Origin of the sequence: Duganella sp. sic0402 (assembly GCF_019219065.1) — a bacterium.
GTDB lineage: Bacteria > Pseudomonadota > Gammaproteobacteria > Burkholderiales > Burkholderiaceae_D > Rugamonas.
Genome location: NZ_JAHUWK010000012.1, coordinates 1 through 115,343, shown reverse-complemented (window position 1 = coordinate 115,343; position 115,343 = coordinate 1). Strand labels below are relative to the sequence as shown.

Annotated in this window: 95 protein-coding genes and 3 pseudogenes (1 of these 98 running past the window's edge); 34 read left to right on the top strand and 64 right to left on the bottom strand. The window is 61.1% G+C overall.

Annotated features, from left to right (window positions below):
* The 8 genes from KW842_RS23470 to KW842_RS23435 all read right to left on the bottom strand — a co-directional run.
* Positions 1–361, bottom strand: partial view of an ABC transporter ATP-binding protein gene (locus KW842_RS23470; protein ID WP_218306547.1) — the beginning only. Its footprint begins 446 nt before the window's first position; 361 of the gene's 807 nt are visible here — the first part of the coding sequence; its start codon is at positions 359–361; its stop codon lies off the left edge, out of view.
* A gap of 12 nt (positions 362–373) precedes the next feature.
* Positions 374–1,285: a nitrate ABC transporter permease gene (gene ntrB / locus KW842_RS23465; protein WP_218306546.1), complete on the bottom strand. Its 912-nt coding sequence runs from the start codon at positions 1,283–1,285 to the stop codon at positions 374–376.
* Between the two features lie 15 nt (positions 1,286–1,300).
* On the bottom strand, positions 1,301–2,473 hold the full coding sequence (locus KW842_RS23460; RefSeq protein ID WP_218306545.1) for a CmpA/NrtA family ABC transporter substrate-binding protein: 1,173 nt from the start codon (positions 2,471–2,473) through the stop codon (positions 1,301–1,303).
* Positions 2,474–2,819: 346 nt separating this feature from the next.
* A complete protein-coding gene (locus tag KW842_RS23455) occupies positions 2,820–3,437 on the bottom strand; it encodes an ANTAR domain-containing response regulator (protein ID WP_218306605.1) in 618 nt (205 codons plus the stop codon).
* A gap of 69 nt (positions 3,438–3,506) precedes the next feature.
* On the bottom strand, positions 3,507–4,379 hold the full coding sequence (locus KW842_RS23450) for an ABC transporter permease (RefSeq protein ID WP_218306544.1): 873 nt from the start codon (positions 4,377–4,379) through the stop codon (positions 3,507–3,509).
* Positions 4,376–5,245, bottom strand: a complete 870-nt coding sequence (locus KW842_RS23445) for an ABC transporter ATP-binding protein (RefSeq protein ID WP_218306543.1) — start codon at positions 5,243–5,245, stop codon at positions 4,376–4,378. Before KW842_RS23445 ends, KW842_RS23450 begins: the two co-directional genes overlap by 4 nt.
* Complete coding sequence (locus KW842_RS23440; protein WP_218306542.1) at positions 5,242–6,237, bottom strand: ABC transporter substrate-binding protein; 996 nt, start codon at positions 6,235–6,237, stop codon at positions 5,242–5,244. The genes KW842_RS23445 and KW842_RS23440 overlap by 4 nt, the downstream gene beginning before the upstream one ends.
* A 15-nt stretch (positions 6,238–6,252) precedes the next feature.
* The gene (locus tag KW842_RS23435; protein ID WP_218306541.1) at positions 6,253–7,122 is read right to left on the bottom strand and encodes a TauD/TfdA family dioxygenase; all 870 of its coding nucleotides are present in this window, start codon (positions 7,120–7,122) and stop codon (positions 6,253–6,255) included.
* A 120-nt stretch (positions 7,123–7,242) separates the two neighbouring features.
* On the opposite strand from KW842_RS23435, the gene KW842_RS23430 reads away from it, so the two are divergent.
* Positions 7,243–8,100, top strand: a complete 858-nt coding sequence (locus KW842_RS23430; protein ID WP_218306540.1) for an oxygenase MpaB family protein — start codon at positions 7,243–7,245, stop codon at positions 8,098–8,100.
* 6 nt (positions 8,101–8,106) lie between these two features.
* Here KW842_RS23430 and can read toward each other — a convergent pair whose 3' ends face one another.
* The 8 genes from can to KW842_RS23390 all read right to left on the bottom strand — a co-directional run bounded on the left by can (position 8,107) and on the right by KW842_RS23390 (position 17,848).
* Positions 8,107–8,778, bottom strand: coding sequence for a carbonate dehydratase (gene can, locus KW842_RS23425; RefSeq protein ID WP_218306539.1), 672 nt, complete (start codon positions 8,776–8,778; stop codon positions 8,107–8,109).
* 93 nt (positions 8,779–8,871) lie between these two features.
* Positions 8,872–9,993, bottom strand: coding sequence for a molecular chaperone DnaJ (gene dnaJ, locus KW842_RS23420; RefSeq protein WP_218306538.1), 1,122 nt, complete (start codon positions 9,991–9,993; stop codon positions 8,872–8,874).
* A 107-nt stretch (positions 9,994–10,100) separates the two neighbouring features.
* On the bottom strand, positions 10,101–12,041 hold the full coding sequence (gene dnaK / locus KW842_RS23415) for a molecular chaperone DnaK (RefSeq protein ID WP_218306537.1): 1,941 nt from the start codon (positions 12,039–12,041) through the stop codon (positions 10,101–10,103).
* A 78-nt stretch (positions 12,042–12,119) separates the two neighbouring features.
* Positions 12,120–12,671 (bottom strand): nucleotide exchange factor GrpE, encoded by a 552-nt coding sequence (gene grpE, locus KW842_RS23410; RefSeq protein ID WP_218306536.1) that lies wholly within the window; start codon positions 12,669–12,671, stop codon positions 12,120–12,122.
* Positions 12,672–12,883: 212 nt separating this feature from the next.
* On the bottom strand, positions 12,884–13,993 hold the full coding sequence (gene hemH, locus KW842_RS23405; protein WP_218306535.1) for a ferrochelatase: 1,110 nt from the start codon (positions 13,991–13,993) through the stop codon (positions 12,884–12,886).
* Positions 13,994–14,111: 118 nt separating this feature from the next.
* On the bottom strand, positions 14,112–15,764 hold the full coding sequence (gene recN, locus KW842_RS23400; protein WP_218306534.1) for a DNA repair protein RecN: 1,653 nt from the start codon (positions 15,762–15,764) through the stop codon (positions 14,112–14,114).
* 17 nt (positions 15,765–15,781) lie between these two features.
* Positions 15,782–16,690: an NAD kinase gene (locus KW842_RS23395; protein ID WP_218306533.1), complete on the bottom strand. Its 909-nt coding sequence runs from the start codon at positions 16,688–16,690 to the stop codon at positions 15,782–15,784.
* Positions 16,691–16,813: 123 nt separating this feature from the next.
* Positions 16,814–17,848 carry a DUF3667 domain-containing protein gene (locus tag KW842_RS23390; protein WP_218306532.1) on the bottom strand — a complete coding sequence of 345 codons (1,035 nt, stop codon included), beginning with the start codon at positions 17,846–17,848 and terminating at the stop codon, positions 16,814–16,816.
* Between the two features lie 130 nt (positions 17,849–17,978).
* On the opposite strand from KW842_RS23390, the gene KW842_RS23385 reads away from it, so the two are divergent.
* The 3 genes from KW842_RS23385 to gloA are packed head-to-tail and all read left to right on the top strand — an operon-like array spanning position 17,979 to position 20,053.
* Positions 17,979–18,218 carry a hypothetical protein gene (locus KW842_RS23385; protein ID WP_218306531.1) on the top strand — a complete coding sequence of 80 codons (240 nt, stop codon included), beginning with the start codon at positions 17,979–17,981 and terminating at the stop codon, positions 18,216–18,218.
* A 29-nt stretch (positions 18,219–18,247) separates the two neighbouring features.
* The gene (locus tag KW842_RS23380) at positions 18,248–19,606 is read left to right on the top strand and encodes a sorbosone dehydrogenase family protein (RefSeq protein ID WP_218306530.1); all 1,359 of its coding nucleotides are present in this window, start codon (positions 18,248–18,250) and stop codon (positions 19,604–19,606) included.
* Between the two features lie 39 nt (positions 19,607–19,645).
* A complete protein-coding gene (gloA, locus tag KW842_RS23375; RefSeq protein ID WP_218306529.1) occupies positions 19,646–20,053 on the top strand; it encodes a lactoylglutathione lyase in 408 nt (135 codons plus the stop codon).
* 88 nt (positions 20,054–20,141) lie between these two features.
* On the opposite strand, the gene KW842_RS23370 is transcribed toward gloA, so the two are convergent.
* The 6 genes from KW842_RS23370 to KW842_RS23345 form a co-directional block, all read right to left on the bottom strand.
* Positions 20,142–21,092 (bottom strand): hypothetical protein, encoded by a 951-nt coding sequence (locus KW842_RS23370; RefSeq protein WP_218306528.1) that lies wholly within the window; start codon positions 21,090–21,092, stop codon positions 20,142–20,144.
* A gap of 72 nt (positions 21,093–21,164) precedes the next feature.
* The gene (locus KW842_RS23365) at positions 21,165–21,899 is read right to left on the bottom strand and encodes an SDR family oxidoreductase (protein WP_218306527.1); all 735 of its coding nucleotides are present in this window, start codon (positions 21,897–21,899) and stop codon (positions 21,165–21,167) included.
* Between the two features lie 141 nt (positions 21,900–22,040).
* Positions 22,041–23,363, bottom strand: a complete 1,323-nt coding sequence (locus KW842_RS23360; protein ID WP_218306526.1) for a TolC family outer membrane protein — start codon at positions 23,361–23,363, stop codon at positions 22,041–22,043.
* An 82-nt stretch (positions 23,364–23,445) separates the two neighbouring features.
* Complete coding sequence (locus KW842_RS23355) at positions 23,446–23,769, bottom strand: rhodanese-like domain-containing protein (RefSeq protein ID WP_218306525.1); 324 nt, start codon at positions 23,767–23,769, stop codon at positions 23,446–23,448.
* Between the two features lie 11 nt (positions 23,770–23,780).
* Positions 23,781–24,434 carry a protein-L-isoaspartate O-methyltransferase gene (locus tag KW842_RS23350; protein ID WP_218306524.1) on the bottom strand — a complete coding sequence of 218 codons (654 nt, stop codon included), beginning with the start codon at positions 24,432–24,434 and terminating at the stop codon, positions 23,781–23,783.
* Between the two features lie 160 nt (positions 24,435–24,594).
* Positions 24,595–25,239, bottom strand: coding sequence for a TetR/AcrR family transcriptional regulator (locus KW842_RS23345; RefSeq protein WP_218306523.1), 645 nt, complete (start codon positions 25,237–25,239; stop codon positions 24,595–24,597).
* Positions 25,240–25,547: 308 nt separating this feature from the next.
* On the opposite strand from KW842_RS23345, the gene KW842_RS27910 reads away from it, so the two are divergent.
* Together KW842_RS27910 and KW842_RS23335 are read left to right on the top strand one after the other, a co-directional pair.
* The gene (locus KW842_RS27910) at positions 25,548–25,658 is read left to right on the top strand and encodes a helix-turn-helix transcriptional regulator (RefSeq protein ID WP_218306522.1); all 111 of its coding nucleotides are present in this window, start codon (positions 25,548–25,550) and stop codon (positions 25,656–25,658) included.
* A 99-nt stretch (positions 25,659–25,757) separates the two neighbouring features.
* Positions 25,758–26,084: pseudogene (locus tag KW842_RS23335) on the top strand (helix-turn-helix domain-containing protein); the annotation flags it as partial.
* A gap of 24 nt (positions 26,085–26,108) precedes the next feature.
* Here KW842_RS23335 and KW842_RS23330 read toward each other — a convergent pair.
* From KW842_RS23330 to KW842_RS23310, 5 genes and pseudogenes are all read right to left on the bottom strand, one after another.
* Positions 26,109–27,404 (bottom strand): hypothetical protein, encoded by a 1,296-nt coding sequence (locus KW842_RS23330; RefSeq protein ID WP_218306614.1) that lies wholly within the window; start codon positions 27,402–27,404, stop codon positions 26,109–26,111.
* A 64-nt stretch (positions 27,405–27,468) separates the two neighbouring features.
* Positions 27,469–27,747: pseudogene (locus tag KW842_RS23325) on the bottom strand (integrase core domain-containing protein); the annotation flags it as partial.
* Positions 27,748–27,758: 11 nt separating this feature from the next.
* Positions 27,759–28,877: a lactonase family protein gene (locus tag KW842_RS23320; protein ID WP_218306521.1), complete on the bottom strand. Its 1,119-nt coding sequence runs from the start codon at positions 28,875–28,877 to the stop codon at positions 27,759–27,761.
* Complete coding sequence (locus KW842_RS23315) at positions 28,877–30,082, bottom strand: MFS transporter (protein WP_218306520.1); 1,206 nt, start codon at positions 30,080–30,082, stop codon at positions 28,877–28,879. Before KW842_RS23315 ends, KW842_RS23320 begins: the two co-directional genes overlap by 1 nt.
* On the bottom strand, positions 30,079–31,749 hold the full coding sequence (locus KW842_RS23310) for a methyl-accepting chemotaxis protein (RefSeq protein WP_373925225.1): 1,671 nt from the start codon (positions 31,747–31,749) through the stop codon (positions 30,079–30,081). Before KW842_RS23310 ends, KW842_RS23315 begins: the two co-directional genes overlap by 4 nt.
* A 91-nt stretch (positions 31,750–31,840) precedes the next feature.
* On the opposite strand from KW842_RS23310, the gene KW842_RS23305 reads away from it, so the two are divergent.
* Positions 31,841–33,718: a hypothetical protein gene (locus KW842_RS23305; protein WP_218306519.1), complete on the top strand. Its 1,878-nt coding sequence runs from the start codon at positions 31,841–31,843 to the stop codon at positions 33,716–33,718.
* Here KW842_RS23305 and KW842_RS23300 read toward each other — a convergent pair.
* From KW842_RS23300 to KW842_RS23240, 13 genes are read right to left on the bottom strand one after another with little or no spacing between them, the layout of a single operon-like run.
* Positions 33,715–34,602, bottom strand: a complete 888-nt coding sequence (locus KW842_RS23300) for a helix-turn-helix domain-containing protein (RefSeq protein WP_229223863.1) — start codon at positions 34,600–34,602, stop codon at positions 33,715–33,717. The genes KW842_RS23305 and KW842_RS23300 overlap by 4 nt on opposite strands.
* 28 nt (positions 34,603–34,630) lie before the next feature.
* Positions 34,631–37,039 carry an RND family transporter gene (locus KW842_RS23295; protein WP_218306517.1) on the bottom strand — a complete coding sequence of 803 codons (2,409 nt, stop codon included), beginning with the start codon at positions 37,037–37,039 and terminating at the stop codon, positions 34,631–34,633.
* Positions 37,036–38,211, bottom strand: a complete 1,176-nt coding sequence (locus KW842_RS23290; RefSeq protein WP_218306516.1) for a photosystem II stability/assembly factor-like protein — start codon at positions 38,209–38,211, stop codon at positions 37,036–37,038. Before KW842_RS23290 ends, KW842_RS23295 begins: the two co-directional genes overlap by 4 nt.
* A gap of 1 nt (position 38,212) precedes the next feature.
* Positions 38,213–39,553 (bottom strand): DUF1329 domain-containing protein, encoded by a 1,341-nt coding sequence (locus KW842_RS23285; RefSeq protein WP_218306515.1) that lies wholly within the window; start codon positions 39,551–39,553, stop codon positions 38,213–38,215.
* Between the two features lie 18 nt (positions 39,554–39,571).
* A complete protein-coding gene (locus KW842_RS23280; protein WP_218306514.1) occupies positions 39,572–41,137 on the bottom strand; it encodes a DUF1302 domain-containing protein in 1,566 nt (521 codons plus the stop codon).
* A 39-nt stretch (positions 41,138–41,176) separates the two neighbouring features.
* Positions 41,177–42,055, bottom strand: a complete 879-nt coding sequence (locus KW842_RS23275) for a phosphate ABC transporter substrate-binding protein (protein ID WP_218306513.1) — start codon at positions 42,053–42,055, stop codon at positions 41,177–41,179.
* Between the two features lie 13 nt (positions 42,056–42,068).
* On the bottom strand, positions 42,069–43,616 hold the full coding sequence (locus tag KW842_RS23270; RefSeq protein WP_218306512.1) for an acetolactate synthase large subunit: 1,548 nt from the start codon (positions 43,614–43,616) through the stop codon (positions 42,069–42,071).
* 1 nt (position 43,617) lies between these two features.
* The gene (locus KW842_RS23265) at positions 43,618–44,475 is read right to left on the bottom strand and encodes an HpcH/HpaI aldolase/citrate lyase family protein (protein ID WP_218306511.1); all 858 of its coding nucleotides are present in this window, start codon (positions 44,473–44,475) and stop codon (positions 43,618–43,620) included.
* A gap of 22 nt (positions 44,476–44,497) precedes the next feature.
* A complete protein-coding gene (locus KW842_RS23260) occupies positions 44,498–45,484 on the bottom strand; it encodes a protocatechuate 3,4-dioxygenase (protein ID WP_218306510.1) in 987 nt (328 codons plus the stop codon).
* A gap of 33 nt (positions 45,485–45,517) precedes the next feature.
* A complete protein-coding gene (locus KW842_RS23255) occupies positions 45,518–46,807 on the bottom strand; it encodes an MFS transporter (protein WP_218306509.1) in 1,290 nt (429 codons plus the stop codon).
* 14 nt (positions 46,808–46,821) lie between these two features.
* Positions 46,822–47,670, bottom strand: coding sequence for an amidohydrolase (locus KW842_RS23250; protein ID WP_218306508.1), 849 nt, complete (start codon positions 47,668–47,670; stop codon positions 46,822–46,824).
* A 1-nt stretch (position 47,671) separates the two neighbouring features.
* A complete protein-coding gene (locus tag KW842_RS23245) occupies positions 47,672–48,697 on the bottom strand; it encodes an amidohydrolase family protein (protein ID WP_218306507.1) in 1,026 nt (341 codons plus the stop codon).
* Between the two features lie 13 nt (positions 48,698–48,710).
* The gene (locus tag KW842_RS23240) at positions 48,711–49,682 is read right to left on the bottom strand and encodes an ABC transporter substrate-binding protein (protein WP_373925224.1); all 972 of its coding nucleotides are present in this window, start codon (positions 49,680–49,682) and stop codon (positions 48,711–48,713) included.
* A gap of 145 nt (positions 49,683–49,827) precedes the next feature.
* On the opposite strand from KW842_RS23240, the gene KW842_RS23235 reads away from it, so the two are divergent.
* The gene (locus KW842_RS23235; protein ID WP_218306505.1) at positions 49,828–50,751 is read left to right on the top strand and encodes a helix-turn-helix domain-containing protein; all 924 of its coding nucleotides are present in this window, start codon (positions 49,828–49,830) and stop codon (positions 50,749–50,751) included.
* Between the two features lie 104 nt (positions 50,752–50,855).
* A complete protein-coding gene (locus tag KW842_RS23230; protein ID WP_218306504.1) occupies positions 50,856–53,645 on the top strand; it encodes a TonB-dependent receptor domain-containing protein in 2,790 nt (929 codons plus the stop codon).
* A gap of 110 nt (positions 53,646–53,755) precedes the next feature.
* Here KW842_RS23230 and KW842_RS23225 read toward each other — a convergent pair whose 3' ends face one another.
* Positions 53,756–55,816: a TonB-dependent receptor gene (locus KW842_RS23225; protein WP_218306503.1), complete on the bottom strand. Its 2,061-nt coding sequence runs from the start codon at positions 55,814–55,816 to the stop codon at positions 53,756–53,758.
* 378 nt (positions 55,817–56,194) lie between these two features.
* On the opposite strand from KW842_RS23225, the gene KW842_RS23220 reads away from it, so the two are divergent.
* Positions 56,195–57,940 (top strand): tannase/feruloyl esterase family alpha/beta hydrolase, encoded by a 1,746-nt coding sequence (locus KW842_RS23220; protein WP_218306502.1) that lies wholly within the window; start codon positions 56,195–56,197, stop codon positions 57,938–57,940.
* A gap of 53 nt (positions 57,941–57,993) precedes the next feature.
* Here KW842_RS23220 and KW842_RS23215 read toward each other — a convergent pair whose 3' ends face one another.
* The 4 genes from KW842_RS23215 to KW842_RS23200 form a co-directional block, all read right to left on the bottom strand.
* Entirely contained in the window at positions 57,994–59,082 is a 1,089-nt protein-coding gene (locus KW842_RS23215; protein ID WP_218306501.1) for a porin, read from the bottom strand.
* Between the two features lie 84 nt (positions 59,083–59,166).
* Positions 59,167–60,465 (bottom strand): gallate dioxygenase, encoded by a 1,299-nt coding sequence (locus KW842_RS23210; RefSeq protein ID WP_218306500.1) that lies wholly within the window; start codon positions 60,463–60,465, stop codon positions 59,167–59,169.
* A gap of 33 nt (positions 60,466–60,498) precedes the next feature.
* Positions 60,499–61,833 (bottom strand): aromatic acid/H+ symport family MFS transporter, encoded by a 1,335-nt coding sequence (locus tag KW842_RS23205; protein WP_218306499.1) that lies wholly within the window; start codon positions 61,831–61,833, stop codon positions 60,499–60,501.
* A 161-nt stretch (positions 61,834–61,994) separates the two neighbouring features.
* A complete protein-coding gene (locus tag KW842_RS23200; protein ID WP_218306498.1) occupies positions 61,995–63,203 on the bottom strand; it encodes a LysR family transcriptional regulator in 1,209 nt (402 codons plus the stop codon).
* A 127-nt stretch (positions 63,204–63,330) separates the two neighbouring features.
* Between KW842_RS23200 and KW842_RS23195 the strand changes: the two genes are divergently transcribed.
* The 4 genes from KW842_RS23195 to KW842_RS23180 all read left to right on the top strand — a co-directional run bounded on the left by KW842_RS23195 (position 63,331) and on the right by KW842_RS23180 (position 66,687).
* Positions 63,331–64,437 carry a 4-oxalomesaconate tautomerase gene (locus tag KW842_RS23195; RefSeq protein ID WP_218306497.1) on the top strand — a complete coding sequence of 369 codons (1,107 nt, stop codon included), beginning with the start codon at positions 63,331–63,333 and terminating at the stop codon, positions 64,435–64,437.
* A gap of 24 nt (positions 64,438–64,461) precedes the next feature.
* A complete protein-coding gene (locus tag KW842_RS23190; protein WP_218306603.1) occupies positions 64,462–65,487 on the top strand; it encodes an amidohydrolase family protein in 1,026 nt (341 codons plus the stop codon).
* 11 nt (positions 65,488–65,498) lie between these two features.
* Complete coding sequence (ligK, locus tag KW842_RS23185; RefSeq protein ID WP_304515481.1) at positions 65,499–66,182, top strand: 4-carboxy-4-hydroxy-2-oxoadipate aldolase/oxaloacetate decarboxylase; 684 nt, start codon at positions 65,499–65,501, stop codon at positions 66,180–66,182.
* A gap of 61 nt (positions 66,183–66,243) precedes the next feature.
* Entirely contained in the window at positions 66,244–66,687 is a 444-nt protein-coding gene (locus tag KW842_RS23180; protein WP_218306495.1) for a cache domain-containing protein, read from the top strand.
* A 57-nt stretch (positions 66,688–66,744) separates the two neighbouring features.
* On the opposite strand, the gene KW842_RS23175 is transcribed toward KW842_RS23180, so the two are convergent.
* The 5 genes from KW842_RS23175 to KW842_RS23155 all read right to left on the bottom strand — a co-directional run bounded on the left by KW842_RS23175 (position 66,745) and on the right by KW842_RS23155 (position 72,335).
* Positions 66,745–68,433 (bottom strand): subtype B tannase, encoded by a 1,689-nt coding sequence (locus tag KW842_RS23175; RefSeq protein WP_218306494.1) that lies wholly within the window; start codon positions 68,431–68,433, stop codon positions 66,745–66,747.
* 592 nt (positions 68,434–69,025) lie between these two features.
* The gene (locus KW842_RS23170) at positions 69,026–69,631 is read right to left on the bottom strand and encodes an isochorismatase family protein (RefSeq protein ID WP_218306493.1); all 606 of its coding nucleotides are present in this window, start codon (positions 69,629–69,631) and stop codon (positions 69,026–69,028) included.
* Between the two features lie 32 nt (positions 69,632–69,663).
* Positions 69,664–70,491 (bottom strand): pirin family protein, encoded by an 828-nt coding sequence (locus tag KW842_RS23165; RefSeq protein WP_218306492.1) that lies wholly within the window; start codon positions 70,489–70,491, stop codon positions 69,664–69,666.
* A 31-nt stretch (positions 70,492–70,522) separates the two neighbouring features.
* Positions 70,523–71,581, bottom strand: a complete 1,059-nt coding sequence (locus KW842_RS23160; protein WP_218306491.1) for an alkene reductase — start codon at positions 71,579–71,581, stop codon at positions 70,523–70,525.
* Between the two features lie 22 nt (positions 71,582–71,603).
* A complete protein-coding gene (locus KW842_RS23155; protein WP_218306490.1) occupies positions 71,604–72,335 on the bottom strand; it encodes an SDR family NAD(P)-dependent oxidoreductase in 732 nt (243 codons plus the stop codon).
* A 126-nt stretch (positions 72,336–72,461) separates the two neighbouring features.
* Between KW842_RS23155 and KW842_RS23150 the strand changes: the two genes are divergently transcribed.
* On the top strand, positions 72,462–73,334 hold the full coding sequence (locus KW842_RS23150; RefSeq protein WP_218306489.1) for a LysR family transcriptional regulator: 873 nt from the start codon (positions 72,462–72,464) through the stop codon (positions 73,332–73,334).
* Between the two features lie 116 nt (positions 73,335–73,450).
* Complete coding sequence (locus tag KW842_RS23145; RefSeq protein ID WP_218306488.1) at positions 73,451–73,921, top strand: SRPBCC family protein; 471 nt, start codon at positions 73,451–73,453, stop codon at positions 73,919–73,921.
* Between the two features lie 68 nt (positions 73,922–73,989).
* Here KW842_RS23145 and KW842_RS23140 read toward each other — a convergent pair.
* Positions 73,990–74,331, bottom strand: a pseudogene (locus KW842_RS23140) (helix-turn-helix domain-containing protein); the annotation flags it as partial.
* Positions 74,332–75,520: 1,189 nt separating this feature from the next.
* Between KW842_RS23140 and KW842_RS23135 the strand changes: the two are divergent.
* The 6 genes from KW842_RS23135 (at position 75,521) to KW842_RS23110 (ending at position 85,586) form a co-directional block, all read left to right on the top strand.
* Positions 75,521–78,511, top strand: a complete 2,991-nt coding sequence (locus KW842_RS23135; RefSeq protein WP_218306487.1) for a sensor histidine kinase — start codon at positions 75,521–75,523, stop codon at positions 78,509–78,511.
* A gap of 80 nt (positions 78,512–78,591) precedes the next feature.
* On the top strand, positions 78,592–81,558 hold the full coding sequence (locus KW842_RS23130; protein ID WP_218306486.1) for a sensor histidine kinase: 2,967 nt from the start codon (positions 78,592–78,594) through the stop codon (positions 81,556–81,558).
* Between the two features lie 47 nt (positions 81,559–81,605).
* Complete coding sequence (locus KW842_RS23125; protein WP_218306485.1) at positions 81,606–82,241, top strand: response regulator transcription factor; 636 nt, start codon at positions 81,606–81,608, stop codon at positions 82,239–82,241.
* Positions 82,242–82,401: 160 nt separating this feature from the next.
* Positions 82,402–83,289: a LysR substrate-binding domain-containing protein gene (locus KW842_RS23120; RefSeq protein ID WP_307729867.1), complete on the top strand. Its 888-nt coding sequence runs from the start codon at positions 82,402–82,404 to the stop codon at positions 83,287–83,289.
* Between the two features lie 102 nt (positions 83,290–83,391).
* Positions 83,392–84,618 (top strand): hypothetical protein, encoded by a 1,227-nt coding sequence (locus tag KW842_RS23115; protein WP_218306483.1) that lies wholly within the window; start codon positions 83,392–83,394, stop codon positions 84,616–84,618.
* A 74-nt stretch (positions 84,619–84,692) separates the two neighbouring features.
* Positions 84,693–85,586, top strand: a complete 894-nt coding sequence (locus KW842_RS23110; RefSeq protein WP_218306482.1) for a LysR family transcriptional regulator — start codon at positions 84,693–84,695, stop codon at positions 85,584–85,586.
* 2 nt (positions 85,587–85,588) lie between these two features.
* Here the strand turns inward: KW842_RS23110 and KW842_RS27790 are convergent, their stop codons facing one another.
* The 3 genes from KW842_RS27790 to KW842_RS23100 all read right to left on the bottom strand — a co-directional run bounded on the left by KW842_RS27790 (position 85,589) and on the right by KW842_RS23100 (position 87,728).
* Positions 85,589–85,972 carry a hypothetical protein gene (locus tag KW842_RS27790; RefSeq protein WP_307729866.1) on the bottom strand — a complete coding sequence of 128 codons (384 nt, stop codon included), beginning with the start codon at positions 85,970–85,972 and terminating at the stop codon, positions 85,589–85,591.
* Positions 85,918–86,580 (bottom strand): MFS transporter, encoded by a 663-nt coding sequence (locus KW842_RS27785; RefSeq protein ID WP_373925223.1) that lies wholly within the window; start codon positions 86,578–86,580, stop codon positions 85,918–85,920. Before KW842_RS27785 ends, KW842_RS27790 begins: the two co-directional genes overlap by 55 nt.
* Positions 86,581–86,678: 98 nt before the next feature.
* Positions 86,679–87,728 (bottom strand): NAD(P)-dependent alcohol dehydrogenase, encoded by a 1,050-nt coding sequence (locus tag KW842_RS23100; protein ID WP_218306481.1) that lies wholly within the window; start codon positions 87,726–87,728, stop codon positions 86,679–86,681.
* A 145-nt stretch (positions 87,729–87,873) separates the two neighbouring features.
* On the opposite strand from KW842_RS23100, the gene KW842_RS23095 reads away from it, so the two are divergent.
* The 3 genes from KW842_RS23095 to KW842_RS23085 all read left to right on the top strand — a co-directional run bounded on the left by KW842_RS23095 (position 87,874) and on the right by KW842_RS23085 (position 92,545).
* A complete protein-coding gene (locus tag KW842_RS23095; protein WP_218306480.1) occupies positions 87,874–88,266 on the top strand; it encodes a DUF2946 domain-containing protein in 393 nt (130 codons plus the stop codon).
* Positions 88,267–88,359: 93 nt separating this feature from the next.
* Positions 88,360–90,444 carry a TonB-dependent receptor gene (locus KW842_RS23090; protein ID WP_218306479.1) on the top strand — a complete coding sequence of 695 codons (2,085 nt, stop codon included), beginning with the start codon at positions 88,360–88,362 and terminating at the stop codon, positions 90,442–90,444.
* Positions 90,445–90,559: 115 nt separating this feature from the next.
* Positions 90,560–92,545, top strand: a complete 1,986-nt coding sequence (locus KW842_RS23085) for a glycoside hydrolase family 97 protein (protein ID WP_218306478.1) — start codon at positions 90,560–90,562, stop codon at positions 92,543–92,545.
* A gap of 27 nt (positions 92,546–92,572) precedes the next feature.
* Here KW842_RS23085 and KW842_RS23080 read toward each other — a convergent pair whose 3' ends face one another.
* From KW842_RS23080 to KW842_RS23060, 5 genes are all read right to left on the bottom strand, one after another.
* The gene (locus KW842_RS23080) at positions 92,573–93,370 is read right to left on the bottom strand and encodes a DUF2145 domain-containing protein (protein ID WP_218306477.1); all 798 of its coding nucleotides are present in this window, start codon (positions 93,368–93,370) and stop codon (positions 92,573–92,575) included.
* Positions 93,367–93,840, bottom strand: coding sequence for a hypothetical protein (locus KW842_RS23075; RefSeq protein WP_218306476.1), 474 nt, complete (start codon positions 93,838–93,840; stop codon positions 93,367–93,369). The genes KW842_RS23080 and KW842_RS23075 overlap by 4 nt, the downstream gene beginning before the upstream one ends.
* Positions 93,841–93,879: 39 nt before the next feature.
* Complete coding sequence (locus KW842_RS23070) at positions 93,880–95,466, bottom strand: ABC-F family ATP-binding cassette domain-containing protein (RefSeq protein ID WP_218306475.1); 1,587 nt, start codon at positions 95,464–95,466, stop codon at positions 93,880–93,882.
* Between the two features lie 121 nt (positions 95,467–95,587).
* Positions 95,588–96,394 carry a 2,5-didehydrogluconate reductase DkgB gene (gene dkgB / locus KW842_RS23065; RefSeq protein ID WP_218306602.1) on the bottom strand — a complete coding sequence of 269 codons (807 nt, stop codon included), beginning with the start codon at positions 96,392–96,394 and terminating at the stop codon, positions 95,588–95,590.
* Positions 96,395–96,563: 169 nt separating this feature from the next.
* Complete coding sequence (locus tag KW842_RS23060; RefSeq protein ID WP_218306474.1) at positions 96,564–97,580, bottom strand: aldo/keto reductase; 1,017 nt, start codon at positions 97,578–97,580, stop codon at positions 96,564–96,566.
* Between the two features lie 106 nt (positions 97,581–97,686).
* Between KW842_RS23060 and KW842_RS23055 the strand changes: the two genes are divergently transcribed.
* Genes KW842_RS23055 through KW842_RS23040 form a run of 4 tightly spaced genes read left to right on the top strand, consistent with a single transcriptional unit; the run spans position 97,687 to position 100,692 of the window.
* Entirely contained in the window at positions 97,687–98,595 is a 909-nt protein-coding gene (locus KW842_RS23055) for a LysR substrate-binding domain-containing protein (RefSeq protein ID WP_218306473.1), read from the top strand.
* A 37-nt stretch (positions 98,596–98,632) separates the two neighbouring features.
* Positions 98,633–99,637 carry a M14 family zinc carboxypeptidase gene (locus KW842_RS23050; protein ID WP_218306472.1) on the top strand — a complete coding sequence of 335 codons (1,005 nt, stop codon included), beginning with the start codon at positions 98,633–98,635 and terminating at the stop codon, positions 99,635–99,637.
* Positions 99,634–100,398: an alpha/beta fold hydrolase gene (locus KW842_RS23045; protein WP_218306471.1), complete on the top strand. Its 765-nt coding sequence runs from the start codon at positions 99,634–99,636 to the stop codon at positions 100,396–100,398. Before KW842_RS23050 ends, KW842_RS23045 begins: the two co-directional genes overlap by 4 nt.
* Before the next feature lie 12 nt (positions 100,399–100,410).
* The gene (locus KW842_RS23040; protein WP_218306470.1) at positions 100,411–100,692 is read left to right on the top strand and encodes a YkgJ family cysteine cluster protein; all 282 of its coding nucleotides are present in this window, start codon (positions 100,411–100,413) and stop codon (positions 100,690–100,692) included.
* A gap of 4 nt (positions 100,693–100,696) precedes the next feature.
* Here the strand turns inward: KW842_RS23040 and KW842_RS23035 are convergent, their stop codons facing one another.
* Positions 100,697–101,227: a GNAT family N-acetyltransferase gene (locus KW842_RS23035; protein WP_218306469.1), complete on the bottom strand. Its 531-nt coding sequence runs from the start codon at positions 101,225–101,227 to the stop codon at positions 100,697–100,699.
* A 307-nt stretch (positions 101,228–101,534) separates the two neighbouring features.
* Between KW842_RS23035 and KW842_RS23030 the strand changes: the two genes are divergently transcribed.
* Together KW842_RS23030 and KW842_RS23025 are read left to right on the top strand one after the other, a co-directional pair.
* Positions 101,535–102,425: a LysR substrate-binding domain-containing protein gene (locus tag KW842_RS23030; protein ID WP_218306468.1), complete on the top strand. Its 891-nt coding sequence runs from the start codon at positions 101,535–101,537 to the stop codon at positions 102,423–102,425.
* Between the two features lie 5 nt (positions 102,426–102,430).
* Positions 102,431–103,135 carry an ABC transporter substrate-binding protein gene (locus KW842_RS23025; RefSeq protein ID WP_218306467.1) on the top strand — a complete coding sequence of 235 codons (705 nt, stop codon included), beginning with the start codon at positions 102,431–102,433 and terminating at the stop codon, positions 103,133–103,135.
* Between the two features lies 1 nt (position 103,136).
* On the opposite strand, the gene KW842_RS23020 is transcribed toward KW842_RS23025, so the two are convergent.
* From KW842_RS23020 to KW842_RS23005, 4 genes are read right to left on the bottom strand one after another with little or no spacing between them, the layout of a single operon-like run.
* The gene (locus KW842_RS23020) at positions 103,137–105,353 is read right to left on the bottom strand and encodes a glycoside hydrolase family 3 N-terminal domain-containing protein (RefSeq protein ID WP_218306466.1); all 2,217 of its coding nucleotides are present in this window, start codon (positions 105,351–105,353) and stop codon (positions 103,137–103,139) included.
* Positions 105,350–107,260, bottom strand: a complete 1,911-nt coding sequence (locus KW842_RS23015) for a glycoside hydrolase family 2 protein (protein ID WP_218306465.1) — start codon at positions 107,258–107,260, stop codon at positions 105,350–105,352. The genes KW842_RS23020 and KW842_RS23015 overlap by 4 nt, the downstream gene beginning before the upstream one ends.
* Positions 107,261–107,283: 23 nt before the next feature.
* Complete coding sequence (locus KW842_RS23010) at positions 107,284–107,664, bottom strand: 5-carboxymethyl-2-hydroxymuconate Delta-isomerase (RefSeq protein WP_218306464.1); 381 nt, start codon at positions 107,662–107,664, stop codon at positions 107,284–107,286.
* Positions 107,665–107,673: 9 nt separating this feature from the next.
* On the bottom strand, positions 107,674–109,545 hold the full coding sequence (locus KW842_RS23005; RefSeq protein ID WP_218306463.1) for a hypothetical protein: 1,872 nt from the start codon (positions 109,543–109,545) through the stop codon (positions 107,674–107,676).
* A gap of 147 nt (positions 109,546–109,692) precedes the next feature.
* Here KW842_RS23005 and KW842_RS23000 point away from each other — a divergent pair, with 147 nt between their 5' ends.
* The 3 genes from KW842_RS23000 to KW842_RS22990 all read left to right on the top strand — a co-directional run bounded on the left by KW842_RS23000 (position 109,693) and on the right by KW842_RS22990 (position 115,213).
* Entirely contained in the window at positions 109,693–110,514 is an 822-nt protein-coding gene (locus KW842_RS23000; protein WP_218306462.1) for an NAD(P)-dependent oxidoreductase, read from the top strand.
* Positions 110,515–110,540: 26 nt separating this feature from the next.
* Positions 110,541–112,730 (top strand): glycoside hydrolase family 88 protein, encoded by a 2,190-nt coding sequence (locus KW842_RS22995; RefSeq protein WP_218306461.1) that lies wholly within the window; start codon positions 110,541–110,543, stop codon positions 112,728–112,730.
* Between the two features lie 95 nt (positions 112,731–112,825).
* Positions 112,826–115,213 carry a TonB-dependent receptor gene (locus KW842_RS22990; RefSeq protein WP_218306460.1) on the top strand — a complete coding sequence of 796 codons (2,388 nt, stop codon included), beginning with the start codon at positions 112,826–112,828 and terminating at the stop codon, positions 115,211–115,213.
* Positions 115,214–115,343: the final 130 nt, after the last annotated feature.

Below are 115,343 nucleotides of genomic sequence, written 5' to 3'. Positions count from 1 at the left end.
TGCGCTCACGCAGCTGATGCCTGGATTCGCTCTTGCCAAACACCCGCTCCACGCCGAGATAGATATTCTCGTAGCAAGTCAGCCATGGCAGCAGCGAGTGATTCTGGAACACCACCGAACGTTCCGGCGACGGACCGGCGATTTCGCGGTTGGCGCACAGCAGCACGCCATCGCTTGGTTTCAGCAGGCCCGCGATCAGATTGAGCAAGGTCGATTTGCCGCAGCCCGAGTGGCCGATCAGCGTGATGAATTCGCCCTTGCGTACAGTCAGGTCAATCTCGCGCAGCGCGTGGAAAACGCCCTTCTTGGTGTGGAACACCATCTCCACGCCTTCGATATCGATGAATTTGGATTCGTCCATGATTGCCGCTCCTTAGTTCGATACTTGTTCGTAGGTGAATGCGCGCGCCAATGCCATCAGCGCCTGCTCCAGCAGCAAACCAACCAGGCCTATCGAAACGATGGCGATGATGATGTGCGGGACATTCAGGTTGTTCCACTCGTCCCACAGCCAGAAGCCGATGCCCACGCCGCCAGTCAGCATTTCTGCCGCGACGATCACCAGCCACGCGGTGCCGATCGACAGGCGTACGCCGGTCAGGACGTAAGGCAGCGCCGATGGCAACAGGATCTTGGTCAGCACCTTCCATTCGGAGAGGTTCAGCACGCGCGCCACGTTCATATAATCTTGCGGCACGCGCTGCACGCCCACGGCGGTGTTGATGATCATCGGCCAGATCGAGCAGATGAAGATCGACCAGATCGCAGCCGGATTCGCGGACTGGAATACCAGCAGGCCAATCGGCAGCCAGGCCAGCGGCGACACCGGTTTCAGCAGACTGATGATCGGCCCGAACATGGCGCCGATGAACTGCACGCGGCCAATCATGAAACCGAGCGGGATACCCACCAGCGCCGCCAGGCCGAAGCCGATGCCCACGCGCTGCAAGGATGCCAGCAGATTCCAGCCTATGCCCTGGTCGTTCGGGCTGTTGCGATAGAACGGGTCGGAAAACATCTTGATGGCCTCTGCCAGCGTGGCGGCCGGCGTCGGGAAGCTCGCATTGTTCACAGTGATCAGCTGCCAGACGGCGACCAGCAAGGCCGCGCCCACCAGCGGCGCGATGATTTTCAGCGCGGTGGCGGAAGCCTGCTGGCGCACCCGCGCCGTGGTGTTGGCGGCCAGCGGACGGCGTGGGCGGCGGACCGGCGCGGAAGACGCCGCACTTTCGGTCACGGCAGCTGCCGCCGGTTCAGCACTATCAGGTTGAAGCATGGCGTTCATGGCTAACTCCTGTCATCAGGCTTTGATCTTGAACGAGGCGGCGAACGCTTTCGGGTTCTTGCCGTCCCACACGGAACCATCCATCAGTTTCGACGTACGCAGAGGACTCTTCGGCACCGGCGTTTTGGTCATCGTGGCCGCATCCTTGTACAAATCGATCTGGTTGACCGAGGTCGCCACCGCCAGATAGTCAGGATCGTCCTTCAGCAGGCCCCAGCGGCGGTGCTGGGTCATGAACCACATGCCGTCCGACAGGTACGGGAAGTTGACCGCACCGTCGTTGTAGAACTTCATGTGGTTGGCGTCGTCCCAGGTCTTGCCCAGGCCATTCTGGTAGCGGCCCATGATGCGCTGATCGATCGCATCCTTGCTGGTGTTGACGTAGGATTTATCGGCGATGACCTCGGCCATCTTGTTCTTGTTGGCCAGTGACGAGTCGATCCATTTGCCCGCGTCCAGGATCGCCGCCATCATCGCGCGGCAGGTGTTCGGATACTTCCTGGCGAATTCCAGCGTGGAGCCCAGTACCTTCTCCGGATGGTCTTTCCAGATGTCTTGCGTAGTGGTGGCAGTGATGCCGACGCCGTCCATGATGGCGCGGTGGCCCCACGGCTCACCCACGCAGAAGCCATCCATATTCCCGACCCGCATATTCGCCACCATCTGCGGCGGCGGCACGGTGATCACCTTGGCATCCTTCATCGGATTGATGCCATTGGCGGCCAGCCAGTAGTACAGCCACATGGCGTGGGTGCCGGTCGGGAAGGTCTGTGCGAAAGTGTATTCGCGTTTGTCGCTCTGCATCAGCTTCGCCAGCGATGCGCCATCGACCGCGCCCTTGTCGGCGATTTTCTTCGACAGCGTGATCGCCTGGCCGTTGTTGTTCAGGCTCATCAGCACCGCCATGTCTTTCTTCTGGCCGCCGATGCCCATCTGCACACCGTACAGCAGGCCATACAGCACATGGGCCGCATCCAGATCGCCATTGGCCAGCTTGTCGCGCACGCCGGCCCACGAGGCCTCTTTGCTCAGCACGAATTTGACGCCGTATTTCTTGTCGAAGCCCAGCACCGAGGCCATGACCACAGAGGCGCAGTCAGTCAGCGGGATAAAGCCGATCTTGATTTCTTCCTTTTCCGGCTTGTCCGAACCCGCTGCCCACACACCACCTGTTGCCAAACCCAACATGCTTCCTCCCGCTACCAGACCTGCACCATGAATAATTTTTCTGCGTGTGACATCCACTTCGTTCCCTGCTTGTTCTTCGTGTTTCATGGTTATCCCTTCTGGTAGTCGTCAATAACTATGGGCCAAAAAAAACGCCTACCTCACGAATGAATTCATGATCGGTAGACGTCATTGTCTGGTGGGCCTTACCGCCGTTGGCAAGGCGCATCCGCGCATCATTGCGCTTGCCTGTAGCTATGCAATGTCCGTGCCAGACTGTTTACAGAGGGAAAGCGCAGCGTGGTGCACAAAAAAAATGCACCGCAATTGCGCGGTGCATCATTTTGGGTGGCGTTGCAGCCCGTTTTTAGCCCAGCAGGTCTTCCACGTCGAGGATGCGCTGGGCGACTTCGGAGAGTTTCAGGTTTTTGCTCATGGCCATGGAGCGCAGTTTTTGATACGCCTGCTCTTCGGTAAAGCGCTGGCGCTCCATCAGCAAGCCCTTGGCCTTTTCGATGACCTTGCGCTCGGCCAGCTTGCTCTTGGTGTCGGACAGCTCATCCAGCAGCTTTTGCTCGCGCTTGAACTGCGCCAGCGCCACTTGCAGCACCGGCTTGATGCGCTCGCCCTGCAAACCGGCCACCACATAGGCCGACACGCCGGCTTCGACCGCCGCTTCCATGCTCTCGGTGTCCTGGTCTTCGGTGAACATGACAATCGGGCGGCGCTCGTCGCGGGTGGCGATCACCACATGCTCCAGCACATCGCGCGCGTCCGATTCGGCATCGACAATAATCATGTCCGGCTGCAGCTGGGCTATCCGTTCCGGCAAATACATATCCGGCGGCAGCGAGGCGATGATGTCATATCCCGCCTCCAGCAAGCCGATGCGCAGCACCCGCGCACGCTCGGCCTGCGCATGCAGCGCTTCGTCGTCTTCGTCATGGATGACGGTGTTGACGACGACGATACGCAAATTGGGCATGGCCGGCTTGGTTTTGGTGTGCATGCGCAGATTCTAAGTCAGAACCGACAGGTTCTGCCAGCCCCGCGTCTAGCGTTGCATGCCCCAGCGTCGCACAGTCAACGTTTCCAGTGGACGGAATACGACGTTTTCCACCAGCAAGCCGATGAGGATGACGGCGGCCAGGCCGGCGAATACCTTGTCGGTATATAGCTCATTGCGGTTCTGGAAGATGTACCAGCCCAGGCCGCCCTGCCCTGCCGTGGTGCCGAACACCAGTTCAGCGGCAATCAGCGTGCGCCAGGCAAAGGCCCAGCCAATCTTCAGGCCGGACAGGATGGACGGCAGCGCGGCCGGCACGAGAATGTGCAGGACCAAGCGTAGTCCATTCAGACCGTAGTTGCGGCCAGCCATGCGCAGCGTTTCGGGCACGGACTGGAAGCCGGCGTAGGCGCCCAGCGCGAGCGGCCACAGCACGGCGTGCACGATGACGAACAGCAGGCTGCCTCGGCCGAGTCCGAACCACAGCAGCGCCAGCGGCAGCAGGGCAATCGCGGGTAGCGGGTTGAACATCGCGGTCAGCGTTTCCAGCAGGTCGCGGCCGATGCGGGTGGAGGCGGCCAGCGCGGTCAATGCGAAGGCGGCGATGATGCCTAGCGTGTAGCCTTGCAGCAGGACGGTCAGTGAGACGCGCATGCGGTCGAGCAGTTCGCCAGTGACGATACCGTCAACAAAGGCTTGCGCGGTTTGCAGGAAGGTCGGCAGCAGCAGGTCGTTGGCTTGATAGCGGGCGATGGCTTCCCAGGCGATGGCCAGCAGGAGCAGGAGCAGCGACTTGCGTAGCCAGGATTGCTGCCAGGCGCGGCGGGCCAGCGGCGGCAGCGGATCGGCAGCGCGCAAGGTTGGCGGCGCGACCGTATATTCGCGCTCCTGCCGGATCGGCGGATCAAGGACCAGACTCATACCCCGTCATTCCGGCGCAAGCCGGAACCCATGGAACGCTGGCCGGCATGCGTAGCATGGGAGACCGCTTGTGCGGGTGCGACGGCGGCGGCAGCGCCAAACAGCAGCCCATGTATGCGCTGCGTAGCAGCCTGAAACTCCGCGCTTCCCGCACTGGCCAAATCAAACTGATGACTATTCAATTCTGCCCGTACCTGCCCCGGATGCGGCGACAACAACAGTATGCGATTCCCCACCACCAGCGCCTCCTCAATCGAATGCGTCACAAACAACAAGGTAAAACGCAACTCCTCCCACAAGCGCCCCAACTCCTCCTGCATCTTGCGCCGCGTCAGCGCATCCAGCGCCGCAAACGGCTCATCCATCAACAAAATCTCCGGCTGCATCGCCAGCGCGCGCGCAATAGCCACGCGCTGCTTCATGCCGCCGGACAGTGTATGCGGATGCGCGTTTTCAAAGCCAGCCAGTCCCACCTTGGCAATCCAGTGCAGCGCCCGCTCCTCCGCCTGATGGCGGCTGACGCGCTTGGCCATCAGCAGCGGGAACATGACGTTCTCCTTGACCGTCTTCCACGGCGGCAGCTGATCAAACTCCTGAAACACCACAATGCGGTCCGGCCCCGGTCCTTGCACCGGCGCGCCGTTCACCGCGATACTGCCTGCCGCCGGCGTCAGAAACCCCGCCGCAGCCTTCAGCAACGACGACTTGCCGCAGCCCGAAGGCCCCAGCAGCACAAAGCGGTCGCCGCGATATACATCAAAGCTGACATCATGCGTGGCGCGCGTGCCGCCATACTCCAGGCTCACGCCCTCGGCACGCAGCAGCGGCTGGATGCCGCCAGTGGGACTGATGCTCTGCAAACTCATGATCCCTGCTCGATCACTGGATCTTCAAAGAAGTAATCGCGCCAGCTGGCCGGCTGCTTCTTGATCGCGCCAACGCGGTACAGGAACTGCGCCAGGCCATAGGTATTCTGCGGCGCCACGCTGAAATTCACCTGCGGATTCTTGATGATTTTCAGCAGCAGCTCGCGGTCCACCTTGGCCTTGCTGACGCGCAGATAGGTATCGGCCGCGCCTTCCGGATTCTTTGCAATGTACTGCGCCGCTTCCGCCAGCGCGGCGGTAAAGGCACGATAGGTCTTCGGATTCTCGTTGCGGAACTTCTCGGTCGCATACAGCACGGTGGCCGAACTTGGGCCGCCCAGTACATCGTAGGAATTCAGGATGATGCGCGCTTTCGGATTACCGGCCAGCTCCTGCTCCTGGAAGGGCGGATTGCCGAAGTGGCCGTTGATCTCCGTGCCGCCGGCGATGATGGCCGCCGCCGCATCCGGATGCGGCAAGGTCTGCGTGAATTTATCCAGCCGCGCGTACTCCTTGTCGCCCCACTGCTTGGCCGCCGCATATTGCAGGATGCGCGACTGCACCGACACCGTTACCGCAGGCAGCGCAATCCTGTCCTTCTCGCTCAGGTCCGCGATCGACTTCACTTTCGGATTGGTGCTCACCAGGTAGTAGGGGAAGCTGCCCAGCGAGGCCACGCCTTTCACATTCTGCTTGCCATTGGTACGGTCCCAGATGGTCAGCAGCGGGCCAACGCCAGCACCGGCAATATCGATGGCGCCCGACAGCAGCGCATCGTTGACCGCCGAGCCGCCGGACAGCTGCAAGCGCTCGACCGTGATATCGACACCGAGCTTCTTGCCCTGCTTTTCAATCAGTTGCTGATCCTGCGCGACATTCAGCAGCAGGTACACCACGCCGAACTGCTCGGCGATGCGGAGGCGGCCCTCGGCCTGCGCCGGTGCGGCAAAGGCCAAACTCATGGCGAGAACGGCGGCGGTCAGTCTGAACATGGTTATCCTCGTAAGTTAGAAAGGCACATCGCCTTCGATGGTAGTGCGATACAGCTTGCGGCGCAGATGCGCCGGCGTACCCGCCGCCAGATGCATCAGCGAACGGTTATCCCAGAACACCAGGTCATGCGGCGCCCACTGGTGGCGGTACACATGCTCCGGCTTGACGCTGTGCGCAAACAGCTCATTCAGCAGCGCGCGGCTTTCGTCTTCGGGCAGGCCAACGATACGGGTAGTGAAATGCTCGCTGACGAACAGCGCCTTGCGGCCGGTTTCCGGATGCGTACGCACCACCGGATGCTGCACCGGCTTGACCTCGTCGATCTGCGCCTGCGTCAGCGCCGGGCGGAACGGACTGCGGCGGCGCAGCTCATCGTATTGCGCCAGATAGCTATGCTCGGCGCGCGCGCCCTGCACGGCGTTGCGCAAGGCGGCGGGCAGCGTATCGTAGGCCAGGTGCATATTGGCGAACAGCGTATCGCCGCCTTCGGACGGCAGCTCCTGCGCGTGCAGCATCGAACCGAGGCTGGGCGTCTCTTTGTAGGAAAGGTCGGAATGCCAGAAGTGACCGGCATCGCCAAGTCCGACCGGCTGGCCGTCCTCGATGATGTTGGAGATGATCAGCACTTCCGGATGGGAAGGCAGCTGGAAATTGCGCAGCACATGAATTTGCAGCGGGCCGAAACGGCGGCTGAAATCCACCTGCTGCTGCGGCGTGATACGCTGGTTGCGGAACACCAGCAGATGGTGATCCAGGTGCGCCTTGTGCAGGCGTTGAAAGTCGCGCTGCGGCAGCGGGCGATCCAGGTCCAGGCCCAGAATCTCGGCGCCGAGCGGCGCATCAAACAACGCAAGCTGAAAAGTCTCCTGCAAAACAGCAGCCATCGCACATACCCCGACAATAATGTGCGATACAGTCTATGCCGCCATCCTTATTTAGAAAACGAAGCTTATCCGATATCGTTATTACCTAGCGTCATTACCTGCGCGCCTGAGGAGCTGCCGATGCTGAGTGCCATCCAAGACTTGATGAAGCCGCCCGCCGGCATGGCCTTCGACTTCAGCCAGCCAGCGGGCGAGCCCGCCCTGTCGCCTGCGGATGGGGTCTCGTGGAGGATCTTCGCGAATCCGATTGCCTTGTTCGTCGGCGGCGTCACAGCGGTGCTGCTGGAACTGGCCGAGCCGTCGGTGCGCACCGGCGTATGGGACCACAGCAGCTTCCAGCGCGATCCGCAGACGCGGCTCAAGCGCACCGGCTTTGCCGCCATGATGACGGTCTACGGCCCGCGCTCGGCGGCCGAGAAGCTGATCGGCCACGTGGTGCGCATGCACGGCCATGTGCAGGGCGAGACGCCGGACGGCACGGCCTACCACGCCAACGATCCGCGCCTGCTGGACTGGGTGCACGCCACCGCCGCCTTCGGCTTTACCGAGGCGTATCACTGCTATGCGCAGCATTTGTCGCGCGAAGAAAAAGACGCGTCGTTCGCGGAAGGCGCATCGTCGGCCCAGCTGTATGGCGCCATTGGTGCGCCGCGCTCGTGGGCGGAATGGGAAAGCCTGCTGGCGGCCACCGCGCCAGGACTGGAAGGATCGGACATCCTTGCCGATTTCATGCGCATCATGGCGCAGGCAAAAATTTTGCCCGTGCCGCTGCGCTGGCTGCAACGGCTGCTGGTGCGCGCTGCTGTGGCGATCACACCGGAACCGGTGCGCTCACTGCCGCAATTGCGCGGCCAGGGCCTGCGCTTTGGCGAGGCCACGCTGGTGCGCCTGCTGGCGCGCGCCGCCGCGCTGGCACCGCTGGGCGACACGCCGCCAGTACAGGCGGCGCGGCGCCTGGCGGCGGCGCCCGGCGCTTAAGCCGGATCAGACAGTTTCGTACTTCGCCAGGCGTTGCTGCACGGCGGACGCCAACTGGTCCAGCGCGCTGACGGCGATGCCCATGTCCTGCAGCTTGCCGTCGTTGATGCCGTAGACCCAGCCGTGCACCGTCAGTTCCTGGCCGCGGTCCCAGGCGTCGCGCACGATGGTGGTTTGCACCACGTTGGACACCTGTTCCACCACGTTCAGTTCCACCAGGCGCTCCGAGCGTTTCTGCTCGTTGACCACGGTGCCCATGTAGCGCTCGTGCTTCTGGTGCACGTCGGTGACGTGGCGCAGCCAGTTGTCGACCAGGCCGACGCGGGTGCCCGTCATGGCTGCGTGCACGCCCTTGCAGCCATAGTGGCCGACGATGATCACGTGCTTGACCTTCAGCACTTCCACCGCAAACTGCAATACCGACAGGCAGTTCAGGTCCGAATGCACCACCACGTTGGCGATATTGCGGTGAACGAACACGTCGCCCGGCGCCAGGCCCAGCAGCTCATTCGCCGGGACGCGGCTGTCCGAGCAACCGATCCACAGGTATTCCGGCGCGGCCTGGTTGGCCAGCCGTTGGAAGAACTCGGGGTCGCGCTCGACTTCCGACGCCGCCCAGTTGCGGTTGTTCTCCAGCAGGTGACGCAGTGGCGATACGCTGTTTTTCAGACTTTCCATGATACTCCTCTCGTACATAAAGAGACCGCCGGTCTGCCTCAAAAGAAGGCAGCGCGGCGGTCTTGATACTACCGATCCAGCGTTACAAAGCGATTACTCAAAAAAGTCCTTCACTTTGTCGCGCCAGGTTTTCGTTTGCGGGCTGTGCTTGTTGCCGCCCTCGGTGGTCGATTTCTCGAACTCACGCAGCAGGTCTTTCTGCTTGTCGGTCAGCTTGACCGGCGTTTCCACTGCAACGTGGCAGAACAGATCGCCCGCGAAACCGGAACGCACGCCCTTGATGCCCTTGCCCTTGAGGCGGAAGGTCTTGCCCGACTGGGTGCCTTCGGGGATCGTAAACGCTACTTTACCAGACAAGGTCGGCACTTCGATTTCGCCGCCCAAGGCCGCCTTGGCGAACGAAATCGGCATTTCGCAATGCAGGTCGTCGCCTTCGCGCTGGAACACCTGGTGCGGCTTGATGTGGATTTCCACATACAGGTCGCCCGATGGCCCGCCGTTGGTGCCCGGTTCGCCGTTGCCGGACGAGCGGATACGCATGCCGTTGTCGATGCCGACCGGGATCTTCACTTCCAGCGTTTTGTTGCGTTTGATGCGGCCCTGGCCCGAGCAGGCTGCGCATGGCTCAGGGATGATCTTGCCGGTGCCGTGGCATTTCGGGCAGGTCTGCTGGATGCTGAAGAAGCCCTGCTGCATGCGCACCTGGCCATGGCCGGCGCACGTCGAGCAGGTCACCGGCGAGGTGCCTGGCTTGGCGCCGGAACCGTGGCAGGTGTCGCACTTGTCCCACGACGGCACGCGGATGGTGGTATCGAAGCCGTGCGCCGCCTGTTCCAGCGTGATTTCCAGGTTGTAGCGCAAGTCGGCGCCGCGGTACACCTGCGGGCCCTGGCTGCGGCCGCGGCCACCGCCAAAGATATCGCCGAAGATGTCGCCAAAGGCGTCGCCGAAACCGCCCGCGCCACCGAAACCGCCGCCGCCCGCGTTTGGATCAACGCCGGCGTGGCCATAGCGGTCATACGCCTCGCGCTTGTCCGGCGTGGTCAGCATCTCGTAGGCTTCTTTGACTTCCTTGAATTTCTCTTCCGCATCCTTGCTATCCGGGTTGCGGTCCGGGTGGTACTTCATAGCCAGTTTGCGATAGGCCTTCTTGATCTCGTCTTCGGTTGCGCTCTTGGCGACCCCGAGTACTTCGTAGAAATCACGCTTTGCCATAGTGTCGGAATCCTGCTTATATTCTGTACTGATTTATGCGAAAAAGCCGAGCCGGCGGCGTTGCCACACGACTCGGCGTGCGTCACCCGCTTGCGCGGGGACGGGTATTACTTGCTGTCTTTGACTTCTTTGAAGTCCGCGTCCACCACGTCGTCCTGTGGCTTGGCTTGCTCGGCGCCTGGCTGCGCGCCGCCTTCAGCACCGCCGCCAGCAGCTTGCTGCGCTTGCATGTCAGCGTACATCTTCTCGCCCAGCTTCTGCGAAGCGGTCGACAGCGCGGCTACCTTGGCGTCGATCTCGGCCTTGTCGCCCGATTTGATCGAGGCTTCCAGATCGCCGATCGCAGCTTCGATCTTCTCTTTCTCGCCGGCTTCCAGCTTGTCGCCGTATTCGGTCAGCGACTTGCGGGTCGAGTGGACCAGCGCGTCAGCCTGGTTGCGCGACTCAGCCAGTTCCTTCACTTTCTTGTCTTCTTCGGCGTTGACTTCAGCGTCTTTCACCATTTTCTGGATTTCCGCTTCGGTCAGGCCGGAGTTGGCCTTGATCGTGATCTTGTTCTCTTTGCCGGTAGCCTTGTCTTTCGCGCCGACGTGCAGAATGCCGTTGGCGTCGATGTCGAAGGTCACTTCGATCTGTGGCGTGCCGCGTGCTGCTGGCGGGATGCCTTCCAGATTGAACTCGCCCAGGCCTTTGTTGCCGGCGGCGATTTCGCGCTCACCCTGGTAGACCTTGATGGTCACCGCAGGCTGGTTGTCGTCAGCGGTCGAGAACACTTGCGAGAACTTGGTAGGAATCGTGGTGTTCTTGTGAATCATCTTGGTCATCACGCCGCCCAGGGTTTCGATACCCAGCGACAGCGGGGTCACGTCCAGCAGCAGCAGGTCTTTGCGTTCGCCCGACAGCACCGAACCTTGAATCGCCGCGCCAACAGCCACCGCTTCGTCCGGATTCACGTCTTTACGTGGATCTTTGCCGAAGAACTCTTTGACCTTTTCCTGCACCTTAGGCATACGGGTCATGCCGCCGACCAGGATGATGTCGTCGATGTCCGAAACTTTAACGCCCGCATCCTTGATCGCGGTTTTGCATGGCTCGATGGTCGCGATGATCAGCTCTTCCACCAGCGATTCCAGCTTGGCGCGGGTCATTTTCAGCGTCAGGTGGACCGGCGCGCCGTTCGCCATGGCGATGTACGGCTCGTTGATTTCGGTCTGTTGCGACGACGACAGTTCGATCTTCGCGCGCTCGGCCGAAGCCTTGATGCGCTGCAGGGCGATCGGATCTTTTTTCAGGTCCAGGCCGTTGATCTTCTTGAACTCTTCAATGATGTAGTCGATCACGCGCTGGTCGAAGTCTTCGCCGCCCAGGAAGGTGTCGCCGTTGGTCGACAGCACTTCAAACTGCTTCTCGCCATCCACGTCGGCGATTTCAATGATCGATACGTCGAAGGTACCGCCGCCCAAGTCGTACACGGCGATCTTGCGGTCGCCCTTTTCGGTCTTGTCCAGGCCGAACGCCAGCGCAGCTGCGGTAGGTTCGTTGATGATGCGTTTGACGTCCAGGCCAGCGATACGGCCGGCGTCCTTGGTCGCCTGACGCTGCGAGTCGTTGAAGTAGGCCGGTACGGTGATGACGGCCTCGGTGACTTCTTCACCCAGGTAGTCTTCGGCGGTTTTCTTCATCTTGCGCAGCACTTCCGCCGAGATTTGTGGCGGGGCCAGTTTCTTGTCGCGCACGCCGATCCACGCATCGCCGTTGTCGGCTTTGGTGATCGTGTAAGGCATCAGGCCGATGTCCTTCTGCACTTCCTTCTCGTCGAATTTACGACCGATCAGGCGTTTCACAGCGAACAGGGTGTTTTTAGGATTGGTCACGGCCTGGCGTTTTGCCGGCGCGCCCACCAGGATTTCACCATCTTCTTGGTAAGCAATGATCGATGGCGTCGTACGTGCGCCTTCGGCGTTTTCGATTACCTTTGGCTGACCGTTTTCCATGACGGAAACGCAGGAATTCGTGGTTCCCAGATCGATACCGATAATTCTACCCATGATTTTCTTCCTTAATTTGCTAAAGTTCAGATGGTACTAATATGTGGAAAAGCTCTGTCTTTTCAAGAGCTTAAAATTTTATTTAGCCTGCGCTGCGGTGACGATGGCCGGACGCAGCAGGCGGTCGGCGATCATATAGCCTTTTTGCAGCACCGAGACGACCGTGTTGGCTTCCTGCTCGGCCGGCACTACGGCAACTGCCTGGTGCTTGTTCGGGTCCAGCTTCTCGCCTTGCGCCGGTTCGATGGCGATCAGGCGGTTGCGTTCAAAGGCCGAGGACAGTTGCTTCAGCGTCATTTCGACGCCTTCCTTCAGCGATTCGACCGTTGGCGCCTCAACTTTCAGCGCCATTTCCAGGCTGTCCTTGACCGGCACCATGGCTTCGGCAAAGCTCTCCACGGCGAATTTATGCGCCTTGGCGACATCTTCCTGGGCGCGGCGGCGGATGTTTTCACCGTCGGCTTTGGCGCGCATGAAAGCATCGTGCATTTCAGCCAGTTTGGCTTCGGTGTCGGCCAGTTGCTGCTCCAGTGGAGACAGGCCTGCTTCCGGGGTCGATGGTGGGGCCGACGCAGCGGCTTCAGCCGCCTCTGGATTAGGTGGTACGGCTTGATTTTCCTGATCTTGCATCTAGAGACTCCTACAATCGTATTTGTTTGACATTACTTTTGTTACCGCTGTAGCAGCAAATGGGGCAATAACCTACGTTTTCAAGGGTTTTCTTGCCTGCCATTTCGACAACGTTAAGCTTGCATCAGGCGGCTATTTTAACAGGCTGGCACTCGTCACCCGCAAGTGCTGATTATCGGGTGACGGTGTGGATGTGGCGGGATTGTTGCTTTTCAGTCGGCGGCGCCCAGCGCCAGCGCGGCTGCGCGGCCGGCTTCCGCCTGTTTTTTCAGCAGTTCGCGCTCTGCCGGCGGCAGCTGGGTGGGCCAGCCGATGATGTGCTGTTCGCCGATTTCCGCCAGCGCGGCGATCCAGGCCGGCGAGTCGTTCAGGCACGGGATGTAATGGAACTCTTTGCCGCCATTGCTTTCGAAATCGTGGCGCACCTCCATGGCGATTTCTTCCAGCGTCTCCAGGCAGTCGCTGATAAAGCCGGGGCAGATCACGTCCAGCTTGCGCACGCCGTCGCGCGCCAGCTGCGCCACGCTCGGCGCGGTGTACGGCTGCAGCCATTCAGCCTTGCCGAAGCGCGACTGGAAGGTGACGAGGTACTGTTCCGGCGCCAGTTTGAGGGCGGCGGCCAGCAGGCGCGCGGTCTTCAGGCATTCGCAGTGGTAGGGGTCGCCCAGCATCAGCGTGCGCTTGGGCACGCCGTGGAAGGACATCACCAGCTTTTCCGGCTTGCCGTGCTGCTCCCAGTGATTCAGCACCGACTGCTGCAAGGCGCGGATATAGCCTTCGTGGTCGTGGTAGTTGCGCACGAAGCGCAGTTCCGGGATGTTGCGCACGCTGCCGTAGTGCTGGAACACGGCGTCGTAGATCGAACCGGTGGTGGTGCCGGAATATTGCGGATAGGCGGGCAGCAGCAGGATGCGGCCGGCGCCGTCGGCTTTCAGCTTGTCCAGCACTTCAGGCAGCGACGGTGAACCGTAGCGCATGGCCATGGCGACGGTCAGGTCTTCGTGGCCGCGTTCGCCGAGGGCGGCGCGCAGGCCCAGCGCCTGAGCGGCGGTATGGGTGCGCAGCGGCGAGCCTTCACGGGTCCAGATCGACGCGTATTTCTTGGCCGACTGGCCGGAGCGGAACGGCAGGATGATCAGGTTCAGGATGAACCACCAGACGGCGCGCGGAATCTCGACCACGCGCGGGTCGGACAGGAATTCTTTCAGGTAGCGGCGGACTGCGGAGCGTGTCGGTGCGTCCGGCGTGCCCAGGTTGACCAGGACGATGGCGCTGCGGCCGGTGGCGCCGTGCTTGTGCGGTGGTTCTTTTTGGAAGGTCATGTAGGGCTTAGGTTTTACCGTAAGCCGCTATCTTACTATTTTAATCAACAGGCCGGCCTGCAGCGCAGGCCGCAATGGATAAGAATCGTCCAATTTTCCGGTCTTGAACCGAGCTATATCAGGAAGCCAGCAGTTCGCGGGCGTGTTTGCGGGTGGTGGCGGTGATTTCCAGGCCGCCCAGCATGCGGGCGATTTCCTCCACCCGCGACTTGGCATCCAGCACGTCGATGCGCGAGGCGGTCTTGCCATTGTCCAGCGTGCCCTTGGCCACCTGGAAGTGCTGGCCGGCCTGGCTGGCCACCTGCGGCAAGTGGGTCACGCACAGCACCTGGCGCTCCTGGCCGAGACGGCGCAGCAAACGCCCCACCACTTCCGCCACGCCGCCGCCGATGCCGCTGTCGACCTCGTCGAAGATCAAGGTCGGCACCGTGGTGGCGTTGGAAGTGATCACCGAGATCGCCAGCGAAATCCGCGCCAGCTCGCCGCCCGAGGCGACCTTGGCCAGCGGTCGCGCCGCTACGCCGGCATGGCCAGCCACCAGGAATTCCACCTGCTCGACGCCATACGCCGCCGGCTCGCAGGCATGCAATGCGACCTCGAAGCGGCCGCCCGTCATATTCAGTTCCTGCATCGCCTTGGTGACCGCATCGCCCAGCGCGGCAGCCGCTTGCACGCGCGTGGCGGACAGCTTGCCCGCCTCGGCCAGGTAGGCAGCCTTCAGCTTCTCCTCCTGCTTGCGCAAACCCTCCAGATCGGTGGCGTCGGCCAGCTGCGACAGGCGCGTGGCCAGCCTGGCGTGCTCCTCGTGCAACTGCTCCTCCGGCACGCGGAACTTGCGAGACGCCGAATGGATCGCATCCATGCGCGCTTCCACCGTGCGCAGCCGCGACGGGTCGAGATCAACCCGGTCCAGATAATCGTTGAGCGCATACACCGCCTCCTGCAACTGGATGCGCGCCGGTTCGATCAGATCGACAATCGGCTGCAAGCCGCTATCGATATCCGCCAGCTTGCCCAGCTTCTGGTTCAGCGACGACAGCTGCGACAGAATCGGATGATCCTCCGCCTCCGAAATCACCGCCAGCGCTTCCTGCGCGCCTTCCAGCAAACTGGCTGCGTGCGACAAGCGGCTTTGTTCGTTGCTGACCTCCAGCCATTCGCCCGGCTTGACCGCCAGCTTTTCCAGCTCGTTGACCTGCCACTCCAGCCGCTCGCGCTCGTAGAGCACATTGGCCGCATTGGTTTCAAACTCCTCCAGCTGCCTGGACAGTGCGCGCCACGCCTTGTAGGCCGCCGCCACCGCGCGCGCCTGGGCATCCGCGCCGGCCTGGCCATCCAGCAGGTCGCGCTGCGCCTCGGTCTTCATCAGCGACTGGTGCGCGTGCTGGCCGTGAATATCCACCAGCAGATCGCCCAGCTCGCGCAACTGCGCCGCCGTCGCCGCCACGCCGTTGATATAGGCCTTGCTGCGGCCGGCGTTGTCGATCACCCGGCGCAGCAGCGCGCCATCTTCCTCGACCGCGAATTCATGCGCCACCAGCCAGGCGCGCGCCTGCGCGCTGACCGCGAAGTCCGCCGTGATGTCTGCCTTGGCCGCACCTTCGCGCACCACGCTGGCGTCGCCGCGTCCGCCCAGCGCCAGCGTCAGCGCATCGATCAGGATCGACTTGCCGGCCCCGGTCTCGCCGGTGAACACAGTGAAACCGGCGGAAAATTCCAGTTCGATCGACTCGACAATAACGAAATCACGGATGGACAGGGTACGCAGCATGGAGGCCTGGTGGGTGGTTAATTGAGCTTGCCCTCACCGGACGGATACTCGTTCCAGTGCAGTTTTTCACGCAAGGTGTGGTAGTAGCTCCAGCCGTCCGGGTGCAGGAAGGTGATCGCATGCGGCGAGCGCTGGATCACGATCCGGTCCTGGGACTGCAGGCTGGCAAAGGTTTGCATATCGAAGTTGACGCTGATGTCGCGCCCGCGCACGATTTCAATAATGATCTCGCTGGATTCCGGCAGCACGATCGGCCGGTTGGACAGCGCGTGCGGCGCAATCGGCACCAGCACGATGCCGCCCAGCGACGGATGCAGCAGCGGTCCGCCAGCCGACAGCGCGTAGGCGGTGGAGCCGGTCGGGGTGGAGATGATCAGGCCGTCGGAGCGCTGGTTGTACATGAACTGGCCGTCGACGTCGACGCGCAGCTCGGCCATACCGGCGCCGGTACCGCGCGACACCACCACATCGTTGACCGCCATGCCGACGTGGATGGTCTGGCCGGCGCGCACCACCCGCCCTTCCAGCAGCGTGCGGCGCTCGGCCTTGAAGCTGCCGCCGAGGATGCGTTCCAGCACATCCAGCATGCCATCGGATGGAATATCGGTCATGAAGCCGAGCCGGCCCTGGTTGATACCGATCAGCGGCACATCGAACGGTGCCAGCTGGCGCGCAATGCCGAGCATGGTGCCGTCGCCGCCCATGATGATGGCGGCGTCGCATTCGGCGCCGATGGCTGCCGCGCTCAGCACCCGCGCATCGTCCAGCTGCATGCCCAGGTGGGCGGCGGTCTGCTCTTCAAACACTACCTCGCAGCCGCGCTGGGTGAGGAAATCGACCACGCTGCCAACCGACTCGGCGATGCCGTCGGTATTCGGGCGCACGACCAGTGCGATAGTGTGAAAAACAGCGTGCGTGGCGGTCATAAAAATCTCGGCTTTAGGCTAGGGGCGGGAACACGCAGCAGGGTAACTCATAAACCCGCCGCATGCCATCACCTACCGGCCTTGCCACTGTACATTTAAACAGTATTTAATGCAAGCGTCGCCCTAGTGGGCGGTGATCACGCCCAGCGCGGCGGCGAAGCTCAGCGCCACGGCCACCGAGATACTGTAGAAGAACATCAGCACCGCCCAGCGCATGAAGGTGCCGCCACGGCTGCTGTGATACACGCGCCGCATCGCCCATGGCAGATAGCCCAGCAGCCAGCACCACAGCAGAAAATCGATGAAGCCGACCGGGATCACCAGCATCAGCGTGAATATCAGGAAGGCGAAGGCGTTGGTATGCAGCGCGAACAGCACATGCTCGCCGAAACGCCGGCCGGAACCGAGGTAAAGCACTTTCAGATATAGCGCGAAGAACGGCATCAGGCAGAAAATCGCGTACGGCGCATAGCGGTAAAAGCCGGTCTCCAGCGCCGCTTTCTGCTGCTCGTTCGACATATGGCTGATTGCGCTCCACTTGTGGCGCAGTGTGTCCAGGCCGCGATCGGCCAGCCAGTGGTCAACCTGGTCGTTGGCCATCCTGCGCTGTGAGTTGTCCTTGACGTCGGGTTCGACGACACTGTCCGGCGCCGCCGGCGCCGGCGCGGCAGGCGCTGGATGCGCGTTGACACTGGACTTTTGTTCGCGCTGCATCCGGGCTATCGCGGCCTCGGCGGCGGCGGCGCTTTCCGCAGCCTCCGGGTCGATTTTCTTGCTGGCCTGCTTCAGCACCGACACCTGGGCGGCCGGTGCTTCCACCTGATCAAGATCGTCCTCGCTGGTCGAGTGGCCGCTGAATTTCACCAGCACGAAGAACAGCAGGCTGAACGACAGGTACAGCCGCAGCGGCTGTACAAAGCGCACCCGGCGGCCGCGCATGTATTCATTGGTCAGCAGGCCCGGACGGAACATCAGCCGCACCAGCGAACCCCACAGCTTGCCCTCCAGCGCCACATAGTGGCCAACGAATTCATGCAGGAACTCGCGCGTGCTGGCGTGATGCAGCACCGCCTCCTGACCGCAGTTGGAACAGAAATGGCCGCTCAGCGGCGCTTCACAGTTGGCGCAGTTTTCCGGCGCGACGACAGCAGTGCTCATGCATCTATCCCGATCAAGAAGTGGTCTAAATCATAAACGACTTCCCGGCAATATTGTCAAAATTCAATGTGGCGACTGACGTAAAACCAACTAGTTAAGATGGCCTTATGACAACGCCACGGAGGCAGCCATGAAAGATCAACACGTCAATACCGACGCCAAAGTCAAAGACGACGGCGTCAAACGCATGCCGCACGAGCGCGACGAGTCGCCAGACGGCAACGGTAACAAGCAGCACAGCATCATCCGCCAGGCCGCCAGCGACATCGACGCCGGCCTGGTGGACACCGACCTGCACAACCAGCGCGGCGTCCAGAAACCACGCGACAACGCCAAGGCAGAACCGCAACCACACACCAAGCGCGACTAAACCGCGACCACGACAAGGAGTTCAACTTCATGCGCCAGCCTACCGCCCACGCCCCTGCCCTGTCCGCCCTGACGCTGCTGATCAGCGCCACCATACTGCCGCCGCTGGCCCTGGCGCAGTCCTACCCGGTCGGCTTCGGTCCGCAACCGCAACTGCCGGAGCCGGACCGCAAGCTGGTGCCAACGGTGAATGTGGCGCCGGCCGCGCCATGGTCGTCGGCGCAGGAGCAGCCAGCGCCAGCGGCCGGCTTCAGCGTCAGCGCCTATGCGCGCGATCTCGACCATCCGCGCTGGGTCTACACGCTGCCCAACGGCGACGTGCTGGTGGCGGAAACCAACGCCCCGCCCAAGCCGGACGACAGCAAGGGCATCAAGGGCGCGGTGATGAAGCATATGCAGAAGAAAGCCGGCGCGGTCAGCGCACCGGCCAACCGCATCACGCTGCTGCGCGGCGTCGATGGCAAGGGCGGCGCGCAAAGCCGCAGCGTATTCCTGAAAGGGCTGAACTCGCCGTTCGGCATGGCGCTGGTGGGCAACAATCTGTATGTCGCCAACACCGACGCCGTGGTGCGCTTCCCGTATCAGGAAGGCGCTACCAGCATCACCACGGCCGGCGTCAAGGTGATGGACCTGCCGGCTGGCACCATCAACCACCACTGGACCAAAAATCTGGTCGCCAGCCCGGACGGCAAATATCTGTACGTAACGGTCGGCTCGAACAGCAACGTCGCCGAAAACGGTATCGAGGCTGAACAGGGCCGCGCCGCCATCTGGCGGCTGGACATCGCCAGCAATAAATCGGCGCTGTTCGCCACCGGCTTGCGCAATCCCAACGGCATGGACTTCGAGCCGCAAACCAACACGCTGTGGACCGCCGTCAACGAGCGCGATGAACTGGGCAACGACCTGGTGCCTGACTACATGACTTCGGTGAAGGAAGGCGGCTTCTACGGCTGGCCATACAGCTACTTCGGCCAGCACGTCGACACGCGCGTCAAGCCACAGAAGCCGGAACTGGTGGCCAAGGCCATCGTGCCCGACTACGCGCTGGGCGGCCACACGGCATCACTGGGGCTGGCCTTCTACAACGGCAAGCTGTTCCCGCAGGCTTACCAGGGCGGCGTGTTCATCGGCCAGCATGGTTCATGGAACCGCAAGCCGCACAGCGGCTACAAAGTGGTGTTCATCCCGTTCAGCAACGGCAAGCCATCCGGCCCGCCGCAGGACTTCCTCAGCGGCTTCCTCGACAAGGAAGGCAAGGCGCGCGGCCGTCCGGTCGGCGTAGCGGTCGACAAGCAAGGCGCGCTGCTGGTTGCCGACGACGTCGGCAACATCATCTGGCGGGTAGCGCCAACCACTGCTGCGCCGGCGAAAACCGCCAGCCGCTGATAAAATCCTTGCCTTGGCTTTCACCTACAAGGATTTACCATGCGCATTTTGCACACCATGCTGCGGGTCGGCGACCTGCAGCGTTCCATCGACTTTTACACCAATGTACTGGGCATGAAGCTGCTGCGCACCAGCGACAACCCGGAGTACCAGTACACGCTGGCCTTCCTCGGCTACGGCGCCAACCCCGAGCACGCCGAGCTGGAGCTGACCTACAACTACGGCACCACCAGCTACGACATGGGCAACGCCTATGGCCACATCGCGATTTCGGCGGACGATATTTACAGCGCGGCCGCCGCAGTCAAGGCCAATGGCGGCGCCGTTACGCGCGAGCCGGGCCCGGTCAAGGGCGGCAGCACCGTCATCGCCTTCGTCACCGATCCGGACGGCTACAAGATCGAATTGATCGAACGCAGCTTTGACGGCGCTGGCGCTGGCCTCTAAACCATCACACCGCAAACGCCAGCAGAGACTGGCGCATGGCGTGCCTGCTGATGGCGTGGCCGCAGCGCTTGCTAGGCCTCGGCCGTGCTCATACCTGACGGCGCGGCAACAGGCTGGCGCAATAAATGGCGGCAAATGGCGCCAGCATCGGGTACAGGCCCCAGATGGCGCGACCGTCAACCCGCACGCACAGTGCTGCGTACAGCGGCGGTAGCACCATCAGCAGCAGTAAAGATTTCAGCGGCCGCAGTGCCGCCGCCGGCGTATCCGGGGCCGCAGCGCGCATGCCCAGCAGCGCCAGCGGCAACACCAGCCCCACCGCCGTCGCCAGCGATGCCAGCGAACGCACATCTTGCAGCGCGGTCAGCACCGTGTGGATGCTGGGCGCCCAGACATAGCCAGGCAGGCCGGGGATCAGCCACCAGCGCACCGCAACCATCCACGCGCCAGCCAGCGCCAGCGCGGCCAGTCCGGCAGGAATGCTGATGCGGCGCATGGCCAGCAGCCACACCAGCAGCAGGATATTTTCTTCGCGCACGGCAGAAGCCGTCACGCCTGCCAGCGCCGCCAGCCAGGGCTGGCCGCTCAACACCGCCAGCACAAACGCGGCGCGCGCGCAGATCGAGGCGGGGTCAGTCAGCAGGTAGGGCGCGTACCAGTAGGTAGGCACCGAGACAATCATCATCAGTCCAGCGATCACAGCAGCCTTACGGCTGGCGCCAACCCGCAACACCGTCAATGCCATCATGATCGCGCTGGCGCTGATGCAAAGCCAGTTCAGCAACGCGAAACTTTGGCGGGTATCGCCGGGAATCGCGGCCGCCACGGCTGGCGCCAGCAGCCTGTAAGGAAATGGCGCGCGCAATTCGCTGGCCGGCACTTCGCCGCGCAGATAACGGGCGGTATCGAAATACGCTTGCGAGTCCTCGACCGTGCCGCCCCAGCGCCACATCATGACCAGCAGCGCCAGCACGGCGAAACCGCCGGCCAGCGCCATCCACTGCTGGTTGCTTAAACCTGTTTTTTCGGAGCTTGGCATTTAAGTTTAACTATTTAATAACCTTGACAGCCCCGCATACTACCTTCTCAGTAAGGTTTAGTCCAACGCGCCTTACACCATCCCCCCATTGGCGCGCAGCGTCTGGCCGTTGATCCATCCGCCATCCTTGCTGGCCAGGAAAGACACGGCGTTGGCGATATCTTCCGGTTCGCCCAGCCGCTCCAGCGGCGGCATCTTGGCCAGGCGGTCGATGGTTTCCGGCGTTTTGCCATCCAGGAACAGCGCGGTGGCGGTCGGCCCCGGCGCGACGGCGTTGACGGTAATGCCTTTGCCGCGCAGTTCCTTGGCGAGGATGTTGGTCAGCGCTTCCACGCCGGCCTTGGTGGCGGTATACACCGCATAGCCGGGCAGGCGCGTGGCGACCAGGCTGGTCGAGAAGTTGATGATGCGGCCGCCCTGCTCCAGCCGCGTCGCCGCCTCGCGCATGGTGTTGAAGCTGCCCTTCAGGTTGACCGCGATCAGGCGGTCGAAGGTGGCGTCGTCGGTGGCCGCCAGGTGCGGCAGCTGTGGCGGCATGATGCCGGCGTTGTTGACCAGCACGTCCACCCGGCCCAGCTGGGCGATGGTCTGATCGAACAGGCCGCGCACGGCGGCGGCCTCGGACACGTCAGCCTGCAGCGCGATGGCGCTGCCGCCGGCGGCGGTGATGGCGTCCACCACCTTGGCCGCCTCGGCCGCATTGCCGGCGTAGTTGACCACCACGGCGTAACCATCCCGCGCCAGGCGTTGTGCGATGGCGGCGCCGATGCCGCGCGATGCGCCGGTAACAATGGCAACTTGTTTCATGGCCTACTCCTTGGTTGTTTGCGAATGAGTACAGTATCCGCTGAATAACAAATGAAATAAATCCACGTAAATTGCTATGACTATGCAGTTTTAACTAATAATTGAGCCGAAAAAAATGCCGGCGCTGAGGCCGGCATCTGCTTAGTGCTGCAACAGCGCGTTGATCGGCGCCAGGTCTTCTTCCTTCAGCGAGCCGGCCGCCGACTTCAGGCGCAGGCCGTTCATGATGGTGTCGTAGCGGGCTTTCGACAGATCCTTCTGGGTCGAATACAGCAGCTTCTGCGCATTCAGCACGTCGATATTGATACGCACGCCGACCTGGTAGCCCAGCTTGTTCGATTCCAGCGACGACTTGCTCGACACCTCCGCCGCTTCCAGCGCCTTGACCTGCGCCAGGCCGCTGTTCATGCCCAGGAAGGCCTGACGCGCATTTTGCGCGGCGGCGCGGCGGGTCGCTTCCAGATCGTTGCGCGCCTTGTCTTCCAGCGCGATGGTTTCGCGCACCTTGCTGGTGATCGCAAAGCCGTTGAAGATCGGAATATTCCAGCTGACGCCGATGGCGTTGTTGTTGACCGTGCTGCCGCCGCCGGTCACGCTGTTATGCGAGCTGCTGGCGACCAGGTTGGCGGTCGGCAGGTGGCCGGCGCGGTTGCGCTTGATCTCGCGCTTGGCGATTTCCACATTCAGGCCAGCTGCCACCACCGAATAGTTCTGCGATTCGGCCGAAGTGATCCACGGCTCCGCCGTAGCCGGCGATGGCGGCGCGATGGTGACGCCGGTGCGCAGCGGCGCCAGCGTGGCCGGCGTCTGGCCAATCACCACCTGCAGCGCGGTACGCCGGTTTTCCAGGTCATTGATGGCGGCGAATTCCTGCGCCACCACCAGGTCGTACGCGGCTTGCGCCTCGTGGGTGTCGGTGATGGTCTGGGTGCCGACTTCAAAGTTGCGCTTGGCCGATGCCAGCTGTTCGGTGGTCGCCACTTTCTGCGCCTGGGTCGAGGTCAGATTATCCTGCGCAGTCAGCACGTCGAAGTAGGCTTGCGCGACGCGCAAGATCAGGTCCTGCTGCGCCTGCGAGAAAGTCGCCTCGGCGGTGGCCTGCGACAGCTTGCTCTGCTGGTAGGTTTCCCACGCGGCCCAGTTGAACAGCGGCTGCGACAGCGACACAGTGTAGGTGTTGGCGTGGTTGCGGACGTCGTTCTTGATCATGTTCCCGGTCAGGAACTCGGCCGATGTCGCGTCGCCGGAGTTGCGGGTGCTGCTGCCACTGGCGGCAATTACCGGCAGCAGAACCGAGCGCCCCTGAGTGATGCGTTCCTGGCCAGCAGCCAGCGACGAACGCGCGCTGGCGTAAGTCGCGTCATTGGCCAGTGCTTGCTGGTACACCTGGATCAGGTCGGCCGCCTGTGCATTGAGCGTCAAGAAGGCGCTGGTGATCAGCACGGCGATAAGGGGTCTCTGCATTGCAATCTCCGTTGGAGTCATCAAAAAAGTTGAACAAATCAAAAACACTCGCCTCTGCGCCGGCCGACCAGCGCGCCGGCCATCAGTACTTGGCCATCGTGCTATCGACTTGCAGCGCCCAGGCGTGGATGCCGCCGGTCAGGTTGATCATCTTGCCGAAGCCATTACGCTCCAGGAAGGCAGCCACCTGCATACTGCGCGCACCGTGATGGCAGATGCAGACGATGGCCGCATCCTCATCCAGATCGTCAATGCGCGCTGGTATGGTATTCATCGGGATCTGGACCGAACCGTCGATGCGGCAGGTCTCGAACTCCCAGTTTTCACGCACGTCCAGCAACACCGGGTTGGGACGCGCCTCGTCGGCCAGCCAGTCGGCCAGCTCCAGCGCGGTAATCTGCTGCATCGCCGGCCCGCTTAAAACTTGAACTTCGACGGTTCCACCGCCGACGCCAACGGCTTGACGTTGGTTTCGAACAGCGTGCGGGTGTCGTAGCCGGCGTCGCCGGTGCGGGTAACCAGCTGTGCCTTCATCGCCGGTGCCTGGCCGATGATGACCGCCAGACGGCCGCCCACTTTCAATTGTTGCAACAACGCTTCCGGCAGCACCGGCAGCGAACCGCCCACCACGATCACATCCCATGGTGCGCCAGTGGTCCAGCCTTGCGCGCCATTGCCCAGCTCAACGCTGACATTGCTGACGCCGTTGTCGGCCAGGTTTTTCTCGGCCAGCGCCTTCAGTTCCGGCGAGATTTCCACCGTGGTCACATGACGCGCCTTGTGCGCCAGCAGCGCCGTCAGGTAGCCCGAACCGGTGCCGATTTCCAGCACGGATTCATGTTTTTTCAGGCCAAGGTCCTGCAGCAGGCGGGCTTCGATCTTCGGCGCCAGCATCGCTTCGCCGCCCGGCAGCGGGACTTCAATGTCGGCAAACGCCAGCGCCTTGTGCGCGGCAGGCACGAAATTCTCACGTTTAACTACGTGCAGCAGTTCCAGAACCTCGGCGTCCAGGACGTCCCAAGGGCGGATTTGCTGTTCGATCATGTTGAAGCGGGCTTGTTCGATATTCATCTTATGACTCATGTCGGGATTAAATAATCCGTCATTTTATCGTTGAACTGGCATGGAGGCACATATTAACGATTAGACGGCCGGATCGCGGGAAATTGCGACAGTCTGCAGTTTAAGGGGGGTGAAACTGCGAAAAAGGCAAGTTGGACGGAAAAACGCTTCACGGCGGATCGGCTTTCAAACCACGCAAGGTGGTGCTGATCAGCGTTTCCATGAAGGCTTCCGGCGGGATATCGGGCATGTCGCAGGTGGGCATGAAGGAGTGGGTCCACATCATCAGCATCAGCACCGGGGCAATCAGCACCCGTGTCATGATGACGGGGTCGACCGGCTGGAACTCGCCGCGCTCGATGCCACGGCTGAGCACGCGGATAAACAGATTGCTGCCGCGCGCCACCACCTCATCGTTGTAGAACTGCGCCAGCTCGGGAAAGTTATTCCCTTCGGCGAACATCAGCTTGGTGATGCCGCCAAGCGGTGTAGCGCAGATTTCGCGCCACCAGCGCAGCATCAGCGCGCCCAGCAGCTCGCCGCTGGGACCGTCGTGACTGGCCGCGTCCTGCTCCGCCTCGCCGATGGTGGCAACGATATTGGCGCGCACCACGGCCTTGAACAGTTCTTCTTTGTTGGCAAAATACAAATACAGCGTCCCTTTGGAGACGCCGGCGTGCTTGGCGACATCCTCCAGCCGCGTGGCGGCATAGCCGCGCTCGACGAATTGCTCCAGCGCCGCCGCCAGCAATTCTTGCGGCCGCGCATCCTTGCGCCGCTCCCAGCGTGGCTTGGTGTCTTGAGGGGCTTGCATGGGTGTCGTGAAAAGTAACTTACTCGTAAGTCATTAATATAAGCGCAAGACTACTGACAGTCAAGCAGGCCATTGGTGGCACTCGGGAATAAAACCTTGAACACGGAATATAAACTTGAACACGGAATATAAACTTGAACAGAGCATCTTAATAATCAAACACTTAAAACCATCATAAATTCCGACAATTGTCGGAATTGCTGAATTTTTCCGACAATTTCCGAATTTTCTCAGTAAAAATATTTTGCAAACCCTCAGTCGCGCACCTATACTGCGATTGCAGGTTCTATTAAAGGCAGTGAATTGCTATGAGCCCGTTTTCAATTTTGATGAAGGAATTACGCACCGCGTGTGGTCTGAAACAAGTCGATTTCGCTCTGAAACTTGGTGTTGAGCAGAGCTATATATCCGCATGTTGATTTGCACCGAAAATTGACCCACTTTCCCCAGTAATTTGCAACTGAAACTGACACACGTGAAGAGCACAATTCGACCTGTCTCATCGGCAGGAGAACGGAGTGATCGACGTGGCTTTACTAGGCATAATTCGACGCTGGCACATTCGTGACCAGATTCCCCTACGGAAGATTGCCCGACGCCTCGGCATCTCGCGCAATACCGTCCGACGTTATCTACGATCGGAAATGACTGAGCCCAGCTATGCCGAGCGGCGTATAGCGAGCGGGCTAGACAAATACTCTCTGCAATTATCAGGATGGCTCAAGGCCGAAGCAAGCAAGCCGCGCAAGCAGCGGCGCAGTTTGAAACAGATCCACGCGGACCTGAAAGAACTGGGTTACGAAGGGTCGTATGACCGCGTGGCAGCGTTTGCCAGGCAGTGGAAGGCGGGTCAAACTGAGTGGGTCAATTCATCGAGCAAACGAACAATCCGTGGCGCAGCTGTAGAGAAATCCCACCTGGATGCGCTCATCGCCATCTATTGCAGTGACGCTCATGAACTCTCCGTCTTCTTGAGGAATACCTACCTCGACCTGCCAGCCGGCATCGCGGAGCGGTCTTACCAAATCTGTCATGCAGTCCTCAGTAAGTCGGGCCAGACGCAATGTGACGCCATCGTCTGTTGGTAACACAGGCACGCGGCGACCGTTGTCATGAAAATTCTTTTCCTCCAACTGGATAACTACGCTTTGTGCTTGTGCTCTAATGATAGCTTGCTGATGTAAAAGCTTACTGTCGTCGTTCATTGCCGGAAACATCAACGGTATATCATATGAACCGTGATGCCAGGAATCCACAACACCCAGTGTGGCTAGCGCGATGATCAGCCGCACGAAGTTAGAAGACTGTTGCCACTCCGACGAGCCTGCGTGGGCGAACATGTGGCGGTTAAGCCAAGTAACGCCTTCGTACTCGGGAATCCTTCTAAAGAAGTGATTGTTCAGCCAGCGCCGGAAGGTCTCTAAACAGTAAACACGCTCATCAAGGGCAAACAAATATTCGCGAGTTAGGTATTCTGGTGGCATCCAATTGCCTTCGTAGTGTTGTCCGATAGCGCGGTCAATTGCGCGTTCCACCGCATGGTTGACCTTATGCGGTATTTGAATATCAGAACGGTCGTCGGCGATGATACGGTCAATTGCCCCCTCAATCGCAGGAATGAGGGAGGCAATACTGGCCGCACGGTAGCCGCTGTAGAACGCTAAGTATGCCTCGCGCGCAAGAGGTTCAAAATCACGCAAACACCGCGATTTCGGAAAGAATTGGGCTATGCAAACGGCCTGAAATGCAAGAGTGTAGAGCGTCGACGTATGGTAATTGAACAGTTCGATCGCACGCTTTCGGTCGCCGCCTTCAGCATCTTTCAGAATCTTACTGACCTCACCGTTTGGTATCCAAAGGGGTGAAAACCATTCCATCTTATCCCACAGCGCCGCTTTACGATCCGCCCACTCTCGTCTAAGTTTCCAGTCAGGGTCTCCGCTCGAAGAAACCAATGGAATACACCCTTTGTGACCTTCAACGCAGAGTACCAAGCATCGCGTCGGCGAGAAAAGTCCCACATTGCGCTCCTCCAGTGTCTCAACACGCAAGCCACGTTGTGTGGCCCATACTCGCAGCTCATCCGCTGTTAATGAATCTAGGTAGGATGCCTGTTGAGCACGTTTCCACAGTGCGGTAAAGTGCTTTTCGATTCCTTTAGTCATTAGATTTCTATTGCTCCAAGAATTCCAGAAAGCCCTCATCGCAAAACCATTGCGACTGTAGTGGTCAACCCATTCCGGACACTACGTTAAGTTTTTCTTCGGTGACGGCCGGTGCCAATCCCTCATTGAACTGATGTGGTCGTATCCAGCTATTCCGGTGCACTGGGTAGTGGCTGATGTCCCGCCGTGCTTCCTGCGCCGTCATGTAACCGGTGGACGGCAGCCATTCCGTTTTGAAGCCGCGGAACAGCCGTTCCATCGAGGAGTTATCCCAACAATTTCCCCGACGGCTCATACTCTGTCGTATCCGATAGTGCCACAAGCGCTGACGGAATTTACGACTGGCGTTATTAACTACTGTGCATCAGAAAAAAAAGTAATGCTGACCGCTGCGGGCGCTGTGGCGGACTCACCAGTATTGGCCAGCACGCCGGTAGCGGGATCAATACTAAAGACGTTGACGATATTGCTGCGTTGATGTGCGACCAGCAGCCAGCGTCCGGAGGCGTGTATCGCCATACCCCATGGAACCTCACCTCCGGAAGCGATACGCTGGACGAAGTCAAGTTCGCCGGTGTCGGCATTCACGCGATATGCCACAAGTGTGCGCTCGCCGCGATCTTCGACGTAGACAAAGCGTCCATCGGGGCTTAGCAGTATCTCTGCACCGCTGCGCGTACCGGTAAATGCCGCGCTGCTAATAGCTTGTGTTTGCACATCTGTCAGCTGTTCTCGCTGGGCATCCCAGCGCAGCGTAGTGACTTCTGCCGTCAGTTCATTCAGCAGCCAGACAAATTGGCCGTCACGGCTAAACACCAGATGTCGCGGACCGCTACCGGGTTGAGCCACATAAGCGCGACTGGCACCAACCGGTGAGGGTAATGCGGACAGCGCGTGCGTTGAGCGGTCCAGCGCGTAGATGAACACCCGGTCCGCGCCCATGTCTGGCACTAGCGCATACCGCCCGGACAGATCAACCGCCGCGCTATGCGCATGCGGACCGGCCTGCCTGCGATGCGGTCCCGAGCCGGTGGCCTGGATAGTGGATACCAGTGATCCCAGGCTACCGTCTGGCCGCACCGCAATGCTCGACGCCGAACCGCTAGCGAAGTTAGCGGCCAGCAGCGTGCGTGACGGCACATCTAGCCACAAGTACGTTGCACCGTTACCTCCAGAGGGGGCGACATTCATCTTGCTCAGTGAGCCGTTGGCCCGGTTCACCGAGAACGCTGTAACACTGCCGGGACGCGCACTGTCGTCATCTACCGCATACAACACCGGCAACTGAGGATGCGCCACCGTCCATGTGGGACGCAAGCCTTCGGCAACCGCACCGATGGCGCTTAGCTTGCCACTGTCTACGTCAAAGTGCAGCGCGTGTAACTGATTTCCTTGTGAGCCCACGTATACCAGGTCTGCCTGCGCCAGACCGGCGGACAAAATCATCAAAACGGCACCCAGAAAGTGCTTCATTATTTTGCTCCAATGTGAACGGGAATTGTAGACCGGAACAGCCGGTCACGGTGCAGCAGATCGGGAAACAGGCGTGTCCACCATGCGGCAACCAGTATGGTCGCCATACCGCCGGCCATTAAGGCCCCAACTGGCCCGAGCCACTCTGCCATCACGCCGGCGCGGAATTGTCCGAGCTGATTGCTGGCGACAATGCTGGTGGCATGGACCGCGCCCACGCGACCGCGCAAGTCATCGTCAGTCTCGATCTGCACCACGGAGTGACGCAGCACGGTGCTGACCACATCGGCAGCCCCCAGCAGCGCAAGTACCAGCAGCGCCGCCCACAGACTGGTGCAGAAGGCGAAGCCGATTGAGATCAGCCCGTAGGCAACCACAGCACCATACATGCGCCTACCGATTTTGTGCTTCAGCGGCCAGCGTGTCATTACCGCCGTGATCAGTAGACCGCCGATTGCCGGCGCGGCGCGCAGCAGGCCCAGTCCCCAGGCGCCGGTATGCAGGATATCCTTAGCAAACATCGGTAGCAACGGCATGCCGCCCCCCAGCAAGGTGGCGAACATATCGAGCGACATCGCTCCGAGTATCACCGGATTGTCGCGAATGAAACCGATACCTGCAAACATCGCATTCCAGGTAAGGCTCTCTCGCTTGCGTGCGGCGATCGGTGCGGAGATCAACATTGCCAGTACGGCCGATACCAAGAACGCCACCGCACACACACCGTACACCAGCGCCGCGCCGCCCGCATACAGAAAGCCGCCTAAGGCCGGCCCGCTGACCATCGCCAGCTTGTTGACAGAAGCGTTGATCGCCAATGCCTGCGGCAATCCTGATGCCGCGACCAGCGCCGGTATCAAGGCCTGCTGTGCCGGCAACTGCAATGATCGTGCTACGCCGATCAATACGCATACCAGCAGGATCGCACCCGGACCCGCCCAGCCAGCGTGACTGCCCCAGGCCAGCATCACCGACGCCGCACCTTGCAACGCCAGGCTGATAGAAAACACAACGCGTCGGTCGACGGAATCGACCAGCAGACCGGCCGGCACGGTCAGTAGCAACGCCGGCACAAACTGCACTAGCCCAACTAGGCCGAGATACCAACCGCTGGCAGTCAGCTCATACATCTGCCAGCCTAGTGCAACGGCAATGATGTTATTCCCCATCACGCCCATGAAGCGGGCAGCGAGATAGCGTCTCACAGAATCTCTGCTCCTTGCTTAAATACCGCCACCGCCATCACCAACTGCGCGGCTTGGCCTTTGAGGCTGGCGGCCGCCCCGGCACTTTCATCCACCAGTGCGGCGTTTTGTTGTGTCACTCGGTCCATCTGTGCCACTGCCTGGCCTATCTGGCCGACACTGCTGCTCTGTTCTGCGCTGGCGGCACTAATCTCGGTCGCGATATGTACCACCCGGTTGATAGCTGCGACGATTTCATCCATCGTAGCGCCAGCTTCGCCTACCAGCGCGCTGCCCTTGCTAACCTGCTTTACACACGAGGCTATCAGTTCCTTGATTTCGTGCGCGGCCGTCGCGCTACGCTGGGCCAGGTTGCGCACCTCGTTGGCAACTACGGCAAAGCCACGTCCCTGCTCTCCGGCACGTGCAGCTTCCACTGCCGCATTCAGCGCCAGGATGTTGGTCTGGAAAGCGATACCGTCGATGACGCCAATGATGTCGGCGATGCGTGTGGCACTACCTTGTATCTCCTGCATGGTCACAATGACCTGCCCGATCACTGCACCGCCGCGTGCCGCCACGGTCGAAGCACCCAATGCAAGTTGCCTGGCCTGTACCGCGCTGTCGGCATTGGTTCGTACCGTCTCCCCCAACTGTTCCATGGTGGCGGCGGTCTGCTGCAAGGCACTGGCCTGCTGCTCGGTGCGCGCACTGAGCGCCTGGCTGCCGTGGGCGATGTCGGCACTGGCGCTGGCCACGTTTTCGGAGTTGGTGCGCACATTCGAAACCACCTTTGTCAGCGCGCGTTGCATGTCATTGAGTGCCGTCAGCAACGGCGAGAATTCATCGATTGCATCATCTCGCACCGCAAGTGACAGGTCGCCATCACGCACGCGCTCGGCAACCGCGCGGGACACCGCCAGTCGCTGTTGCAGCACCTTAGCGACATGCCATGACAGAAATCCCAACCCGACAATCGACACGCCAGCCAGCACCACCAGTACCGCCAGCGTGCGCTGTGCCTCGGACACCACTTCACTCAGCTCATCACGCAGGCCACTGCCTTGCAGTTTAACGGCATCACGCAGCGCCGCCAGCAGTTCAGTACGTGCCGGCACGGTCTTGTCCATCAAAAAAGCCAGCGCCTCCTCTTTTTGCCCTGCAAGAATCAAGTGCGTATCCTCGGCAGCCACGGCCCAGAAAGTCTCTAGCAATTGCGGCACTTTGGAAAAGCGTGCGCGTTCCTCTTCCGTCAGCAGGTTTTGCTGATAGGCTTGCATGGTGACGCTTATCTGCTGATGTTTATCGCCGATGCCGTCCAGCTGACGCTTCAGTTCTTTCTCATTGCGCGCGAGGATGGATTGCCGCAGCAGCAACAGCACCCGCGTCACCTCCAGCTCGGTGGTCGACACACGCTGCAACTGCGGCACGCGCAGGTTCTCGGTTTGTCGCGCCAGTTGCATGACATGATTTAAATTGAAATACGCGAAGACCGCCGCGCCAGCGAATGCCAGCGATAGCGCTCCGCACACCAGATGCAGGCGCCGTGCAATGCCGGCGCTTCTATAGGAAAGTTGTCTCATGCCGCGAGAATAGAGGATGGCAACTGCCGGCGTCTCTGTACAAAAATGACATTCACCGGCACTTTTTAACGTCTGCGACAGTAAAAAAGTACCAGCGATTTTCACTTTTGTTTAAGGACAGCGGCGGGCACGGTGGCCATACTGTCTGTCATGGTCGGCGCTGTGTCCGGTCACACAACAATTACTAGGAGCACACATGGATCGCAGAAAAATCCTTCGCCTGTTTGGCACGGCCGCCGTAGCAGCGCAATTGCCGCTGGCTGTGGTCGCCAAGGCGGCGGAAGTGAAGAAAAAAGGCGTGATGCTAATGAATCGTATCGCTCCATCGATTTCGGATCTGTACATCGCCAATCTGGATGGCAGCAATGAGCGCAAACTGCTGGCTGACTCGGCCTTCGACTACAACGCCAGCCGTTCGCCAGACGGCAAATGGTTGCTGTTTACTTCTGAGCGCCGCGCCGATGGACAGTCCGACCTCTATCGCGCCCGCGCTGACGGCACCGGTATCGAGGTACTGGCCAAAACCGATTCCATGGAAGACGCCGGCGTGCTTTCGCCGGACGGCAAAACCCTGGCCTTCGTCTCCACCGCCAATGGCTACCGCGCCAACATCTGGCTACGCGATATGGCAAGCGGCAAGGTACGCCAGCTGACCGGCATTGGTGAAATCAAGGGTAAAGATGGCAAACCGGACTGCTACTTCCGTCCATCGTGGTCGCCGGATGGCAAATGGATTGCCTTCTCCAGTGACCGCAACACCGAATGGACCGGCCACGATCAAGGCCAGGGCTGGGAGCACACTCAAGAACTGGCCATCTACATGGTGCGCCCGGACGGCAGCGGCTTCCGCCAGGTGGTGGCGAAGCAGGGTTACTGCCTCGGCTCACCACAGTGGTCGCCGGACGGCAAGCGCATCGTGTTCTATGAAATGACGGTGGAAGCCACTTGGGGGGCGCGCCGGCCGAACTACATAGGCAAGGCGTACTCGCAGATCGTCTCGGTGGATGCGGCCACCGGCAAGGACCGTACCGAACACACCACCGGGACCGATCTCAAGCTGCAACCGCAATACCTCAGCAACACCGAAATCGGCTACCTGATCAAGTATGGCCCGAACGAAGGCCTGGCCTACACCTCGAACCGCGCGCCGGTAAAGCAGACCTTTATCCGTTCGCCCAGCTGGTCAGCTGATGAAAAATCGGTCATCTACGAGAAGGTATCGTTCAAGCCGATCCGGCCGCTGATGAAGCCGCTGTTTAGCTGGGACCCTGAATATGACTATCGCCATGTCGACGTCTACCCGCTGATGTCGCGCGACGGCTGGATTGTCTACACTGATAAGCAGTTGGGCAACAGCTCGGTCTGGGTCATGCGCCCGGATGGTTCCGACAAACGCAAGGTGTTTGAATCCAGCGGCCGTGGTCTTGATGAGACCAAGGTCCGCATGGGCCTGGCGGGTGCCTTCCAGCCATGCTGGTCGCCGGACGGTGAATGGATCACCTTCGGCCTTGGCTACTGGTTCGCCGAACGCAATACCATGACCGCCGCCATCTGGCGCGTGCGCCGCGACGGCAGCGGCCTGGAACAGCTGACCGATGGCACTTTGCACTCCGGCTTCCCTAGCTATTCGGCCGATGGCAAAGAAATCGTGTTCCGCGTCTGGAGTGCACAAGAAAAGGGCTTGCGCATCCTCAACCTGGATACGCGCAAGACCCGCGTGCTGACCCAGGGCATCGACAACCTGCCTGGCTGGTCGCCGGACGGCCAGCGCATCGTTTTCACTCGTCGCCGCGATGACGGCAATTACGACGTCTACACCATCCGCCCAGATGGCAGCGATCTGTTCCGCGCCACCGACCACGAATCAAGCGATGGCCATGCCGTGTGGGCTGCGGATGGCCGCATCATGTGGAGTGGTTCGCAGCATGGCTTCCGCGATGAGGCGGCACTGTACGAGCAGACCTTCCAGCAGTACGGCCAAATCTACGTGATGAACGCCGACGGCAGCAACAAGCGCCTGCTGACCGACAGCCGCTGGGAAGATTCGATGCCCTTGTATTTGCCGTCGAATTAATTCTTCGCGGTAGTCCGAAACTGGCTGGGTGTTTGCCCGACTTCGCGGCGGAAAAAGCGCGTGAAATACGCTGCATCGTCGAAGCCCAGCCGAAAGGCGATCTGCTCCACCGGCAGATCGCTGAAGATCAGACTGCGCTTGGCCTCGGTCACAATGCGGGAATGGATCAGCTTGGTCGGGCTCTGGCCCAACGCGGAGGCACAGGCGGCCCGTAGCTGTGACACCGATATCGCCATCATCGACGCATATTCCTGTAGTCGCAAATTCTTTCCATAGTGTTGATTGACCAGATCGCGGAAGCGTTCGGCCTGGCGTACATTGGCCGGGTTGGCGCTTTCGTGTTCAAACTGGCCGCTGGGCATGGCGCGGATCAGCGTCAGCAGCAACATGGTCAGCAGCGCCTCCAGCGCGGCAGAGCGGCCAACAGAGTTGGACAACATCTCCTGTTCCAGCCTGCGTATCAACTGGTAGGATTCGCGTTCGACTTCGGGCGTGTACGACAGCGGAATGATGCGCGGGCCGGCCCACAGTTGCGTGAACTCCTGCAGCTTGGCGTTGATCTGTGCCAGATAGCTGACTTCGATGGTGACAACCCAGCGGTCCTGGTCGACTTCGTAGTCGAGGCCATGCACGCATTCGGTGGGTAGCAACAGGGCGCAGGGACCGACGAACGGTACGCTGGTGCCTTCCAGCGTGATCACGCCACGGCCTTCGCGCACGAAGATCAGTTGGCCGTATTCGGGATGGGTATGCGGTTCGATTTTCCAGCGGCCACGGTTTGCAACGTGGCCCACATGGACAAACCAGTTTTCGTCCTGGTGACGTTCCACGTACAAACGCAGTCTGGGAACTGGCGTCAGCGCGCCTTCTATCTTGGTCATCATCGCCGTCTCTTGAGCAATGATGACCATTCTATACCGAAGAGGCTGCGCGCTTGCGTTCAAGCTCGGGCACTGCCTGTTCGGCCTGAACCTTCGCCGGCGGCTTGAGCAGGAAGCGCGCCAAGGCAGGCAGAAGCACCAGTGCGCCGATCATATTAACGATGAACATAAACGCCAGCAGAACACCCATATCGGCCTGGAACTTAATCGGCGACAGCGCCCATGTTGCCACACCGAGTGCCAGCGTTATGCCGGTTAACATCACCACGCGGCCGGTGAATAGCAGCGCGCGGTGATAGGCTTGCGCCAGCGGCAGGCCTAGCCGCATCTGTTGCAGCATGATGCTCAGCACATATAGCGCATAGTCAATGCCGATGCCCACACCCAGCGCCACCACCGGCAGCGTAGCGACCTTGAGGCCGATATTCAGCCACACCATCAGTGCCTCCGCCAGCACCGAGGTCAGCATCAGCGGCAGGATGGCGCAGGCCACCGCTCGCCAGTCGCGGAATGTGACGTAAGCCAGCACCAGTACCGCGCCGTAGACCAGCAATAGCATCTCGTGGTTGGCTTTTTCGACGACGGCGTTTGTGGCAGCTTCGAAACCGGCATTGCCTGCGGCCAGCAGGAACTGCGCCTCTGGACTATTGTTCTCTTTGGCGAAGGCTTCGACGGCGGCGCTGACCCGGCGCAAGGTGGCGGCCTTGTGATCGGTCAGGTAGACCTGTAACTGTAGCAGCGAGAAGTCTGAGTTGACGAGGCTGCGCGGCGCGCGCGAACTGGCGGTGTTCAAGGCAGCCTGATTCGGTTGCAGTTCGTACCAGCGCGGATTACCTTCGTTCATGCCAACCGCTGTTTGCCGCGCCAGCGAGGCGACCGACTGCGTGGTCTCCACGCCTTCCACTTGCCGTAAGCGCCATTCCAGTTCATCCACGCGTTCAAGTACCGGCAATTTCATTGCGCCTTGTACAGGCGTGCGCACCATGACCACTAATACATCGCTACTGGTGCTGTAATGCTGAGTGAGATAGCTGTTGTCGAGGTTATAGCGCGATTGAGGACGCAGTTCCGGCGCGCCGGCATCAAGATCGCCTACTTGCAGCGCGCCGCTGACGTGCAGGCCATAGGCCCCCAGCAGTATGGCAGCGGCGATGGTGCCGATGGCCCAGCGCGGCTCGGTGAATTTACACAGCATGGTCCATAGCGTGCGGCGATTGCCATCCTGATTGTCGGCTAGCGCGGCACGTTTGGCGGCCTTGGCGCTGACGCCGGTGTAGCTGAGCAGTATCGGCAGCAAAATCAAATTAGTGATGACCAGGATCACCACGCCCAGGCTGGCGGTAATGGCGAGACGGCGGATTGATTGGATGTCCAGCATCATCAGTACAGCAAAGCCGACCGCGTCACAGGCCAATGCGGTGAAGCCAGCCATAAACAGGCGGCGGAAGGTGTAGCGGGCAGCCACCAGCCGGTGCATACCGCGACCGATGTCCTGCATGATGCCGTTCATTTTTTGTGCACCGTGGCTCATGCCGATGGCGAAGACGAGGAAAGGCACCAGCACGGCATACGGGTCAAGTGAGTAGCCGAGCAGTGGCAGCAGGCCGAGTTGCCAGATCACCGCGATCAGCGAGCAGGTGACGACCAGCAGAGTGCTGCGTATACAGCGGGTGTACCAGTAGACTATGGCAGTGACGATGGCGGCCGCCAGCGCGAAAAAGGCCAACACCTGCACCAGGCCTTCCAGTAGGTCGCCGGCGACCTTGGCGAAGCCGGTGATGTGGATTTCGATGCTGTCAGAATGATATTTGGCGCGCAGTTTTTCCAGCTGTTGCGACAAGGCCGCGTAATCGAGTTCCTTGCCGTCTTCATCGCGCTCGGCCAGCGGCACGATCAGGGCGCTGGACTGGAAGTCGCGGGCGACCAGTTGACCGACTTCGCCGGAACGTTCGATGTTGAGGCGCACGCGGGCCAGCGACGCTGGCGTACCGTTGTAGTCATCTGGGATGACGGTACCGCCTTCGAAACCACGTTCGGTGACGGCGGTCCAGCGGGTTGACGGTGTCCACAGCGATTTAAGCTGGCCACGCACCACGCCGGGCAACAGGAAGATATCGTCGTTGATGTGACGCAATGTGTCGAGGTAGTGCGGATCAAGGATGCTGCCGTTGCCTTTGTGCTCGACCACGATGCGCAGGCTGTTGGCCTGGGAAACCAGCTTCTTGCGTTCGGCCAGGTAATTTTGCAGATACGGATGATTCATTGGCAGCATGCCATCGAAGCTGGCGTTAGGGACGATACGGCTGGCTTGCCAGCCAAGCAGTACCGTCACTAGCAGGCAGAACGCCAGCAGCGCACGGCGGTAGCCGAACACCAGGCGCTCCAGGCGGTTTCCGGAGTTGGGATCGAAGGTAGCGTGATTCTGATGCGAGGTGTTCATGGCTTTGCGGCTTTAGAGGGGAGTGCCAGGGCTGGGGCGGCGCTCAGACTGGAGGCCGGCACGCGTAACAGACCGCGGGTGCCGGTGATAATCAGCGTGCCGTCTGGAGCAAGGGTAGCGCCGGTGAAAGGGAAGCGGTTTTTCAGCGGCAGCGCATTGAACGTTTGCCCCTGATCCTTGCTGGCCACGATCTGGCCGGCGGAGCCGAGTAGCAACACCGTTTCATCCGGCAGTTGAAGGCCGGTAATCAGCGAGGCGTCGACTGGCGTTTGCACTTCCGTCCATGCTGCACCAGCCTGCGTGCTGCGATAGACCTTTCCGCGCAGGCCGTACAGCATCAGCGTGCCCTCCCTGGTTGCCAGACCACCGAACAGGCTCCCGCTAGCAGGCGAGGTTTGCGCTGTGAATGCTTCACCGGGCACGGCAGCTCGCAGCAGCACGCCTTGCTCGCCGAACAGGTATTGCTCCTGCTGACGCTCGGCGATACCGTAGTAAGTGGAGCCGTTTGGGTTCGGCAGGCTTTTCATTAGCGCTTGCCAGGTCTTGCCGCTATCGCTGGTGGTGTAGGCCAGGCCGTAGGCGCCGACCACCAACACCGAACCGTCGGCTTGCAGGCGCAAGTCGAGCAGGGGTTTGTCGGCGCCTTCGTCTACCAGGCGATGCGCATCGTCCAGCAACAGATTGAGGGGATGCTCGGCGTCATTGGGATCTGGCTTGGTCGCATCCCAGGCCGCTTGAGCGGCTTGCTCGGCAAGGGCTGCGGCTTGCTTGCCGTCGAACACGCGCTTCCAGTTGATACCGCCATCGGTGCTGCGCAGGACCACGCCCATATTACCCACTGCCCAGCCATCACGCTCATTAGCAAAGCGCAATGCGGTCAGCGTGACGCTGACAGGCACCTGCGCTTGCATCCAGCGTTGGCCGGAATCATCGGAATATATAATCAACCCGCGCTCGCCAGCAGCCAGCAGACGATTACCAACGCGGACCACGGCCATCAGATTGGCCTGCTCCGGCCGTGCCACCTTTAACGCGGGACGCAGCAGCGCAGCCGGCAGCGAACCCGCAACGCGATCCGGTTCCGCTGCCAGGCTTGCACCGCACCAGCTGGCGGCACAAACCGCCAGCACGGCAGCGACAGTGCGCTGCTTGTTGATGCTGAACGGCTTCATATCAACGCACGCCGCCGCTGGCCAGCGCGCTGGAGGTGAACTTGCTCAGTTGCTTGGCGTCGTAGTCCTGATACGACACACCGCCCGTCTCATTGATCGCCGCCGCATACACCCAGCCGCCGGACAGCAGGTCATACCAGGTGTAGCTCAGCGTACTGGCAGACGGTTCGTCGCCCGCTAGCAGCGTGAAGGCCTGGCCAGTCTTCCACAGCTTGCCCTGCGCATCCCAGGTATCGGCCAGTACCGCCTGCCAGGTATCCTCATCCAGATACAGACGGCGCTTGGCGGCGACGTTGCGCTTGCCATTGGCCAGCGTGGCCTCCAGCACCCATACGCGATGCAGCTCCCAGCGCACCGCGTCCGGATTTAGCGTACCCTTGCCGATGACCGCATTCACCGGTTTGCGGAATAAGCCGTTGTTGTTGTACGGGATGTACATCTCCTTCTTGCCCAGCAGTTTGACCTCATACCGGTCCTGCGCGCCGATGAACAGATTCACATCGTCAAAGTTGGCAAGGCCAGCGGCGGAAGCATCCGGCGTGTCATACACCAGCGACGGCGACTTGCGCACACGGCGCTGGCCAGGCACATACTGCCAGCCGTCTTTCGGCTTGCTGTAGTTGTCGACATAGTCGATGGTCATCAAAGCCTGGCCTGCATTGGCTGGCGGCTCCGTAACATCCAGGCGCGCCCTCGCCCACTCGCCGCTAAAGCCATCCGGCTTGCCTTTCGGGTCGTAGTAAGGGTACGCAAGATTGGTGCGCTGCCGATTGGTCAGCACGCGATCGCCGCCAGCCGTCATCACATACTTGTCGGCAATGAAGGTGGTCAGCTGGCCGCGATAGCTCAACATGTGATTCCACAACGCTTCGTGGCCATTCTTTGGCGCCGGGAATGGGATGCCGCCGTAAGCGCCTTCCACCGTCAGACCACCGTTCGCCAGTTTGGCGCGCGCGGCATTGGCTGCAACCGCATCGTAAATCGCCGGCGAGAACACCGCGCTGCGGTGCGAAGGATACACATCGATGCGCATGCCAGGCCATTTCGCCAACAGCGCCCTGGTGCCATCGGTCAGCTTGTCTGCATGCTGAGCTGCACTGGCGGCGTTAATCGACAACAACGGTTTTTCGCTGGCATACGGATCAGGGCGCTTGTTGTCGGCACCGGGTTTTGTGTCGACCGCCTTGCCATCCCAGGCGGGAATCGTACCGTCCTTGTTACCAGCGCGTTCTGCACCCATCGGCGTCAGCGTGCCAGATTTAAGATTAGGCGCCTGTGCCGCAGCAGTAGCGACGATGGAGGCCAGGCCGAGTGCCAGCCATGTGTTCATATGCTTTTTCATCTGAATGTCTCCTCTTGATCAGAAGCTGGTTTGCAGGCTGAAACGCACATAGTCGCGATCCAGCAGCGGCTGGCTGGTAGCCTTGCCGCGATAATTGATGAAGGTCAGATTGGCGATATACTTAGTCAGATAAGTACCGGTAACGCCGACTGCAATCTCGCCGCCCTTGTCTGGGCTGCCGGAGAACGGGAACGCGGTGTCGATCACCGAGCGCCCCTTGAACGACCAGCCCACATTCAGCGGGACGCTGAGATCCAGGCCGGAGGCGACCTGATACCAGGTTGGCGTGACCACGATGCGGCCGCCGTAGCTGGTGGTGTTCAGGGCAGTATCGACCTTGGCCGCGTTCTCTTTGACGCTGTTGAGGTGATTAGCCGACAACTCGCCAACCACCGCCAAGCCATCCCACGCGCCGGTGGCGCCGCTAACGATGGTGGTGGATAGGTTGAGGTGCGATGTACGGCCGGTTGGATACGGCGTATTGTCATTCAGCCAGGCGGCGGTCTGGCCGACCGGTAGCACCACCGTGCCTTGTTTTGCCACCAGCGGCTGGCCGTCACGCACCGACAGTTCCAGGCCAACGTTGGCAATGCCCACCAGCCGCGAGATGCTGGCGCCGAAGGCGCGCACGCCGTTTGGCACGGCCAGGTAGTAGCGCTGGGTGGCGGCTTGCGTCACCACCTGGGTTGAGGCATCGTTATAACGCGTGGCGTAGAAACCCAGGTCGGCGTCCAGCGCTTCGCTGCGGGTGTTCAGCGCGAAGCCGAAGTTGTTCGGTAAGTCGCCTTTGACCAGGCCCATATTCTTCAGCTTCAGCGGACCGGCGTACATCGACTCGGCGCCATCGCCCAGCATGTCGGTGGCGCTCAGGTAGCTACCGGACGGATGCAGGCGGGTAGGACGGTATTTGAACTGCACATAAGCTTCGACGCTGGTGTCGTTAGTCAGTTGCAGGGTGCTGGATAGCTGCGGCACCGGGATGGTGGTTTCCTTCGCCTGCGTGCCTGGAATCGACAACTTGTACAGATCGATCGGTGCCATGCCTTTGGCCATGCCGTTCATACCGAAGAACAGCGTGGTGCCCCAGATCAGCGAGTGCTGGCCGAGGCGATACGAGAGCGTGGTGTCGCCGATCTGATTGCGGCCGAAGACGAACCAGTCCAGCATCTCGGCATTGCGACCGGCGATGCGCTGGGTCTCTGGCGAGAATTGATTGGCCGGGCGGCTAACGTTGTTGCTGCTGGTGGCGTAATTGGCGGTGGCGCGGTTGTAGACCGAATCATACCAAGCGGCACCGGACAGGCGCAGGCCGAAGCCGTCCTTCTGGATATCGAACTCGGTCAGCAGGTCGTAGCGGCTGGAAATCAGGCCGGTGCTGAAGTTGCGATCACCGTCGTCGTTGTTGACTTTGGTAGAGCCGGTGATCAGTGCCGGGTCGCGTGATTCCACGCGGGTGCCGGCGCTGTACTTCAGGGTGTTGTCCCAGCGGATTTGCCATTCGCCGCCGGGATTGAGATCCGTCGCCTGCACCGCGCCACCCGCCATCATCGTGGCGATGGCGGATGCGATTGCTAGTTTTTTCATTTTGTCTCCGTTGTTTTAGTTTTTTAGGGGTACTGCGTTTTATCCGAGACTGCCAGTGATGTCGTCGAACAGTTCGTCAACCGACAATCGTCGAGGGATAATCTTTTGATCGAGCGCCCAGTCAATCGCCAGCTGGATGCCCTTGCGGTTGGCTTCGAGTCCGATCGGCGGGAAGATGGCCGGGACGCCGCCTTCGGCCTGTTGACGGCCGGCGATCAGCATGCGGTATATTTCGCGCACCACGTCCGGGTTGTTTTTCGAGACGTCAGCGTGCACGACGAAGAAGTGATTGACCGGCACCACGCCTTCGCGCTCAAACCATTTTTTTGCGGCGTTGTGAGCATCCGGAACCAACGTGCGTACGCGGTCGTCCTTCGGCATGTCTTCGCCGAGGAGCGCGGCAGCCAGTTCGCCTTTCATCATCATGTCGGGGATCGATGAGCCGGCCGGCAGACGTACGCAGTTGGACGGATCGCTGTATTCGGCCAGGTGGCCGTCGCCCAGCGTGCGCCAGATCACCTTATCCAGATCGACGCCATATTCGTGGCGAAGGATGCCGCGTATCCACAGCGCGGTGGTTTGCGTGTAAGTGCGTACGCCGACTTCGCGGCCTTCGATGTCTTTTGGATCGAGGTGGCCGAAGTCGATGTTAAAGCCAGCGCAGTGGTGCTGGAAGCGCCCGGAGATCGGCGCTGGCAGAAGCACGTACGGCTTACCGTAAGCCTTGGCTTGCAGGAAGGTGACGATGGCCAGCTCGCCGGCGTCGAATTTATTTTCGCGCACCATGGCCTTGAAGCCGTTGTGCGCCGGGGTTGGGCCGCAGAAGTCCAGCTTGACGATGTCCGAGGAAATACGGCCGTCAAGTAGTGCCTGGGTTACTTTGTATTCTGAGAGATTGGTGCGTAATACGGTAGTCATATGGATTCCTTGATTAGTACAGGCGGACTTCGATCAGGGTCGGGCCTTGCTCGCGCGCGGAGTTCACCATGGCCTTGTGGAAGCCTTCGGCCGTGTCGACGGCGATTGCAGGCACGCCCATGCTCTTGGCCATGGCCAGCCAGTCGATGCGTGGCCTGTCGATGTCGATCATCGCCAGCGCTTGCGGGCCGGGAGCGCCGGCGCCCATGTTGGCGTATTCGGCTTTCAGGATGGCGTAGCTGTTGTTGGCGAAGATGATGGTGGTGACGTTGAGGCCTTCGCGCGCCTGCGTCCACAGCGACTGGATGGTGTACATGGCGCTGCCATCGCCGACCATGCAGAACACGCGACGGTCCGGGCAGGCCAGCGCGGCACCGGTGGCCACCGGGGTACCGTAGCCGATCGAGCCGCCCATGTTGTTGATCAGGTCATGCGGTGCGGCGCCGACGGTCAGGCCCATGGTTTCGCGGCCGGTGGTCAGCGATTCGTCGACCAGGATGCAGTGCTCGGGCAGCGCTGCGGCCAGGGCGGCGGCGATGGTGGCCGGGGTCAGCGCACCTTGCGGGACGATGGCTTCGGCGCGTGCTTGCAGCACAGCTTTTGCGGCGCCGGCATTCAGCGCGTAGAGCAGCATTTGCAGAGCGGCGGCGCTGTCTTCATCGGCCTCGCTCAGCGTGTGGACCGTGGTGCCCGGGGCTTTCAGCAGCGAAGGTTTGTCCGGGTAGCTGAAGAAGGCGATTGGCTCGGTGGTTTCCAGCGTGATGATGTGCTTGAAGCCTTTGAGGAATTCCAGCGCTTGCGGCACGGCGTAGGGTATACGTTCCAGCGTGACACGGCCCGCGCCGCGTTCGATGCGGGAGGTGAAAAACTGCGTCGCCAGACGGCAGCCGGTGGATGTCTTCAGCTTGCCGGCCAGTTCGACCGCGTCACCGCGTGTTGCTCGGTTGGCCAGGATCACCAGCGTTGGTTCGCCGGAGCGCAGTACTTTGGCGATGGCCTCTATGCGCGAAGGATCGGGGCGCTTGATCTGTCGTGCAGCCGGCGGCGGCACTACCAGATCGCCGGCGTCTTGCCACGACGTGTCGCCCGGTAGCAGCAGCGTGGCGATTTTTCCCGGATGTTCGCTGGCCTTGGCGATCGCGGTGCTGACATCCCAGGCGACAGCGGCTGATGTTTCGGAGCGGCGCACCCAATGACTGAGCGGGCGCGCCAAGCCTTCGATGTCCGACGTCAACGGCGGATCGTACTTCAGGTGCGACGCCGAATGCTCACCGACGATGTTGACCATGCCCGATGACGCGCGCTTGGCGTTATGGATGTTTGCCAGCCCGTTGGCCAAGCCAGGTCCAAGGTGCAACAGCGTGGACGCGGGTGTGCCCTTCATGCGATAGTAGCCATCCGCCGCGCCGGTGCAGACGCCTTCGAACAAACACAGCACGCTGCGCATGCGTGGATTCTCCAGCGCCTTCAGGAAATGCATCTCCGACGTACCCGGATTGGCAAAACAGATATCCACACCCTGATCGGTCAAGGTTTTGACCAGGCTCTCGGCGCCGTTCATCTCAGTACCCCGCCATTTCGCGCGCCTTGCCGATCACGCCGTAGCTGCGCTGCGGCGCAGACATCAGGAAGCTGTAGCCTTCCTTCAGCAGACGCTCGTAGTTGTTAGCGGTGACGTGGGGATTGCCGACCTTGACGCCGTGCTTGTGGCAGGTCGCCACGATCTGCCCCATGGCGGCCAGTACTTCCGGGTGATCGTACTGACGCGCCAGGCCCAGCTCCTGCGACAGATCACCTTCACCGATCAGCACAAAGCCGATTCCCGGAACATTGGCCAGCATGTCGTCCAGATTCCCGATTGCCTGAGTCGACTCGATCATCAGGCCGCACAAGATTTCACCCTGTGGTGCCAGTGGCCACACGTCGGCCTTGGCATAGTATTCCTGCTGCGTCAGTCCCCAATAGCGCGACGCATTCATCGGACCATCGCCACGAACGCCTTTCGGCTCATACAGCGGCGCATTCTTCGGCCTTGCATAACGGCAGGACGCCACCGCGTTGTACGCCTGCTCAACGGTCGCCACGTGCGGCGTGATTACGCCATACACACCGCGATCCAGCACCTGCTTAGCGAACGACTGGTTCATCTCCACGCCATTGGCCGGAATGCGCGCCAGCGGCGTTACCTGCGGCGCCAGCGAGCCGGCGGTGACGATCTGTTTGCGGTTCAACAGATACTGCAACGAGTCGCCCAGCGCCGATACGTCATACGGATTGTGCTCCATCTCGAACACGATGCCGTCATACGGCGCATCGCTCATGTCGATGGCGGATTGCTTGTCGATTTTGGAGAAGGCGGTGAAAGCCACTTTGCCCTGTTCCCAGGCGCGGATGATGCCGTTCAGGCGGGTATTGCTCATGATGTTCCTCGTATTCTGTCGGTTATTGTTCGGCGTTCCAGTACATGAATCCCATGCCTTCACCGGTGCCGGCGGCGGTGCGCCAGCAGGGGACGTAATCGACCACGGTCATCTCGGCGCCGGTTTCTTCCACCGCCTTCATCACGCTGACGTACAGCTTGATTTCCGAGGTGCCGGACTGGTAATAGCCGTCCGGGATGGCGGCCAGTCCGTCGTAGTCGTATTCGCCCAGCATCTTCATGACCTGTTGGTCGAACTCCTCGTCGTTGACGAAGTGCGACAGGCCGCCGGAAGCGAAGATGCCAACGCGGACATCTTCCGGCCAGGCCTTCACCGCATCACGCAGCACGCGGCCGAATTCGATGCAGCGCGCCATCGATGGCTGCGTCGGCGGATAGAAGCAGTTCATGATGACCGGTACATGCGGCGGAGGGTTGTCGTCCATGATCTGGTGGTAGACGAAGCTGTAGGCATGCGGCACTACCGGATAGTCCGGTAGTGGCTTCATCCACACGTTGTCCGGCCACTGGAACAGGTCGGTCAGATCGAAGCCTTCCTTCTGGAAGCTGTCGATCAGGTGCTTGGCCAGCTCCGGATGGCATGGATGCGTCACATGATGGTCTGGCGCATACACCGAGCGTTGTGGCGGCCCGTTATGCACTTCCTCACCGCTGTAGATCGCAATCGACGGCGAGAAGTCGAGGAAGATCTCTTTCTGGTCCTTGCCGAGGATGATCGCCACATCGATCTTGGCTTCGCGGTAAGCCTGCGCCATCTTGTCCAGCGCGGCGCGGCAGCGGGTGGCACGTTCAGTGCGTTCTTCGATGGTCAGGTATTTTTCAAATGCGGCTTCCCGGTGCGCTTCCAGTTCAGGATAAGTCCAGGTGCGGTTGCGGAACCACAGTTCGGGGTTGTTGCGATCACGTTCGCCGTTTTTCAGCCAGTCTTCTGGCGCCTGGCCCAGCATGCCGCTGTGTGGCACAGCCATGCCAAATACAATTTTTGCCATGTGTATTCCTCAGTAGATTGTTCTTGCAATGCGTCAGGCGATTGCTTCGGTCGTTTTGGCGGCAGGTTCTTCGTCGGCGACCTTGGGCGCCCATTTACGCTGCAGCAAGATCAGCGTACTTGCGGCGCCGATCAGCAGGATGACGAAGATCACCATCATTGGCAGGTTGTAGTTGCCGCTGGTGTGCAGCAACCAGCCGGAGACGCTGGCCGAGATACCGCCTGCCAGGCTGGTCGCCACCTGCTGCACGCCGGTGTTGAGGCCGATGGCTTGTTTGGGAATCAGCGTCAGCTTGCATAGCGCCAGATTGTTGGCGGTGACTAAACCCAGCAGCGACAGCGACAGAACGTTCCAGAACAGCGCCGCTTCCAGCGAGGTCGCATAGACGCCAAACAGCACGCTGCTGCCACCGATAAAGCCGGCGATGATGAAAGCCTTGCGCACCTTGACTGCATCGTGGCCTCGGGCGATAACCCGATCCGCGCCCCAACCGGCCAGCGTGGCAACGATGGCGATGCCGGCGAAGCTGACGAATGTGTACAAACCGGACGACGACAGCGATAGTCCACGCTGCTCGACTAGGTAGGCCGGCATCCACGTCATGCAATAGAAGGTGAAGTAGCCATAGCAGAAGTTGTTGATCATGCCGCCCCATACAACCGGGCTGGACAAAAGATTGCCGACTGTGACCGACGACGCCTTTTGCTTGTTGACCGCCAGTTCTGCCTTGCTCGGGAAATCGTTGCGCACCATCAGCAGCCACGGTCCGAGCCACAGCAGGCCGACCAGGCCGGTGGCGACAAACATGAATTGCCACGAGTAATTGACGATGATCCAGGCAGCGATCGGGGCACCGATGGCAGGACCGAATTTGCCGCCCATGGTGAACAACCCGACCGCCAGGCCCTTTTGACTTTCGTCGAAGTTGCTGCCGATCCAGCGATAGCTGGCCGGGATGACCACCGCTTCGGCCGCGCCAATAATCAGGCGCATCAGGATCAGCGCTGACAGCGCAGTCACCATGCCGGTCAATGTGGCAGCGGCACACCACGCCACGAAGCAGATGGTGTACGGCCACTTGACGCCGTAGCGGTCGACGATCCAGCCCATCGGCATCTGCATCAGGCCGTAGGTCCAGAAGAAGGCCGAGTTGAGCCAGCCGCGTTCTACGCTGGTCAGCGCGAACTCCTGCACAAAGCTTTTATCCGCCAGCGCCGATGACAGACTGGTACGGTCCACGAACGAGATCAGCAGGCCGATCGCCAGCAGTGCGAGGATGGGCCAGGGACTCCTGGCGACTGGCCGTTTGTTGTTGGTCTCCATGTTTTTCTTTCTGCTCAGGCCAGCGATGGGTACAGCTGCTTGGCGGTTTTCTCGAAGATCCAGGCGCGGTCATCATCGCTCAGCGAGGCCAGGCCTTGTTGCGCAGTGGCCAGGATGTCGGCCAGCGTGCCGGGTGAGGTCGGGAAGTTGGACCCCCACGCCAGGCGCTGTGCACCAAACGCTTTGAGCACCGCAGGGAAGAAGGTATCGGCGCTGGCTTTCTCTTTCTTCACATCGCCAAAAATGCGCGGCGTCAGCTTGAAATAGATGTTCTCCAGTGGCGCCAGATCGAACATCGATTTGGCGTTGGTGTAAGGAGGACCGTCAAGCACGTCTGGACGGCCGAGGTGATCCAGGATGATCTTCACTTTCGGGAAGCGCTTGGCCAGTGCCGTCACTTGCGGCAAGCCGATTGGACCAGTCTGGATGCACATTGGAATATTCAGTTCGGCGCACAGTTCCCACGCCGGGAAGGAGCGCGGATCATCCAGTTCGCTCGGGTCGAATTCCTTGGTGCTTCCACCGGTGAACAGGCGCAGACCGGCGAGGCCGCGCGCTTTCCATTCGAGGATGCGCTGCGTGGCGTCTTCCGCCAGTACGTCGACCGAGCCGACTGCCACCAGGCGATCTTGGAATTGTTTGCAGCCATCGACCACGTAGCTGTTATCAAAGCCATAGGTGGTGGACGAGTGCACCACGGCCGCCTTGGCTACGCCAGCGGCATCCATGGCAGCGATCAGCGATTCCACGGTGCTGGGACGCTCCTGCGACCAGTCCGAGCGCTTGCCGAATAGCGGCGCCGGTGGATAGGCCTGCTCGTTGTCCGAGATGATGTGCGGGTGAATGTCTACGATGGAGGCCATGTTATTTACCTTGTGCTTTCAGGCGTTGATCCAGGCGCGGGAACACTCGGCGCGCATTGCCTTCGAAAATCTTGTAGCGGTCTTCGTCGTTCAGCGTGACGATGCCGTCGACGTAGCGCTTGGTGTCGTCGAAGTAGTGGCCAGTGCAAGGGTCTTTGCCGCGCACCGCACCGATCATTTCCGAGCCGAACAGCACGTTGTCGGCCGGGATCACCTTGGTCAACAGCTCAACGCCCGGCTGGTGATAGACGCACGTATCGAAGAAGATGTTGTTCAGCAGGCCTTCCAGCGGACGCTCCATCATTTCCAGCGACATGCCACGATAGCGGCCCCAGTGGTACGGCACGGCGCCGCCGCCATGAGGGATGATCAAGCGCAGCGTAGGAAAGTCCTTGAACAGGTTCGATTGCAAGATCTGCATAAAGGCCGAGGTATCGGCGTTCAGATAGTGGGCGCCGGTGCCATGGAAACAAGGATTGCACGAAGCGGCCACGTGGATCATGGCCGGCACGTCGAGGTCGCATAGCGCTTCGTACAGCGGATACCATTCCTTGTCGGTGATCGGCGTGCCGGTCCAGTAGCCGCCGGTCGGGTCGGGATTCAGGTTGCAGCCGACAAAGCCAAGTTCTTCGACGCAGCGGCGCAGCTCGGGGACGCTGTTCTTCGGTGGCGCCAGCGGCGATTGCGGCAGCTGGCATACAGGTGCGAAATTGTCCGGGTACATTTCGGTGACGCGATGCACCAGGTCGTTGGAAATCTCCGCCCACTCGATGCTGGTGCGCTCGTTGCCGAGGTGGTGGCTCATCAGCCCTGCGATCGGCGAGAACAGGGTCAGGTCGCCGCCGCGTTCCTGTTGCAGCTTCAACTGGCCGCCGCCGACTGCTTCGCGGATCTGGTCGTCGGAGACGAAGGCTTCGGCACGCGATGGGCCGTTGGCTGGATCGTTGGCGAATTCCACCTGCTTGGCGCGGAAGTCGCGGAAAGATTTGGGGACGGTCGTAAAGTGGCCGTGGCAATCGATAATCATGGTGTCTCCGTTGTTATTGTGCGTTCGGGTCGACGAACAGTTCGTGCAGCGCCATACGGCGTGGTGTCAGCCCTTGCTTGAAGGCGGTTGCTTCCAGCGTCTCGATGGTCTTCAGGTTTTCCTGGATGCCGTAAGGCAGCGGGTCGTGGCCGACGATCTTGCGTAGTTCGATGTATTTCTTGTCGGCTGGCGTGCCCTGGCCTGCGTCGAGGCGTGCCAGCCATTCGCGTTTGGCTTGGTCGAATGCGTTGTAGATCGACTTGGCGATCCATGGATGCTCGGAAAGAATAGCGTCCTTGACGACGATGGTGCCGTGCATCGGATAGACGCCGGTGCGGGCGAAATATTCGGTCTCGATCTCGGCGGCATTCGGCAGCAGGTCCGGATAATCGGCTTCCACCTCCTGCCAGCCGCCGGTCGGCGCGCCCGTGCGGCCGATGCCTGCCGCGCCTTCCAGGCCGGCCACCAGTTCACCCTTGGCCATCATCTCGGCCAGCGAGGTGTCGGCAGCGGCGTGGATCACATTCGGCGGCAACTTCAGTTGCGTGACGTGTTCTTCATCGTCCACCACCCAGGTGACTTTGGAGGCATCAAGGCCGAATTCGTCAATCAGCACCTGGCGGTTCCAGACGCCAGTCGTCACCGAATAGGCGCGCACGCCGACTTTTTTACCTTCCAGGTCTTTCGGGTGGTTGATATGGGCGTCCGGGCGCACCAGCAGGCCGCCGTGGTGGAAGCGGCGCACCACGAAGATCGGCAGCGCAACAAATGGTGCCCCGTAGGCGCGGGCAATAATGTAGGTGGTTGGCGCCAGTTCACAGACGTCGAACTCGACATCGCGCACCATGCGGCGGAAAGCGCCGATCTGTGGCTTGACGGTGACGAATTCCGCATCCACACCCTCGATGGGAATGGAACCATTTTTGATCGCGATGGTGTGCGGATGATCGGCGATCGCGATTTTCAGCTTAACGTTGGTGGCCAACTTCATTCTCCTTTGGTTTGATAGAGCAAGAATAAAAGTTGGGCCGACGCCCGTCTCTACACAAAAATTACATTCGCTGGCACTTTTGTTCGAACATATTGTTTCGTTTAAAAGTCAAGGATATAGTGCTTGGCAGGAGGCGACAATGACTCATACTGCGATGACAAAGTATCAACGCGATGCCAACGGCAAACCTCAACTGACCACCGTACCAAAGGTGCGGTTATATGTGGAGAATCCGGAGGAAAAGGACAACTGGTTCGTCAATATCGGCCACGTCACCGAACGTGGCCGATGGCGCACCGAGCCGCACGCACACCCGCACTACGGGCAGGTGATCTTCGTGCGCAACGGGCGCGGCGTGATGAGCCTGGAAGGACATAGCGTTCCCTTCGAGGCGCCATGCGCGCTGCTGCTGCCGAATGAAGCGGTGCACGGGCTGGATTACGAGGTGGATGTGGACCGCTGGGTCGTGACCATCGAGGTGTCCTATCTGCACCAGATCAACAGCAAGCTGCAGGACTTCATCAAGCTGTGGGCGTCACCGCGCGTGATTCCGCTGTCGTATGCGGCCGAGTCGGCGGTTGAGTTCTTCAGTGTGATCGGCAAGCTGGCACAGGAAGTGTCGGCTAAGACCATCGGCCATGTGGTCGGTACCGAGGCCTTGCTGACCTCGCTGTTGCTGATGCTGGTGCGCGGTGCACACATGGATGAGCTGGAGAGCAAGGTAGCCAGTGGCAGCGAGGTGCGGCTGGCGGATCGTTTCCGTGAGTTGATCGATCAACACTATCGCGAGAATCTTCAATTGCAGAATTATGCGTCGATGATGGGTGTGTCGCTGGTGCAGTTGCGCGCAGCCTGTGCGGCAACGGCGGGGCAAAGCCCGACCAAGATGATTCACGCACGGATTATTACGGAAGCAAAGCGTAATCTGATCTTCGGTGACATGACGATGGAGCAGATTGCGTACTGGCTAGGCTTTACCGATGCGGCTTACTTTACGCGCTTCTTCCGCAAGGAGGTAGGGCAGACGCCAAGCCAGTTTCGGATTGCCGCTCGCAGATCCTAGTATCGCAAAGATGCAAGTAAATCGTTGTTTCGTCCAAAGCCATAGGTAGGATATTTCGTTACGCTCCTGTTCAGAGTGAATTTATCACCACCCAGGAGATGACGATGAAAACAACCCAACACATGCTGGCGTGTGGCGTGAGCATGCTCACGCTATGCAACGGCACTTCTGCGCAAACCGACGATGCCGCGCTCACTTCGATTACCGTGACCGGCTCGCGCGTTATAAAGAATGGCGACAGCAATCCTTCGCCGACCACCGTCATGACGAGCGACGATCTGCTGATCTCCAAGCCAGGTGCCACGCTAGCGGATGCATTGAACACGCTGCCGGTTTTTTCCGGTTCACGTGGCGCCGCCAGCAACCCCACCACCGCTGGCAGCGCGGCTGGCGGTAGCGGCTCGGCTAATCAGCTCAACCTGCGCAATATCGGCGCCACGCGCACGCTGGTGTTAATGGATGGCAAACGCATTCCGCCAACGCTGTACAACGGGGCGGTAGATGTCGATTTGATTCCACAGCTGTTCGTCGAGCGTGTGGACGTGGTTACTGGCGGTGTCTCGGCCGTCTATGGTTCCGATGCGATGACGGGTGTGGTCAATTACATCCTCGATCATAAATTCAACGGTATCAAGGCTGACGCCAGCTATGGCATGTCTGAACGTGGCGACGCCAACAAGGCCAACGTCGGCTTTGCGTGGGGCACGAAGCTGGATCGCAGCTTGCACGTCGAGGCCGGCGTCGAATACCGCAAGGAAGATGGTATTGACCGCCGATCGGATCGCGACTGGCTGAACCAGGCAGGCGTCACCGGCGCCGGAACTGCCGCCAATCCCTATGTCCTGCAATCCAATCTGAGACAAAAAACCTTTCCCTTCGGCGGCCTGATTACCAGCGGTGCGTTGGCCGGCAAGACCTTCAAGCAAAATGGCGTACTGAGTCCATTCGTCGCCGGCACGTCGACCGGCACCGCCGCCATCGAGGTTGGGGGTGACGGCGGATACTGGGATTCTGGATTACTGGCGCAACTGGAAGCCAAACAGGTGTTTGGCCGCGTTGACTACGATCTATCCAATGATGTTCGCCTCTACGCGCAGGTCTCCGGCAACCTGAAAACCAATACAAGTTTTGCCGAAACCAATCAGCTTAACAATGTGTCGCTGCGTCGCACCAACGCCTTCCTTCCAGCCGAATATTCGGCACTCATACCTGCCACTCAGCCGACGTTCGGTTACAGCAAATTCATGGGCGATATCCCGCGCCTGAACGCCATTTCGGATGCTAAGCAATGGGTGGTCAGCACTGGCGTCGAGGGTAAATCCAACGGTATGAAGTGGGATATTGACTATGTCTACGGCCGCGCCAAGCTGAATACCGCCATGGCCAACGTGTTGAATCGCCAGAAACTGTCGGCGGCGCTGGACGCCGTCAATAGCGGCGGCAAGACCGTCTGCGGTATTACCGTCAGCAATCCTGGTCTGGCCGATGACTGCGTGCCGATCAATGTCTTCGGCCCGAGTTCTGCTTCGGCACAAGCGATCGATTTCGTTACCGACACCGTGCTGTTTGACTCCACCACAGTGATGAACGATGTCTCGGGTCAGGTCTCCGGTAAACTGTTTGACAACTGGGCTGGCGCGGTCAACGGCGCTGTTTCGGCCGAGTGGCGCGACATGAAGTTTAATTCACACAGCAGTTCGCGCCCGACAGACTTGGTCAACTGTACCGGGCTGACCTTGAATTGCACCGCCGGCGCGACTCGCACCGAATTCGTCTTCGGTGAAAGCCCGCAAGGCGTCAGCCAGCGTGTATGGGAAATCGCGGGCGAGCTGGATGTGCCGCTGGCAAAAACGCTCAGCGCCAACGGCGCGGCACGCTATACCTCGTACAATACCAGCGGGAACTACGTGACTTGGAAAGTGGGCGTGGATTGGCGTGTCACCGATACGCTGCGCGTGCGCGCCACACGTTCACGCGACATCCGCGCACCTACGTTGTACGATTTGTTCGCGCCGATCTCGCAGGTGCAGGTCCGTCCGACCGATTTGCTGACCGGCGCCAGTCCTACCGTGCCGCAAATCGATCAAGCGAATCCGGACCTGACTGCGGAAATTGGCAACACGATGACTCTGGGAGTGGTGTGGAAGCCGCTGCCGAAGCTGAGCTTTGCAGCCGATGCCTACCGCATCAAAATTTCCGATGCGATTACCACTGTTTCCGGTTCCACGGCCGCGTTCCAGCAGGCCTGCTACCAGAGCGGCGGCAGTTCGCCATATTGCGCGCTGCAGGTGCGGCCCAACGGCTATACCGACAAATCGGCCGCCAACGCTGTTACCTCGTGGGTAAACCGCAGTGTCAACATCTCCGAGATCGAAACCTTTGGACTCGACCTTGAAGGTAATTACGCAGGTCGCTTGTTTGACCGCCCAATGTCGCTCCGCGTACTGACCGCTTGGCAGCCCCACGTCTACTACCGCCAGCCTGGCTTGGCGACGGTGGATCAAGGCGGAGTGGCTTTCGGTGCGGGCGGCATGGCGTCGACGCCGGCGGTACGCGTCTCCGGCTACTTCCGTTTTCGACCGATGAACGATTTCACCGTCGATGTCTCTCAGCGCTGGCGCAGCGCGATGAAACTGAGCGGCGATCTGGCCGAAGTATGGAGCAATAACCATATGCGCTCATTCGCCACCACCGGCATCAACCTGGCATACAAATTGGACCTGAGCGCGGGTGATGCACAGCTCTACTTCAATGTCGAGAACTTGTTTGACGCCACACCGCCGGTCGGCGCGTTCTCTGGAAATGGCACGCGTGCCGGCCTGCGTGATGGCTTCGCACTGGCGGATGATCCACGCGGCCGCTACTTCAGCCTAGGCCTGCGCTCGCTGTTCTGATGCGGATCAGACAGAAGCTCCGTTTGCCTCTGGTTGCTTAGCAAACGCGGTCAAGTATCTATATGATCACTGACCGCGCTTGCCAAAGCTTCAACAAGCGCATAGAGCACTTAGAATTGCGCGCCCAGCCGAATACCGAAGAAACGCGGTGCACTGACCGAGTAGTCATTGTTTCCGCCCACGGCCGTGATCTGCACTTTATCTTCCAGGTTGTTGACGAAGGCCTGCAGCGTGTATTTTCCGTCTGCCGTCAAATAGGTAGCACTTATGTCGGTGCGGCTGAAGGCCTTCTGCCGGTACTGGACGGCGCCGACAAAATCGCTGTTCAGGTAGCTGGTGCTATAGCGGGTGCCGATCTGCGTCTTGACGCGGCCGCCGTTGGCCAACGGCCAGCTATGATTCCACGACAAGGTCGCCACCGTGGATGGCGTCTTGTCCAGCGACTTTCCGGACCAGTCGACGTTCTGCATCAACCCCGCCATAAAGCTTTTGTACTCCGAATGAGCGAAGGTCACCGAGGCGCGCAATATGTCGGCTGATGTGGGCCGGTAACTCAACTCGTTTTCCCAACCATAGATGGTGGCCGGCACCGAACGGGTGAAGATCACGAAATTGCCGGCGATGTTGGCCAGGCTGCTGATCTGATCCTTGGCGTAGTTGTAGTAGTAGAGGTCGGAATTGAACTGCAGATTGGACGCCAGCCGTCCCTTGTAGCCGATCTCGTAGGCGGTCAGCTTTTCCGGCTCGTATGGTGCGGTGCTGCGGGCGATCGGATCGAAGTCGTTGAAGCCGCCGGGCTTGTATCCGGTAGCGACGGCAGCGAACAACAGCTGCTCTGGTGCAATCTGGTAATTGAGGCCGGCGCGATAGGTGTTCACACTGGCGCTCTGATAGCCGTTGTTCGTGTCGCCGATGCAGTCGGCCAGTGCGTTGGTGCAGCTCGGCAAGGGCCCGGCGGCGAACGTACCAACGCGGTCGGTTGTGTCCTTCGAGCGGCGCGCGCCGAGCACCATCGACCACTGGCTGTTCAGCGCATACGTTCCCTGGCCAAATACGCCGCTCGATTTGTGCTCGGTGGTGTTGACTGGATCGATGCCGTTGACACTGGCCGCGATCGTCGGCGTGGCCACAGGTGCGTTCAAATAGTGATCGCTTTCGCGTACCTTCTCGTCACTGTAATTGAGGCCCGCCACCCAGCTCAGGCCTTGCGCATCAGCATGCGCGAAGCGCAATTCGTGAGAATCCTCCTTGACGTTGCCGCGATAGAGACGCCAGGCATATTGGTTGCCGTTGGTAGCCGGATCATAGGTGGATGAACCGCGATCATTCGACTTGAACTTACTGAACGAGCCGACATAGGTAACGGCGACGCCGGCCAGTTCGGTGCTGAACTCGCCGTTATAACGGTGATAGTCCTCATCGATTTTTCCGCCGAACGGATTGGCGAATACGCGCAACTGCTCCTTACCGGACTTGTTACCCGCCTCACCGATGCCTGGGACGGTGCTGAAGCCGATACCGGAAACGGAGGCCGCAGTGGTCGATAGTAACAGGCTGGTAGTCGGGGTGAATTTCAACAGGCCGCTCAGCCGCAATGCACGGTCCTTCTGATCGTTGCGCGCTGCGCCACCACCAGCCGGCTCTAGGTACCCGTCGCGGTCGTTGCTGTTGAGCGCCACACGCACCGCGACATGCTCGGAAAACTGTTTATTGAGCATGCCTTCGAGCCGGCGCGTGTTGTAATTGCCCAGCTCTACCTGCGCTGATGCCGCATCGTCGAACTGCGGTTTGGCTGTGATAACGTTGACCGCGCCGCCTGTAGTGCTTTTGCCGTATAGAGTGCCCTGCGGACCGCGCAACACTTCGACGTGATCAATGTCGAAGAAGCTCAAACCCTGTGCCACCGGACGGCTGATCGCAACGTCATCGACGTTGAAGGACACGCCGGGCAGGCCCTTCGATGTGGTGTCGGTGGTGGTGACGCCACGTATGTTGATGTTGACGCCGAAGCCGTCGCGTCCCATGACGACACCTGGCGCCACGTTGCCGATGTCGGCCACGCTGATCACGCCACGCGACTTCAGCTCGTCGGCGGAGATCGCCGTTACCGCCAGTGGCACCGTCGATGAGGACTCGGCCACCCGGCGCGCCTTGATGATCACTGTGTCCACCTGCTCGTCCGGTTTGGCCGTGACGGCGTCGGCCGCGCTGTCGGTGGCGTGGGCAGCCGCCTGACAGCAGTAGCCGACGAGAAGGATTTGGATGGCCCGCGTGATGGAGGATTTTTTAATGCCAATCGCATTCATTGTTAGGTCTCCGTTGTTGTTATGGTTGGTACCGCGTCATGGCGGCACCTGAACGGAGTGTGTAGAAAATAGCAAATGCGATGGTGCGAATATCGCCTCATATGTGCGCTAATCTGCTTATCATTCAACATAAATACCACGGCATCCAATAAGCAGATTGCTACGCTTGGAGGTACGCAAAGCAACCCCGCGCATAGCTGCGCTGAGATACTTGCCGATTAAGTCGATAAAAAGGAGACATTCATGGTCAAACAACGGTTTAATTTCGGTATGGCGGTATGTGCTGCCATCCTCACCAGCCTGCTGGCGATGCCGCTGGCGGCGCGCGCGGCACCACTGGATATTGTGCGGCCGGTGCAAAGTTGTGCCAGCCTGGCGCAACTGGATCTTGGTGATGTCGGTGGTGCCGGCAGTCACATCGTCAAGGCGCAGGAAAGCGTCAGCGCCGGAGTCACCGTTTGCGCGGTGGAAGGCACGCTCGCGCCGAGCATCGGATTCAGTGTGCAGCTGCCGACCAAAAGCTGGACCCAACGGTATTTGCAACTGGGATGCGGTGGCTTGTGCGGCCATGCCTCTCTGGACATTGGCGCCGCAGACGGCTGCCGGCTGGTACAAGCGGGCGGCTTCGTCACCGCCGCCACCGACATGGGCCACCAGGGCATGAGCGGCGAATTTGGTCAGGATGCGCAGAAACGCGCGGACTTCGCGCATCGCGGCGTCCACCTGACCGCCCTCGCCGTGAAAAAACTGATACGCGCCTATTACGGCCAGGCGGCGCGCTACGCCTATTTCAACGGCTGCTCCGACGGCGGCCGCGAAGCGCTGGTGGAAGCGCAGCGCTATCCTGATGATTTCAACGGCATCATCGCCGGCGCGCCGGCGATGAACTTCCAGGTGCAGAACAGCCTCTATCATGGCTGGCAGGCACGCTCCAATTCGGACGCCGACGGTAAAGCCATCCTGCTCGCTGCCCGTTTGCCACTACTGCATGCGGCCGTGCTGAAACAGTGCGATGCGCTGGACGGACAGGTGGATGGACTGATTGCCGATCCCCGCGCCTGCCACTTCGATCCTGCGCCATTGCAATGCTCACAGAATAAGGTTGGCGATGCCGCCTGCCTCAGCGCGGCCGAAGTCGTAGCGGTGCGCAAGCTGTACGACGGTCCGCGCGATACGGCAAGCGGCGAACGTCTGACGATCGGCGGCCCGCAACCAGGATCGGAACTGGCATGGGCCGGCGTGTTTGTACCGCGCTCGGAGAATGAGGGAATTTTCAGCGAGCGTATCGCGCTGGATGCCTTGCGCAACCTGGTCTTCCCCAAAAATCCCGCCGCCTCCTACAGTCTCCATGACCTGAAGTTCGACAAGGCGACCTTCCAGCAGCTGGTGCCGCTACACGCGCTGTACGACGCCACCAACCCTGACCTGTCTGCGTTTGCGCAATCCGGTGGCAAACTGATACTGTGGCACGGCTGGGCCGATCCGCATATTTCGCCACTGAACACCATCGCCTATCACGAAGCGGTGCGCACGACGATGGGTGCGGACAAGGCGACCGGCTTCGAGCGCCTCTACCTGCTGCCCGGCGTATACCACTGCGCCGGCGGCGAAGGACCGAGCGCCATCGATATGCTGACGCCAATGGTGGCTTGGGTGGAGGATCATGTCGCTCCCGAGGCCATCGTTGCGGCGACGCCCGTCAAGCGCCCCGGCAGCTTCGGTCTTCCCCCGGTGCTGGCGGGACGGCCACCGCTGCCGCCCGGCGCGCAGCCGCCAGCCGGTATGTCGATGCTGCCGTCAGGCGCCGACCAGGCGCCGCAGCAATCGCGCTCTCGACCCGTGTTCCCGTATCCGGTGCAAGCCCGTTATGACGGCAAGGGTAATCCGGATCAAGCCAGCAGCTACCAGGCCGCCACGCCTGCCGCTGACTACGCTACGCCAGCCTGGGCCGGTTCAATCTTCTACATGCCCTATGCTCCGCTAGAATAAAATAACGCCTCCGGCGCCGCGTCAAAGCGGCAGCGGAGGCGTTAGCGTTAGTGTCAGAAGGTGTGCTTGATACCGGTGATGAGGCCATTTTGATTCAGGCCCGCACCGACCGAGCCACCCGCGCTCAAGACCACCGCCGACTTGCCATCGTTATTCATGCGCGCCACCGCCACATACACGGCGGTGCGCTTCGACAGGTTATAGATCCCACGCAGTACCAGCTGAGTCGCATCGTTGCTGCTGTCTCGTACATCCAGCTTGGACAACTGCGCTTCCATGGCAAAGAACGGCGTGACGTTATAGGCGCCGCCGATATACGACATCCGGCTGCGTGGCGTGGTCGACCCATCGTTGTCGCGGGCGATGACACCCAGGCCCAACTTCCAGTCGTCGCGTTTCAGGAACGCTGCCAGATGCAGGCGGCTATCGGTCTTGTCGCTGCTATTCAAGCCACCGGAGGCATTCGGACCGCCGTAGATACGGTCGTAGGCACCGATCAGCGCGTAGCCGCTGCCGTCATAGCGTGCCATCGCAGACCATTCGCGGCATTGCATGGCATCGCTGCCGCTTTCACCTGCACAGTTGGTGCCGGCCGGGCCGCCGGCCGCTGAGGTATCGCGGCCAAGGCTGTAGGTGGCGCCCAGCGTCAGGCCGCTGAAGGTGCCGCGATAGGCGATCGAGTTGTCGCTACGGCCGTTCGGGATGAATGAGTCCAGCGAACCGAGGCCGTACTGGGAAGGGCCGATGATGTCGACGTCATAAGTCGAAATGGTCAGCATGTTGTAGTTGCGGCCGAAGGTCAACTGCCCCCAGTCGCCAGCAAGGCCCACCCAGGCCTGGCGGCCGAACAGACGGTTCTGGCCCTGAGTGCCAGTATCGATGGCAAAGCCATTCTCCAACGCGAAGATTGCCTTCAGGCCACCGCCGAGATCTTCGGTGCCGCGAAAGCCGAGCCGCGACGGGAACATGCCGCCACCCAGGCTTGGCATGCGGGTGACGCGGTTGCCGGCGGCGTCGGCATTGGTGTAGGTCTCGACGGCGGCGTCGAGAATGCCATACATGGTGACGTTGGACTGCGCGTGCGCGGTGATGCTGGTGGTCAATGCTGCAGTTGCCGCTGCGAGTGCGATAGTTTTTTTCATGTTGTGTCTCCGTTTTTGGTTTCTAATGGACGTGCGTGGAGAACCGCGCCCTGTGGGGGCGGTTCTTTCCCTATCGGGTTTGCGTTACTTTTTGTCTGACTGGTCCCAGGCGGCGCTGGAGCCCACCGAATACAGTGCGCCGGGCGCGTTGCGGGTCTGCTGGAATTCTTCCAGCGTTTGCCCCCGCATCGCCGCGTAGATGTGCAGGTTGGATACGCCGATCACCGCGCCCAGCTTCTCCAGCAGGAAGAAGATGACGCCGTAATGAATCATGCCGCGCCAGTCGCGGCGCGTGATCAGGTCACGCTCCTCGGTGGTCAGCAGCGCGTCGTCGTAGGTCGCTTGCGGTTCCTCCTTGAAACGCTGACGGAAACCGGGATCGACCAGCTGGTGCAGATACTTATTGATGCGGTAGGCGCGCACGCTAGTCTCCAGCGTGAACGGATAGGTTCCTTGCAGCTCTTCGACACCCTTGGTCTGATGGGCGATGTGCGCACGATGCTCTGCGACACTTCGCGCCTTCAGCGCAGGGTCTGCGGTAACTTCGTTTTCGTACAATGCCACTGCGATACCGGTCATCGAAGGCAGATAGTATTCACGATGCAGGCAGCGGATCTTGCTGGACATGGCTCCACGCATAGCCATCCACATCACGACTTCTGCACTTTCCCAACCACCCAGCTTTGCAAACTCGGCATGGGTCATATTCAGCAGCGTCTCCGGATCATTTTCGAACAGGTCGAGGAACTGATGGTCCCACGGCGTGTTGTTGAAGCCTGCGCGCTCGCCATGTACCTGGTGCGAAAGTCCACCGGTCGCGACCAGCACCACGTTCAGGTCTTCTGGATAACTCTCGATGGCGCGGCGCAGGCCCTGGCCCAGCTTGAAGCAACGACGCGCCGACGGTACCGGGAATTGCAGCACGCCGATCTGCAACGGCACTATGCTGCCCGGCCAGCCACTTTGCTGGTCATGCGGCCAGAGGATGGACAATGGGGAGAAGCAGCCGTGGTCCAAGCCCTTTTGCTGGAAGAAGGACATGTCGAATTCATCCGCCATTAACGACTGGCCGATGTGCCTTGCCAGGCCGGCATGGCCGGCGACCGGCGGCAGATTGCGTGCGCCACCGCCTTCGTCGGCCGCATGGTAGCTGTCGCCGATACCCAGTGCGAAGGCCGAGTAGTGGTCGAAGAAAAAGGAGGTCACATGGTCGTTGTAGATGACCAGCATGACATCCGGTTTCTTCTCCGCCAGCCACTGGCGTACCGGCTCGAATGCCTTAAAGATGGGGGCCCAGGCGGCATCCTGCTGCTTGCCGGCGTCGAGCGCGAAGCCGATCGTCGGTGTGTGGGATGAGGCGATGGCGCCGATGATGTTAGCCATGATGATTCCTATGCTTTGCGGTTGATGCGTTGTTTACGCCCTGGCTGCTGCGCTGCGCTGGCCGTATTTGTTCATGATGATGAAGATGGCCGCCAGCGTCGCCGGCCCTGCCAGAATAGCGATCACCGCGCTAAAGCCCCAACCCATCGACAGCAATACGCCGCCTGCGAAAGAGCCGAAGATGCTGCCGAAACGGCCCATGCCCTGCATCCAGCTAACACCGGTGGCGCGCACGGCGGTCGGATAGCACTGAGGGGCGTACGCGTTCAGGCCGGTCTGGGCGCCGCTCATGCAGAAACCGGCGCACAGCACGAAAGCCGCAAACATCGTCGATTCTACGCTGCCCGATGCCAGGAACAGGATGAACACCGCGCCGCCCATGTAGGCTGCGGAAATCACCTTGGTCGGCGCCACGCGGTCCATGAAGTAGCCCACCAGCAGAGCCCCGACCGTACCGCCCAGCTGGAACAGCGCAGTAATGTTGGCGGCGCGCTCGATCGGCAAGCCGGCATCCTTGATCATGGTCGGCAGCCAACCGCTCAGCAGGTAGATTACCAGCAGGCCCATGAAGTAGGTTCCCCACAGCGACAGCGTGGTGCTGCGATAAGCGGAGGACAACAGTACCTTGCCCGGCTGCGAACCGGTGACCTGCGGTTCACTGATGGTGAACTGAATACCATCCGGGACGGCTCCGCCGACCACGCGGCGCAGCGTCCGGCCGATGCGTTCGGCCGGGAACTTGCGCACCACCAGGAAGCGAACCGATTCCGGAATCAGGATCAGGTACAGCGGCAGGCAGGCCAGCGGAATCACACCGCCGGCGATCAATACACCGCGCCATCCGTAGTCCGGGAGGATCGCGGCCGCACCGAAACCGACCAGCGCCGAACCGAGATTAAAGCCGGTAAACATGATGGCGATCAGCGCCGAGCGCGAACGTTCTGGCACATATTCCGACAACAGTGTAGTGGTGTTGGGCATGGCGGCGCCCAGGCCGAGGCCTGTGACGAAGCGCAGCGCCGACAAGGTCGCGACATCGTTGGCGAAGCCGCTGAGCACGCTGAAGGTGCCGAACCAGGCCACTGAGACCATCAATAGTTTTTTGCGACCGAAGCGGTCCGACAAAGGCCCTACCAGAATCGCCCCGATGGCTAAGCCGATTGGTGCGGCGCTCATCACGAGACCGAAAGCGGCGCGGGAAATTCCCCACTCCTTGGTAATGGCCGGCGCCAAGAAACCCATGATGGCGACGTCCATGCCATCGGTGGCGACGATCAGGAAGCAAAGGCACAGCAATAGCCATTGATAGCCGCTCATTTTCCGGCTGTTGATGTGCGCCCGCACATCCAGCATTTGTCCTATATTCATTAAGTCTCCTGTCAATATTTTGGTTGTATGTAAAGCGGTGTAAAGGCCTATGGCATGACCAAAGGCACTGAGAACGCTTTCCAGTGTACGTATTGACAGAATTTGAAGTATTGCTTTTGCTTGCCGGATCGTTGCAATCTACTTATCGGCAAGTCTGCTACTTAGCTATGCCAGCGGCCGCTGATCGCTTCGATTTCAGCCAGTAAGGCATAGGCGCCCGGTGAAAGATGCGCACCTTTTCTGGTGGTCACACCGATGCTGCGCTCCATGCCGCGCATCTGGAATGGCAGTACGACTAGTTGACCAGTGCGAACTTCGTGATGCAGCTGATGAGCAGACAAAACCGTTAGCATGTCGCTCGATACCAACAGCCCTCGCAACAAGGCGAGGTCGCCTGTTTCGACGGCAGGTGCGGGCGGCTGCACGCCTTTGGATACAAAAAATTGGACCAGGGATTCGCGCAGCGGCGTGCCGTGGCGTGACAAGACCCATGGGAAACCAGCCAGGTCGCTGATGCGCAGCTTGTCTCGGCCCGCCAGTGGGTGGCCACTGCGGGCCACCAGTGCGGCCTTGTCCTGGAACAAGGAACGCGATTCGAAGGCGTCACCAGCGCCGGCGCGCTGCGCGCCGACGATGAAGTCGATGCGGCCGCTGAGCAAGCTGGCAGTCAGTTCTTCATACGGACTCTCCAGCGAGCGTATCTGCAATTGCGGATGGCGCTTCAACACCGAGGATATGGCGATTGGCAACAATTGCGAACGCGCCAGCGGCAGCGCACCGACGGTGACCACGCCCAGCACCACCCCCGCCAGCGCGGCAATGTCTTCGGGAATATGGCGCAGCTCGGCCAGCACCCGTTCGAACGACTCAGCCCAGCGACGGCCGGCATCGGTCGGTATCATGCCGCGCGCGGTGCGCAAGAACAGCGGCTGACCCAGCATGTCCTCCAGCCGTGCGATAGCCTGGCTGACCGCCGACTGCGACATGCCCATTAGATGGGCCACCGTCGGCATGTGGTGCATTTCCGCCAGTAGCGTGGCCGCTTGCAGGCGGCGTTCATTGAGCAGCGCTTCGATGCCCCCGACCTTGGCGGTGCTGCGGTCGCGCTGGCGCATGGCATCCTCTCGCACCGAGTACAGCTCCGTCTCGATGCGGTCAGCGCGCAGGCGTACCACGTCGCCCGCTGCGGTTAGCAACATGCCGCGTCCCTTGCGTTCGAACAGCTGGGCGTCCAGGCTCTGCTCCAGAGCCGCCACGGAACGAGCGACGGCCGATGACGCGCGATACAAACTTTCGGACGAACGGCGGATACCACCCGTGGTGGCGACGGCGTTAAAGGCGTGGAGATGGCGCAGGCTGACCAGGAACATGATAGTGAATAATCTCCAAAAGACAGTAACGATAAGCAGATTAGAACAAATCAACAGCTACAACGCAACCCTGTAACAGGTCCCACCACGGATACTTGAGCCATTCAAGCAGCCATCCGCATACATCATGAGCAATTCCCCCGTTTCCGACCAACGCGCCGTGCCGTGCATGATGATGCGCGGCGGAACCTCGCGCGGACCATTTTTCCTGGAGTCCGACCTACCGGTCGATACGGCCGCGCGCGACCGTTTGCTGCTGGCGGCATTAGGGTCGCCCGACCCGCGTCAGATCGACGGCTTGGGCGGCGCCCACCCGCTGACCAGCAAGGCTGGCATCGTCCGCCTCAGCACCACGCCTGGGGTCGACCTGGATTTCCTGTTCGCGCAGTTACAGCCCGACAACGACACCGTGGACGTGACGCCCAACTGCGGCAACATGCTTGCAGCGGTTCTTCCATTTGCGCTGGAGCGCGGCCTTCTGCCTATCATCGACGGCGCCACTACCGCACGCATCCTGACCCTGAATACCGGTATGCGCTGTGACGTCACCGTGCAGACACCTCGCGGCGAGTTGCGCTACGGCGGCGACACCCGTATCGACGGCGTGCCGGGCAGCGCTGCACCAATCAGCATCAACTTCCTGGACACGGCCGGATCAGTGTGCCCATCGCTGTTGCCCAGCGGCCGAGCACTTGACCGTATCGACGTCGACGGTCAGGCAGTCGACGCTACGCTGATCGACAACGGTATGCCGATGGTGCTGGTGCTGGCATCAGACTTCGGCATCTCTGGCTACGAAGCCGCAGCGGATTTGAATGCTAACCAGACCTTGAAGGCGCGGCTGGAGAGACTGCGCCTGGCTGCTGGGCCGCTGATGGGACTGGGCGACGTCGCTGCCAAGAATTATCCGAAAATGTGCTTGGTGGCAGCGCCGCGTGAAGGCGGCAGCGTCGCTACTCGCTGCTTTATTCCACATGTTTGCCACGATTCCATCGGCGTGTTGGCAGCGGTAACCGTGGCCACCGCTTGCGTACTGCCCGGTGCGATCACCGAGGGTATCGCCGTAGTACCGCCAAGTGCCATCAAGACACTCTCGATCGAACACCCAACCGGCGAATTCAGCGTCGAGTTAGAGCTCGACCCAACCTGCCCAGGGCAGGTTACGCGCGCCGCGCTGCTGCGTACCGCCCGACCTATCATGCGGGGCGAAGTGCTCATCCCCGCGCATATCTGACAAGGACATTTCATGCGCAAACCACTGATCATCGATTGCCACGGTCATTACACCACCGCGCCTAAGGCGCTTGAAGATTGGCGCAATCGACAAATTGCCAATTTGAACACACCTGAGCTGGGACCGAAAGTCGCAGAACTGGACATTAGCGACGACGAGCTGCGTGAGTCGATTGAAGCTAACCAGCTACGCTTGATGAAAGAGCGCGGTTCCGACCTCACCATCTTCTCGCCGCGCGCCAGCTTCATGGCACACCACATCGGTGACTTCAACACCAGTGCCACCTGGGCAGCGATCTGCAACGAACTGTGCGCGCGTGTGGCGCAGCTGTTCCCGGAGCACTTCATCGGCGCAGCCATGCTGCCGCAATCGCCGGGAGCTGATCCCGCCAGCTGCATTCCCGAACTGGAGCGATGCGTCAAAGAATACGGCATGGTCGGCATCAACCTTAATCCAGATCCATCGGGCGGTCATTGGAACGCGCCACCGCTGTCGGACAAGTCCTGGTATCCGATCTACGAGAAGATGGTCGAATACGGCATCCCAGCGATGATCCATGTCAGCACCAGCTGCAACCCGTGCTTCCACACCACTGGCGCACATTATCTGAATGCGGACACCACCGCCTTTATGCAATGCTTGACCAGCGATCTGTTCAAAGACTTTCCGGATCTCAAATTCCTGATTCCACATGGTGGCGGCGCAGTGCCGTATCACTGGGGGCGATTCCGTGGCTTAGCGCAAGAGATGAAGAAACCGCTGCTGAGCGAGCACCTGCTGAACAACATTTTCTTCGATACCTGCGTCTATCACCAGCCGGGCATCGACCTGCTGACCAAGGTAATGCCGGTCAAGAATGTACTATTCGCGTCCGAAATGATTGGCGCAGTACGCGGCATCGATCCTGAAACCGGCAACTACTACGACGATACCAAACGCTACATCGAAGCAGCCGCTATCAGCGACGCTGACCGTCGCGCCATTTTTGAAGACAACGCGCGCCATGTGTTCCCACGCCTGGACGCCGCACTGAAGGAGCAGGGATTATGAACACGCCACTAATGAACCAGCTGGGTGTCGTCAAACGACATATCTTGCGTGCCGAGCGTGGGCATGTCGATCATCTCGGCCAATTCGGCAGCGCCACTGTGCACGAGGCCATGGGGCGCGTAGGCTTGATGAAGCCGTATATGCGTCCCATCCAGCCGGATCAACTGGTGGCCGGCACCGCCGTCACAGTGTTGCTTCACCCCGGCGACAACTGGATGATGCATGTGGTGGCGGAACAGATCCAACCCGGCGACATCGTGGTGGCCGCCATCACCGCCGAATGCACCGACGGTTACTTCGGCGATCTGCTGGCGACCAGTTTCATGGCGCGTGGCGCCAAGGCACTGATCATCGACGCCGGCGTGCGTGATGTCCGCATCCTGAAGGAGATGGGTTTCCCGGTCTGGAGCAAATGCGTCAGCGCGAAAGGCACGATCAAGTCCACGCTGGGATCGGTCAATATCCCGGTGCTGTGCGCCGGTTCCCTGGTGCACCCTGGCGATGCAGTGATCGCCGACGATGACGGTGTGGTAATTGTGCCCGCCGCCGATGTGGCGCGGGTGGCCAGCATTGCACAGAAACGCGAAGATCTGGAAGGTGAAAAGCGCGCCAGGCTGGCGGCAGGTGTACTGGGGCTAGACATGTACAACATGCGCGGTCCGCTGGAACAAGCCGGTCTCAAATATATCGATTGATAGCAAAGCAAACCGTATCCTTGCGGCCCTCAAGGAACACTATAAAATCAATGGGGACAAAATGAACTATAAAAACATCACAGTCCTGGCCATCTTGGCTGGGGTATCGGCTATGGCCTGCGCAGGTCAGGAAGAGGATGCGAAAGACCTGGTCAAGAAGGCATCGGCTTACATCAAGGCGAACGGCATCGCAAAAGCCTGCGTGGATTTTGCCGACCCGGCAAAGGGTTTTCGCACTGACGACCGCTATGTGTATGTGCATGACATACGTGCCAAGATGATCTGCAATCCCGGTAGTCCTCGCACCGAAGGCAAGGATATGATCGACGTTAGAGATATGGATGGCAAATACTTTAATAGGGAAATGGTGCGTATCGCCACCACCCAAGGCAGCGGCTGGGTTGAGTATAAGTGGACCAATCCCAAGACCCAGAATATGCAGGATAAGAAGTCGTATATTGAACGGCAGGGTGACCTGATTGTCGGTTCAGGCTTCTACAAATAGCCGCTCTTAATCCTCTTGTTATACGAAAAACCGGCATCGCTCGCGATGCCGTTTTCATTACAGCCCTTTGGCAGCCGCCGCTTTCAACGTCTGGGCGATCCAGGCCATCGCCTCCGGGACATCGTAATTGCCTGCGTGTGGTTGGTCCCAGGCTAAGCGATAGTTGATATCCTGGACCTTGCTGTCCGCCGCCAATGCGCGGCTGAGGTTCAGCGACACGGTAAAGGATGTATCGCGGTCGCGGGTGCCTGCACGCACATACCAGTACGGAGATGTGGTGCTGGTTCCACCGATATATGCCATCGGGTTGATCAGCTTGACTTGGGCCAGCACATTGGTGCTCGACAGCGCAGCATACTGTGTCCACGAATAGCCGGTATCTTTGTAACCGATGCCATCACCTGCGACATCATTATTATCCCAGCTGTACTCGGTGAAGTTGGAATAGATCTGCGTGGAGGTTCCGAACATATTGGACTCGCCAGTGGCGCCGGTCACGGTCAATCCGGTCTGGTCGAAGGCCGGCGTGGTCTTTAGTGTGGCTTGGGTGGCGACAAACTTCAGATACTTCTCCATATCCAGCGAGGTCACTTTTTTTGTGCCGTTGTCCACCGCGATCCAATCGTTGACATAGGTTTTGGTAGTTGCGGCCGGCCCCATTCCAGCACTATAGGTCATTACCTCACCCAAGCCAGGTATCTTGCCGCCGGATGCCAGATAGGTTTCAGCAGAGCGTATGACCTCCTGTTTTACGGTTTCCAGCATGGTGGTGGCTGTCAGAGCCACACCACTGGAATTTTTCAAGCCAAGTGTTGCCTGGTAAGCGACGAACTTCGCCATCAGCGTTGAGCTGCCGCTCGAATTCGGTAAGCTGCCTAGCGTCTGGCGCGTGTTAAGGATGTTGTACAGCCACTCGTAATGCAAGTCTGCGTTGCCCAAGTCCGTGATTGGACAATACGCGTTGATTGCCAATACATCGTCATGCAGGATGCTGGTTCCTGTCGACGTCACGCCTGCCGCGCCGATGGCTGCTAAGTAGGATAAGTAGTCGGCGTTGTTGCCCGTGGCACCCAGCGCGGCGGACAAGCCGCCACCGCCGCTGGTACCATTCACCACGATGTGGTTAGCATTGCCCGGCATGGCGGCGTCGTTGAGGCGCAAGTAGCGTACGGCAGCCTTGGCGTCGACGATCGCGGCAGGTGCCTTGCCAGGATAACTACCATCGGCAGCGATGATGCCGCGCCCGCGCGTGGCGACGTCGATATAGATATAGCCTGCTTTGATGGCGGCGCCGACATTGCTGGTGCTGCTGTTAAACGTGGCGCCATCGGTGATGCTGGCCTTGATATAGCTTGCCATCCAGCCGGAGTTGTTCACAGCAAAGTAGATGGCGGCCTCCTGGCTGGTCGCAACGCTTTCGGGCACAAAGATATTCATACTCTGGTAGCCGCACTGCGGATTGGCCAGGGTGGAGGTGCCGAACATACCGGTCTGAGTGGCTGCCATCAGCACCGGCTTGCCGACATAGCACACCTCCTTGTACCAGCGCACTGGCGTATTCACCCCGTCGATGATGACGTTGATAGAGGTGTATTTGGTCTTGTCGAAAGCCAGCGCGCTATCGTAAGCGCCGACCGGGATGGCAGGCGGGGACGGTGTTACCGGCGTGACGTTGTCGGGTCCGTTGTCCGAGCCGCAAGCGGCCAGCGACATCAGTAGGCAAGCGCCTATAGTCGTGCGTATCATGTAGAGTCTCCAATCTCATCAAGTTTGTTTTTATCGTTCCGCTTAACAAGCGGCTTTTACATCTCGTTAGCGAAATGTTGATGGGAAGTATATTGGTGGCGTACAACTCAATCATTGCGTTTAGCTTCTTGCGCCGTGCTTTCTGCTTATCGTTGTTTTCCAACGCTGTATTTCTAGCATTCGTTGCTTTGACCAATGGAAGTGTTTCATTTTACTTATTAGATAGCCAGATAATATCGAGCACTGCGCCCCTGTCGCAAGACCCCACGAATCCCAATTCCTTCAAGTCTTCATGGATCTGGTTCAGCGTACGCCGCTGCTTGCGTGATTGCGCCGCTCCGGCCTTCAGGAGCGCAGAAAGCTGGAATGAATCGCCACGAGTCTGCTAGACACTCCTGAGCCATAATTTAGGCAAAGGAGAAATCATGAGTGGGAAGCGTTACACGGAAGAATTTAAGGTCGCTGCGGTCAAGCAGGTTCTTGATCGCGGACATCCGAAGCGATCTGCGAGTTGGAGGTATTCATATTCAAGTCCATTTCCGAAGAAAACCGGGCAGACGAAGTCTGGACTTCCTTTGCCCTGTATGTCCGGTTACGCGATGCCCGCACCAAGCGCAGGGAAAACGTCGGTGAACAGCAAGGTAATTAGCTGTTGGCCATTAGGTGTCGACCAATCCTGGGCGATTTCCGCCATCAGGGTATTTGTGGCGGTCAACACCACGCCAGCGTCATGCATGCGTTGACGCGAGAATTCCTCGGACAGGTCGCTTGGCGAACCCGACGCATCCATCACCGCCTGTACGTTGAAGCCCTCCTGCGCCGCATCGATGGATGGGAATATCAGGCACACGTCGGTGGTGACGCCGGCCATGATCAGGTTTTTGCGACCGGTGGCCAGCACCGCATCGCGGAATTCAGGATAAGCCCAGGCATTGACGACGCCTGGACGTTTGACGCGGGCGGCGTGTGCTTCTGGCAGGATTTCGGCGATTTCCGGCAGAATCGGGCCTTGTGCACGATCCTCCTGGCTCGACGTGATGATGGTTGGCAGGTTTAGAATTTTCGCCATTTTGGCCAAAGCGATCGATTGCTTGGCAGCGAGTTCCTTATCGATGTTTTTGATCAGCTGCATGGTGCCTACCTGGTGGTCGATCAGCAGCAGCGCGGTATTTTCAGCGGTAAAACGTTCTACTTTCATGGCAGTTCTCCTAAGTGGTTGGGTGGCGATGTTTACAGATTTCCCATATCGCCACGGTGGTAGGCGGCGGCTGCCGCATTCAGGCTCTCTCTGGTAGCAAAAGCCATCGGCCCGTTGGAAAGTACGGGTTGATCAAGTGGTTGGCCGATAAACACAGCAATCTGGGCGCCGCCTTCCTTGGCCACTAGTTGGTGGTTGGTCGCGGTAGCGCCTGGCGCCAGAATCGGTGCGCCCAGGTCGTCAAGACCAAATGGCTGGCCATCGAGTTCAGCGTCGCCCGATATCGGCATGAAGAAGGCGCGTTGGCCGGCTGCGACCGGCAGCGTGAAGGCCGCACCGGCGTCCAGGAACACATCGAGCAGCGTGACCTCCGTTGGCGGCGTCAACGGCGAGTGGTGATCGCCATAGCTGCCAAGTGGAACGCGGATGGTTACGCCAGGTTGCTGCACCACTGGCACATCTTCCGCTGCCAGCGTCAAGGCGAACGGTGCATCGTTCTGCTTATGCTGTGGCAGATTGATGAAGATCTGCAGCAGATGGGTGGTGCGGCCCAGAATTGCCGGGTCCTCCTGATGCACCACTCCGCGCCCGGCCGCCGTCCAATGCAGAGCACCCGGCTTAATCATGACGCAGTTGCCCAGCGAGTCTTGATTGGCGATATCCGTTTCAGAGTCCTGAAACAGATAGGTCACCGCCGAAAAGCCGGCATGGGGATGCGGTGGAAATGTCGGAGCGCTCATCCATGCATGGTCGATGCCCATGAAGGGATCGAGTTGCGCTGGATCTGCGCCATGCAGACGGACAGCACGGAATTGGCTGCCACGGCTGGCTTGCTGCATGCGGACGATAGTGGTGCTCATGATGGTGCCTTTCCTTTTTTTGCTGGGCGACTTACGCGGCCAGCGTTGGATAGTCGATATAACCCTGGGCTGTCGGCGGTGCAAAGAAGGTATTGCGGTCCGCTTCGTTCAGCGCGGCGCCTTGACGGAAGCGTTCCGGCAGATCCGGATTGGCCAGGAAGGCAGCGCCGAATACGGTAGCGTCAGCCTTGCCTTCTGCGAGAACGCTCTCGGCGAGCTGTTGTGTCAAGCCGCTGCCCATCAGATAGGTGCCGCCAAACAGTGAGCGCAGGATGCTGTGGTAGTCGGTCTGAGTACCGAACAGGGCAACGTGCAAATAGGCCAAGCCTTTGCCCCGCAATTGCTCCACCAGATAACGGTAGGTTTGCTGCGGATCGGCATCGGTAATGCTGTTGTAATTCATCTCTGGCGAGATCTTGATGCCGACACGATCTGCACCGGCTTCCGCGATCATCGCATCCAGCGTTTCCAACACAAAGCGTGCACGGTTCTCCACCGAGCCGCCATATTGGTCTTGCCGCTGATTGCTGCCGGACGACAGGAATTGCTCAGGCAGGTAACCGGAGGCGGCATGCAACTCAACACCATCGAAGCCGGCTTCGAGCGCGCGGCGGGTCGCCTGGCGGTAGTCGTCGATCACACCTGCCACTTCGGCGGTCGTCAGGGCGCGTGGCTCGACGAAGTCAACCTGACCGGCGCTGGTCCAGGCCTGGCCGGCTGGTTTGATGGCCGATGGCGCCACTGGCGTTTCGCCATTGAGCAGCGACGGATGGGAAATGCGGCCGGAATGCATCATCTGCATGAAGATACGGCCACCACGTTCGTGCACGGCATCGGCCACTTTTTTCCAGGCCGCGACCTGTTCAGGCGTCTCGATGCCAGGGGTGTGCACATAACCTTTGCCCAGCGCGGAAGGGAATACGCCTTCACTAATGATCAGGCCGGCACTGGCACGCTGCGCGTAGTAGGTGACGGTCAGGTCGCTGGCGATGCCATCGTCGCCGGCACGCGAACGGGTCATCGGTGCCATCACCAGGCGGTTGCGAAGATCGTAGCGGCCGATGCGTACTGGAGTGAGAGTATTGCTCATGGTATTTTCCTTAAAATGTGCGTTAGATACGTGCTTGGCCGCCATCGGCGATGATGGTCTGACCGGTAACAAATGCGGAGTCGGCGGAGCAAAGGAAGGACACCACGCCGACCAGATCACCTGGTTCAATCATGCGTGGAATCGCCTGCAATTTCGGCAGGTAGTCGAAGATCTCTTCATTGGTGCCGCGCATCGATTTGGTGTTGGTCAGGCCCGGCGAAATCACGTTCACGGTAATGCCATCCTTGCCAACCTCGCTGGCCAAAGCCCGCGTGAAACCAACCACGCCGCCTTTGCTGGCGATGTACGCCGTCATGTCCGGAACATTCAGCCACAGCGAGCTGCTGGCCACGTTGACGATCCGGCCGTGCTTGCGCTCCACCATGCCAGGCACAAACGCCTTGGACATCAGGAAGGCGCCATCGAGATTGACGCCGATAACTTTGCGCCACATGTCGTAGTCGGTTTCAGCGAACGATTTCCATGGGTAGATGCCGGCGTTGTTGACCAGGGCGGTGACTGGGCCGAGGTTGGCAGCGACATCCTTGGCAAATTGCAGCGTCGAAGCAGGCGAGCTGACGTCAACCACAGCGGAATAGAATTGGCGCCCTTCCGCTTCCACCAGGGCGCGGGTGGCGCTGGCGTCACTCATGTCGGCCACGGCGATATCGAAGCCGTCGGCGGCCAGTCGTTGCGCATAAGCTTGGCCGATGCCGGTGGCCGCGCCGGTGACTACTGCAGTACCTTTGTTCATGTCCATCTCCTGTTCAAGACGCTCACTTCGCGTCGGTTGCGATTGCGATGAGCGTATCTTCAGCTAATTTAACGGTGGGATAAAGAGGGTATAATGGGATGGATTGATCCAAAAATGGCGTAATCAATGGAATTACTAAACGACATGGCCTTGTTTATCGAGGTCGCGAGTACCTTGAACTTCCGCCGCGCGGCGGACGTCTCGGGCATACCGAACTCGACTTTGTCGCGGCGTATTGCGGCGCTAGAGAAACATATTGGCCTGCGGCTGCTACACCGGACTACCCGCAAAGTCGAGCTCACTGAAGCCGGGCAGCTGTACTACGAACGCTGCCGGCGCATCGTGGACGAAGCGCGTATCGCACACGAACAGTTGGGTGAAATGCTGGCGCAGCCGACTGGCATATTGCGTGCCTCCTTGCCGGTGGACTTCGCCACGATCTACATGGCGCCGCTGATCGCCGAGTTCTCGCGGCGGTTTCCGGGCATTACCTTCGAATTTGATTTGACGCCGCGCAGAGTCGATCTGGTCACTGAGCCCTTTGACATCGCTATCCGTATGGGCGAACAATCCGATTCCAACCTGATCGCCCGGCTGCTGGCCCGTTTGTCGGTACAGCTATACGCGTCACCGCAATATCTCGCGCAAAATGGCGTACCTGAGCATCCAACCGATCTGGTACGGCACGAGTGTCTGGGCTTTCCGAAGTCAGGTCGCTGGACTCTTCACCGCGAAGCAGAGACGATTGAAGTGGATGTCGCCGGCCGCTTCCTGGTCAACAGCGTAGGGATGTTCAGGCGGTTGGCCACCCTGGATCTGGGCATCATCATGCTGCCCGAAGAAGTTGCGGCAGAAGAGTTGGCTGCCGGCCGCCTGCAGCGTGTGCTACCTGAGTGGCATGGCCAGTCCACGCCCGTGTATGCGATTACGGAAACACGCTTGTTACCAGCCAAAACCCAGCGCTTTATCGAGTTCCTACAGGCGAATTTGCGCCGGTAGTTATTGATGACACTGGATTACGCCAGTTTTGGATCAATCAATCCCATCTGCCCCCATTTATCCCATGCTAGTTTTGACGGATCATGCTCGGGTCGCACATCTTCAATGGGGGGAATATGATCTATGCAGTCAAAGAAATCTCGGTAAACCGCTTTCGTGAGCAAGGCGATCCACTGCTAACCCGCGCCCAGGTGTGGGCCGGATTACAACGCAAAGCACGCAATGGCGTGCCCTTTATTCCTGCGATGACGCGCTGCCAGGTCGTCGAGGACACTGAAGCTGGGCTCATCCGTGACGTCGCAATACGCGGTAAAGCCGCACGCGAGCGGGTCACTTTTTATCCGCCGAAGAAAACCGTGTTCACACGTCTTTCGGGCCCGGCGGATGGGGTCATTGTGAATGAAATTCTAGAGGGGCCGGACGGCGAGCTCAAACTCCGGTTTAGTTTTGCGCTGCAACTTGTCGACGTCGATTCCGGCTCTCCTGAGGAGCGCCACTTTAGCAGCCATATGTGCGACGACTATTCTTCTGCCGTCGACGCCGTCTTAGTCGAAATCCGGCGGGAGGTGAAGGCCAGCCGTCTTTAGCTGGGTAAAACTGCCAATTAGCGGTGCGATCTGGAGCGTCACTGTTCGTTTGCTCGATGAATTGACCACTCAGTTTGCCCCGCCTTCCACTGCCTGGCAAACGCTGCCACGCGGTCATACGACCCCTCATAACCGAGTTCTTTCAGGTCCGCGTGGATCTGTTTCAAACTGCGGCGCTGCTTGCGCGGCTTGCTTGCTTCGGCCTTGAGCCATCCTGATAATTGCAGAGAGTATTTGTCTAGCCGGCTCGCTATACGCCGCTCGGCATAGCTGGGCTCAGTCATTTCCGATCGTAGATAACGTCGGACTGTATTGCGTGAGATGCCGAGACGTCGGGCAATCTCCCGTAGGGGAATCTGGTCACGAATGTGCCAGCGTCGAATTATGCCTAGTAAAGCCACGTCGATCACTCCGTTCTCCTGCCGATGAGACAGGTCGAATTGTGCTCTTCACGTGGGTCAGATTCAGTTGCAAATTACTGGGTAAAGTGGGTCAATTTTCTGCGCAAATCAACAACGCACCACACGGCAGTCGTAGGTCAGCTCATTCTGAGCGTAAACGAAAACCTTACCATCGCAGTTGTTCAAGTTAATATTCCTGGGCGTGACGGCAAAGTTTGGCGACCCCCTTTTGTGTTCAAGTTAATCGCAGTCACTTTCTAAGCATAGGTTTTCCTAACTATGTGATTTTATTGATAGGCCGTTTAAGTTAATATTCCGACCTGCCATTTGTTGTTGGCACGCGCGAATATGAACTTGAACGAACAATATATTGAGCATGTCGCAAGAAAATCGCACGCGTTCTCGCGCCCTATGAGCTCGTCCTGTGCGCTGCACCGTCCTATCTGTACACCCACTCCGTCATCAAAGTGCCTCAGGATTTGGCCCGACACGAGTGCCTGAATTTTTCACACACCGAGCTGCGTACTCATTGGACACTTGATGGGCCGGAAGGTACCTGATCGCGTAGCGTGAAGATGATTGCGCAAGGATGAGCCATAGCGTTCATGCGCCAAGACACTCTCTGGTTAACGGAAATACTATGGGACGTGCGGAAACGTCCGCTGTTAGTATCTATGAGATTGCACGTTGCTTAGTGAAGGAGCCTCCATGTCAAGCCAAATATACAGAGGACATCGCGTCAACGTAGAGCGTGATGAACGTTGCGGTGACGGCGTCCACCGCATTGAAATCTTTAGCGGTAGCTCGGGGCCTCTGCGCCATACGGAGTTCGCGTCTATATCTCGTGATAACTCGCCGGTCAACGCTAACGATGCATGCTTCCAATGGGCGAGGGAATGGATTGAACAACATCCCAAGGTTTGGCCCTTCACGACCTGATAGCACCATGCGGCCTTGTTTTTGATGACCAATCCTTACGTGACCAGCACTGTCGTCGAAGTCGCCAGCGCTGAGAACTTGGCGCCAAGCGTAGGGGAATTTACATTCAAAAACGACATCCCAGTCGAATAGGACATCTAGCGGCAGAGATAATCCACCGTCCAAGCCGGACGTGTGCATCTGCCATAAGTAGGTGGACCGCGCCGCAGAGGGAACAGCGTTGCATAATGCCGAGCAGCGCCCCACCCTGACGATAACGATGAAAAAAATCCTGGCAGTGGTAATAACGGCTTGGCTGGCGTCGAGCGTCGCGCAGCCCGCAATCGCCAAGCCGGCCCCAAAGCATGTCCCAGCCTCCATCGAATTGCAGCACACCGCATGGACTGCGCGCGATGGCGTGCCGCCCAACATCCGGGACATCGAACAGACCGCCGACGGCTGGCTGCTACTGGGTGGCGACGAGGGCCTGTATCGTTTTGACGGCGCCAAATTCGAGTTGTACCAGCCACGCTCAGGCAGCCTCTTCAGCGGCGGGGTTCTGGCCATGGGACGCCTGTCCGACGGCCGCTTGTGGATCTCGTCTGACGGGGCCAGTTTGGCATTATTGCAGGATGGTGTGGCGACAACTTACGGCGATGCAGATGGCCTGCCGCGTGCTTCGTTCTACAAAGTGGTACAGGAAGCCAACGGGCGCTTATGGGTTGCAAGCTCGATCGGTATCCACCAGCTGGAACCGGGCGCCAAGCGCTGGCACGATGCCAATGCCGCAGTCGGCCTGCCGTCCAAATTCGCGGCCCTCGATTTGATGCAGGACCGGCGTGGCACATTCTGGCTGCTGAGCACCGCCGGCCTGTTCTCTCGCCCGGCCGGCGCCAAGGTATTTAGCAAGGTGATGGACCGGCAAGTTGCCGGCCGGCTGGAGGAAACACCGGATGGCCGGGTGTGGGCATCCGAGCCCGGTGGTCGCGGCATGCAGCTCTTGTACGCACCACCAGACAGCAAGGCCGCCGTGCCGGATATGTCGATGGCCGACAGCATCAAGTTCATGTTCGACCGCGCTGGCAATCTGTGGTTGTCCGGGGACGAGGGGGTGCGCCAGCTGACGTTTGAAGGCGGCAAGACCATCGTGCGCGAGTTCAGCATGCAGCAGGGACTGAGCGGGGCGTCGGTGTGGGCGCTACAGCAGGACCGTGAGGGCAATATCTGGGTTGCCACGCCCGAGGGCCTGGATCAGTTCCGTCCGCGCCGCGTGCAGGAGGCGCAGTTGGCGCCGATGATGACCTTTGGCGCCCCCTTGCTGGCCGGCAGCCATGGCGATGCCTGGATCGATCAGTATTACTATCCCGCGCTGGACGCCACGCCCGTGCAGTATGGCCCAGGCGGCGGTGACGCAACCTTGGTGAAGGTGCTGTATCGCGATCCGCGCGGCCAGGTATGGAGCGGCGCACGCGACGGCCTGTGGCAGGTCAATGGCAGCCAGCGTGTGGGCATTCCGCCACCGGAAGATATCGGCAAACGTCGCTTCATTGTCATACTCGATATGGTCATGGATGGCGACGGCGGTCTGTGGGTGTCGTTTGCTGGCCGCGGCGTGTTCCGGCTGAAGGATGGCGCCTGGACCGCCTTGGGCGGCATGCCCGAGCTGGACAAGGCGGTCGTGCTGAGCATGACGGCCGACACCGCTGGCCGCCTGTGGTTCGGCACCATGGACAACACAGTGTTCAAGCTGGAGGGAGGCAAGGTAACCAAACTCGGCGCTCAGGAAGGACTGAAGCTGGGGGCGATCGACGCCATCACGCCATATCGCAATGGCGTCCTGGTGGGCGGCCAGCCCGGCTTGATGTGGTTTGATGGCCAGCTGTTCCGATCGCTGAAAGGCGCTAGCGAGGCGCGCTTTTCCGGTGTGAAGGGCGTGCTGCTAGCGCCCGATGGCGGCGTGTGGCTTAATTCTTCGCAAGGCCTGCAGGCGATTGATGCCAGAGAAATGGCCCAGGCCATGCAGCAGCCTGACTATGCGGTGCGCGTGGTGCAGTTCAATTTCAATGACGGCGTGCGCGGCATCTCGTCGAGCGAGTCATCCACGCCACGGCTGACCCGGCTCAGCACCGGTGAGCTGCTGTTTGCCACGACCAGCGGCGTGTACCGGCTGGACCCGCAGCGCTACCGGACCAATCCCTCGCCGCCACCGGTGTATATCACCGGAATCTGGTCAGACAACGCGGCGCAGCCATTGCTGCCTACGCAGACGGAAGTGCAACTGCCGCCATCGCCGGAGAGCGTGCGCATCGACTACACCGCGCTGAGCCTGACGTTGCCGCAGCGAGTGCAGTTCCGCTACATGCTGGAAGGTGTAGATACGCACTGGCGCGAGGCCGGCAATCGCCGTTCAGCGTTTTACACCACGCTGGCGCCGGGCAGTTACCGCTTCCGCGTGGTAGCCGCCAACGAAGATAGCGTGTGGAACACCGATGGTGCCAGTGTGACGCTGGTGGTGCCGCCGACGCTGGTGCAGACGGTGTGGTTCAAGCTGCTGTGCGCGGCGGTGGCGGCGGCTGCCCTGTATCTGCTGCACCGCTGGCGGCTGGCGCGCACCACCGCACGGCTGCTGGAGCGCATGCGCACCCGGCTGGATGAGCGCGAACGCATCGCCCGCACGCTGCACGACACTTTCCTGCAAAGCGTGCAGGGTCTGAGCCTGCGCTTCCACAGCATCAAGTCCGCGCTGCCGGGCAATACGGTCGCTCAACAGAAGATCGACGACGCGCTGGACGCCGCCGACGCCGTCGCCAAGGAGGGCCGCGATCAGCTGATGGCCTTGCGCGCCCAGCACCTGTGCCGCGACGACCTGGCGACGGCGCTGGCGGCATCCGGCTGCGCTGCGGCCGAGCTGCACAGCGTGAGTTTCGCGCTGCACGAGCAAGGCCAGCGGCGCGCGCTGGTACCCGAGGTCCAGGACGAGCTGTTCGCCATCGGCCGCGAGGCCATCGTCAACGCCTTGCGTCACTCAGGCAGCGCTACGGTGACGGCGCAGCTGAGCTATGGCGCGGCGGCCTTCACGCTGGAAGTGAGCGACCAGGGCAAAGGCCTGGACGACGAGGTGCGCAAGACCGGCCAGCGCGAACGCCACTGGGGCCTGGCCGGCATGCGCGAGCGGGCCGCCCGCATCGGCGCCAAGCTGGCGATCCACAGCACGCCTGGCGCCGGCACCCGCGTGGTGGTGACGCTGCGCGCCGCGCTGGCGTATCGCTGAGCACCGCATGCGGCTCTACCATTGAGCGTGGGGAATCAATGTTGTAATATTGTTTTCCTATCCCATAGCAATCCACCTGCATGACTGGTTTCTGGTTCAAGCCACTATTACTCCTGTCGCTGACGGCGGCCGCCCTGCCTGCGGCGCACGCCGAGCCGCTGCCATTCTGGCGCTCCAGCCTGTCACATCAGGCCTGGATCAAGCGCGACGGCGCGCCGTCCGACGCCAGCGCGGTGTTGCAGGACCGCTCGGGCATGCTGTGGTTTGGCGCTTCCGACGGACTGTACCGCTTTGACGGCGTGCGCTTCGAGCGGGTAGACGAAATCGCCGGCCACCCGTTGCTGTCACCGAATGTGCACGCACTGGCGCTATTTGGCGACGCGCTGTGGGTCGGCTATGAACATGGCGGCATCAGCGTCTTCGAGCATGGCAAGGTGCGCCATTACGGCGAGGCGGATGGCGCCCCCGCCAGCGCCATCCTGCAATTCGGTAAAACCGGCGATGGCCGATATTGGTTTTCCAGCCCGGCCGGCATCTTCTGGCTGGATGGCGTGCAGTGGCGGCAGGTGTCTCCGGCCGACGGCTTGCCGGCCAGCGACCAGCCGACGCTGAATGTGCTGCATGACGGCAGCCTGCTGGTCACCCATATCAGGGGCCTGTTCCGCAGCCCGCCCGGCACCCACAGCTTCCGCAAAGTGGACGAGTTTGGCAGCATGCAGCGCAGCCAGCTGGACGCCAGCGGTAAGGCCATCATCTTCAAGTTCGGCGAAGCACCACGGATATTTGATCCGCTCAGCGACACGGTAACACCGCTGCATCTGCCGCCAACCGGCGGGACGCCGTATAGCGTCCACCGCGACCGGCGCAACGGCTGGTGGATCGGTCCCGGCGATGGCATGCGCCTGTACACGCCCGACCTGCACCTGAAGAAGCAGTTGCTGGCGCCGCACGATTTCAGCGCCGTGCGCGTGTTCAGGGCGCCGTTCGACGACCGCGAAGGCAATCTGTGGTTCATGACCGAGAACGGCATCGACCGCATCCGCGAAAATCGCCTGATGGTGCAGGATATGCCGAATGGCAGCACCGATTTCAGCATCATCGCCGGCCCGGATGGCGAGGTGTGGATCAGCAGCCACTCGTCGCGCGATCCGATTTCGCCGCCCACCTTCGCCATCGCCCCGGATGGCGCTCGGATTGCCAGCGATATGGAATCCGCTACCGCCGCCACGCGCGGCGCCGACGGCACGCTGTGGTTCGGCGACCCGCACTCGCTATGGAAACGCAGCAATGGCAAGGTAGAGCGCTGGGCGCGTCCGCCGTCGCTGCAAGGGCAACCAATGCAGGCACTGGCGGTGACGGACGACGGCCGGCTGTGGATGTCGATCGCGCGGCGCGGCGTGCATACCTACCGCGACGGCGTGTGGCAAGCCGGTGGCGGCCATGCCGAACTGGCCGGACGCAACGCGCTGGCGCTGCACGCCGATGCCCAGCAAAGAATCTGGTTCGGCTACACCGCGAACAGCATGGCCATGCTACACAAGGGCAAGATCCAGCAGTTCGGCCACGCCGACGGCCTGGTGGTCGGCAATGTGCTGACCATGTTCAGCCAGCGCGGCACGCTATGGGTCGGCGGCGACCAGGGGCTGGCGCACTTCCACCAGGGACGCTTCATCCCCCTCAGCGACAGCGCCGGCAAGCCATTTACCGGCATCTCCGGCATCGTCGAGACGGCGGCTGGCGAGCTGTGGCTGCAACAGGTGGACGGCCTGGTGCGCATCGGCGCCGCCGAGCTGGCGAACGCGCTGGAGAATGGCCAGGACCGGGTGGCGGCCGAGCGCTTCGATTTCCTCGATGGCTACGAGGGCGCAGCCCAGCAGCTGCGCCCGCTCAACACGCTGATCGAGGCCGGCGACGGCCGCTTGTGGTACGCCACCTCCAGCAGCGTCGGCCTGATCGACCCGCGCCACATTGCCCGCAACCCGGTGGCGCCGACGCCGCTGATCACCTGGCTTTCCACCGACCGCCAGCGCTACCGCATCCGGCAGGGGCTGGAGCTGCCACGGCATACCCAGAATCTGCATATCGACTTCACCGCCGCCGTGCTGTCGATTCCGGAGCGGGCGCGCTTCCGCATCCGCCTGATCGGCCAGGACCATGAGTGGCGCGACACCGGCGCACTGCGCCAGGCCTTCTACACCAACCTCGGCCCCGGCGACTACCGCTTCGAGGTGATGGCCGCCAATGAGGATGGCCTGTGGAGCGTGGCGCCGGCCAGCCTGAATTTCAGCATCGCGCCGGCGTTCTACCAGACCGACTGGTTCAAGCTGGCCTGCGTGGCGCTGCTGGGGGGGGGCCTGTACCTGCTGTACCTGTGGCGGCTGGCGCGCATGACCTCGCGCGTGATCGAACGCATGCGCACCCGGCTGGATGAGCGCGAACGCATCGCCCGCACCTTGCACGACACCTTCCTGCAAAGCGTGCAGGGCCTGATCATGAATGTGCACAGCATCAAGGCCCACCTGCCGAAGAACGACAAGGTACAGCAGAAGATCGACGACGCGCTCGACGCCGCCGACGCCGTGGCCGAGGAAGGCCGCGAGCAGCTGATGGACTTGCGCGTCAACCAGGTCTGCCGCGGCGAGCTGGCGGAAGCGCTCAACATCAGCTGCCGCGCGGCAGCCGTCCAGCACGGCGTGAGCTTCACGCTGCAAGAGCTGGGCGAGCGGCGCGCGCTGCAGCCGGAAGTCCAGGACGAGTTATTCGCCATCGCCCGCGAAGCGGTGCTCAACGCGCTGCGCCATTCCGGCAGTGATACGGTGACCGTGCAGCTAACTTATGGCGCAGCCGACTTTACGCTGGAAGTGCGCGACCAGGGCAAAGGCCTGGGCGAGGAGGTGCGCAAGACCGGCCAGCGTGAACGTCACTGGGGCTTGGCCGGCATGCGCGAGCGGGCCGCCCGCATCGGCGCCAGACTGGCGATCCACAGCACGCCCGGCAGCGGCACCGCCGTGGTGCTGACCCTGCGTGCCGGGCCCGCCTATCGATAAATCGACGTTTGTGTCAAAATTGAATCCCACAATACACATTCGTTTTCATGAGCACCTTCAAGCCCCTGCCGATCACGGTCATGACCGTGGATGACCACCCGCTGTTTCAGCAGGGGATCGCCAGCGTCATCACCGCCGAGGAAGACCTGTACCTGGTCGGCCAGGCCGCCAGCGGCGCCGAGGCAATCGCCATGTACCGCGAATTCCGCCCGGCAGTGACGCTGATGGATCTGCAGATGCCGGACATGAGCGGCATCGACGCCATCATCGCCATCCGCGCCGAATTCCCGGCCGCCCGCATCGTGGTGCTGACCACGCTGGAGGGCGATGTGCAGGCCGCGCGCGCCATCAACGCCGGCGCGGTTGGCTACCTGTTCAAGAGCACGGTGCGCAAGACGCTGGTGGAAACGCTGCGCAACATCCACGCCGGCGGGCGCAGCATTCCAGCCTCGGTGACGCACGCGCTGGTGGAGTCGCGCAGCGGCCAGGGCATCACCAAGCGCGAGGTCGAGGTGCTGAAGCTGGTGGCGCGCGGCAATTCCAATGCGCTGATCGGCGAGGCACTGGGCATTTCCGGCGAAACCGTTAAGGGCTATATGAGCAGCATCCTGCTCAAGTTGCAGGCGCGCGACCGCGCCCATGCGGTGATGATTGCACTGGAACGCGGCATCCTCAGCCTCTGATCCGGACGCCTCTCCCCACTGGCTAGTCGGGCGTCCCCCATTTCAGGGGGAGCAGCCAGCGCTATCGGTCCGGCGGTGGGACATGGCAGCGGCATAATCGGTCACACTGAGTTCATCACGATGACTTCAGCACAGCCCGAAAATGGACCAGATACATCTCATGCGCGTCTTTGTCGCGGTGGGCGAACAAGCCAGCTTTGCCTCCGCCGCACGCCAGCTCAACCTGTCACCAGCGGCCGTCACGCGCGCCATTGGTACGCTGGAAACACAACTCGGGGTGTTGCTGCTGTTGCGCACCACCCGCAACGTGCGCCTGACCGAAGCCGGGCGCCGCTACCTGGATGATAGCCGCGACATCCTCGCCAAGATCGCCGCCGCCAACGAAGGCGCGGCTGATATGAACGCCGCGCCCAAGGGCCATCTGTCGGTCACCGCCTCCACCTTGTACGGCAAGTCCTTCGTGATGCCCTGCCTGGTCGAATTCCTCAAGCAATACCCGGAGGTCGAGGTATCAGCACACTTTCTGGACCGTAACGTCAACCTGGTCGACGAAGGCATTGATGTGGCGGTGCGCATTGGCCATTTGCCAGACTCCAGCCTGCGCGCGCTGCGCGTCGGCCAGGTACGGCAGGTGCTGTGCGCCACGCCGGAATACCTGGCCAGGAACGGCGTGCCGCAGCATCCGGCCGAGCTGCAACGGCATACCATTGTTGCCGCCACCGGCGTCTCATCCAGCGTCGAATGGAAATTCGGCGGCGCCGGCCAGCCCACCACGGTGCGCATGAAGCCCTGCCTGACGGTGGCCAGCGACGCCGCCATCGACGCCGTGCTGACCGGCCTGGGCATCTGCCGCCTGCTATGCTGCCAGGTGGCCGCCGAACTGGCCGAAGGACGGCTGAAAGTCATCCTGTCCGACTACGAGGAAGCGCCGTGGCCGGTGCACATCGTCCACCGCGAGAGCAACTTCGGTTCGTCCAAAGTGCGCAACTTTATCGACATGCTGGCCGCCTCACTGCGCGCCCATCCGTACATGAATAACCACGCCTGAGATAAGAAGTCTATGGAACATTCATTCCATAGCATTATCTTTTTGGGGCAGGGAAAATATTGCTACTTGGTACTTATTCCCTTTCCTCAGAAAGCTTCTCTCATGAAAAATGCTCTTTCCCTGGCCGCACTGAGCGTCGTGCTGACCGCTTGCGGCGGCGGCAGCGATAACAATTCCGCCACCCCGACTGCCCCAACTACGCCGACGACGCCGACTACCCCTACCACGCCAACTACCCCTACTACGCCGACCACGCCAACTACCCCGACCACGCCTACGACACCTACGACGCCAAGCACGGACCCCGTCACCGTTGCGTCGGAAGCCGTGGCCGCGCAGGCGGGACTGAGCCTGATCGCCGGCGCCAACGCCAGCCAGAGCGTGTACGACGTGGTCGCCGATATCGGCGACACCTGGCGCATCACCTTCGACAGCGCCGCCAAGACTTTCGCCATCAAAGTGATCGCCACCCAGTTTGGCCTGACCGACCGCAGCGGCAGCTACACCGCCACCACCGACGGCAACATCACCACCTACACCGGCACCGATCTGCAACTGAGCGTTGATGCGCGTACCCGTCTGCTGAGCGGCAGCATCAAGCTGGGCGGCAAATCCACCACCGTCAGCGGCACCGCCTACGCAGTCGGCGACGTGGCCAAACTGGCCGGCAGCTACACCTTCCTGGGCGCCATGCGCAACGCCAGCAACGGCGCTTCGCCATTCAATCCAAAAGGCGTACTGAAGGTCAACGCCGACGGCAGCGCGCAAATGTGCAACAACGGCGTCTTCAACGCGCAAGGCGTGTGCACAGCGGTGGCAGGCCTGGGCGAGTTCGATAGCGCCAACCTGACCCTGGTCAAGGACACCGCCCGTGGCGTGCTGGTCGCGCGTCAGGGCCAGCTGGACTTCGGCATCGTCCACGTACACGCCGGCGACCGTGGTCTGGCGCTGTTCGTTGACCGCTACGGCCGCAACCAGGAAAACGTGCTGCGCGTCGGCACCCTGGTGGCCGCCAAGGCAGTCAAGGTCGGCACTGAAATCGACGGCAGCTACAGCTGTGCCGATCAAGGCGGCGCTACCGGCAAAATCACCATCGCCGGCACCACGGCCACCGTCACCAACAACAGCACCGGCAAGTCGCATAACGAAAGCGTGACCCTGAACAAGGCCAGCACCGGCTCCCAAGCGGTTGATTTCGACGGCATCGCCGTGCTGAAAGATCCGCAGGATGCGCAGTCGGACTACTCGATGTTCATGCCGGTATCGTCCAGCATGGCGATCGAATATTCGACCGACAAGCCTTACCTGACTGTCTGCGTGAAAAAGTAAGCCAGTCCCTCCCGCGCCAGGCAAGCGCAAAGTGTAGCGTGTATGATCCGGAATCATTCACAGAAAGCTTGCTCATGGCGCGGGACAATATCAACGACATTCTGGTGTTTCTGGCGGTCGCCAGGGAACGCAGCTTCACACGCGCCGCCGCCAAGCTGGGGATGACGCAATCGGCGCTCAGCCACATCATCCGTTCGCTGGAAAGCCGCCTCGGCGTGCGGCTGCTGACGCGCACAACGCGCAGCGTTTCGCCCACCGAGGCTGGCGAGCGCCTGCTACAGAATGTCGCGCCACGGCTGGAGGAAGTGGAAGCCGAGATAGCGGCCATCAGCGACCTTGGCGACAAGCCCTCCGGCACCGTGCGCATCACCGCCATCGACTTTGTGGTCGACAGCCTGCTGTGGCCGCGCATTGCGCCGCTGCTGCGCGAATACCCCGACCTGCAAGTTGAAATTCACTCGGACTACCGTCTGATCGACATCGCCGCCGAGCGCTTCGATATCGGCGTGCGCCATGGCGACCAGGTGGAAAAAGACATGATCGCGGTGCGCCTGAGCGACGCGGTGCCGATGGTGATCGTGGCGGCGCCGGCTTATTTCGCCCATCGCGCGCAGCCGCAATCCATCGCCGAACTGCTGCGCCACAACTGCATCGTCATGCGCCTGCCCAGCAGCGGCGGCATCTATGCCTGGGAACTGCAAGACCAGGGCCGGGCGGTAGACGCCAAGGTGCGCGGCCAGGCCATCTTCACCAGCGTGTATCCGATGGTGGACGCGGCGCTGGCCGGTTGCGGCCTGGCCTTCCTGCCGCAAGAGCTGGCGGCGGAACACCTCCGGTCAGGCCGGCTGGTGCAGGTGATGCAGCCGTTCTGCAAACCGTTTGAACCCTTGTACGCGTTCTACCCAAGCCGCCGCCATTCGTCGCGCGCGCTGGGACTGGTGATCGACGCGATCCGCTACGCGGGCTAGTTTCAGGTGCGCGCCGCATGGGCAGCGCGTGCGGCCAGCGCGGTGAACAAGGCCGCCAGCAGCATGATCGCCACGCTCAGGTAAAACGTGGCACGGTAGCCGCTGGCGTCGAACACCACGCCGCCCGCAGTGGCGCCCAGCATGATCGCCAGCTGCACTACCGCCACCATCAGGCCGCCGCCCGCTTCGGCGTCATCCGGCAGCGTCCTGGCCAGCCAGGTCCACCAGCCTACCGGCGCCGACGTGCCGACCAATTCCCATACCAGCAACAGCGCGCTCACCATCGGCAGCGAATGGCCAAACACCACCAGCGCCGCACCGGTCACCGCCATCAGCAGCGGCGCCGCCAGCAGCGTGCGATACAGCCCCGCGCCACCGCCGGCCACCGCATCAGGCCAAACACCTTGCCAGCACGCTGGCGCGACTCGCCGGGCAACGCCGGCAGGCTGGCGCACTTCCACGCAAAGGCGATGGCAGCCATCGGCACGACGCAGAAGAAAGCGCCACGCCAGCCGACCACCGCGCCGAGAAAACTGCCCAGCGGCGCCGCCACCACGGTGGCCAGCGCATTGCCGCCGTTGAGGATGGCCAGCGCGCGCGGCACCTGCGCAGCCGGTACCAGCCGCATCGCGATGGCCGCCGACATCGACCAGAAGCCGCCGATGGCGACGCCGATCAACGCCCGGCCCAGCATGAAGATCAGGTAATTGGGCGCGAACGCTACCACGCTACCGGACACCATCATCAACAGCGACATCAACAACAGCAGCCGCTTTCGGTCCATGCGGCCCGCGACGGCGCTGATACACAAACTGGTGAGCAAGGCGAACGCGCCAGAAATGGCAATCGCCTGGCCGGCCTGGCCTTCGCTGATGTGCAAGTCGGCCGCAATGGGCGTCAGCAGGCTGACCGGCATGAATTCGGATGCCACCAGCACAAACGCGCCCAGCGACATCGCTAGCACCGCGCCCCAGGACGCGGTCTGTCCCGGCACAGCCGCGCCAGCAGTTAGAGTAGAAGGATTCATAATCAAAAGGACGAACGACACCACGCGCCTGCATTGCGCGGCGCGTGGTCTCAAGGATGAGGGAATCAGGCCGCCAGCGAGGCGTTATCGATGACGAAGCGGTATTTGACGTCGCCCTTGAGCATGCGCTCGTAGGCTGTATTAATTTCATCGGCGCGTATCAGCTCGATGTCGGCGACGATGCCGTGCTCGGCGCAGAAGTCCAGCATCTCCTGGGTTTCAGGTATGCCGCCGATCATCGAGCCGGCAATCTGGCGGCGCTTCATGATCAGGTTGAACACCTGCGTCGACGGATGCGGCGTAGCCGGTGCACCGACCAGTGTCATCGTGCCGTCGCGCTTCAGCAGCACCAGGAAGGCATCCAGATCGTGCGGCGCGGCCACCGTGTTGAGGATGAAGTCGAAACTCTTCGCATGCGCCGCCATCTCGTCCGCATTGCGCGACACCACCACCTCATCGGCGCCCAGCGACTTGGCTGCCTCACGCTTGGACTCCGAGGTGGTGAAGGCCACCACATGCGCGCCCATCGCGTGCGCCAGCTTGATGCCCATATGACCCAGGCCGCCGATGCCGACCACGCCCACCTTCTTGCCCGGACCGGCCTTCCTGTGACGCAGCGGCGAGTACGTGGTGATGCCGGCGCACAGCAGCGGCGCCACCGCCGCCAGATCCTGCTCAGGGTGACGCACGCGCAGCACATAGCGCTCATGCACCACGATCTGCTGCGCGTAGCCGCCCAGCGTATGGCCCGGCGCATCGGCGGTCGGGCCGTTGTAGGTACCGACCATATTATCGCAATAGTTTTCCAGGCCATCCGCACAATCGGCGCAATGCTGGCAGCTATCGACCATGCAGCCGACACCCACCAGATCGCCAACCTGATGGTTCTTCACATGCGCACCAACAGCGGCAACGCGGCCAACAATTTCGTGGCCCGGCACGCAAGGGAACAGTGTCCCGGCCCACTCCGCGCGCGCAGTGTGCAAGTCCGAGTGGCATACACCGCAGAAGGCGATATCGATCTGCACATCATGCGCGCCCGGCGCGCGGCGGGTGATGTCCATCGACACCAGCGGCTGATCAGCGGCGTGAGCGCCGTAAGCTTTAATCGTCATGCGGTCTGTCCTTTCAATCGAATGCCCGCATCATAGTGGCAAAAACATGCCCAAAACGGGCCGGGGTTTTCATGGGCTTATTAATTCACCTCATGAATCCCCGCCGCTAAATACGCTTTTTTTTGTGTTTGGCTATAATGTCTGCATGATCAGACTGGCAAAGCGACGGACGCTGCACCTGTGGATCGCCATGCTGGCCATCCTGTTCAGCGCGCTCGCGCCGACAGTTTCGCATGCGCTGGCGGCCGGCTCGTCAGCCGACAATACGCTGATGCTGTGTACCGTCAACGGCTACAAGCTGATCCAGCTGCCCGGCGATGGCAATGGCGACAGCAAAGCGCCCGCTGACGCCAAGAGCATGCAGCATTGCGCTTTCTGCACCATCCACGGCGGCGCCGACGCCTTGCCTGCCGCACCGGCAGTCGCGCTGCTACTCAGCGCCGGCCGCGATATCTATCCTTCACTGTTCTATCATGCGCCTGGCGCGCAGCCTATCTGGTCCGCCGCACAGCAGCGCGCACCGCCCTTCCTCGCCTGATACGTCCGCATTCTGTCCATCGCGCCAGCCTGGCTGCGCGCGTGGCGCCGCGCCATGCCGCCGCGCTTTGATACGCACATCACGAGGAACATCATGAAATCGCTTTACCTGACTATCTGCATGGCCGCCGCAGGCATCACCCATGCACAAACCGAGGTCACCCCGGTCACCGATCCCAAACTCAAAGTCATCGTCTCCGCGCTCGGCGAAAGCTGGCTGCAACGCCCTACCGGTCCGAGCGACGCGGCGCTGCTGCTCAGCGCCACGCCAGGCTACAGCGTGGCGCAAGGCGGCGGCGTTTCCGGCCTGCCCTTCATCAACGGCCTGGGGGACGACCGCCTGAAAATCCGCATCGACGGCATGGAAATCACTTCGGCCTGCGCCAACCACATGAACGCGCCGCTGTCCTACCTCGATCCGACCCAGGTCGGCCGTATCGAAGTGCTGGCTGGCGTCACGCCGGTCAGTGCCGGTGGCGACAGCATCGGCGGCACCATCACCGTCAAGTCGGCCGCACCGGCGTTTGCCGACAACGCCGACAAACTGCGCACCTCCGCCCGCATCACGCTGAGTGGCCGCAGCAACGGCGAAGCAGTCAACGGCGGGGTCTCGGCCGGCATTGCCAGCGACAGCATGAGCTTCGGCTACAGCGCCGCTTACGCGCGAGGCCACAGCTACGAAGACGGCAATGGCGACCGCGTACTGGGCAGCATGTACGAGAGCATCAACCAGTCGGCCGTGCTGGCGTGGCGCGACCAGGACCAGCAGCTGACCGTGCGCGCCGGCGTGCAGCACATCCCGTATCAAGGCTTCCCCAACCAGTACATGGACATGACCGACAACACCGGCAAGTTCGCCAACGCCGATTACCTGCGCCGCTTCGGCTGGGGCGAGCTGGAGGCCAATGTCTACTGGCAGCGCACCGATCACGAAATGGGCTTCTTCACGCCTGAACGTCCGGGCACCATGCCGATGGTGACGCATGGCCGCAATATCGGCTACACGCTGAAGGCCACGCTGCCGCTCAGCGAAGCACGCAAGCTACGGCTCGGACAGGAATACCATACCTTCCGCCTGGAAGACTTCTGGCCAGCCGTCAGCGGCTCGATGATGATGGGCCCGCAGACCTATGTGAACGTCAGCGATGGCCAGCGCGACCGCATCGCCCTGTACGGCGAGACGGAAACCACGCACAACGCGCAATGGACCTCGCTGCTGGGCGCGCGCTGGGAATCGGTGCGCATGAACGCCGGCGATGTGCAGCCTTATTCGACCTCGATGATGAACGCCGCCGATGCAGCCGCCGCCCAAGCCTTCAACGCGCGCGGCCGCCAGCAGCGCGACAGCAATCTGGACCTGACCGCGCTGGCCCGCTACGAAGCCGACGCCTCGACCACGCTGGAACTGGCGGCCGCCCGCAAGACCCGCTCGCCCAATCTGTACGAGCGCTATGCGTGGGGACGCGGCTCCATGGCCATGACCATGACCAACTGGTTCGGCGACGGCAATGGCTATGTCGGCGACATCGACCTGAAACCGGAAACCGCCTACACGCTGGCCTTCACCGCGCACTGGCACGGCGGTGAAGGCGCGCGCGCCTGGTTCGTCAAGCTAAATCCCTATTTCAACCGCGTGCATGACTACATCGATGTCGATGTGCTGGGCAGCTTTAATCCCTACATGAAGATGAGCGCCAAAGGCGCGCTGCTGCGCTTCGCCAACCACGACGCCCGCCTGTACGGCGCCAACCTGTCATGGGGTGTTCCGGTGGCGGAGCAGCTCAAATTCCTCGGCAACGCCGCTTATACGCGCGGCAAGCGCAGCGACGGCGGCGACCTGTATCGCATCATGCCGCTGAACGCCCTGCTGACGCTGGAGCATAGTAGCGGCGCCTGGACCAACCAGCTTGAAGCCAGGCTGGTGGCACGCAAGGACAAGACCGACCTGCGCCGGCTGGAACCGGAAACCGGCGGCTACGGATTGCTGAATGCCCGCACCAACTACCAGTTGCAGAAGAATCTGCGCCTGTCGGCCGGTGTCACCAACCTGCTGGACAAGGTGTATGCCGATCCGATGGGCGGCGTCTACCTGTCCGGGCTACAGCGCCAGGGCGGCGCCTTCCAGCCGCTGCCGGGCTATGGCCGCTCGTTCGATGTCGGCCTGACGCTGACCTTCTAAGCCCTGGCTTGTCGCGTGGCGGGTGAATAAACATGCCGTGATTTGGTGATTTTCGCAATTGCGGTATAAAGGTGCTGATTGCAGAATGATGCAAACTATACGGAGACCTACACCCATGGCAGATTCCACCCGCTACGCCAGTTTGTTCGCCCTCGGCCTGCTGGCCGCCCTCCCCATCACGGCCAGCGCCGAGACAGTGACGGTCAAGTCGCCCGACGGCCGCAACGCCATCAGCATCGACGGCGACAACTTCACCTGGTCGCTGAGCCGCGACGGCAAGCGCATTATCGAACCGTCGCCGCTCGGGCTGAAACTACTGGAACAGGGCGTAGTTGGTCCTGGCGCGCGACTCGCCGGCCACACAGAGAAGACCGTCAAGGATACCTATGAAATCGTGCTGGGCAAGGCGCGCAGCGCGCAGGACCACTACAACCAGTCCGAGCTCGCGTTCAGCGCCAAGCTGCAATTCAAGCTGCTGGTGCGCGCCTATGACAACGGCGTCGCCTTCCGCTACGTACTGCCGGAGCAGGCCGGCCTGAAGTCCGTCAAGGTGATGAGCGAAAACACCCAGTTCAACTTCGCCAAGGACTACGACTGCTGGGGCGCCAACATGGGCCGCTTCGACACCAGCTTTGAAGCCGAGTACGACCTGACCAAGGCCTCGAAAATACGCGAGTTCCACAACTACATCGCGCCGCTGGTGTGCAAGACCGGTGTCAACGCCAACACCTTCGCCATCGCCGAATCGGATGTCAAAGACTATCCGGGCTTGTTCCTCGGCGGCCGTGGCGATGCGGGCCTGGGGGTGGCGGTCAAGCTGCCGCCGCGCTTCGACAACAACCGCGACTACCGCTCGCGCAAAAGCGTCTCCGCCAGCGTGCAGCTGAAGGGACAGGGATTCCGCACGCCTTGGCGCGTGGTGATGCTGGGCGATACGCCGGGCGACCTGGCCGCATCGTCGCTGATTCCGACGCTGTCTGCGCCGTCGCAAATCAAGGACACCAGCTGGATCAAGCCGTCCAAGACTTCGTGGGACTGGTGGAACGACTGGGCGGTGAACGTCCCGAACGCCGGCGTCAATACCGCCACCTACAAGGCCTTCGTCGACTTTTCCAAAGAGATGAAGCTGGACGATATCCTGATCGATGAAGGCTGGTCGGTCGGCAGCGACATCGAGCCGAACCCCAAGGCCGATGTGACCCGCGCCAAGCCGGAACTGGACATGCCGGCGCTGCTGCAATACGCGAAGTCGCAGGGCGTTGGCATATGGCTGTGGGTGCAGTGGCAGCAACTGGACCAGCAGATGGACGCCGCCTTCAAGCAGTATGCCACCTGGGGAATCAAGGGTGTGAAGGTCGACTTCATGAACCGCAACGACCAGGAGATGGTCGACTGGTATCACAAGGTGCTCGAAAAAGCCGCTTCCTACAAGCTGATGGTTGACCTGCACGGCGCCTATCCGCCAACAGGCCTGGTCCGCACCTGGCCCAACTACATCACCCAGGAAGGCGTGCTGGGCGCGGAGAATAACAAGTGGAGCGCGCGCATCACCGCCGCGCACAATGTCACGCTGCCGTTCACCCGCATGATCCTCGGCCCGATGGACTACACGCCGGGCGGCTTCCGCAGCACCACGCCGTCCACTTTCGCGCACCGCTTCCACGCGCCGACGGTGATGACCACGCGCGGCCAGGCGATCGCCATGTACGTGGTGTACGACAGCCCGTTCCAGATGGTGTCCGACAGCCCGGATGCCTACAAGACGGCCGACGGCAAATGGGCCGACGGCGCGGAGTTCATCCAGCAAGTGCCGACCAGCTGGGATGAAACGCGCATCGTCGCCGGCGACATCGGCGAGTACATCGTCTCCGCGCGCCGCAAGGGCGACACCTGGTACATCGGCGCGATGACCAACGAGTCCGAGCGCACGCTGAAGGTGCCCCTGGCCTTCCTTGGCAACGGCGAATACAACGCCCATGTGCTGCAGGACGGCGACGATGTCAATCGCCTGGACGCCAGCGACAGCAAGGTCAGCGCCATGCAGACACTGACCTTGAAGCTGGCGCCGTCCGGCGGCGCGGTGGCGGTGATCCGCCGCTGATACGCCGGGATTCGTTACCGGGCAGCGTCAGCGCTGCCCGGCCAGTTCCTGCACGCGCCAGCCTTCGTCACGCGTTTGCAGGAAGGCACGGATCGAATCCACCGTTACCGCATTGATGCGGTCCGAGAAGCGTAGCGCGCTCGGGTGGTCGTCAAAGGCGATATTCGCCTTGAACACGCGGCCGCCCAGGCGCGTAACCGGGCCGATATGCATTTCGGTCGGCTGATAGCCGGCCATCTTCAGCCAGGCCTGCGCCTGTTCGCGCGTGCGCACGCGGATGTCGCTGGCTTCGGCCGAAGCCAGTACTTCCAGCACCCACTGGTTGGAGTTCTGATATTTGGTTGCGAACGGATAGGCCACCATGTTGTACTTCGGCCAGTGCAGCCGGTGCAGCGCCGGCGCATCCGCCATCACTTCCTTCAGCCGTGCAGCGACCTTGGGCGGCGGCGCCATCACCAGCGCGTCCAGCGTGAACGGATCATCCAGGAAGAAGTTGGCCAGGCCATCCACCCACAGCGCTGAATCGGCGCTGCCGCAATTATTCAGTAGTTCATACACGCGCCATGGCTGGCCTGCTGCGGGCCGGAACGCCAGGCCTGCGTGGGTGTATTTCAAGCGGTATTTGGACAGGTCCTGTCCCTGACGTGCCACCAGCGCCACATCGGAACCTGATGCATCCAGCGCCGCCTGCAAGCGCTGGCCTGCTTTCAGCGCATCGGTGAAGGACTTTTGCGTGATGGGCTGTTCTTCGCACGAGCGTCCCGCGTGCGCTGGCGCGGCACAGCAAGCCGCCAGCAGCGCGGCGGTGATCAGCGCCGCTCTCATGATGCGGGCAGACGTTTTTGCGACAGCAAGGCCTCGCCCAATTCGTTAGGAATAAACGCCACCACTTTGCCCGAGGCCACCAGCAGCGTGCCGGTGGTTTCCGAAATCACCGACACCGTGGCGCCGACCGACATGCCCACTGCATCGGCGGCCTTGCCGCTGATCTTGACCGACAGCTTGGCGCCCGACGACACCGATGTCAGCAAAATTTCGACGCCGCCAGCCACGGCTTCCACGATGCCGCTGACCACATAGGCGCCGCCGGCGACCAGCGCCACCGAACCTGCGGCCGGGCCGGAATCGCCATTGGTCGAACCGGCCACGCTGATCGCCGGCGAGGCCACGATGGACATCGTGCCGACCGATACTTTCTCCGACGCGGTACTGGGGCCTGGGCCGGCGATGGCCTGCGCGCCCGTTACCAATGCAAGCACCGTCAAGGCGCTGCGGAATGCGGCTTTTGTCGTCATCAACTCTCTCCCGTTAGTATTGCGGTGGAGATCATATTCCTAATTTGGCAACATGTGCAAGTAGCTGGTCAGGTTCAGTGCCTGCATAAAGGCCTGGTCGTGCGACACCACCACCAGCGCGCCCCGGTATTGGCCTAGCATCATCTCCAGCGCTTCCAGCGAGGCCAGGTCGAGGTGATTGCTGGGTTCATCCAGCAGCAGCAGTTGCGCCGGAGGATGCGCGTACAGCGAGCAGGCCAGCGCCACCTTCAGGCGTTCGCCACCACTGAGCGTGCCTACCGGCGCGGCGGCCACTTGCGCATCCAGTCCCATTTGCGCGAGATGGGTGCGTAGCGTGGCTTCACCCGCTACACGGTTGGCGGCCAGCAGGTGCTGGATGGCGGAGCGCTGCGGCGTCAGGCTGTTCAATTGCTGATCCAGATACGCGGTGCGGGCGCGCACTTCGCAGCGGCCAGACAGCGGCGCCAGCTGCCCGTCGAGCAGTTTAAGCAGCGTGGACTTTCCGCTGCCGTTAGGCCCGATGACACCGATGCGTTGCGGCCCGGTGATGGTCAGGCTGATCGCGCGCGTGGATGGCGGCACATAAGGCAGCACCACCGCCTCCAGCTCCGCCAGCCGCTGCCGCGCCGCCTGCGGCCCGGCCAGCGCATGCATGGCGATGGCGGCGGGCAGCGCGATCTGCTGCGCGGCTTCCCGCACCTGCTGCGACAACTGCTCCTGCTGCGCAGCGTGCTGCTGCCGCAGCTTGCCGGCCGTGGCTTGTGCACGGTTCTTCTGCCCACCCAGCAGGATCTTCGCCTGGTTCGCCGCGCGGCCATCGCTGGCGCCTTTCGCCAGACGGCGCTCCTGCCGTTCCTGCTGCTCGCGCATGGTTTGCGTTTCGCGTCTGCGTTCCAGCTTGCGCTGTTCAAACTGGCGTTGCGCACTATCCTGCTCGATGCGCTTGCACTCGGCGTAGAAGGAATAGCCTCCGCCGTAACTGCGCAAGCCATGCGGCGATAGTTCAACGATGCGCTCCATCTGTTCCAGCAGTTCGCGGTCATGACTGATGACCAGCAGGCCGCCTGGCCAGCGTCGCAGCTGCGCCAGCAAGGCGTCGCGGTTGGCGCGGTCGAGGTGGTTGCTGGGTTCATCAAGGATCAGCATATCCGCGCCGGACAGCCAGGCGGCGATCAGCGCCACCCGCATTGCTTCGCCGCCGCTCAGTTCAGCCGCAGGCGTCTCGGGGTGCACGTGCAGCAAGCCGCAGCGATCCAGCTCAGATTGCAGGCGTTCGCGCATATCCCAGCGGTCGCCGACAGCGTCGAAGTCCGCTGCATCGGCGCTGCCATTCTCAATGCGCGCCAAGGCTTCCAGCGCCAGCTGCACACCGGCGAGTGCAGCCACCGTGCCCTGTGGCGCGACCTGCTGCCGCAGGTAATGCACACCGCCAGCACGCGTGATGCGTCCCGACGATGGCGCAAGTTCGCCAGCCAGCAAGCGCGCCAGCACACTTTTGCCGACGCCATTGCGGCCCACCAGGCCAGTGCAGCGCTGGTCGAAAACTTCGTACAGGTCTTGGAAAAGAACGCGGCCATCGGCCAGCGTGAAAGAGACGCCTTCCAGCGTCAGACAGGTATTCGTCATAGCATGCCTTTAATGATGTGTCACAGCCTTCCCGGAAAGGGAGCGGCGCTTAAGCAGACAACAACATTAATTACGCATCGGACGAATACCTCATAGGTGATGAGCGATCACTATAGCACGATCAGTCCCAGGCTGGCGCCAGGCCGTCCGGGCTGGTCAAGCGTTCGTTGCGATCCAGCGCCGCAATCTGCGACATATCGTCATCGCTCAGCTTGAGGTCCAGCGCCTTCAGATTGCTCTCCAGGTTGGCGCGTTTGGTCGATGAGGGAATCACCGCATAACCGAGCTGCATCGCCCACGCCAGCACCACTTGCGCCGGCGTCGCACGATGACGTTCAGCGATCTTTGCGATCACTGGATCGCCCAGCACTTTGCCATAGGCCAGCGTCATATAGGACGTGAGGTGGATGCCATGTTCGCGCGCGAACGCAGCCACCTTGCGGTTTTGCAGATACGGATGCAGCTCGACCTGGTTGGTGGCGATGGCCTCGGCGCCGACTGCATCAATCGCCTGCTGCATCAGCTCCACGTTAAAGTTGGAGACACCGATCTGGCGCGTCAGCCCCTGCGCCTTGGCGTCCGCCAGCGCCGCCATAAACTCCTTCACCGGCACCGCGCCTCCTGGCGACGGCCAATGAATCAAGGTCAGATCAACATAATCCGTGCGCAGCTTGGCCAGGCTCTCCTTCAGGCTGGGGATCAGCTTTTCCCTGGACAGATTGTCGATCCAGATTTTGGTGGTGATGAACAGCGCATCGCGCGGTACGCCGCTGGCGGCAATCGCAGCACCGACTTCGGCCTCGTTACCATAGATCTGCGCGGTATCGATCACGCGATAGCCTGCTTCCAGGCCGTTGCGTACCGAATCCACCGCTGCATCGCCTTGCAGACGGAAAGTACCGATGCCGAATGCTGGAATACCCATTATTTTTTCCTTTAGTGCTTGCAGCCCGTCGGTGTAAATACCGTAGAAGTGCTGCGTGATTTCCTGTTCCGTGACGCCCACCGGCGTAAATCTGCCCGACCACTCCACCACCGATCCGGCATCGCCGTCCGGTTTCACCCGCAGCGTGGCGAAATGATTCTTGACCATGGCCTTACGCCTTATCGCCTGGCAGTGGTGCGCCAGCCGCCACCAGTTTCTGTTCGCGCATCTCTTGCCAGAAGGCGGCAGGGATCTTCTCGTTCAGTGCGGCGTGATCCTCGGTGATGCGTTCCGGACGGCTGGCGCCTGGTATCACCGAGGCCACTGCCGGATGGGCCAGCGCAAACTGCAAAGCCGCGGCCTTCACGCTGATGCCATGCTTCTGCGCGATCGCCTTGATGCGTTCGACACGCGCGATGATTTCCGGCGACGCTTTCTGATATTCAAAGTGCGTGCCACCGGCCAGGATGCCCGAGCTGTAAGGGCCGCCGACCACGATGTCGACACCGCGCTGCGCAGCGGCTGGCAGCAGGCGTTGCAACGAGCGCTCATGATCCAGCAGCGTGTAGCGGCCGGCCAGCAGCATCACGTCCGGCTTCGGTTCGTTCAGGTCCAGCAGCACCTCCACCGGTTCGACGCGGTTGACGCCCAGGCCCCAGCCTTTGATCACGCCTTCGTCGCGCAGGCGGTCCAGCGTGCGGAAGGCGCCGGTGCGGGCGATCTCGAATTGGCGCAGCCAGTCGTCGCCATAAAAATCCTGCGCTACATCGTGCACGAACACCAGGTCCAGGTGGTCGGTCTTCAGCCGCTTCAGGCTATCCTCGATCGAACGCAAGGTAGCGTCGGCACTGTAGTCGTTGACGATTTTGTTCGGACGGCCATGTTCAAACACGCCGCCTTTTTCGCCCATCTCGCGCTTGGCTGGATCTTCGATTTCGTCGAGGATCACGCGGCCAACCTTGGTACTCAATACATAGTCTTCGCGCTTGCGCTTGGCCAGTGCTTCGCCCAGACGCAGTTCGGCCAGGCCGGCGCCATACAGCGGCGCGGTGTCGAAGTAGCGGATGCCCTGTTCCCAGGCCGCGTCCACCGTGGCCAGCGCTTCGGCCTCCGGAATGTTGCGGAACATATTACCCAGTGGCGCGGTGCCGAAGCCCAGTTTGCCTTGCAGTTTGTGACGGATGCTCATCTTGATTCCTTTGAAGTAAATGAAGAGAAAGTGATGCCAGTTTATGTTGACGGGATAAGACTGTCCAAGACATAATTTGCACAACTTGAGACATTAAAGGTCTAACATGTTGGACATTCGTCAACTTCAATACTTCGTGACTGTCGCCGAGGAGGAGCATGTGGGGCGCGCCGCCGAAAAGCTGCACATCTCGCAGTCGCCGCTGTCACGCCAGATCGCCCAGCTCGAGGAAAAGCTCGGGCTGACACTGTTCGAGCGCAGCCAGCAGCGCATCCGCCTGACGCGCGATGGCCGCACCTTCCTGGCCGAAACCCAGGCCTTCCTCACCCACGCCAAACGGCTCGAAGCGCTGGCAAAACGCCTGGGCCGCGGCGATGAGGGCGGCTTGTGCATCGGCTATATCGAGAACGCCATGCACGCCGGCGTACTGCCGGCTGGCTTGCGCGAACTGCGCACCACGCGGCCGAATGTGCATGTCGCCTTATACAGCCTGCACTCGTCGGAGCAGCTGGAGGGCCTGCGACAGCGCAGCCTGGATATCGCGCTGGTATGCGATCCGCCACCGGCCGACGATCCCGACCTGGAAGGCGCGCGGGTGCTCAGTGACCCAATGATCCTTGCGCTGCCGGAGGGCCATCCACTGTGTGACATCAAGGATCTGCAAGCGGCCGACCTGGCCAATCAGGAATTCATCGTGGTGCGCCATCATGAAACCGGCGATCACCATCACCGCTTTGTCGCAGCCTGCGTGCACGCCGGCTTCACGCCCAACATCAAGATGGAGGCCAGCGAGCCGACCACCGCGCTCGGACTGGTGGCGGCGGGGCTGGGCGTGGCGCTGGTGCAGCAAGGCTTGCGGCATCAGGCGCCGCCCGGCGTGGTGCTGCGCGAGCTGCCGTGGTTCAGCTATCGCGCCGGCGTGTGGGCGGCCTGGCACCGCATCAACCTGCGGCCGCTGGTGGCCACCTTCCGTGAAACACTGATGGAATTGGCGGCGACGGCGCGCGAGCAATAGGCTACACTGGCGGTCACATCTTTTTGCGCCGTCCCCTATGCCTGAGAAGAACCTGCCCGAACTGATCACCCTGAAACGTCTGATCGACGAAGGCGGGAAGCATCTTGAAGTCAGCACTTCGTGCACGGTGGCGATGGACGGCCGCCAGTTCCCGGTCTACAGCATCGCCTTGGGCAATCCCAGCCTGGACGTGCCGGCGCTGGGCTTCTTCGGCGGCATACACGGACTGGAACGCATCGGCACCCAGGTGGTGCTGTCATTCATGGAAAGCCTGCTGGCGCGGCTGCGCTGGGACAGCACGCTGCATCAGCAGCTGGAATCGATGCGGCTGGTGTTCATGCCGCTGGTGAACCCAGGCGGCATGTGGCAGGCCACGCGCTGCAATCCGCAAGGCGTGGACCTGATGCGCAATGCGCCGCTCAGCGCAGTCGAGAAAGTTCCGTTCATGCTGGGCGGGCAAACCTTCAGCCATCACCTGCCGTGGTATCGCGGCGCGGCCGGCGCGCCGATGCAGCCGGAAAGCGTGGCCGTGTGCGAACTGGTGGAGCGCGAGCTGCTGCCGCGCCAGTTCAGCATGGCGCTCGATTGCCACTCCGGCTTCGGCCTGCGCGACCGCGTCTGGTTCCCGCATGCGCACACAGCCACGCCGATCCCGCACCTGGCCGACATCGGCGCGCTGGAAGAGTTGTTCAGCCAAAGCTACCCGAATCACAACTACGTGTTCGAGCCGCAAAGCCGCCAGTACCGCACGCACGGCGACCTGTGGGATTACCTCTACCTGAACAGCGACAATGTGTTCCTGCCGCTGACGCTGGAAATGGGTTCATGGCTGTGGGTGAAAAAGAATCCGCGCCAGATCTTCGACCGCATCGCCATGTTCAATCCGACCGCACGGCATCGATTGCAGCGGGTGCTGCGGCGCCACCTGATCCTGTTCGACTTTCTGATGCGCGCAGCGAACAGCCACGGACGCTGGATACCGGAAGGCATGGCGCGCACCATCCAGCACCGCCGCGCGCTGACGCAGTGGTATCACACATGAGCAGCTGGGTCCTGCTGCGTGGACTAATGCGCGAGCAACGGCACTGGGGCCGCTTTCCCGGCCAGCTGTCGCAGCAGCTGCCGGATGCGCACATCATCACACCCGACCTGCCCGGCAATGGCCAGCATCACGCACTGCACAGCGCCACCAGCGTGGCCGAGATGGTGGAATTCTGCCGCGCCGAACTGCGCGCACGCGGCGTACCGGCGCCCTGGTCGCTGCTGGCCTTGTCGCTCGGCGGCATGGTGGCGGTGGAATGGGCCAGCCGCTATCCGCAGGAGATTGCGCGCTGCGTGTTGATCAATACTTCGATGCGTCCTTACAGCCGCTTCCATCAGCGGCTGCGCTGGCAGAACTATCCGGCGATCCTGAAACAGCTGTGGGAAGGCGGCGTGGAAAATCAGGAGCGCCTGATCCTGCGCCTGACCAGCCGCGAGGGCGACCTCGAAAAACGCAAGGGCATGCTGGAACGCTGGCTCGGCTACCAGCGCGAATGCCCGGTCACGCGCGCCAACGCGCTGCGCCAGCTGTGGTCCGCCGCCCGCTTCCGCGCGCCGCCCGAGCGGCCAAACACGCCGCTGCTAGTATTGAGCAGCCGTGGCGACCAGCTGGTCGATCCGCGCTGTTCGGCCAACCTGGCCAACGCCTGGCAAACCGCGCACGCGGTCCATCCCACCGCCGGCCACGACCTGCCATTGGACGATGGCGAGTGGGTGGCACACCAAATCAGCAAATGGCTGAAGGCCGGCGAAGCGCGGTAAAATACCGCCCCTATGCATCCAACCACGTCCAAACTGGAGTGCCGGCCCAACTGCGGCGCCTGCTGCACGGCCCCCTCCATCACCAGCCCGCTACCCGGTATGCCCAACGGCAAACCGGCCGGCGTGCGCTGCGTACAGCTGGCGGACGACAACCGTTGCCTGGTATTCGGCAAGCCCGAACGCCCCGCCTTCTGCGGTGGACTGCAACCGGCCGCAGACATGTGCGGCACGAACCGCGAGTGGGCCATACGCTGGCTGGCTGATCTGGAAGCAGCCACTGCGCCGCAGATTTAATACATCAACCGTCAACCGGCTGCTGCGGTGTATCCAGGATTAATTGGTAGAACGCCAGGTCCAGCCATTTGCCGAACTTGAAGCCGACTTCGGGCAGCGTGCCGACGTGCTTGAAGCCCAGGCTTGCGTGCAGCTTGATGCTGCCGGCGTTGGCGGCGTCGATACCGCCCATCATCGCGTGCAGGTTGGCGGCGCGCGCGGCGGTAATCAGTTCCTGCATCAGCAACTTGCCCAGCCCTTTGCCGCGATGGTCCTGGTGAATGTAGACCGAATGCTCCACCGTGTATTTGAACGCCGGGAAGGCGCGGAAAGTGCCGTAGCTGCCAAAGCCAAGTAGCGTGCCGTTTTCATCTTCCACGCCAATGACAGGGAAGCCGCCATTACGCTTGGTTTCAAACCAGGTCGCCATGATTTCCGGCGTGCGTGGCTTGTATTCGTACAGTGCGGTGGAATGCCGGATGGCGTCGTTGAAAATATCCAGAATGGCGCCGGCGTGACGCTCAGCACTGCAGCGCACGATGGAATGCTTGCTCATGAGGTTTACTCTTGATTAATGGAAGAATGATTTCCACTATACTGGAAATATCCTCCATCATTCAAGAGAATGTAGCTAACGTTGCGCCATTTGTGAAAGGAGACGTATCAGTTCAGCCATCACGCGGCCAGCCATATGCGCGTCGGGCGTGGTTTTTTCTATGCATGGCGTAGCGTGCGACATTGGACTCTCCGGTAAAGGAAAACTTGTTCATGGAATTTTGCTTGGGTATGCGATATATTCTCCCCTACACCAAAAGTGTTATCAAACGAGTTATTTTCGCTATTTGACTAAGCAAAACTAATCTATGAATAAACCTTTGCGATCACTGTCCGGGCTGCTCGACTTCGATTGCGCGGCGCGCTGGGGCAGTTTCAAACTGGCGGCGCAGGAACTGCACAAGACGCCGGCGGCGATCAGCCTGCAGGTCAAGCAGTTGGAAGAAGCGCTGGGATTCGAGCTGTTTGTGCGTCATCCGCGCCACATCACGCTCACCGAAAAAGGCCAGGAGCTGGCCGCCACCGTGCGCCGCATGCTGGGGGAACTGAATACCAAGGTGGCCGCGCTGCAAGGCGGCGACGAGGAAAAAATCCTGCGCCTGTCGACCACCCATTCGCTGGCGATCAAATGGCTGGTACCGCGCATCGCGCGCTTTACCGCGAAGTATCCTGAGCTGGATATCCGCATCGATTCCAGCGACCAATTGGCAGATATGAACGACGGCAGAACCGACATTGCCCTGCGCACCTACAACATTGTCCCCGGCGATACGGACATGCTGTTCCGCGACCGGCTGGTGGCGGTCTACAGCCCTTCCCTGCTGGCACCGGGCGAAACGGAGATCACACTGGCGGACCTGGAGCGCTATCCGCTGCTGCACGAATTCACCACCGACACCTGGATCGCGCTACTGCGCGCAAACAATGCGCTCAAGGGGAACTATCTTTTTTCGCGCAGCTTCACCAACTTCGCGGTGATGGTGCAGTCGGCGCTGGCCGGGCAAGGTATCGCGCTGGTATCGCACGCGATTGCCAGCGAAGACCTGCGCAGCGGTGCGCTAAAAATGGTAGATTGCGAAAGTCCGCCGTATGAGCGCGGCTACCGTATCATCGTCGCCCGCGACAAGCGCGGCATGAGCAAGATCACCCACTTCTGCAACTGGCTGCGCGAAGAGGTGGCTACCATGCAGAGAGGATAGCAAGAATGCCTGCCCCCGTATTACTCGCCCTGTTGCTGGCTGCAGCCTCGGTGCAAGCCGCCGACAAATCGCCGTTGCGCTATGTGGAAAAAATCGACGCCATGCTCAGTTCCACGCAGCAGAAGCCCAGCGCCTTCCAGCAGAAGATGGGCGACGCCCTGGCACGCCAGCTCGGGCGCCCGGTGCAGTTTGTACAGCTGCCGCGCACGCGCATCATGGCGGCGCTGGAAAACGGTGATGGCGATGTTCTGTGCAGCTATCTGCCTGAATGGACGCCCGGCGATGTGGACTGGACGCGTTCATTTATCCCGGTGATTGAACTGGTGCTGACGCTGCCGGACGTGAAGCCGCCGGTGTCGATAGAAGACTTGCGCGGCAAGCGCCTTGGCACGGTGCTGGGCTTCCGTTATCCGACGCTGGAGAAGGCGCTGGGCAAGGATTTCATCCGCGACGACGCGCCAACCAGTACGCTGTCCTTGCGTAAATGGCGCGGCGGGCGTTTCGAGCATATCGTCACGCCGCGCAGCGTCGTCAACCTGCATATGCACGACGGCATGCTGCCGCCGGGCTATCACGCCATGACGATTTCCGAAGTCAAGACCAAATGCGCCGTCTCCCGCAAGAGCAAGATCACCGTCGATGAAGTCAACGCGGCGATCAATGCGCTGGAGAAGAGCGGCGAACTGGCCGGCATTCTGAAACTGCGCTGAACTAGCGCAGTTTCAGCATGCTTTCCAGGCGGATGTCGTCGGACGCGCTGCCCACCATCAGCTTGAACTCGCCCGCCTCAGCACCCCATGCCAGCTTGCTGTTGAAGTAGGACAGCGTGTCTCGGTCGATGCTGAAGCTGACACGGCGCGTCTCGCCCGGTTTCAGGCGCACTTTCTGGAAGCCCTTCAGCTCCTTCAGCGGACGCACCACCGACGACACCATGTCGCGCAGGTAGAGCTGCACAATCTCCGTGCCTTCCATTTTGCCGCTGTTGGACAAGTCGAACGATAGCGTCACCTTCTGCGTACCGCTCATGGTCGGACTGCTCAGCGTCAGGCCTGTGTATTTGAAGTCGGTGTAGCTAAGGCCATGGCCGAAGGCGTAGCGCGGTGTATTGACGGAATCGATGTAGGCCGACTTGTAGACCACATTTTTTTCATCCGTGACCGGACGCCCGGTGTTGTACTGCGCGTACGAAATCGGAATCTGGCCCACGCTGCGCGGGAAAGTAATCGGCAGCTTGCCGGACGGGTTGACATCGCCGAACAGCACATTCGCCACCGCGTTACCGCCTTCGCTGCCAGGGAACCAGGCGTAGACGATGGCGTCGGCCTTGTCGGCAATGGTATTGAACACCAGCGGACGGCCAGCCAGCATCACCACCACCACCGGCTTGCCGGTCGCCTTCAGCGCGTTGAACAAGGCTTCCTGCTGGCCCGGCAGCGAGATGTCGGTGCGCGACTTGGCCTCGCCGCTCATGTCCCAGGTTTCGCCGACGGCCAGCACGATCACGTCCGAGCCCTGCGCCGCCGCCACCGCCTGCGCGAAGCCGTCGCTGGTGGCGCAGCCTGGCGCACAAGCTTGCGCGTAGCTGATCTCCGCCTTGCCGGCATGGCCGCGCATGCCTTCGAGAATGCTGACCACCTTGGCGCGCTCGCCATTGACCACCCAGCCGCCTTCCAGGTCGCGCTGCGCATCGGCCAGCGGGCCGATCACCGCAATGCGCCTGGCGTCGCGCGACAGCGGCAGCAGCTTGCCCTCGTTCTTCAGTAGCACGATGGACTTCTGCGCCACATCCAGTGCGGCGGCGCGGTGCGACGGATCGTTCAGCACCGCTTTTTCGCGTGCGGCGTCGGAGTAGCGGTAAGGATCGTCGAACAGGCCCAGCTCGAATTTTTTATACAAGATGCGGCGCACGGCGTCGTCCAGCGTCGCCATCTTCACCTTGCCGGCCTTGACAGCGGCCTCCAGGTGCTGGCTGTAGGCATAGCCTTCCATATCCATATCGCTGCCGGCGTTGATGGCCTTGACCGCCGCGTCGGACAAGTCGGCCGCATAGCCATGCGGTACCATCTCGCGCACCGAGCCCCAATCGCTGACGATGAAGCCCTTGTACTTCCAGGCGCCCTTCAGGATATCGCGCTGCAGGAAGCTGCTGCCGGTGGCAGGGATGCCGTTCAGCGTATTGAAGGAGTTCATGAAGGTCGCAGCGCCCGCGTCGGCGGCAGCCTTGAACGGCGGCAGATAGACTTCGTAAAGCTGCTGCTCGCTCATATCGACCGCGTTGTAGTCACGTCCCGCAATCGCTGCGCCATAGGCTGCGAAATGCTTGGCGGTGGCCATCACAGAATCGGTGGCGCCCAGCTTCTTGCCCTGGAAGCCGTGCACGCGGGCGGTGGCAATCTGCGAGCCCAGGTAGGTGTCCTCGCCCGCGCCTTCCATTACCCTGCCCCAGCGCGGGTCGCGCGCCACGTCCACCATCGGCGCAAAGGTCCAGTGGATGCCAGCGGCGGCGGCCTCCCTGGCGGCGATGCGCGCGGACAGCTCGATCGCCTCCATATCCCACGAGGCGGCCTCGCCCAGCGGCACCGGGAAGACGGTCTTGTGGCCGTGGATCACATCAAGGCTGAACAGCAGCGGAATCTTCAGCCGCGATTGCAGCGCCAGCGCCTGGATCTCGCGCGTATCGGCCACGCCGACCACGTTCAGCATCGAACCGACTTTGCCGGCGCGGATGTCGGCCAGCTTGTCGGCGTAGGCGCTGCTGGTCGGGCCGGTGAACTGGCGGCCGGACAGCTGGTGCAGCTGGCCGACCTTCTCGGCCACCGTCATCTGCTTCATCAGGTCGGCAACCTTGCGGTCGATCTGCGCATCCTGCGCGTGGGCGGAAAAGGCCAGGGCCGCGCTGACCGCGGCAGCGATATGGAGTGTCTTCATTTGTACTGTTGTTGTTTCTGGTCGTAGTAGGACTTCAGCGTGTAAAAGGCCAGTTTCTTCTTGCCGGTTTCCGAGATCAGGCCCTTGCGGTTCCAGTAATCCTGGTATTCCGGATGCGGACGGCGTGGCGAACGGAAGTCGGTCAAGATCCACGGCGTGATGCCGCGCAAGCCAGGAATCGCATCCAGCAGCTTGAAGGTGTTCTTGTACAGCTGGTCCTGATACTCCTCGCTCCACTTGGTGTCGGTGTCGGCGTGATAACCGCCCAGCGCATCGGCGCCGAATTCGGTCACCAGCACCGGCTTGCTGTAATCGACCTTGAAGGAGAACTTCAGCATCTCCTTGTTATTCGACCAGTACCAGCCAGCGTATTGATTGAAGCTGGCCAGGTCGATCTTGTCGGCCAGCGGATCTTCCACCGTCACGACGTCACCGCTGCGATGTACTTCCAGCGCCGCGCCCACCAAACGGGTGTTATCCAGCTTGCGCACGGTATCGGCCAGCTTGCCCATGAATTCGGTGCGTACCGGGCTGACTGGCGTCTCGTTACCGATCGACCAGATCACCACGCTGGCGCGGTTCTTGTCGCGCACCACCAGATCGGTCAGCTGCTGCGCGGCGTTGGCGTAGACCTCCGGCTTCTCCCACGAGATGGTCCAGTACACCGGCACCTCGGCCCACACCATCAGGCCCATTTCGTCGGCCAGCTTGATCATCTCTTCGCTGTGCGGATAGTGCGCCAGGCGGACGTAGTTGCAGTTCATGTCCTTGGCCCATTGCAGCATCATGCGCATATCGCCTTCGCCGCGCAGGCGGCCTGGGATCAGCGGATTCTCGTCATGCAGCGAAACGCCGCGCAGGAATACCGATTTACCGTTCAGCAGAATATCGTGGCCGCGCGTGGTGATGGTGCGCAGGCCGATGCGGTCATTCAGCGTATCGGTGGCGCCGGCGATCGACACCGCGTACAGCTTGGGATCTTCCGGTGACCAATAGCGTACCTTGTTCTTCGGCAGATTGATGCTGACGGCGGCACGGCCATTGGCGTCCGTCTTCACCGTGGTCTTGATGCCCAGCTCCGCGATGGCGATGGTGACGTCCTGTGCGCCGGCCTTACCCTTGGCACCGGCCATTTGCACATAGCCTTCGATGCGGCCCATATCGCCTTTCGCCAGCTGGATCTGGTAATCCTCGATATAGGTGTCCGGCGTTTCCGCCAGCAGCACGTCGCGGGTGATGCCGCCGTAGTTCCACCAGTCGGTATTCACGGTCGGGATGTCGTCCTGGTGGCGGGTGTTATCGGCCTTGACCACCACCGTGTTTTCGCCTTTCAGCAAACGGCCCGACACTTCAAACTGGAATGGCGTAAAGCCGCCCTTGTGGCTGCCCAGCTTTTTGCCGTTCAGGTAAACATGGGCCTCATAATTGACCGCGCCGAAGTAAAGGAAGTAGCGCTTGCCGTCTTTCGGCGCCGCGTTGAACTTCTGCCGCAGCCACACCGTGCCTTCATAGAATTCCAGCTTGGCGTTCTGCGAATTCCAGTCGGCCGGCACCGCCATGGTCGGCGAGCCATTGAAGTCGTATTCCACCGCATCGTCTTTAGCGCGCGGCTTGCGGTCGTCGTAGAAGCCGCCAGCGCCGGTCGGCGACTGGTCAAACGGCTGGCGGCGATAGTTGTAGAAGCCCGTCTCGTAAGGATCGACAATATAATGCCAGCGGCCGTTCAGCGACAGGTGCTGGCGGCCGTAGATGTTTTGCAGCGTGGGTAGCTGCCTGGCCAGTTCGCCGCGCTTGCCGGCGCCCTGATTGGCTTGCGCCTGTCCCGGCGCCTGATCGTCCTGCGCGCCCGCCGCCATGCTGATGGCAAGGCAGCCCGATAACAACAGCAGCTTCCACACTTTATACATTCATTGTCTCCTGAAGTTTTTATTTAGTTGGTGAACTTGCCTTCGTACGCCGGTGGTGTCTCATCGATGTGCAGTGTCAGGCGTAGCGGCAGCTGGTCCATGGCCGGCGCCAGATGCTCCCTGGCCGCCGACAGCACTGTTTCACCGACGGTCTTGATCAGCTCCGCGCTGCGTCCCGGCGTGATGCGCAGATTGAGATACAGGAAGGCTCTTTCCTGCTCGCCATCAGCCACCGCATATTGCGCGGCCGGATAAGCCAGCACCCGCGTTCCGTACAGCGGAAACACCAGCGCGCCGGCAGCATTCTTTAACGTAACCAGCGTGTGGGACAGCGCCTTGCACAAGGCGCCGATATCGGCATGCGCATCCAGGTTGGCGGTGTATTGAATCGTCAGATGCGGCATACAACTCCTTTATTGATACTTGATGGTCCACTTGATCGTCAGCGGCTCTTTCATCGACAGTTTGCCGCTGCTGCAGGTGACCAGGGTTTTCATCGGCCCATATGGCGCCTGGAAGTCCTTGCCGCCATTGGTCGGCGCAGACTGGCATTGCTGCAGGCCGCTGACACTGTATTCCGTCACATCGCCCTGCGCGAAGGTGACGGTATTGCCCTTAATAGTAGCCTGATCCGAGAACGAGGCGAATTCGAGTGAAATCTTCTCCACCTCCTGCGTGCCGGCCGGCGTGTAGACATCGGTGCGGGTCATCACGCCATGCTCCAGCGTGTAGGTGGTGTGCAGCTTGATGCGCGCGTCCTTCACCGGGCCGCGCTTGCCCAGTTTGTCCAGTTCATCCTGGCGATAGGTGATGGTGTGGCGAGGGCCGCTGCTGCTGGTCTTGATGTCCTTGATCCAGGCGGCACCGATCAGTTGCGCGCCGTCGGCCATGCTGAACTTCGGCAGCAGCTGTGCATGTGTGGCGCCCGCGTCGGCCACGCCGGAGACAATGCCTGGCGCGAACGGCAGCGGATAGTAAGGACTGTTGTCATGCTGGCTGGCGCCGCCATTGATCATGTTCAGACTGACCACATGTTTGCCGTCGCGGAAAATCGCCAGCGCACGGTCGTAGTCGCCTATGGCAAAAGTGGTGACGCTGAACTTCGGACGGTTCTTGTCCAGCCATGCCTGCAAGTCGGCCTTCGGCTGCGCATCCTTGAAGCCGGCTTCATTCCACGTTTCATTGGTGGACAGCAGCTGATGCAGCAGCGAGAAATTCTCGCCAAGGATGCGATGCTTGCCGCGATAGGTATCGGTGCGGCGGCCCTTACCCCACATGTCCAGCGAATGCATGGACGGGTCGTACCAGAAGTCCATATAACGCGCCGCCACGCGCGACGAGAAGGCATAGGCGTACTGCTTCTCTTCCGGCGTCAGCACATCCAGATAGGCGGACACCGACAGGATTTCCACCAGCGCCGTTTCGCCGTACGGTCCCAGGCTACGGCCGAAGCTGAAGCCATCGCCGGCGGTGTTGGCGACATTCAGTGCGATGTCGGCAGCCTTGCGCAGCAGCGTTTTCAGTTCCGCATCGGGCTGCAAGCCGGTTTCCAGGAAGCGCTCGCAGATCTCCGCGATCAGCAGGATGCTGTAGCGGTCGAAGCGACCTTCGCCATCCGTCTCATCGGAGAAGCCGAACTTGCCCGAATATTTTTTGTAATGGGTCAGCATTTTTTCGAGCAGGACTTTGCCTGCGCTGTCATCTTCCCAACCCATCATCATACGCAGACGCGCGATGCTGAAGGCGACGCCGTAGTAATTAGTCGGCAAGTTGATCAGATCCCATTGCGGTGTGACGAAGGTGCGCCAGTCCAGCTGCTTGCGCAGCTTCTCCAGCGTGGCCGGGCTGATGGCGCGTTCCAGCAGGCCGGCCTGCTTCAGCTTCACCAGCGTGCCGATGTAGTAGTAAATGCCCCAGGTGTGGTTGTCCATGCCAACCGTCATGTCGGCGATGTCGCGGTAGTCCTTCAGCTTCTGCGCCAGCGCGGGATCATCCTTGGCAGTGTTGAGCAGCACATGGCCCAGGCCGGCCGCCACTTTCCCCGGCAGGAATTTGTCGCCGCTCTTGAACGGTGACGCGCCATCCAGCACGATGGCCTCCTTCTCCGCCACCAGCTTCTGGAAGAAAAAGTCGAGCTGCTTGTATGCGTTGTCCTGCACGATGCGGTTCATCGGCGTGGTCGCCAGCGGCGGCACGTAGTTGGCGGGAGTGGTCTGGGCGATCACGGCGCTGGCCGGGGCGAACGCCAGCAGCACGGCCAGCGCGGTCGAATTCAAGGATGTCATGTCGTGTCTCGATTGTTATTGGAAAACGTTTTACAGATGTTATGTGATTTTTCTGCGCAGGTAAAGCACTGCACCATCAGTTTAGATTGACCCAGGCGGCAAAATGGTTATACTTGCGATTAAACGTTTAACTAATTACACGAAATCATGACCACTACTTCAAACAGCAAGCCCTTCAAACGCATCCTGCTGACCGGCGCCGGCGGCGGCCTCGGAACCGTGCTGCGCGAACGCGCCAAGGCCTGGGCCGACATCGTCCGCCTGAACGATGTGAAGGACCTCGGCCCCGCCAAGGACGGCGAGGAAATCGTTATCGGCGACCTGGCTGACCGCAACCAGGTGTTGAAGATGATGGAAGGCGTGGACGCCGTGCTGCACTTCGGCGGCATCTCGGTCGAGGACCAGTTTGAGCCGATCATGAACGCCAACATCCTCGGCCTGCACCATCTGTACGAAGCGGTGCAGAAATGCGGCGTCAAGCGTGTGATCTACGCAAGCTCCAGCCACGTGGTCGGCTTCTACCCGACCACGCAACTGGTGGACGCGCAGATGCCATTGCGTCCCGATGGCTTCTACGGCGTCTCGAAAGCGTTTGGCGAAGCGCTGTCGCGCTACTACTACGACCGCTTCGGCACCGAGACTGTCTGCCTGCGTATCGGCTCGTCCTTCCCTGAGCCGAGGAACCCGCGCATGATGGTCACCTACCTGGCTTACGATGATCTGGTGGAGCTGATCCGCTGCTCGCTGTTCACGCCGCGCGTCGGCCATACCATCACCTTCGGCGCGTCCGACAATGCGGTCAAATGGTGGGACAACAAGCACGCCTCGCACTTGGGCTACGTGCCGCAGCACAGTTCCCAAGCATACGCCGGCCAGTTCCCGGATAATGCGGACTATCCCGCAGCCGGCGACGCGCCCACCATCTACCAGGGCGGCCCGTTCGTCACCGCAGGACCGATGTACAAATAAAAAACCCCATAGAGGAGACACACCGCATGACATCATCGCATCTGCGCATTGCCGTATTGGCCGCCATGGCGGCCATGCTCCAAGCCGCTCCCGCCTACGCCGCCGAAACGCCTGCGGCACAGGCAGCCGCACCATCGGCCGCCATCAATCCCAAAGCCGTGCTGTCGGTGATGGAGCGCGTGGCGGACTGGCAGCTGGCCAATCCCAGCAAGCACCGCCCGGACGACTGGACCCAGGCGGTCGGCTACAACGGCATCATGGCGCTGGCCGGCATTTCCGGCGACAGCAGGTACCGCGATGCGATGATCGCCATGGGCGAAAAGAATAACTGGAAGCTGGGTCCCAACCACTACCACGCCGATGACCACATCGTCGGCCAGACTTACGCCGAGCTGTATCTGCAAACGCGCGATCCGAAGATGATCGCACCGATGCGCGTGCACTTCGACGACATCCTCGCCAACCGCCGCACCGGCACGCTGGAATTCACCGTCAAGGGCAACCAGGACCGCTGGTCGTGGTGCGACGCGCTGTACATGGCGCCGCCAGCCTGGCTGCGCCTGTGGTCCATCACCGGCGACCAGCGCTATCTCGACTTCGCCATCAGCGAGTGGTGGGTGACCTCGGACTACCTGTACGACAAGGACGAGCACTTGTACTTCCGCGACTCCAACTACTTCGACAAGCGCGAAGCCAATGGCAAAAAGGTCTACTGGAGCCGGGGCAACGGCTGGGTGATGGGCGGCCTGGTGCGCGTGCTGCAATACCTGCCGGAGAACCATCCGGAGCGTCCGCGCTTTGTGCAGCAGTACAAGCAGATGGCGGCCAAGCTGCTGACGCTGCAACAGCCGGACGGCCTGTGGCGCGCCAGCCTGCTTGATCCGGCCACCTATCCGATGAAGGAGTCCAGCGGCTCGGCGCTGTACACCTATGCGTTCGCATGGGGCGTCAACCAGGGACTGCTGGATGCGAAAGCCTTCAAGCCCGCCGTGCAGAAGGCGTGGACCGCGCTGGTGGCCAACGTGCAGGCAGACGGCAAGCTGACCCACGTACAGCCTATCGGCCTGGCGCCGAAAGTCTTCGATGACAATCTGACCGAAGTGTATGGCGTCGGCGGCTTCCTGCTGGCCGGCAGCGAGATGTATCGCATGGCCGCGCTGGAGAAGGCCAAGCCGCAGAGGGTCAGCGTCAGCAACCCGGCTGACGGCATACGCAGTGACGAGCTGGCGGAAACCGCTGTCGGCAAAGGCATCAGCAAACCGGTGGTGATGGACGCCGCTACGTCGGCCATCGTCAACTCGCAGGTGATGGGCAAGAACATCCTGTTCCCGGTGAACCTGGCCGCCAACGAAACGCGCCGCTATCTGGTGCTGCCTTCGTCGCAACTGGCCGCCGTGCCACCGGCGCAAGTGAAAACCCACGCCCGCTTCGTGCCGGAACGCCTGGACGATTTTGCCTGGGAGAGCGACCGCACCGCACATCGCGTCTACGGCCCAGCCATCATCAACGATCCGAAAGAAAAGCTGATCAGCAGCGGCGTCGATGTATGGGTCAAAAAGGTGCGCACCCCGGTCATCGACAAATGGTACAAGCGCGGCGAATATCACCACGATGAGGGCGAAGGCCTGGACTACTACAGCGTGGGCCAAAGCCGTGGCTGCGGCGGCACCACCATCTACGCCGATGGCAAGCTGCATAACTCGTCCAACTTCAAGACCTGGAAAGTGCTGGCCGACGGCCCGCTGCGCTCCGTGTTCGAGCTGACCTACGCCGACTGGGATGCGGGCAATGGCCGCAAAGTCTCGGAAGTGAAGCGCTTCTCGATTGACGCCGGCTCCAACCTGACCCGCGTCGAAAGCAAGTACGCCAGCAACAGCAAGGCGCCGCTGAAGGTGGGCGTGGGCATCGTCCAGCGCGATGGCGCCGGCCACTACACCGCCGACGGTCCCGGCAACTTCACCAGCTACTGGGAACCGGCGCATGGCGACGATGGCAGCACCGGCTGCGCGGTGATCCTGCCGGCAGGCGCCAGCGAATTTACCGTGGTCGACAAGCAGCAGCTCACCATCGGCACGGCGCAACCGGGCAAGCCCTTTATTTACTACTTCGGCGCGGGCTGGAGCAAAGGCGACTTTGCCGACGCCAACGCCTGGGACGCCTATGTGCGCAGCTATGCGCAAAAGCTGAAAGCACCGCTCAAAATCAGCAGCAAGTAATTCGCCCCGCCGGTTGTCGCAAGACGCCGGCGGATTTTTTTAACCCAAATGGAAACGTTACCACAATCTACTTTAATAATAACGGAGACTACAAAATGCAAGCGAAGCAACCGCAACTGCGGCGCATCACCGCCGCCATCGCACTGACCCTGATCGGTGGCGCGGCCGCCGCACAGGAAGCCGACACCGGCAAACTGGAATCGGTGATCGTCACCGCCAACAAACGGGCGCAGAACCTGCAGGACGTGCCCGCGTCGATCACCGTGCTGAACGACGCGGTGCTCCAGCGCGCCAACGTGCGCGACCTGGAAGACGTGCCGGCGCTGTCGCCGGCGCTGACACTGTCCTACGGCACGCAGCCGGGCAATTTCAGCATCAATATGCGCGGCATCGGCACTTTCTCGCTGGGCATCGGCGTGGAGGCCGACGTGGCGGTGATTGTCGATGACGTTCCGCTCGGCATGCAGGCCGGCGCCTTCAAGGACCTGGCCGACGTGGGCCGCATCGAAGTACTGAAAGGTCCGCAAAGCACGCTGTTCGGCAAAAGCTCGATTGCCGGCGCGATCAACATCACCACCCAGCCGATTGGCGGCCCATGGAAAACCAAGGCCACCACCTATGTGAGCAACGACGATGAATGGCGCGTCGGCGTCAGCACGGGCGGCGCGGTGTCGGACACCCTGCGCCTGCGCGTGGCCGCCAGCAAAACCAGCTTCGACGGCACGCTGAACAACCTCAGCACCGGCAGAAAACTCAACGGCAGCAAGGGTGACAACATCAGCGGCAAGCTGGAATGGCAGCCGCTCGACCAGCTGACGCTGACACTGACGCCGCACTACAACCGCACCGAAAAATTCTGCTGCTCGACCGCGTTCACCTCGATGTCGCCGGGCGCGCTGTACCGCAATGCGCCGCAGCTGCCGCCGTCGGTGGTGCTGGCCGGCATCCGCATCAGCCCGGACAACCGCAACGTGCGCAACGACTATCCGACCGGCGGCAAATTCCACGACGCCGGCACCGGCGTCAAACTGGACTGGGCGTTTGACGACAACGGCCCGCTGGCGGGGCATACACTGAGTTCGATCTCGTCCTACAGCAAATACCATATGGACGACTACCAGGACACCGACAACACCGATGTCGACATCCTGCCCTATCTGCTGCTGCCCAACGGCCAGCCGACCAATATGCATGGCGGCCTGTATCAATACGGCTTCTTCGACGTCAAATCGACCACGCAGGAATTCCGCCTGACCTCGCCGGACAAGGGCGCGCTGCGCTATGTGGCCGGCCTGTGGTACGGCAAAAACGACCTGACGCGCGAGCTGACCAAAGTGCCGCTGATCCAGTCCTACGGCACCTCCTATGGCGCCGACGCATGGAATACCAGCAAAGCTATCTACGGCCAGGGCACCTGGGACTTCCGTCCCGACACCAGCCTGATCGCCGGCGCGCGCTACAACGACGAAGACACCGGCTACAACTTCCGCCGCTACACCGTGCCGCCGCAAGCGTTTGCCATGACCGAGTTCTACACCAAGTCCGACAACGACAAGAGCAGCACCTACAAGCTGGGCCTGGAGCACCGCCTCAACAAAGACAGCATGTTCTACGCCATGGCCTCGACCGGCCACAAGGGCAAGGCCTACGACCTGACCTCCGGCTTCACCGCCGCCACTGCCAAGCTGCCTGCCGTCGCGCCGGAAACCGCCAAGAGCTACGAGCTGGGATGGAAGCAAAGCCTGTGGGACAACCGCGCGATGTTCAGCGTGGCTCTTTTCAGAACCAACTTCAGGCACTTCCAGCAATCGTCCAGCTTCTTCGACGATGACGGCACCTTCCGCACTGGCTTGAACAGCATCGGCGGCCTGCGCACGCAGGGCGTGGAAGTAGAAGGCAGCGTCCGCGTCACGCGCGCGCTGCAACTGAACGGCAGCCTGGCCTACACCGAAGCCACCATCCAGTCCTTCGAAAACGGCCCTTGCTACAACGTCATCAATGCCGCTGGCACGGCGGGCGTGCCGGGACCGGGCTGCGCGCAGAATCCCAAGTTCAACAACACCTTCGTGCAAAACCTGGCTGGCAAGACCTTGCCGAACGCGCCCAAGGTCAAGGTCAACCTGGGCGGGCAATATGACCTGACGCTGCCATCGCAAAGCTTCAACGGCTTCATTGCCGCCACGACGCGCTACCAGAGCCGCACGCAGTTCTCGCTGAACCAGGACCCCGGCACGATCCAGGGCGCCTACAGCATCACCAACCTGAGCTTCGGCGTCAAGGACAAGCAAGACCGCTACAAAGTCACGGTCCTGGTCAACAACCTGTTCGACAAGCGCTACGCGACCGGTCTGAACAACGCCATCGCCAACGGCACCTGGAGTCCGAAAGCGCCGAACACGCCGATCGCGGTCAACACCACCGAATGGATGCCGCCGCGCGACTTCCAGCGCTACTTCGGCGCCCGCCTCGACATGAGCTTCTAAACCATCCGGGGTCAGATACCGTCTTGAATAGCAAGCCCTTTTGAAAGGTAATTGGCGTCAAAGGGCTTGCCGGTACGAATGACACCATAGATGAGATGCACGAGCTTATGCATCACGGCGCCGATTACGG

Excerpts from the sequence above, each read along its gene's own strand:
- KW842_RS23305 (WP_218306519.1), top strand. The coding sequence starts at position 31,841 with ATGGATCGCAGAAAAATCCTTCGCCTGTTTGGCACGGCCGCCGTAGCA.
- KW842_RS23090 (WP_218306479.1), top strand. The coding sequence starts at position 88,360 with ATGAAATCGCTTTACCTGACTATCTGCATGGCCGCCGCAGGCATCACC.
- KW842_RS23285 (WP_218306515.1), bottom strand. The coding sequence starts at position 39,553 with ATGAAAAAGCATATGAACACATGGCTGGCACTCGGCCTGGCCTCCATC.
- recN (WP_218306534.1), bottom strand. The coding sequence starts at position 15,764 with ATGCTGCGTACCCTGTCCATCCGTGATTTCGTTATTGTCGAGTCGATC.
- can (WP_218306539.1), bottom strand. The coding sequence starts at position 8,778 with ATGGAAAGTCTGAAAAACAGCGTATCGCCACTGCGTCACCTGCTGGAG.
- grpE (WP_218306536.1), bottom strand. The coding sequence starts at position 12,671 with ATGCAAGATCAGGAAAATCAAGCCGTACCACCTAATCCAGAGGCGGCT.
- dnaK (WP_218306537.1), bottom strand. The coding sequence starts at position 12,041 with ATGGGTAGAATTATCGGTATCGATCTGGGAACCACGAATTCCTGCGTT.
- KW842_RS23355 (WP_218306525.1), bottom strand. The coding sequence starts at position 23,769 with ATGCAGCAGATTACCGCGCTGGAGCTGGCCGACTGGCTGGCCGACGAG.
- KW842_RS23260 (WP_218306510.1), bottom strand. The coding sequence starts at position 45,484 with ATGGCAAAAATTGTATTTGGCATGGCTGTGCCACACAGCGGCATGCTG.
- KW842_RS23430 (WP_218306540.1), top strand. The coding sequence starts at position 7,243 with ATGCTGAGTGCCATCCAAGACTTGATGAAGCCGCCCGCCGGCATGGCC.
- KW842_RS23230 (WP_218306504.1), top strand. The coding sequence starts at position 50,856 with ATGAAAACAACCCAACACATGCTGGCGTGTGGCGTGAGCATGCTCACG.
- KW842_RS23150 (WP_218306489.1), top strand. The coding sequence starts at position 72,462 with ATGGAATTACTAAACGACATGGCCTTGTTTATCGAGGTCGCGAGTACC.
- KW842_RS22995 (WP_218306461.1), top strand. The coding sequence starts at position 110,541 with ATGACATCATCGCATCTGCGCATTGCCGTATTGGCCGCCATGGCGGCC.
- KW842_RS23245 (WP_218306507.1), bottom strand. The coding sequence starts at position 48,697 with ATGATTATCGATTGCCACGGCCACTTTACGACCGTCCCCAAATCTTTC.
- KW842_RS23155 (WP_218306490.1), bottom strand. The coding sequence starts at position 72,335 with ATGAACAAAGGTACTGCAGTAGTCACCGGCGCGGCCACCGGCATCGGC.
- KW842_RS23005 (WP_218306463.1), bottom strand. The coding sequence starts at position 109,545 with ATGACATCCTTGAATTCGACCGCGCTGGCCGTGCTGCTGGCGTTCGCC.
- KW842_RS23095 (WP_218306480.1), top strand. The coding sequence starts at position 87,874 with ATGATCAGACTGGCAAAGCGACGGACGCTGCACCTGTGGATCGCCATG.
- KW842_RS23450 (WP_218306544.1), bottom strand. The coding sequence starts at position 4,379 with ATGAGTCTGGTCCTTGATCCGCCGATCCGGCAGGAGCGCGAATATACG.
- KW842_RS23070 (WP_218306475.1), bottom strand. The coding sequence starts at position 95,466 with ATGACGAATACCTGTCTGACGCTGGAAGGCGTCTCTTTCACGCTGGCC.
- KW842_RS23380 (WP_218306530.1), top strand. The coding sequence starts at position 18,248 with ATGCGCCAGCCTACCGCCCACGCCCCTGCCCTGTCCGCCCTGACGCTG.
- KW842_RS23265 (WP_218306511.1), bottom strand. The coding sequence starts at position 44,475 with ATGAGCAATACCCGCCTGAACGGCATCATCCGCGCCTGGGAACAGGGC.
- hemH (WP_218306535.1), bottom strand. The coding sequence starts at position 13,993 with ATGACCTTCCAAAAAGAACCACCGCACAAGCACGGCGCCACCGGCCGC.
- KW842_RS23015 (WP_218306465.1), bottom strand. The coding sequence starts at position 107,260 with ATGTATAAAGTGTGGAAGCTGCTGTTGTTATCGGGCTGCCTTGCCATC.
- KW842_RS23235 (WP_218306505.1), top strand. The coding sequence starts at position 49,828 with ATGACTCATACTGCGATGACAAAGTATCAACGCGATGCCAACGGCAAA.
- KW842_RS23160 (WP_218306491.1), bottom strand. The coding sequence starts at position 71,581 with ATGAGCAATACTCTCACTCCAGTACGCATCGGCCGCTACGATCTTCGC.
- KW842_RS23100 (WP_218306481.1), bottom strand. The coding sequence starts at position 87,728 with ATGACGATTAAAGCTTACGGCGCTCACGCCGCTGATCAGCCGCTGGTG.
- KW842_RS23300 (WP_229223863.1), bottom strand. The coding sequence starts at position 34,602 with ATGATGACCAAGATAGAAGGCGCGCTGACGCCAGTTCCCAGACTGCGT.
- KW842_RS23320 (WP_218306521.1), bottom strand. The coding sequence starts at position 28,877 with ATGAAGCACTTTCTGGGTGCCGTTTTGATGATTTTGTCCGCCGGTCTG.
- KW842_RS23460 (WP_218306545.1), bottom strand. The coding sequence starts at position 2,473 with ATGTTGGGTTTGGCAACAGGTGGTGTGTGGGCAGCGGGTTCGGACAAG.
- KW842_RS23040 (WP_218306470.1), top strand. The coding sequence starts at position 100,411 with ATGCATCCAACCACGTCCAAACTGGAGTGCCGGCCCAACTGCGGCGCC.
- KW842_RS23455 (WP_218306605.1), bottom strand. The coding sequence starts at position 3,437 with ATGCCCAATTTGCGTATCGTCGTCGTCAACACCGTCATCCATGACGAA.
- KW842_RS23290 (WP_218306516.1), bottom strand. The coding sequence starts at position 38,211 with ATGAAGCCGTTCAGCATCAACAAGCAGCGCACTGTCGCTGCCGTGCTG.
- ligK (WP_304515481.1), top strand. The coding sequence starts at position 65,499 with ATGAACCAGCTGGGTGTCGTCAAACGACATATCTTGCGTGCCGAGCGT.
- dnaJ (WP_218306538.1), bottom strand. The coding sequence starts at position 9,993 with ATGGCAAAGCGTGATTTCTACGAAGTACTCGGGGTCGCCAAGAGCGCA.
- KW842_RS23170 (WP_218306493.1), bottom strand. The coding sequence starts at position 69,631 with ATGAAAGTAGAACGTTTTACCGCTGAAAATACCGCGCTGCTGCTGATC.
- KW842_RS23215 (WP_218306501.1), bottom strand. The coding sequence starts at position 59,082 with ATGAAAAAAACTATCGCACTCGCAGCGGCAACTGCAGCATTGACCACC.
- KW842_RS23440 (WP_218306542.1), bottom strand. The coding sequence starts at position 6,237 with ATGTTCAGACTGACCGCCGCCGTTCTCGCCATGAGTTTGGCCTTTGCC.
- KW842_RS23010 (WP_218306464.1), bottom strand. The coding sequence starts at position 107,664 with ATGCCGCATCTGACGATTCAATACACCGCCAACCTGGATGCGCATGCC.
- KW842_RS23360 (WP_218306526.1), bottom strand. The coding sequence starts at position 23,363 with ATGCAGAGACCCCTTATCGCCGTGCTGATCACCAGCGCCTTCTTGACG.
- KW842_RS22990 (WP_218306460.1), top strand. The coding sequence starts at position 112,826 with ATGCAAGCGAAGCAACCGCAACTGCGGCGCATCACCGCCGCCATCGCA.
- KW842_RS23270 (WP_218306512.1), bottom strand. The coding sequence starts at position 43,616 with ATGAACGGCGCCGAGAGCCTGGTCAAAACCTTGACCGATCAGGGTGTG.
- KW842_RS23060 (WP_218306474.1), bottom strand. The coding sequence starts at position 97,580 with ATGAGCATCCGTCACAAACTGCAAGGCAAACTGGGCTTCGGCACCGCG.
- KW842_RS23445 (WP_218306543.1), bottom strand. The coding sequence starts at position 5,245 with ATGAGTTTGCAGAGCATCAGTCCCACTGGCGGCATCCAGCCGCTGCTG.
- KW842_RS23045 (WP_218306471.1), top strand. The coding sequence starts at position 99,634 with ATGAGCAGCTGGGTCCTGCTGCGTGGACTAATGCGCGAGCAACGGCAC.
- KW842_RS23030 (WP_218306468.1), top strand. The coding sequence starts at position 101,535 with ATGAATAAACCTTTGCGATCACTGTCCGGGCTGCTCGACTTCGATTGC.
- KW842_RS23125 (WP_218306485.1), top strand. The coding sequence starts at position 81,606 with ATGAGCACCTTCAAGCCCCTGCCGATCACGGTCATGACCGTGGATGAC.
- KW842_RS23135 (WP_218306487.1), top strand. The coding sequence starts at position 75,521 with ATGAAAAAAATCCTGGCAGTGGTAATAACGGCTTGGCTGGCGTCGAGC.
- KW842_RS23180 (WP_218306495.1), top strand. The coding sequence starts at position 66,244 with ATGAACTATAAAAACATCACAGTCCTGGCCATCTTGGCTGGGGTATCG.
- KW842_RS23120 (WP_307729867.1), top strand. The coding sequence starts at position 82,402 with ATGCGCGTCTTTGTCGCGGTGGGCGAACAAGCCAGCTTTGCCTCCGCC.
- KW842_RS23205 (WP_218306499.1), bottom strand. The coding sequence starts at position 61,833 with ATGAATATAGGACAAATGCTGGATGTGCGGGCGCACATCAACAGCCGG.
- gloA (WP_218306529.1), top strand. The coding sequence starts at position 19,646 with ATGCGCATTTTGCACACCATGCTGCGGGTCGGCGACCTGCAGCGTTCC.
- KW842_RS23055 (WP_218306473.1), top strand. The coding sequence starts at position 97,687 with ATGTTGGACATTCGTCAACTTCAATACTTCGTGACTGTCGCCGAGGAG.
- KW842_RS23085 (WP_218306478.1), top strand. The coding sequence starts at position 90,560 with ATGGCAGATTCCACCCGCTACGCCAGTTTGTTCGCCCTCGGCCTGCTG.
- KW842_RS23220 (WP_218306502.1), top strand. The coding sequence starts at position 56,195 with ATGGTCAAACAACGGTTTAATTTCGGTATGGCGGTATGTGCTGCCATC.
- KW842_RS23390 (WP_218306532.1), bottom strand. The coding sequence starts at position 17,848 with ATGAGCACTGCTGTCGTCGCGCCGGAAAACTGCGCCAACTGTGAAGCG.
- KW842_RS23385 (WP_218306531.1), top strand. The coding sequence starts at position 17,979 with ATGAAAGATCAACACGTCAATACCGACGCCAAAGTCAAAGACGACGGC.
- KW842_RS23035 (WP_218306469.1), bottom strand. The coding sequence starts at position 101,227 with ATGAGCAAGCATTCCATCGTGCGCTGCAGTGCTGAGCGTCACGCCGGC.
- KW842_RS23250 (WP_218306508.1), bottom strand. The coding sequence starts at position 47,670 with ATGGCCTCCATCGTAGACATTCACCCGCACATCATCTCGGACAACGAG.
- KW842_RS23275 (WP_218306513.1), bottom strand. The coding sequence starts at position 42,055 with ATGACTACCGTATTACGCACCAATCTCTCAGAATACAAAGTAACCCAG.
- KW842_RS23075 (WP_218306476.1), bottom strand. The coding sequence starts at position 93,840 with ATGACGACAAAAGCCGCATTCCGCAGCGCCTTGACGGTGCTTGCATTG.
- KW842_RS23210 (WP_218306500.1), bottom strand. The coding sequence starts at position 60,465 with ATGGCTAACATCATCGGCGCCATCGCCTCATCCCACACACCGACGATC.
- KW842_RS23395 (WP_218306533.1), bottom strand. The coding sequence starts at position 16,690 with ATGACCGCCACGCACGCTGTTTTTCACACTATCGCACTGGTCGTGCGC.
- KW842_RS23165 (WP_218306492.1), bottom strand. The coding sequence starts at position 70,491 with ATGAGCACCACTATCGTCCGCATGCAGCAAGCCAGCCGTGGCAGCCAA.
- KW842_RS23280 (WP_218306514.1), bottom strand. The coding sequence starts at position 41,137 with ATGAAAAAACTAGCAATCGCATCCGCCATCGCCACGATGATGGCGGGT.
- KW842_RS23345 (WP_218306523.1), bottom strand. The coding sequence starts at position 25,239 with ATGCAAGCCCCTCAAGACACCAAGCCACGCTGGGAGCGGCGCAAGGAT.
- KW842_RS23080 (WP_218306477.1), bottom strand. The coding sequence starts at position 93,370 with ATGAGAGCGGCGCTGATCACCGCCGCGCTGCTGGCGGCTTGCTGTGCC.
- KW842_RS23110 (WP_218306482.1), top strand. The coding sequence starts at position 84,693 with ATGGCGCGGGACAATATCAACGACATTCTGGTGTTTCTGGCGGTCGCC.
- KW842_RS23195 (WP_218306497.1), top strand. The coding sequence starts at position 63,331 with ATGAGCAATTCCCCCGTTTCCGACCAACGCGCCGTGCCGTGCATGATG.
- KW842_RS23000 (WP_218306462.1), top strand. The coding sequence starts at position 109,693 with ATGACCACTACTTCAAACAGCAAGCCCTTCAAACGCATCCTGCTGACC.
- KW842_RS23050 (WP_218306472.1), top strand. The coding sequence starts at position 98,633 with ATGCCTGAGAAGAACCTGCCCGAACTGATCACCCTGAAACGTCTGATC.
- KW842_RS23130 (WP_218306486.1), top strand. The coding sequence starts at position 78,592 with ATGACTGGTTTCTGGTTCAAGCCACTATTACTCCTGTCGCTGACGGCG.
- KW842_RS23365 (WP_218306527.1), bottom strand. The coding sequence starts at position 21,899 with ATGAAACAAGTTGCCATTGTTACCGGCGCATCGCGCGGCATCGGCGCC.
- KW842_RS23370 (WP_218306528.1), bottom strand. The coding sequence starts at position 21,092 with ATGCCAAGCTCCGAAAAAACAGGTTTAAGCAACCAGCAGTGGATGGCG.
- KW842_RS23175 (WP_218306494.1), bottom strand. The coding sequence starts at position 68,433 with ATGATACGCACGACTATAGGCGCTTGCCTACTGATGTCGCTGGCCGCT.
- KW842_RS23115 (WP_218306483.1), top strand. The coding sequence starts at position 83,392 with ATGAAAAATGCTCTTTCCCTGGCCGCACTGAGCGTCGTGCTGACCGCT.
- KW842_RS23255 (WP_218306509.1), bottom strand. The coding sequence starts at position 46,807 with ATGGAGACCAACAACAAACGGCCAGTCGCCAGGAGTCCCTGGCCCATC.
- KW842_RS23295 (WP_218306517.1), bottom strand. The coding sequence starts at position 37,039 with ATGAACACCTCGCATCAGAATCACGCTACCTTCGATCCCAACTCCGGA.
- KW842_RS23330 (WP_218306614.1), bottom strand. The coding sequence starts at position 27,404 with ATGACTAAAGGAATCGAAAAGCACTTTACCGCACTGTGGAAACGTGCT.
- KW842_RS23350 (WP_218306524.1), bottom strand. The coding sequence starts at position 24,434 with ATGAATATCGAACAAGCCCGCTTCAACATGATCGAACAGCAAATCCGC.
- KW842_RS27910 (WP_218306522.1), top strand. The coding sequence starts at position 25,548 with ATGAGCCCGTTTTCAATTTTGATGAAGGAATTACGCACCGCGTGTGGT.
- KW842_RS23200 (WP_218306498.1), bottom strand. The coding sequence starts at position 63,203 with ATGTTCCTGGTCAGCCTGCGCCATCTCCACGCCTTTAACGCCGTCGCC.
- KW842_RS23145 (WP_218306488.1), top strand. The coding sequence starts at position 73,451 with ATGATCTATGCAGTCAAAGAAATCTCGGTAAACCGCTTTCGTGAGCAA.
- KW842_RS23020 (WP_218306466.1), bottom strand. The coding sequence starts at position 105,353 with ATGAAGACACTCCATATCGCTGCCGCGGTCAGCGCGGCCCTGGCCTTT.
- KW842_RS23025 (WP_218306467.1), top strand. The coding sequence starts at position 102,431 with ATGCCTGCCCCCGTATTACTCGCCCTGTTGCTGGCTGCAGCCTCGGTG.
- KW842_RS23435 (WP_218306541.1), bottom strand. The coding sequence starts at position 7,122 with ATGGCTGCTGTTTTGCAGGAGACTTTTCAGCTTGCGTTGTTTGATGCG.
- ntrB (WP_218306546.1), bottom strand. The coding sequence starts at position 1,285 with ATGAACGCCATGCTTCAACCTGATAGTGCTGAACCGGCGGCAGCTGCC.